This window comes from Fibrobacter sp. UBA2449 (assembly GCF_002342555.1).
In the GTDB taxonomy this organism is placed as follows: domain Bacteria; phylum Fibrobacterota; class Fibrobacteria; order Fibrobacterales; family Fibrobacteraceae; genus Fibrobacter.
In genome coordinates, this window is sequence record NZ_DDQF01000010.1 from 115,344 (window position 1) to 230,686 (window position 115,343).

The 115,343-nt window shown below is 50.9% G+C and carries 87 protein-coding genes, 1 tRNA gene and 1 pseudogene (2 of these 89 cut by a window edge); 59 read left to right on the top strand and 30 right to left on the bottom strand.

Features of this window, described 5'->3' with window-relative positions; all coding sequences use genetic code 11:
• The 3 genes in view from B4B27_RS06525 to B4B27_RS06535 are tightly spaced (at most 14 nt apart) and all read left to right on the top strand, a layout consistent with a single transcriptional unit that may run on beyond the window.
• A protein-coding gene (locus tag B4B27_RS06525; RefSeq protein ID WP_290724877.1) for a LamG-like jellyroll fold domain-containing protein crosses the window boundary here: on the top strand, window positions 1-5,245 show its 3' portion. It extends 6,233 nt beyond the left edge of the window; the window shows 5,245 of its 11,478 coding nt (coding positions 6,234-11,478); the start codon falls outside the window, past its left edge; the stop codon is at window positions 5,243-5,245.
• A 12-nt stretch (window positions 5,246-5,257) separates the two neighbouring features.
• The gene (locus B4B27_RS06530; RefSeq protein WP_173365225.1) at window positions 5,258-5,938 is read left to right on the top strand and encodes a hypothetical protein; all 681 of its coding nucleotides are present in this window, start codon (window positions 5,258-5,260) and stop codon (window positions 5,936-5,938) included.
• Between the two features lie 14 nt (window positions 5,939-5,952).
• Window positions 5,953-6,381 (top strand): hypothetical protein, encoded by a 429-nt coding sequence (locus B4B27_RS06535; RefSeq protein WP_290724880.1) that lies wholly within the window; start codon window positions 5,953-5,955, stop codon window positions 6,379-6,381.
• Window positions 6,382-6,546: 165 nt separating this feature from the next.
• On the opposite strand, the gene B4B27_RS06540 is transcribed toward B4B27_RS06535, so the two are convergent.
• The gene (locus tag B4B27_RS06540) at window positions 6,547-6,744 is read right to left on the bottom strand and encodes an Acyl-CoA dehydrogenase C-terminal domain-containing protein (protein ID WP_290724882.1); all 198 of its coding nucleotides are present in this window, start codon (window positions 6,742-6,744) and stop codon (window positions 6,547-6,549) included.
• A gap of 228 nt (window positions 6,745-6,972) precedes the next feature.
• Between B4B27_RS06540 and B4B27_RS06545 the strand changes: the two genes are divergently transcribed.
• Entirely contained in the window at window positions 6,973-10,545 is a 3,573-nt protein-coding gene (locus tag B4B27_RS06545; RefSeq protein WP_290724884.1) for an EAL domain-containing protein, read from the top strand.
• A gap of 34 nt (window positions 10,546-10,579) precedes the next feature.
• Window positions 10,580-11,023, top strand: coding sequence for a hypothetical protein (locus B4B27_RS06550; RefSeq protein ID WP_290724886.1), 444 nt, complete (start codon window positions 10,580-10,582; stop codon window positions 11,021-11,023).
• A 61-nt stretch (window positions 11,024-11,084) separates the two neighbouring features.
• On the opposite strand, the gene B4B27_RS06555 is transcribed toward B4B27_RS06550, so the two are convergent.
• Both B4B27_RS06555 and B4B27_RS06560 read right to left on the bottom strand, forming a co-directional pair.
• A tRNA-His gene (locus B4B27_RS06555) sits at window positions 11,085-11,158 on the bottom strand.
• 87 nt (window positions 11,159-11,245) lie between these two features.
• Window positions 11,246-11,608: a hypothetical protein gene (locus tag B4B27_RS06560; protein ID WP_173365230.1), complete on the bottom strand. Its 363-nt coding sequence runs from the start codon at window positions 11,606-11,608 to the stop codon at window positions 11,246-11,248.
• 66 nt (window positions 11,609-11,674) lie between these two features.
• Here B4B27_RS06560 and B4B27_RS06565 point away from each other — a divergent pair, with 66 nt between their 5' ends.
• Window positions 11,675-12,598 (top strand): ComEC/Rec2 family competence protein, encoded by a 924-nt coding sequence (locus B4B27_RS06565; protein WP_290724888.1) that lies wholly within the window; start codon window positions 11,675-11,677, stop codon window positions 12,596-12,598.
• Here the strand turns inward: B4B27_RS06565 and B4B27_RS06570 are convergent.
• Window positions 12,595-13,341, bottom strand: a complete 747-nt coding sequence (locus tag B4B27_RS06570; RefSeq protein WP_290724890.1) for an acyl-[acyl-carrier-protein] thioesterase — start codon at window positions 13,339-13,341, stop codon at window positions 12,595-12,597. The genes B4B27_RS06565 and B4B27_RS06570 overlap by 4 nt on opposite strands.
• Window positions 13,342-13,389: 48 nt before the next feature.
• Between B4B27_RS06570 and aroA the strand changes: the two genes are divergently transcribed.
• Genes aroA through dacB form a run of 3 tightly spaced genes read left to right on the top strand, consistent with a single transcriptional unit; the run spans window position 13,390 to window position 18,490 of the window.
• Window positions 13,390-14,733 (top strand): 3-phosphoshikimate 1-carboxyvinyltransferase, encoded by a 1,344-nt coding sequence (aroA, locus tag B4B27_RS06575; protein WP_290724892.1) that lies wholly within the window; start codon window positions 13,390-13,392, stop codon window positions 14,731-14,733.
• Entirely contained in the window at window positions 14,730-16,325 is a 1,596-nt protein-coding gene (locus B4B27_RS06580; RefSeq protein WP_290724894.1) for an extracellular solute-binding protein, read from the top strand. The genes aroA and B4B27_RS06580 overlap by 4 nt, the downstream gene beginning before the upstream one ends.
• Window positions 16,326-16,348: 23 nt before the next feature.
• A complete protein-coding gene (gene dacB, locus B4B27_RS06585) occupies window positions 16,349-18,490 on the top strand; it encodes a D-alanyl-D-alanine carboxypeptidase/D-alanyl-D-alanine endopeptidase (RefSeq protein ID WP_290724896.1) in 2,142 nt (713 codons plus the stop codon).
• A gap of 6 nt (window positions 18,491-18,496) precedes the next feature.
• Here dacB and B4B27_RS06590 read toward each other — a convergent pair whose 3' ends face one another.
• Window positions 18,497-18,952: a hypothetical protein gene (locus tag B4B27_RS06590; protein ID WP_173365235.1), complete on the bottom strand. Its 456-nt coding sequence runs from the start codon at window positions 18,950-18,952 to the stop codon at window positions 18,497-18,499.
• A 260-nt stretch (window positions 18,953-19,212) separates the two neighbouring features.
• Between B4B27_RS06590 and B4B27_RS06595 the strand changes: the two genes are divergently transcribed.
• Window positions 19,213-19,431 carry a hypothetical protein gene (locus tag B4B27_RS06595; protein WP_173365236.1) on the top strand — a complete coding sequence of 73 codons (219 nt, stop codon included), beginning with the start codon at window positions 19,213-19,215 and terminating at the stop codon, window positions 19,429-19,431.
• A 26-nt stretch (window positions 19,432-19,457) separates the two neighbouring features.
• Here B4B27_RS06595 and B4B27_RS06600 read toward each other — a convergent pair whose 3' ends face one another.
• Window positions 19,458-20,939 (bottom strand): PHB depolymerase family esterase, encoded by a 1,482-nt coding sequence (locus B4B27_RS06600; RefSeq protein WP_290724899.1) that lies wholly within the window; start codon window positions 20,937-20,939, stop codon window positions 19,458-19,460.
• A 372-nt stretch (window positions 20,940-21,311) separates the two neighbouring features.
• Between B4B27_RS06600 and B4B27_RS06605 the strand changes: the two genes are divergently transcribed.
• The 5 genes from B4B27_RS06605 to B4B27_RS06625 all read left to right on the top strand — a co-directional run bounded on the left by B4B27_RS06605 (window position 21,312) and on the right by B4B27_RS06625 (window position 30,897).
• On the top strand, window positions 21,312-23,189 hold the full coding sequence (locus tag B4B27_RS06605; protein WP_290724901.1) for an endo-1,4-beta-xylanase: 1,878 nt from the start codon (window positions 21,312-21,314) through the stop codon (window positions 23,187-23,189).
• A gap of 174 nt (window positions 23,190-23,363) precedes the next feature.
• Entirely contained in the window at window positions 23,364-25,145 is a 1,782-nt protein-coding gene (locus B4B27_RS06610) for an endo-1,4-beta-xylanase (RefSeq protein ID WP_173382981.1), read from the top strand.
• A 184-nt stretch (window positions 25,146-25,329) separates the two neighbouring features.
• A complete protein-coding gene (locus B4B27_RS06615) occupies window positions 25,330-27,201 on the top strand; it encodes a cellulase family glycosylhydrolase (RefSeq protein WP_290724904.1) in 1,872 nt (623 codons plus the stop codon).
• Window positions 27,202-27,373: 172 nt separating this feature from the next.
• Window positions 27,374-29,641, top strand: coding sequence for a glycosyl hydrolase family 8 (locus B4B27_RS06620; protein ID WP_290724907.1), 2,268 nt, complete (start codon window positions 27,374-27,376; stop codon window positions 29,639-29,641).
• A gap of 152 nt (window positions 29,642-29,793) precedes the next feature.
• Complete coding sequence (locus tag B4B27_RS06625) at window positions 29,794-30,897, top strand: vWA domain-containing protein (RefSeq protein WP_173381649.1); 1,104 nt, start codon at window positions 29,794-29,796, stop codon at window positions 30,895-30,897.
• A gap of 2 nt (window positions 30,898-30,899) precedes the next feature.
• Here B4B27_RS06625 and B4B27_RS06630 read toward each other — a convergent pair whose 3' ends face one another.
• Window positions 30,900-32,018 (bottom strand): GGDEF domain-containing protein, encoded by a 1,119-nt coding sequence (locus B4B27_RS06630; protein WP_290724910.1) that lies wholly within the window; start codon window positions 32,016-32,018, stop codon window positions 30,900-30,902.
• Between the two features lie 134 nt (window positions 32,019-32,152).
• Here B4B27_RS06630 and B4B27_RS06635 point away from each other — a divergent pair, with 134 nt between their 5' ends.
• From B4B27_RS06635 to B4B27_RS06680, 10 genes are all read left to right on the top strand, one after another.
• A complete protein-coding gene (locus B4B27_RS06635; protein ID WP_290724912.1) occupies window positions 32,153-33,181 on the top strand; it encodes a vWA domain-containing protein in 1,029 nt (342 codons plus the stop codon).
• A 305-nt stretch (window positions 33,182-33,486) separates the two neighbouring features.
• Entirely contained in the window at window positions 33,487-35,019 is a 1,533-nt protein-coding gene (locus B4B27_RS06640) for a M16 family metallopeptidase (protein ID WP_290724914.1), read from the top strand.
• Between the two features lie 3 nt (window positions 35,020-35,022).
• Window positions 35,023-36,066, top strand: a complete 1,044-nt coding sequence (locus tag B4B27_RS06645) for a hypothetical protein (protein ID WP_173381653.1) — start codon at window positions 35,023-35,025, stop codon at window positions 36,064-36,066.
• The gene (locus B4B27_RS06650) at window positions 36,063-36,725 is read left to right on the top strand and encodes a TrmH family RNA methyltransferase (protein WP_290724918.1); all 663 of its coding nucleotides are present in this window, start codon (window positions 36,063-36,065) and stop codon (window positions 36,723-36,725) included. Before B4B27_RS06645 ends, B4B27_RS06650 begins: the two co-directional genes overlap by 4 nt.
• Before the next feature lie 84 nt (window positions 36,726-36,809).
• The gene (locus B4B27_RS06655) at window positions 36,810-37,718 is read left to right on the top strand and encodes an MlaD family protein (RefSeq protein ID WP_173365856.1); all 909 of its coding nucleotides are present in this window, start codon (window positions 36,810-36,812) and stop codon (window positions 37,716-37,718) included.
• A gap of 7 nt (window positions 37,719-37,725) precedes the next feature.
• A complete protein-coding gene (locus tag B4B27_RS06660) occupies window positions 37,726-37,998 on the top strand; it encodes an HPr family phosphocarrier protein (protein WP_173381654.1) in 273 nt (90 codons plus the stop codon).
• Window positions 37,970-39,817 (top strand): phosphoenolpyruvate--protein phosphotransferase, encoded by a 1,848-nt coding sequence (ptsP, locus tag B4B27_RS06665; RefSeq protein WP_290724921.1) that lies wholly within the window; start codon window positions 37,970-37,972, stop codon window positions 39,815-39,817. Before B4B27_RS06660 ends, ptsP begins: the two co-directional genes overlap by 29 nt.
• Before the next feature lie 14 nt (window positions 39,818-39,831).
• Window positions 39,832-42,186, top strand: a complete 2,355-nt coding sequence (locus B4B27_RS06670) for a lytic transglycosylase domain-containing protein (protein WP_290724923.1) — start codon at window positions 39,832-39,834, stop codon at window positions 42,184-42,186.
• A 3-nt stretch (window positions 42,187-42,189) separates the two neighbouring features.
• Window positions 42,190-43,026 (top strand): EamA family transporter, encoded by an 837-nt coding sequence (locus B4B27_RS06675; protein WP_173381657.1) that lies wholly within the window; start codon window positions 42,190-42,192, stop codon window positions 43,024-43,026.
• Window positions 43,027-43,113: 87 nt separating this feature from the next.
• Window positions 43,114-45,942, top strand: coding sequence for a CotH kinase family protein (locus B4B27_RS06680; protein ID WP_290724926.1), 2,829 nt, complete (start codon window positions 43,114-43,116; stop codon window positions 45,940-45,942).
• A gap of 2 nt (window positions 45,943-45,944) precedes the next feature.
• Here the strand turns inward: B4B27_RS06680 and B4B27_RS06685 are convergent, their stop codons facing one another.
• A complete protein-coding gene (locus tag B4B27_RS06685) occupies window positions 45,945-47,300 on the bottom strand; it encodes an efflux RND transporter periplasmic adaptor subunit (RefSeq protein ID WP_290724928.1) in 1,356 nt (451 codons plus the stop codon).
• Between the two features lie 130 nt (window positions 47,301-47,430).
• On the opposite strand from B4B27_RS06685, the gene B4B27_RS06690 reads away from it, so the two are divergent.
• Both B4B27_RS06690 and B4B27_RS06695 read left to right on the top strand, forming a co-directional pair.
• Window positions 47,431-48,360 (top strand): cation diffusion facilitator family transporter, encoded by a 930-nt coding sequence (locus B4B27_RS06690; RefSeq protein ID WP_290724930.1) that lies wholly within the window; start codon window positions 47,431-47,433, stop codon window positions 48,358-48,360.
• A gap of 50 nt (window positions 48,361-48,410) precedes the next feature.
• A complete protein-coding gene (locus tag B4B27_RS06695) occupies window positions 48,411-49,886 on the top strand; it encodes a M16 family metallopeptidase (RefSeq protein WP_290724932.1) in 1,476 nt (491 codons plus the stop codon).
• A gap of 96 nt (window positions 49,887-49,982) precedes the next feature.
• On the opposite strand, the gene B4B27_RS06700 is transcribed toward B4B27_RS06695, so the two are convergent.
• A complete protein-coding gene (locus B4B27_RS06700) occupies window positions 49,983-50,924 on the bottom strand; it encodes an aldolase catalytic domain-containing protein (RefSeq protein ID WP_290724934.1) in 942 nt (313 codons plus the stop codon).
• 368 nt (window positions 50,925-51,292) lie between these two features.
• On the opposite strand from B4B27_RS06700, the gene B4B27_RS06705 reads away from it, so the two are divergent.
• The 7 genes from B4B27_RS06705 (at window position 51,293) to B4B27_RS06735 (ending at window position 65,648) form a co-directional block, all read left to right on the top strand.
• Entirely contained in the window at window positions 51,293-53,437 is a 2,145-nt protein-coding gene (locus tag B4B27_RS06705; protein ID WP_290724936.1) for a glycoside hydrolase family 9 protein, read from the top strand.
• A gap of 24 nt (window positions 53,438-53,461) precedes the next feature.
• Window positions 53,462-55,504, top strand: a complete 2,043-nt coding sequence (locus B4B27_RS06710; protein ID WP_290724938.1) for a hypothetical protein — start codon at window positions 53,462-53,464, stop codon at window positions 55,502-55,504.
• 147 nt (window positions 55,505-55,651) lie between these two features.
• Entirely contained in the window at window positions 55,652-57,766 is a 2,115-nt protein-coding gene (locus tag B4B27_RS06715) for a hypothetical protein (protein WP_290724940.1), read from the top strand.
• Complete coding sequence (locus B4B27_RS06720) at window positions 57,763-59,778, top strand: immune inhibitor A domain-containing protein (protein WP_290724942.1); 2,016 nt, start codon at window positions 57,763-57,765, stop codon at window positions 59,776-59,778. The genes B4B27_RS06715 and B4B27_RS06720 overlap by 4 nt, the downstream gene beginning before the upstream one ends.
• Window positions 59,779-59,890: 112 nt before the next feature.
• The gene (locus B4B27_RS06725; RefSeq protein ID WP_290724945.1) at window positions 59,891-63,388 is read left to right on the top strand and encodes a glycoside hydrolase family 2 TIM barrel-domain containing protein; all 3,498 of its coding nucleotides are present in this window, start codon (window positions 59,891-59,893) and stop codon (window positions 63,386-63,388) included.
• Between the two features lie 266 nt (window positions 63,389-63,654).
• Entirely contained in the window at window positions 63,655-64,566 is a 912-nt protein-coding gene (locus B4B27_RS06730) for an Rpn family recombination-promoting nuclease/putative transposase (RefSeq protein WP_290724946.1), read from the top strand.
• Window positions 64,567-64,847: 281 nt separating this feature from the next.
• Window positions 64,848-65,648, top strand: a complete 801-nt coding sequence (locus tag B4B27_RS06735) for an Rpn family recombination-promoting nuclease/putative transposase (protein ID WP_290724948.1) — start codon at window positions 64,848-64,850, stop codon at window positions 65,646-65,648.
• A gap of 250 nt (window positions 65,649-65,898) precedes the next feature.
• Here B4B27_RS06735 and B4B27_RS06740 read toward each other — a convergent pair whose 3' ends face one another.
• On the bottom strand, window positions 65,899-66,075 hold the full coding sequence (locus tag B4B27_RS06740; protein WP_290724950.1) for a hypothetical protein: 177 nt from the start codon (window positions 66,073-66,075) through the stop codon (window positions 65,899-65,901).
• 144 nt (window positions 66,076-66,219) lie between these two features.
• Entirely contained in the window at window positions 66,220-67,710 is a 1,491-nt protein-coding gene (locus B4B27_RS06745; protein WP_290724952.1) for an ATP-binding protein, read from the bottom strand.
• A gap of 295 nt (window positions 67,711-68,005) precedes the next feature.
• On the opposite strand from B4B27_RS06745, the gene B4B27_RS06750 reads away from it, so the two are divergent.
• The 10 genes from B4B27_RS06750 to B4B27_RS06795 all read left to right on the top strand — a co-directional run bounded on the left by B4B27_RS06750 (window position 68,006) and on the right by B4B27_RS06795 (window position 82,249).
• Window positions 68,006-68,905 carry an Rpn family recombination-promoting nuclease/putative transposase gene (locus B4B27_RS06750; protein ID WP_290724954.1) on the top strand — a complete coding sequence of 300 codons (900 nt, stop codon included), beginning with the start codon at window positions 68,006-68,008 and terminating at the stop codon, window positions 68,903-68,905.
• 604 nt (window positions 68,906-69,509) lie between these two features.
• On the top strand, window positions 69,510-69,986 hold the full coding sequence (locus B4B27_RS06755) for a type IV pilin protein (RefSeq protein WP_290724956.1): 477 nt from the start codon (window positions 69,510-69,512) through the stop codon (window positions 69,984-69,986).
• A gap of 132 nt (window positions 69,987-70,118) precedes the next feature.
• On the top strand, window positions 70,119-72,281 hold the full coding sequence (locus B4B27_RS06760) for a hypothetical protein (RefSeq protein ID WP_290724958.1): 2,163 nt from the start codon (window positions 70,119-70,121) through the stop codon (window positions 72,279-72,281).
• Window positions 72,278-74,284, top strand: coding sequence for a hypothetical protein (locus B4B27_RS06765; RefSeq protein WP_290724960.1), 2,007 nt, complete (start codon window positions 72,278-72,280; stop codon window positions 74,282-74,284). The genes B4B27_RS06760 and B4B27_RS06765 overlap by 4 nt, the downstream gene beginning before the upstream one ends.
• Entirely contained in the window at window positions 74,281-76,395 is a 2,115-nt protein-coding gene (locus B4B27_RS06770; protein ID WP_290724962.1) for a hypothetical protein, read from the top strand. Before B4B27_RS06765 ends, B4B27_RS06770 begins: the two co-directional genes overlap by 4 nt.
• 10 nt (window positions 76,396-76,405) lie before the next feature.
• The gene (locus tag B4B27_RS06775) at window positions 76,406-77,455 is read left to right on the top strand and encodes an acyltransferase family protein (protein ID WP_290724964.1); all 1,050 of its coding nucleotides are present in this window, start codon (window positions 76,406-76,408) and stop codon (window positions 77,453-77,455) included.
• 32 nt (window positions 77,456-77,487) lie between these two features.
• Window positions 77,488-79,179, top strand: a complete 1,692-nt coding sequence (locus tag B4B27_RS06780) for a hypothetical protein (protein WP_290724966.1) — start codon at window positions 77,488-77,490, stop codon at window positions 79,177-79,179.
• On the top strand, window positions 79,176-79,952 hold the full coding sequence (locus B4B27_RS06785) for a hypothetical protein (RefSeq protein WP_290724968.1): 777 nt from the start codon (window positions 79,176-79,178) through the stop codon (window positions 79,950-79,952). The genes B4B27_RS06780 and B4B27_RS06785 overlap by 4 nt, the downstream gene beginning before the upstream one ends.
• A gap of 86 nt (window positions 79,953-80,038) precedes the next feature.
• Window positions 80,039-81,373 carry an ATP-binding protein gene (locus B4B27_RS06790; protein ID WP_290724970.1) on the top strand — a complete coding sequence of 445 codons (1,335 nt, stop codon included), beginning with the start codon at window positions 80,039-80,041 and terminating at the stop codon, window positions 81,371-81,373.
• Between the two features lie 3 nt (window positions 81,374-81,376).
• Window positions 81,377-82,249 (top strand): glycosyltransferase family 2 protein, encoded by an 873-nt coding sequence (locus tag B4B27_RS06795; RefSeq protein ID WP_290724972.1) that lies wholly within the window; start codon window positions 81,377-81,379, stop codon window positions 82,247-82,249.
• On the opposite strand, the gene B4B27_RS06800 is transcribed toward B4B27_RS06795, so the two are convergent.
• From B4B27_RS06800 to B4B27_RS06830, 8 genes are all read right to left on the bottom strand, one after another.
• Window positions 82,221-83,072, bottom strand: a complete 852-nt coding sequence (locus B4B27_RS06800) for a glycosyltransferase (RefSeq protein ID WP_290724974.1) — start codon at window positions 83,070-83,072, stop codon at window positions 82,221-82,223. The genes B4B27_RS06795 and B4B27_RS06800 overlap by 29 nt on opposite strands.
• 1 nt (window position 83,073) lies before the next feature.
• Window positions 83,074-84,033: a glycosyltransferase family 2 protein gene (locus B4B27_RS06805; RefSeq protein WP_290724976.1), complete on the bottom strand. Its 960-nt coding sequence runs from the start codon at window positions 84,031-84,033 to the stop codon at window positions 83,074-83,076.
• Entirely contained in the window at window positions 84,030-84,986 is a 957-nt protein-coding gene (locus B4B27_RS06810) for a glycosyltransferase family 2 protein (protein ID WP_290724978.1), read from the bottom strand. The genes B4B27_RS06805 and B4B27_RS06810 overlap by 4 nt, the downstream gene beginning before the upstream one ends.
• A gap of 32 nt (window positions 84,987-85,018) precedes the next feature.
• Window positions 85,019-85,933, bottom strand: coding sequence for a glycosyltransferase family 92 protein (locus tag B4B27_RS06815; RefSeq protein ID WP_290724980.1), 915 nt, complete (start codon window positions 85,931-85,933; stop codon window positions 85,019-85,021).
• A gap of 66 nt (window positions 85,934-85,999) precedes the next feature.
• A complete protein-coding gene (locus B4B27_RS06820; protein ID WP_290724982.1) occupies window positions 86,000-86,881 on the bottom strand; it encodes a glycosyltransferase domain-containing protein in 882 nt (293 codons plus the stop codon).
• A gap of 130 nt (window positions 86,882-87,011) precedes the next feature.
• Window positions 87,012-87,944 (bottom strand): acyltransferase, encoded by a 933-nt coding sequence (locus B4B27_RS14680; protein ID WP_414654300.1) that lies wholly within the window; start codon window positions 87,942-87,944, stop codon window positions 87,012-87,014.
• On the bottom strand, window positions 87,922-88,479 hold the full coding sequence (locus B4B27_RS06825) for an acyltransferase (RefSeq protein WP_290724984.1): 558 nt from the start codon (window positions 88,477-88,479) through the stop codon (window positions 87,922-87,924). The genes B4B27_RS14680 and B4B27_RS06825 overlap by 23 nt, the downstream gene beginning before the upstream one ends.
• 1 nt (window position 88,480) lies before the next feature.
• The gene (locus B4B27_RS06830; RefSeq protein WP_290724986.1) at window positions 88,481-89,764 is read right to left on the bottom strand and encodes an ABC transporter ATP-binding protein; all 1,284 of its coding nucleotides are present in this window, start codon (window positions 89,762-89,764) and stop codon (window positions 88,481-88,483) included.
• 263 nt (window positions 89,765-90,027) lie between these two features.
• On the opposite strand from B4B27_RS06830, the gene B4B27_RS06835 reads away from it, so the two are divergent.
• Together B4B27_RS06835 and B4B27_RS06840 are read left to right on the top strand one after the other, a co-directional pair.
• On the top strand, window positions 90,028-90,900 hold the full coding sequence (locus B4B27_RS06835) for a virulence RhuM family protein (RefSeq protein WP_290724988.1): 873 nt from the start codon (window positions 90,028-90,030) through the stop codon (window positions 90,898-90,900).
• Between the two features lie 376 nt (window positions 90,901-91,276).
• Window positions 91,277-91,618: a hypothetical protein gene (locus tag B4B27_RS06840; RefSeq protein ID WP_290724990.1), complete on the top strand. Its 342-nt coding sequence runs from the start codon at window positions 91,277-91,279 to the stop codon at window positions 91,616-91,618.
• A gap of 56 nt (window positions 91,619-91,674) precedes the next feature.
• Here B4B27_RS06840 and B4B27_RS06845 read toward each other — a convergent pair whose 3' ends face one another.
• Both B4B27_RS06845 and B4B27_RS06850 read right to left on the bottom strand, forming a co-directional pair.
• Window positions 91,675-93,546, bottom strand: a complete 1,872-nt coding sequence (locus B4B27_RS06845; protein WP_290724992.1) for a P-loop NTPase fold protein — start codon at window positions 93,544-93,546, stop codon at window positions 91,675-91,677.
• A gap of 477 nt (window positions 93,547-94,023) precedes the next feature.
• Window positions 94,024-94,398: pseudogene (locus B4B27_RS06850) on the bottom strand (ATP-binding cassette domain-containing protein); the annotation flags it as partial.
• 274 nt (window positions 94,399-94,672) lie between these two features.
• Between B4B27_RS06850 and B4B27_RS06855 the strand changes: the two are divergent.
• Both B4B27_RS06855 and B4B27_RS06860 read left to right on the top strand, forming a co-directional pair.
• Window positions 94,673-96,064 (top strand): AAA family ATPase, encoded by a 1,392-nt coding sequence (locus B4B27_RS06855; RefSeq protein WP_173381211.1) that lies wholly within the window; start codon window positions 94,673-94,675, stop codon window positions 96,062-96,064.
• Window positions 96,057-96,749 carry a hypothetical protein gene (locus B4B27_RS06860; RefSeq protein ID WP_173381212.1) on the top strand — a complete coding sequence of 231 codons (693 nt, stop codon included), beginning with the start codon at window positions 96,057-96,059 and terminating at the stop codon, window positions 96,747-96,749. The genes B4B27_RS06855 and B4B27_RS06860 overlap by 8 nt, the downstream gene beginning before the upstream one ends.
• A gap of 221 nt (window positions 96,750-96,970) precedes the next feature.
• Here the strand turns inward: B4B27_RS06860 and B4B27_RS06865 are convergent, their stop codons facing one another.
• From B4B27_RS06865 to B4B27_RS06875, 3 genes are all read right to left on the bottom strand, one after another.
• The gene (locus B4B27_RS06865; RefSeq protein WP_290724997.1) at window positions 96,971-97,129 is read right to left on the bottom strand and encodes a hypothetical protein; all 159 of its coding nucleotides are present in this window, start codon (window positions 97,127-97,129) and stop codon (window positions 96,971-96,973) included.
• A gap of 6 nt (window positions 97,130-97,135) precedes the next feature.
• Complete coding sequence (locus tag B4B27_RS06870) at window positions 97,136-97,585, bottom strand: ATPase (RefSeq protein WP_290724999.1); 450 nt, start codon at window positions 97,583-97,585, stop codon at window positions 97,136-97,138.
• Between the two features lie 96 nt (window positions 97,586-97,681).
• On the bottom strand, window positions 97,682-97,861 hold the full coding sequence (locus tag B4B27_RS06875) for a hypothetical protein (protein WP_073113589.1): 180 nt from the start codon (window positions 97,859-97,861) through the stop codon (window positions 97,682-97,684).
• A gap of 356 nt (window positions 97,862-98,217) precedes the next feature.
• On the opposite strand from B4B27_RS06875, the gene B4B27_RS06880 reads away from it, so the two are divergent.
• The 4 genes from B4B27_RS06880 (at window position 98,218) to B4B27_RS06895 (ending at window position 101,567) form a co-directional block, all read left to right on the top strand.
• Window positions 98,218-98,802 carry a type IV toxin-antitoxin system AbiEi family antitoxin domain-containing protein gene (locus B4B27_RS06880; protein WP_290725002.1) on the top strand — a complete coding sequence of 195 codons (585 nt, stop codon included), beginning with the start codon at window positions 98,218-98,220 and terminating at the stop codon, window positions 98,800-98,802.
• A complete protein-coding gene (locus B4B27_RS06885) occupies window positions 98,799-99,626 on the top strand; it encodes a nucleotidyl transferase AbiEii/AbiGii toxin family protein (RefSeq protein ID WP_290725003.1) in 828 nt (275 codons plus the stop codon). Before B4B27_RS06880 ends, B4B27_RS06885 begins: the two co-directional genes overlap by 4 nt.
• Window positions 99,627-99,969: 343 nt before the next feature.
• Window positions 99,970-100,275: a helix-turn-helix domain-containing protein gene (locus B4B27_RS06890; RefSeq protein WP_073113587.1), complete on the top strand. Its 306-nt coding sequence runs from the start codon at window positions 99,970-99,972 to the stop codon at window positions 100,273-100,275.
• Window positions 100,272-101,567, top strand: coding sequence for a type II toxin-antitoxin system HipA family toxin (locus tag B4B27_RS06895; protein WP_290725004.1), 1,296 nt, complete (start codon window positions 100,272-100,274; stop codon window positions 101,565-101,567). Before B4B27_RS06890 ends, B4B27_RS06895 begins: the two co-directional genes overlap by 4 nt.
• Here B4B27_RS06895 and B4B27_RS06900 read toward each other — a convergent pair.
• Genes B4B27_RS06900 through B4B27_RS06915 form a run of 4 tightly spaced genes read right to left on the bottom strand, consistent with a single transcriptional unit; the run spans window position 101,551 to window position 105,695 of the window.
• A complete protein-coding gene (locus tag B4B27_RS06900) occupies window positions 101,551-102,411 on the bottom strand; it encodes an ABC transporter permease (protein ID WP_290725005.1) in 861 nt (286 codons plus the stop codon). The two genes, B4B27_RS06895 and B4B27_RS06900, sit on opposite strands and share 17 nt — an antisense overlap.
• 9 nt (window positions 102,412-102,420) lie before the next feature.
• On the bottom strand, window positions 102,421-103,341 hold the full coding sequence (locus tag B4B27_RS06905; protein ID WP_290725007.1) for a glycosyltransferase family 2 protein: 921 nt from the start codon (window positions 103,339-103,341) through the stop codon (window positions 102,421-102,423).
• A complete protein-coding gene (locus tag B4B27_RS06910; RefSeq protein ID WP_290725009.1) occupies window positions 103,342-104,481 on the bottom strand; it encodes a Gfo/Idh/MocA family protein in 1,140 nt (379 codons plus the stop codon). It abuts the gene before it with no gap.
• A gap of 14 nt (window positions 104,482-104,495) precedes the next feature.
• Entirely contained in the window at window positions 104,496-105,695 is a 1,200-nt protein-coding gene (locus B4B27_RS06915; protein WP_290725011.1) for an ATP-grasp domain-containing protein, read from the bottom strand.
• 52 nt (window positions 105,696-105,747) lie between these two features.
• On the opposite strand from B4B27_RS06915, the gene rffA reads away from it, so the two are divergent.
• On the top strand, window positions 105,748-106,887 hold the full coding sequence (rffA, locus tag B4B27_RS06920; RefSeq protein WP_290725013.1) for a dTDP-4-amino-4,6-dideoxygalactose transaminase: 1,140 nt from the start codon (window positions 105,748-105,750) through the stop codon (window positions 106,885-106,887).
• 654 nt (window positions 106,888-107,541) lie between these two features.
• On the top strand, window positions 107,542-107,829 hold the full coding sequence (locus B4B27_RS06925; RefSeq protein ID WP_073113580.1) for a CopG family antitoxin: 288 nt from the start codon (window positions 107,542-107,544) through the stop codon (window positions 107,827-107,829).
• 5 nt (window positions 107,830-107,834) lie between these two features.
• On the opposite strand, the gene B4B27_RS06930 is transcribed toward B4B27_RS06925, so the two are convergent.
• Window positions 107,835-108,371 carry a hypothetical protein gene (locus tag B4B27_RS06930; RefSeq protein WP_290725016.1) on the bottom strand — a complete coding sequence of 179 codons (537 nt, stop codon included), beginning with the start codon at window positions 108,369-108,371 and terminating at the stop codon, window positions 107,835-107,837.
• Window positions 108,372-108,540: 169 nt separating this feature from the next.
• Here B4B27_RS06930 and B4B27_RS06935 point away from each other — a divergent pair, with 169 nt between their 5' ends.
• The 4 genes from B4B27_RS06935 (at window position 108,541) to B4B27_RS06950 (ending at window position 113,897) form a co-directional block, all read left to right on the top strand.
• Window positions 108,541-108,864 carry a type II toxin-antitoxin system RelE/ParE family toxin gene (locus B4B27_RS06935; protein ID WP_173381221.1) on the top strand — a complete coding sequence of 108 codons (324 nt, stop codon included), beginning with the start codon at window positions 108,541-108,543 and terminating at the stop codon, window positions 108,862-108,864.
• An 8-nt stretch (window positions 108,865-108,872) separates the two neighbouring features.
• Entirely contained in the window at window positions 108,873-109,877 is a 1,005-nt protein-coding gene (locus B4B27_RS06940) for an XRE family transcriptional regulator (protein WP_290725018.1), read from the top strand.
• Window positions 109,878-110,034: 157 nt separating this feature from the next.
• Complete coding sequence (gene pelA / locus B4B27_RS06945; protein ID WP_290725020.1) at window positions 110,035-111,795, top strand: pectate lyase; 1,761 nt, start codon at window positions 110,035-110,037, stop codon at window positions 111,793-111,795.
• Window positions 111,796-111,797: 2 nt separating this feature from the next.
• Window positions 111,798-113,897 (top strand): pectinesterase family protein, encoded by a 2,100-nt coding sequence (locus B4B27_RS06950; RefSeq protein WP_290725023.1) that lies wholly within the window; start codon window positions 111,798-111,800, stop codon window positions 113,895-113,897.
• A gap of 68 nt (window positions 113,898-113,965) precedes the next feature.
• Here B4B27_RS06950 and B4B27_RS06955 read toward each other — a convergent pair whose 3' ends face one another.
• Window positions 113,966-114,844 carry a prepilin peptidase gene (locus B4B27_RS06955; RefSeq protein WP_290725025.1) on the bottom strand — a complete coding sequence of 293 codons (879 nt, stop codon included), beginning with the start codon at window positions 114,842-114,844 and terminating at the stop codon, window positions 113,966-113,968.
• Window positions 114,845-114,981: 137 nt separating this feature from the next.
• Here B4B27_RS06955 and B4B27_RS06960 point away from each other — a divergent pair, with 137 nt between their 5' ends.
• Window positions 114,982-115,343 carry the 5' end (the start) of a hypothetical protein gene (locus B4B27_RS06960; RefSeq protein WP_290725027.1) on the top strand. Its footprint extends 4,948 nt past the window's final position, so the window shows 362 of its 5,310 coding nt (coding positions 1-362); it begins with the start codon at window positions 114,982-114,984; the stop codon falls past the right edge of the window.

Below are 115,343 nucleotides of genomic sequence, written 5' to 3' on the forward strand. Positions count from 1 at the left end.
CACAATTCCCGATTCCTATTGGAATGCTGGCTTTGGTTATGATAACTTGGTGAACCGAACGATTCGATTTGACGGAACAAATGCGAGTATTTATAATACTGGTACGAGTGGTTATATGGCTGCTTTGCAGGACTCGGTTATTGGGAAGGCAAACCTTGATTCCAATGTAAGAAATCGAGCTAATAATTTCTTTGATGGAGATAAATGGACTTTCAATAAATCCTATGGTAAACTGACACCGTATGAGACTCAACACCTTCCGTTCTTTGGGGCCGATGTTTTGTCGGGAGCGCCAAATGCGTTCCTGTTTCCTGATGAAATACCCGATACAAACCTAATGTATCCTTCCTATTATGAAGTGAAGTTTTATAATGATGATTCAGAAAATTCGATTACGAGACATTTTGTTGCTATGGTTCATGGCTATCAGAATGGATTCCCTAATAAATGGGTTTTGAACAGTTTTGTAAATAATTCTTTAAGAACGCCTTTGTTGGATCACGGCTCTGTTGATTTCTATGTTTCGTTAAACAAGTCTTATGGTGCGCAAACTGCTGATACTGTCAAGTACATTATTTCGAATCCTGCGCCAAACCCAAATGTGTGGAAAAATTCTCTTGAAAAGGATTCTGTTAAATTTTATACTATGGGGTCCAAAGTCCACTATTATCCAGGCGACTTTAATGATGAAACTTGGGCTGGCGTGTATTTGACCTCTTCAGATAGTAATGGGTTCTTTAGAAATCCTTTAAATTCGGGCGGCAATAATGAATCGGGCGAACTTGCGACTAGCCGATTCTTCGAATCTAATAATTTGGAGTCGTATTCTGCATTGAATTTGGATAGTGCACAGATAAAGGATTCCTCAATTTTTGAAATGACCGTGACTTTCGATAAGGAAAAGTATGATTTAAAAAAACATGCTTTTTATATGACGCCCTTTGGTTTGCCAGTAAATGCCAGTGTTGGGATGAAATATGACTATACTTTCCCTGATTCGGTGCATTGGGTCTATTCGAACGATACACTATATTACAATGCGGATTCGTTAATAGAATCGCTTGTGTATAGACGAACCAAGGCGTTTCCGATTCCAGAACTTTCAACGCCAGTAGATTCGACAATTCTATCAGTTGAAGATTTGGTGAGGTATGGCGACTCAGGCCAAAATAGAGTTGCTCTTATGAATGGAGAATGGTTCAAGGAACGACGAGTTGGCTCTGCGGAATTGACTCACTTGGATGGTAGTGAACATTCGCATTTCATCGTGGACATGGTGGATTCTTTAGCTAATAATCTTACTGTCCGTTACAGGGATTCTGTTTTGTTAAAACGTCCTCATGAATATGTAGAGATGGTTGGCCGTCTAACTTCTGGAATAAATTATGATATCTCCTATTTGAAAGATTCTGTATTCCATTACATTGGTTCCTTTACAGGAACTGGCAAGAGCGAACATCTGAAATGGTTCGATATGAACCATTTGCAGGGGAACACTTCTTTTATTCTTACTTGGGGTGGCTTGAACGGGTCTTCTAATATGAATTATGCTCAATATGACTTGAATGTTGGGACCCCAGTGGGAGCTTCTGATGACAAAACTGTAAAATCTCTATTTGGCGAGGTCTCAGTGTCGTTTGGCTCCGGTGCTATGGATATTCCACGTGATGTGACGGTTCGTACGACTTCAGCTGAAGAACACCAGTTTGATGTTTTTAATAATGCTGCGTTGACGGGGCCGATAATTGAAGTCTTGCCATCCATGGAATTCACGGATAGTACAAAATATCCACGTATCCAGATGAAACTTTCCAGAAATGAAATTGAACAGGCAGGGCTTTCGCCGGACAGAGTGCGATTATACAAGGTGGATTTCAAGAATGGACAGTTTGTCCCCTTGTCTCATGTTTTGTATGGTTATTTGAATGATAAGGGTAAGGCTGCTGTAAGTGGTGCTAATGCAGATAGTGCCACCTGCGAAAGTTGGGATGATTCTGGTTGTTATGATGAGAACAACTGGGCATATATGTTGATTTCCGGTGAAACTGCTACGTTCTCCGTTTTTGCGGCTCTGGATTCCGTGAAGGCATCTACGAAGATTATTACCATGGAGATTCTGCCGGAAGTGGCCGTGACTTTGGAACGTGAAATTCGTATCGTTGGGTCTGCTGATTTTGATTTGTATTTGGATAGCGCGTTGTCGCAAAAACTTTCGTGGCGAAAGGATTCGCTTGGACGTGTGATGGTGACTCTTCCAAATCAGGATTCCACCTATATCTATGGTGTTGCCAGAAATGCTTCCGGTGAAGAGGGCTTTGACCGCCCGGTGAAGGCTTTGGCAATCGTTGTTCCACCGAATCTTGTGTGCAATATTCCACTGGATACATTATGGTTGGGCTTGGATAACGGATATATGGAACTTTATCCGAATTGTAATCAGCCTGGTTTCGGAGTGTTTACCTTATATAAAGGTACGAAGGGTGTTGCAAACAAGAAAGGAAACTTGCAAGATACTCTACGATTTGATGGTGAATATGGTGGATTGAAAATAAAGGATGGCGTTTATTCATCTCGTTATGATGCTAGTTCAATGGTTTCTACGCAGGCCCAATTTGTTGGACCAGTTGTCATTACAGACTCTGCGCGACCGATTATAACTGAAGAGAGGCTGGAAGAATCTTCGAATGCAATTGATCGACACTTTGATGTCTCGTTCAATGTCGTTGATGGCGAATCTGGCATATATAGTGTTAAATTGTATTGGATTCTTGGCCAAGATACGTTAGGGACAACCTCTGTACTTCCGGATTCTTTGGGTAATGTGTCTGTATCGAAGATCATTTCTCGTTATGCAATGGATAAGTGTTTGGGCTGCAATTTGACTGCATCTATTGAGGTTCTGGATTATGGTCATAATTTGGCTACACGGAGGCTTGTTTCCGAGGAATTGTGGCCGTATCCTATGGGAATTGCCCTTTGGTATCCGGCATCGGAAGGCTCTGGCAAAACTGCAAAGGAAAGAATCGGTACCGGACATCACTTGAATCTATCCATGTTCCACCCGTGGCTTTCGGGAAGTGGCTTGTACTTCTATCATCCTGGAGATAGTGCTGTTGGTGCAGGAAGGGTGGATCTTGGTACGAGTAGCGAATACTCTATGGAAGCCCGAGTGAGTCCAGGTAATGCTCAGGATACCCTGTGGCGCAGGGTGATGGGATTTGTGGGAACTTCTGGCATGAAGATAGAAGTCCAAAATCAAGGAAGAAACTTACGCCTTGTCGAAAATAATAAGACATGGACTTTGCGTGGGTACTTGTCGCCAAATGCATGGTCCCATGTTGTTGTTGCCGTAGATTCACAAGATGTCCGATTCTACATTGATGGGGCTATGGTGAAACGCATGGCCGCAACACCGATGGAACGTGAGCTTTATGGAACGTTCTCCATGGGTGAGCTAGAGAGTAAGAATTTTGTCGGACATGTTGCTGATATCCGGTTCTATACAAATGCTCTGAAGGCAGATGAAGTGCTTGCATTGACTCTGCCCATAACTGACGAGAACGATACTTCGGAAATCCACACGATAATTGTGCTTGGTAATGAAATGGAAGGTGTTGGCAGACAATTCTCCTGTGCCGTATCAGGAAATGGTTTCTTCATTGGAAGTGGTGCTGGAACGAACCTGAATATGTCTGTCGATATTCCTATGTCCGCTGACTACAAGGCACTCGTCTATGCTCGCTCTGCGACAAAGACGAGTGCGATGGTTGAAATCGGAATGCAGGATGCTACAATGTATTCCGGTTCCGTTAAACTTGAGAATACTTGGAGACCTGTAGAAATTGCAAATGTAAAGATTCCGCTGAATTCTGGTATGCAACGAATAGAATTGAATATTCCCGATGGAGTCCAGATTGCGGGCATTGCGTTCACCAATGGTGATGAAGTGAAACCTTCTCAAATTTCTTGGAAGTCTAGTAGCGAAATAGCAGGTAATGAAACAGTTGTTGTGCAAAAGGTGAAATCTTCTGTGCGTTTTGAAGGATATCCTTCTGACAAGACTATGATTCGTCCTCGTATTCGCTTGAAGAATGTTTCTTCTGAAACGATAAATGGCTTCAAGGTCCGTTACTACTTCCGTGGAGAATCTCCAGAGTCTGTTAACGCTGACGCGTACTTCCCACGGGAAGATTCCCTTGGTCTAGTTGTTAGTGGAGAAGGCTATAATACTGGCTATGTGGAGTGGGCGTTTGATACTACGCGTATCTTGCCCGGCGGACGTCCATACTTTGGTGAAGGTCCACTTATGGGCATATACAATGATGGAAATGTCCCGTGGTATGCTGAAGATGATCCTTCTTATGTTCCTCCTGGAACGGCAGTCACGGATGCTGATGGCTTTATCGATGATTTCGGCGTCGTTGTTCTTGATGCGGAAAACAATCTGATTGGCGGCCATTGTGTGGAGATGGAGGATCCTATAGAAGCCATGCCTCCTTCCGTTCGCGTCTTTGCTGCTGATGTGCGTGATGACCAAACGAGGGCGAGCGAAATTGCACTGAAGTTGGAAAATCTGGGTGGTGCGTCATTACGCAAGTATGATGTCCGCTACTACTTCCTTGTTGAGGAGGGGCTGCAACCGATTTTTGATATCAATAACCAGCCTTTGTTTGTTGATGGTGCTGAGATGGTTACTCTTGGCAACGGTCGCTATCAGGTGAATATACATGTTGGCGATGTTTCCTTGGCTCCGCATAATATGTGGGCTGATGAATTCAAGTTTGCCATTCATGTGGAAAATTGGGACCCATTGTGGAATGCCTCTGATGATCCGTCTCATGAAGGACTTACAAAGTCCTATGTTGCTACAACGAAGATTTGTGTTTTTGATTCTACCGGCAAGAAAATATATGGTGATGATCCCGTCTGGGTGGAACCGAGAATCGTTGCGTCGCATGACAATCGGGATTCCTTGGTTGCCGATTATGGCTACGATTCCGGAGTGTCTGTCCCTGTGATACGTACTCCCGAGGGCTTGATCGTTTCTCTTGACGGCTATCCATATGTTCTGCTCGATCTAGTCTATGCAAATGGTATTCCAATCCGCAGAATCTATTCTGGCACGATAATGCCGGGTGAACAGTTTATTACTGTGGATTGGACGGGCATAGACTTGAGTCATACGTATCTTGTTCTGCGTAAGAATTCACAGATTGTGTCGACGAAACTTTTATCTAATTTATAATGGAGCTTGATTATGAAAAAGATTGTGCAAATTTTGTTGATCGCCTTTGCAACGACAAGTTGCTTTGCTCTTGATATCAATGCCGTATTCGATAATCAAAAGAAGGCTGCCTTTCCAGATACGGCGGAAATCATTATGCAGACTACAGTGACATTGCCGGGGATGGCTTCTCAGACTGTAAGGACGTCAATTCTGACTGCTGGTAGTGACAAGTCTATTACGACGGTCAAGTCGCAGATGATGAATATGCAAATTGTTAAAAATGGAGATATAATCCGTGTGACAGATTTGAAAACTGGAAAAAGTTTGCCTAGTCAGAGCGGGCTGCAAAATGAGCCTACGGATATCACCTCGCAAATGGGAAAACCTGAAGATTATAGGACTCCTGTAAAGGAAAATGGTCTTTGGAAAATTGTTCCTAAAGATGATTCTAAGCCTGTTTTTTTCTATTCAGACAAGAAGCGCCGTGTTGTGAAAATGATTGCCAAGATTCCTATGAATGCTCTTGGTGGTGTCGCTACTGCGGAAACAGAATATAAATATTGTGATAATAGTTGCCTGCTACCGGGAACACTTTCCAGTGCGGAAATAAAAACACTGATGCCTAATGCTCAGGTATCTAATGTGAAGGTTGATGTTCTTTCGGCAAAGCGTCGTAGCAATCTTCCAGCGGCTTTATTTAATGTTAAATAACAAAAGGAGGTTATATGAAACAATTTCTTTTCGGAATAGCTTTGCTTGGATTGTTGGCTTGCAACAGCGACGAAGGCTCGTCCACTGGGCCCGTTCAAGAATCGGTGACTGTAAACTGGTCTTTGAGTGGAACATTTGGTGGAGGAAAAGTTGATTCTGTAAATGTGGATACCCATGTGAATGGCCTGGTTTCTCGTTCTGGCTCTTCTAAGGTCCATCTGAATGGCTATGACACAACCTATTTTGAAAATACAGTCCAATTGACGCACTTGCAGAATATGACCCATGTTACGGCTTCCATAGATGCAGATGGCTACTTCTCGTTCGATAATATGGAATTATTCGGGCTGCGTGATGGAACGAATTCGGTTAGGATTACTCCAAGTGCGAAGCCTAATGTTGTCTTAAATCCAGAATCATTTATTCTGTATACGAATCGGTAGGGCAACGTTATTACATTAGATATGTTTATGAAAAAGACCTTGGCATTGAACTGCCGAGGTCTTTATGTTTTTTAAGGGAGATCCCCACCTTGGTGGCCATGCGCACTAAGCACTAAAGTGCTAAGTGCTGTTCGCCCGCCTTCGCGGGGATGACATCCTGCGGGCTTAAGCCTGCTTGTAGCTTTCCAGCGATTCCACGCTGAGGCTCTTCACAAAGTTATAGTGCTTCGCGACTTCGGCTTCGGCGAGGTTCAGGTACACCTTCACGCTCTTGTCGAACAGTTCCGGCGACTTGGTGGCATCGCGGAGGAGCAGCTGGCTCATCACGCAGTTGGTGGCCTTATAAGACCGTTCGGCTTGCACCTCACTCTCGCCGACACGACTCGTTAATACGAGCCGCTTTCGGCTCACGGCGTACAGGTGGCGGCCTTTTTTTATGAAAAAACGCAAATCTAGGGGTTTTTGTGACAAAAATGTAAGAAAGTGTTTGCATTATCGAAAATAAAAGATTATTTTAATGGTAAAGAAGGTGAAGTTTTATCAGGTGGCTTGGTTATGGCGGTGCAAGAGATTGGTTGTTTTCCGGAGATATTGCGTCGGGAACTGGAGAATTCCGAAATTCCGCTAGCCGTCTACCAGTTTACCGGCGGCTGCGTCCGGACAGTCCTCGTTTCGGACGGGCTTGTGCGCCTGCATGTTCCCGGTTCCTCGCGAGAAGACGTCATCCGCCTTCTCGACACGGACATGTACAGGGGCGTTCACCCTGAAGATACCGTCTACGTCGCGACCAGGGCTGCCGAATTCGCGAAACTCGAAGGTGGCCGCTACGAGGTCGTCTACCGCCAGAAGCTGCGCGGCGAGGATGCATACCGTACCATCCATGCGGTGGGCTACCATCGCTATCTCGAGGACGGCTCGAAGTGCGCCGTGGTCGTCTACGACGATGTTACCGACGCGCTCGACGCGAACGGGAAATCCCTCCAGAATTTCGAAGGCAGCGTCGTGGAGTTCCTGAGTACGGACAAGGTGGACCCGTTTGTCATCTTCGATGCGAAAACGTATGAGATCTATATGGTCAGCGCGTCGATTGAACGCGTCTGGAAACCCGTGAAGGCCTTTGATTCGGGAATCAAGCTGGCGGATTACTTCTTCAACGAAGACGAACTGACCCTGCTGCCGTCTATCAACGGCATCCTAGAAAGGGGCGAGGCGATTATCCGGAGTCCGCGTTCCGGGAAGTACCTGATACTGAACGTATCCCAGATTTCGTGGAAGGGGAAGAGCTCCATATTCCTGACCGTGAGCGAACATGCCGACCGCTATTTCGACCCCCTGACGGGACTTGCGAATCTGAAATATGCCCGCCTGTGCGGCGAGAACTATATCGACGAAATCAGGGAGGCGGGAGGCGCCCCGGTCCTTGCGTTTATCGATATCGTGGGGATGAAGCTCTACAATAGCGCGAACGGGTTCCGCAGGGGCGACGAACTCCTGGTGAACCTTGCGGATTGCCTCAGGGAACAGTTCGGGAATAACCTGATCTGCCGACTCGCGAACGACCACTTCGCGGTAATCGCGGACATCGACGGCATCGAGGAAAAGCTGGCCGAAATCCGCAAGTGCGTCAAGGGGGTTGTGTCGAAGATATCGATGGACCTCTATGTCGGAATCTGCAGGATAAAGGAACTCGATGAATTCCTGGAAGCGAGCGAAAAGGCGAAACTCGCCTGCAGCCTCCAGAAGAAGCAGGGCGACAAGTTTATCCGCTATTACGACGATGGCCTGCACAAGGATCTCCTGCTGCAGAACTACGTGGTGAGCCATATCGACGAGGCGATCGCGAACGGCTATATCAAGATTTACTACCAGCCGGTCGTCCGCACGATTACGGAAACGTTCTGCGGCATGGAGGCGCTTGCCCGCTGGATAGATCCGCAATACGGATTTTTGAACCCGGGCGTGTTTATCGGCGCGCTCGAGGATTCCCGCCAGATCCACAAGCTCGACAGCCACGTCATAGAGCTTGTCTGCAGGGAACTGCGCGACGAACTGGAACACGGCCGCCCGGTGGTCCCCGTGTCGTTCAACCTTTCGCGCCTGGATTTTACTGGCTGCGACATCTTCGAGGTGGTCGAAGGGACGCTCAGGAGGTTCGGGATAGGCCACGAACTCATCCGTGTCGAAATCACCGAGAGCATCATGGCGTCGGACCCTTACGTGCAGCGCGAAATCGAGCGCTTCCGCCTGGCGGGTTTCGAGGTCTGGATGGACGATTTCGGGAGCGGGTATTCCTCGCTCAACACGCTCAAGGATTACAAGTTCGACGAACTCAAGATCGATATGGCGTTCCTCTCGAACCTGAACGATGTTTCGCGCATCATCATCAGTTCGATGGTCCGCATGGCGAAACGCCTTGGCCTGAAGACGCTTGCCGAGGGGGTCGAGACGCAGGAGCAGATGGATTTCCTGAAAGGCATCGGGTGCGAGAAGGCGCAGGGCTACTATTACGGCAAGCCGCAGCCCCTGGCCGATACCATGAAGCACATGGAAACCAGGGGTATCGTCGTCGAGGACGCCAACATGAGGGCGGTCTATTCGAAACTGGGAAGCCTCGATTACCTGGTGGAAACGCCCATGTCGATTATGTCCTACGAGGATGGCGTGTTCAAGTTCCTGTTCATGAACAAGCAGTACGAGGAACAGCTCCGGAGTCTCGGGTTCACGAGCAAGAAGGAAGTGGAAGATGCTTCCAACAATCCCCAGAACCCGGTGTACTACACGCTGCGCGAAGGGGAGAGGATGGCCTACATGTCGCCATGCGAAATGACGTATGCGACTCACGGGGTTTATGTATTCGTGAGGGGGAGCCTGGTTGCCGATATCAACGGCTGCCACATATACAACCTGATGCTGCGCAATACGCACGTGAGCGCGTTTGACGGATTGCCCAACAACGAGAGCGTGACTGCTCCCGTGCGGACGAAGACGGTACTGCTCGCCGACAGCAACCCGCAGAACAGGGCGTTCCTTGAAAGTGTCTTGCGGGCGGATTACAACATGCTGATCGCAAGCGACGGCGCGCAGGCGCATGAACTCCTGCTGGAACACCGCAGGAACATTTCTCTCGTGCTGCTCGATGCGGGCCTCCCGAAAATGGACGGGTTTAGGCTCATCCAGGAATTCCAGGGAAGCAGGCGCGATCTCCAGATTCCGTTCGTCATGATGACGGACAACCTGGAACTTGCGAAGGAGAGCATCCGCCTGGGCGCCTACCAGTTTATCCTCAAGCCCATCACGGACAAGGGAATGATCAAGGCGAAGGTGGCGGGCGCAATCCGGCATGCGGAACTGCAGCACCAGATGGCGCTCAACTATATGGAGTATGTTCCCGGCGGCGTGGTCCTTATCAACGTCATGACTGGGAAAATCCTCTACGTGAATGCCCGTGCGCTCGATATCTTCGAATGCGGGAGCCCCGAGGAGTTCCGCGACTTCGTCGGCGCGAATTTCAGGAACGCTATCCTTCCGGAAGACTACGAGAAGATAGGCAACGAGCTCAAGGAACAGTTCGAGGCCGATGACGGCTCGACGAAGCAGATTTCCTACCGCACCAGAACGGGCAAGGGGAACATCAAGCGCATATACCATGTGGGCCGCGTCTACAAGGATACGCCGTATGGCCATATCCTTTCGGCGTTCATTTCGGAAGACGACATGGCGATGAAGAATTACTTTACCCGAAAGGACGCCTTTGCGAAGTTCATGGAATCGGGCGAGGCGACACACACGAAGTCATACGACAAGGGCTACAAGGGATTCCTGTTCTGGAACCTGACGAAGAATTCCCCGGTACTCCGGATGGACGGAATCTCGTATATTCCCAGGGAACTTGCCGAGGAATACACCTACGAGCTGCACTACAGTTACCTGAGTTCCCTGATGCTCAAGAGCGAAGATAACGTGCGCAACGCGCTGGACTTTACCCGCGAACGCCTGATTCTCGATTACCTGAACAAGTGCATCGTGCCGCCGCTCGACATCAGCTACGATATCGACGGCTTCTGTTTTACCATACGTTCGACCTTCGACATGATGATGGATCCGGATTCGGGAGACATTGTCCTGAAGCTCGTGAACGAATGTATCAAGACGACCAAGGAATAAGACATTCTAATAAACATCAACAAAGGAATATCTAATGAAAAAAGCAATCCTTCTGACAATGATCATTGGTATACTTGCCCTGGCTGGGTGCAAGAAGAGCACGGCATGCTGGTATCCTATTGAAGGGGGCCATATCAATCTCGACAAGGTGACTCGCATATCGTCTGAAGCACAGTTGTTGCTTTGGGCGGATGAAGATGTCGTGAAAAACGAATGGGGTATGAAGGAGATAAACAAGGATACCCTGATTAACGGAGTCATTACCGAGAGCAGTATCGAGAAAGCTATCGCCAAGTTGAAGTCGACGACAAAAAATTATTCGCATGCGAATGCCAATGCGTCCATGATATTTGACGGTTTTACGGTGAGGCTGCAGGATACGGACGACATTCCGGGCGGCTGGTCCGACAACAAGAGCCTTGTCAAGTTGCTGCAAATGTGGCTTGATGCAAAGAAAGATGTGGACTCGATGCTGTAAGGCTGGGCCCCGTCGTGTAACCTATGAAAAAATCCCGCGATTTCTCGCGGGATTTTTTGAGGGTGGGTGACCGGACTCGAACCGACAACATCCAGAATCACAATCTGGGACTCTAACCAATTGAGCTACACCCACCATGAGTGTGAGCCCAAATATAAAAAAGCCACCCCAAATTTCAAGGGATGGCAATAAAAAAGTCGCAAAAAAGGCCGGGTCGGGCGCCTAGCCGTTCTTTTTCTGCATGATGCGGATGAAATTCTCGCGCTTGAAGTCGTTCCTGTGTTCCAGGCAGAAGCGGGGATACACGGTCTGCTTGGGGAAGACCTTGATGGTAAACGTCCCGTCGCAGCCTTCGAGGCAGCACTTGAAGGTGAGGTCCATGGACTCCGTGTAGTTGTGGCGGAAGATGATGTTCTTGGACTCGATGCTTTCCACGTTCTTCTTCTGCTTCTGGCGCAACTTGATGTCGCGGTGCAGTTCGCAGTACTTGGCGATCGGGTGGCCCCAGAATTCGCGGCCGCAGCCGGGCTCCTGGCAGATTTTGAGCTTGATACGCTTCTTTTTCTTGTATTTGGGTAACTGCATACTGCAAATTTAATAAAAAAAACGACTGATTTGGCACATTTTCGCCGCGAAATCGTTTTTATAGGTATGAGATACTTTCTTTTCCTGAAATTCCGGTTTTTCCTGCCGTTCCTGCCCAGAACGTTCTTTGGACCTATGGGCATTTTGCTTTTCACTTTCGTGGCGGGATGCTCGCCCGAAATTATCCGCGAGGGGGAGGCGCCTCCTTCGCCTCTTGTCGTGACGGTCCTGGACGTGGGGCAGGGCCTCGCGGTGCTGCTGGAGTGCGGGGGGCGCTATGCTCTCTACGACTCGGGGCCCGATTCCGCGGGAGTCGCCGACACGCTGCGTGCGCGCGGCATAGATTCGCTCGAATGGGTGCTCGTGAGCCATTACCACCGCGACCACGGCGGAGGGTTCTTCGAGTTCGGATCGAAAGTCCACGTCCGGAACCTCTTCGTGGGGCCGGATACGTCGGGCGGGTTCGTACGCGACAGCGTGCTAGCGATAGCGCGTCGCGCCTCTATCCCCGTCGATACGCTGATGCGCGGGGTGTCCTTCGCCCTGTGCGGCGACATGCCGGAATCGGCACCTGCTCCCCGATTCGACGTGCTCTGGCCATCCGCCTACGTGCGCGAGGGCGGGAATCCGGCAAGCGTGGTCGTGCGCGTGGAGTATGGCGCAGGAACGGTCCTCTTGACGGGAGACCTGGATTCCGCGGGGGAGCGCCGCCTGCTGGAACTGTTCCCGACGCTCTCGGCCGACCTGCTGCAGGTGGCGCACCATGGTTCTGCGGGGAGCAGCTCGCTTCCCTTCCTTGCTCGGGTGTCTCCGCAATATGCGGTAGCGAGCGTTGGCGAAAAAAACCGCTACGGCCATCCTTCCGCTTTGGTTGTCCGTAAGTTCGAATATGTCCTCGGGGACTCGGCGCGTTTTTTCCGTACGGACAGGGACGGAAGCGTGCGGTTTGAACTGTGGCCCGGTCTTGGGGTTGTCGCTGACGGTGACTAGTCCTGGAATCCGATGCGAGCTTGGAAGTGGCACTGTGTCATGTCGCCCGCGTTCATGCCGAAGATATAGGCGTGGTGGTTCGTGTTCTTGAACCGGACGATATTTACTTCGCCTCCGAGCGGCACCTGCGTGACATAATTCATTTGTATGGAACGGATGCGGCGGCTCCTGATTTCTTCCTTGTCAAGGGAATCCATGACCCAGTCGACATAGCGGCAGTGGTTCACGTGCTTGTTCATGTCGAGGTCGCTGTATTTTGCGATTTCGGTGCGGATGACCTTGGGCTCGATTTCGGGATCCAGGATTTCCATCATTTCGGGAAGCGCATCCTTGCCGCGAAAAAGCGGGATGGGGAAGGGGCTGTTGGCCGGGTTCTCGGATTTCCCCGTCTTGAGGTTCACCAGAAGCCAGCTCGACGTGGCCTGAGCGATGGAGTGCCCCTGTGAATCGAGGATGGAATAGTCCTTGAGGCAGACCTTGTCCTTGTAGAAATCCTTCGCCCATGTCGATACGGAAATCTTCTCGCCCCAGACGGGCGTGTGCAGGATGCGGATTTTCATGCGCGTGATGACGGTGGTGTAGCCCGCCTGCATCATTTTCCAGAGCCCGAATCCGTTCCTTTCGGCATCGGCGATGGCGGTCTCTTCCATGAACAGGAAAAGGTTCGACAGTTTGAGGCGGCTGTGGTGGTCGCAGTCCGAAAAGCGAACTTCGAAGTCCTTGGTCGTGATTTCCTGTTCCATGGGGCACCTTCCTTTCTTGTTCCTTTCAATAATTTATAATTTTGAAGCATGGAAGATTTTCAGTTCCGTCCCTCTTACAAGCTGTTGCCGCCTTCTAAGTCTTTTAGCGGCGTCGTCCGCGTCCCCGGTTCCAAGAGCATCACGAATCGCGCCTTCTTGATTGCGGCGCTGGCCTGCGGAACGACAAGGCTGCACAACCTGCTCAGGAGCGATGACACGCGCTACATGGGCGAAGCGCTCCAGAAGCTGGGCGTGAAAATCGAATTTTCGGAAGATTTTTCGGAAGCGACCGTCTACGGCAACGGCGGCCCGATCGATGCCCCCGCGGATGCATCGGGCGAGAAGAAGGCCGAACTTTACCTGGGAAATGCCGGGACGGCGATGCGTTCGCTCTGCGCGGCACTGACTCTCGGCAGTGGCACTTTCTGCCTCTCCGGCGAGGAACGCATGAGCGAGCGTCCCATCCGCGACCTGGTCGATGCGCTCGGCACTCTCGGTGCCGAAATCAGGTATGTAGAAACGGAAGGGTACCCTCCGGTGACGATTCGCGCGCACGGCCTTGAAGGCGGGGAGGTCTCCGTCCGCGGCAACATCTCGAGCCAGTACCTGACGGCGCTCCTGATCTGCGCGCCCTACTGCAAGTCGCATCTGAAAATCCGCGTCGAGGGCGAACTGATTTCGGAACCCTATGTCGCGATGACACTTTCCGTGATGAGGCGTTTCGGGCTGAATGTAGAATGGCCTGCCGGATACCCCTACGAATTTGACGTGCCCCACGGAGTCTTCAGTAGCCCCGGCGATTTCTTTGTCGAAGGCGATGCGAGTTCCGCCTCCTATCCGCTTGCGGCCGCCGCTATTTCGGGTGGCCACGTGAAGGTGCTCGGCGTGGGCAGGAACAGTATCCAGGGCGATGTCGCGTTCGCCGAGGTCCTGCGGGATATGGGGGCCGATATCCGCTATGGCTCCGAGAACGGAGAAGACTTTATCGAGTGTGTCGGTCCGAAGGGCAAGCTCAAGAGCCTGGGCGATTACAGCGCCATCGAGATTCCCGATGCCGCCATGACGCTTGCTGTCCTTGCGCTGTTTGCCGATGCGCCTACGACAATCCGCGGAATCGCGAGCTGGCGCGTGAAGGAGACCGACCGCATTGCTGCGATGGCGGCAGAGCTCCGCAAGGTGGGGGCCGAGGTCCGCGAATCGAACGATTCCATAACGATTACGCCGCCCGAAACATTGCAGCCGGTGACCATCGAGACCTACAACGACCACCGCATGGCCATGTGCTTCAGCCTCGTCTCGCTTGGAGGAGTCCCCGTCAAGATCATGGACCCCGCCTGCGTGAACAAGACCTACCCCCAGTATTTCGAGGACTTTGAGAAATTTGCCAAATGAGTAAACTGCTGAAGGATTTTCTTGCTTTTGTTTTTCTCACGACGTCGCTTTGCGTCACGGTGCATGCCGAATCTGTAATCGGCAGGCCGGTCGGGGCCGATACGCTTGAATTCTGGGTGATGGACAACGGGCTCGGCTCGCAGAAGTCCATCCACAAGATAGTGAAGAAGTTCCAGCGCGAAACGGGAACTCCCGTGAAGGTTCGCGTGCTCAACTGGGGCGAGGCCTTTGTCGAAATTTCCCGCGCGCTTTCGGATACGTCGGGTTCCGCTCCAGACCTGTTGCAGCTTGGTTCTACATGGGTCCCGCATTTCGCGGCGACGGGCAAGATTCGCGTCCTCGATTCCATGCTTGCGCAGATGGATTCGTCAAGGTTCTACCCCCAGACCTACGTCGCAGGCCATATTGCGGACAGGCCCGGGATATACGCCTTCCCGTGGTTCCTCGATGTGCGCGCGCTTTTCGTGAATGAGTGGCTGTGGCACAGCCTCGGCATCCTGGAATCCGATATCGAGGATTTCCCGAAGTTCATGGGTGCGCTCCGCGAAATCAACAGGGGCGGGCTCAAGAATACGGAGATGAAACCGGTGGCCGCGTTCTCGCTTCCCGGAAAGGACGACTGGACCGGGCCCCAGATGATGGCTCCGTTTGTCTGGAACCAGGGCGGGGATTTCATCGTCAAGGATGGCCAGCGCTATAGGAGCGGCTTGCTCGATACGGCCACCTTGAAGGGCGTGGCGACCTATGCGAAAATTCTGGGTGATACGGAACTTGCTCCGTTCGCTCTGCAGGACAATTCCGAACGCAGTGCTGCGCGCTTCGTCCATTCGGAACAGCTGCTCCACTACAGCACCTCGGAACTGATCCGCCAGCTGGAGTATCCGGCTTCTGCGGGCGGGCTTCGTTCCACCGCTATTGCCGATGACGGAATCATGATTGTGCCTTTCCCTGCCGGCCCGCAGGGCCGCTCCACGTTCGTGGGCGGTAGCCACCTCACGCTCCCCTCGAATGCGGATTCCCTGAAATTTGAGAAGGCGGAATCCCTGCTTGCCTACCTGTTGCGGGTCGACAACCTGGATGCGTTCTGCCGTTCCGTCGGATTCCCTCCTTCGGACCGCGGCCTCATGCGTATCTGGATGCAGGACCGCCGGTATTCGCAGCTGATCAACGATCTTGAACATGGCCGTAGTTTCCCGAATATTCCGGAGTGGGGCGCCATTGAAAACCTGCTCATCGGCCTTTCCAACAACATGGGCAATATGTTCTCCGGGGAGGCGGATCCCGTTGCTCGTGCCCGAGAAATGGCCGGGCTCCTTCTCGAAACCGACCGCCAAATCGACAGTGTCCTCGGGAACGCGCCGCGAGTCGATGCTGGAGCGCCCCGTCCTTGGATCGAGGGCGTCCTTTCAGGAAAAATCGAGGAAGTGACGCCCGAGAATCTCAGCTTTGAACCGCAGGAACCTCCGTTCCCCGTGTGGCGTGTGGTGCTTGTCGTCGGTTGTATCCTCGTGGTTGCAATCTTTGCGCTGCTTGTGTGGCTGCTAGTAAAGTTTATCCGCAATCGCCGGTCGGGCGGGAGATCCGTCAGGTGAGATTCGCTCGATACATTGCATTTTTGATAACGTTGTCTGTGTCTTCGCTCTTTGCAGACATCCCGTTGGATTCTTTTCAGGTCTATGTCGATTCGTTGCTTCCGGGGTCCAAGCTGGGACTTTCCGTGCGCTCCGTGAGTACGGGCAAGGAACTGCTGAATATCCAGGCAGACGAGTATTTTACTCCGGCAAGCACCATGAAGACGCTCTCGACGGCGACGGCGCTCCACTGGCTTCCGCTCGACTACGCTCCCGAAACGAAGGTGACGCTCAACGGGAACATGCAGGGGGGCACTTTCCGGGGCGTGCTGAACGTACGCGGCGAAGGCGACCCGAACCTCTCTGCGCGCTACTACAAGGATCCGCTTTACTGGTTCTATGCAGTAGCCGATTCCATCAGGGCTCTCGGAATCGACTTCATCCAGGGGCGCATCGACCTGGATTCCTCCTACTATAGCGGCCCGTGGAAGCCGGAACACTGGCGCAAGGATTTTTACGATTTCTGGTACGGGGCCGAGGTCACGCCGCTGCAGTTCAACGACAACTGCGCACTGATACGCATCAAGCCTGGTGCGAAGGAAGGCGACCTGGTCCAGGTGAGCGTGCATCCGGACGTGGGCTACGTGCGGATCGAAAACAAGCTCGTCACGAAAGTGGCTCCCCGGAACAAGCGCAAACGCAAGCAGAAGCTCAAGTGGACACGCGAGATGGATCCCGATAAACCTGTCGTCAAGCTCGAAGGGGAATTCGACATCGAGTCGGATTCGACGCAGATTACCGTGCCCGTGCGTGGCGCCATCGGATATTTCAAGGCGGCGCTCCTGACCGCTTTTGAAAAGCGCGGCATCCGCTATGCCGAAGCTCCCGACGCCCCCATGGGCGCCAAGCTCCAGCAGTTCAGTTTTTCCGCGGCGCCGTTGCTGAGCGTCATGGATGAAATCAACCAGAAAAGCCAGAACCTGCATGCCGAATCCCTGTTCCGTAACATGGCCGCCTTCATGACGGGCGAAGGAAATGTCGAAAAGGCGAAGGCCATGGAGGCCAAGTTCTTGAACGAGATTGGCGTCGACACCAGCGGTTTTGTCGTGTTCGACGGCTGCGGACTATCGAGCAAGAACAAGATCAAGCCGTCGTCGGAAACGCAGATGCTTGCCGCCATGGCGCGCCACCCCAAGGGAGACTTCTATATCAACAGTTTCGCGCGCCCGGGCATCGGTTCGGGCAGCAAGCGCATGATGGACCTGCAGGAAACATGGCTTACCAAGTTCAAGACGGGCTACATCAGCGAGGTCCACGGGCTCGCGGGCTACATATTCGCTATGGGCGATACCCTTTCCGTTGCGCTATACTTGAACGAGACGGGCAAGAACAAGGATGCCGACTGCAAGGACATGATGGATTCAATCTGGGTTTCGCTTGTCCGCTGGGCGAACGCCGGCAACGCTTCGTACATGAAGATGAAGGACATGTGGATTGCGGCGCAGGGAATTTCGGGTTTTCATGAACGGCTCGAATACTTCTCCCGCATGCTCCTGAAGATTCCCTATCGTATTGGTCCCATGGGCGAAGGAACGTTCGACCCTATCGAACCAAAACCGCTAGTTTATCTGGACTCTGTCGATTGCGTGACATACATGGAGCATGCGCTTGCCCTTGCGAACGCATCCCACGAGGATTCCCTCTTTAATGTACTGCAGCGCATCCGCTATTTCGATGGCAAAATTTCTTACCGCACCCGCAAGCACTACCTGCTTACGGACTGGGTGGGCGAAGGCAAGTTCTCCCGCGGAATCCGCATCAATGGAGATACGACAATCGTGCGCACTATGCCCAAGAAAAAGTTCTTCGCGTCTAAAAAGATCAAGTTCGATGACCCCGAGCCGCAGGTGCAGATAAATTATCTGACCCTCGAAAAGGCGAAGGCGTGGGCCTCTGCCGTGCACGAAGGGGACCTGACTGTGCTTGGAGTCGCCTTCATCAGCAAGCTCGATATCATTGACGCCTACCATACAGGATTCATCGTGCTGAGGCCGGGGCAGGTCCCCATGCTGCGGCATGCATCGCAGATTCTCAAAAAGACAGTGGAATTGCCTTTTGCCGAATACCTCGAAACCGCCAAGAAAAAAGCTCTCGGTGTCTCGTTCTTCGAATTCGTGAAGCAGTAGCTTGTCCTAGTCGCCAAAATCGAAAGCGAGGATGGCGACCATCTCGTACTTGTCGGGCGAATCCGCGCAGTCGCTGCTTTCGAATGCCGTCCACGCATCGGGCGCCCAGCCGTAGGCTCCCATCGTGAGTTCCTTGCCAAGGGCTATTTCGGCGTTCTCGATTTCTTCCCAGCGGATGGGGGAGGCTGCCTTGTAGTAGCGCAGCATGCCGAGCGCGTCCATCGCTTCGGGATGCTCGTCGACGAGCCTGTAGGCGCAGGCCTTGAAGTTTTCTGCCTTAAGACGGATGACGCGGTAGAGACGTTTGCGCCCCAGGAATTTTGAAAGGTCTCCTCGGTGGACTTCGATTTTCGCATCGTGCCCAAAGAACACGGCGAGTTCACGGAATACTTCGGACTCCTCGTCCAGCAACGGGGAAAGTTGCTTGATCAGGGCGATTGCTTCTGCGTGGCGTGAATTCATGTGTTTTCCTGTGCGAGATTGTTTCATATATAACAAAAAAAAAGCCTTCCGATTCTGCCGAAGTAAGAAAAATAAATGATTTTTATTTTGTGACGGAGCCATTTCCCGTTGACAGTCCAGTGGGCTGATTTTATATTTGCGCGCGGTTTAGGATGTTTGTTCAACAAGGTTGGCAATTTTCCCTTGTGAAAACAAGGCGCTGACTGCGACGAAAAAATCTGTTGGTTTGGAAATTTTCGAAGCGGTTGCTTGGGGTTAGAATGGAACTGATTAACGACAGTAGTCTGATGCTGCAGGTTATCAAGCTGTGCTGCATCGCGGGGTTTGCAGTGGCGACGCTTGCGTTTGTTTGTTTGCTCGCGCATCTTCACAAGGAAAAGCCTTTCGTCAAGCACAAGAAGGAAGAATGGGAAATCGCCTTCGAAAGGTGGCTGCACAGGCACCATGAAAAATCCCCCGGCATGCACCGAGGGATTTAGCAGAGAGTACATCTAATCCGAAAATGTTACGGGAGGGTGAACTGCTTCAGGAACGGCCAACCGACGTTGCCGTCGCCCTGTTCGTGGCCGCCGCCCTGCTTGGTGCAGAGCACGACCTTCGTGCCATCCTGGCAGTTGGAGTATTCGTCACAACCATTGGAGTTCTTGCTCGGGCTGCCCGTGCAGCCGTTCTTTTGGGCCCAGAACTTGAAGTTACCTTCGGCGCCCAAGAAGTTCAGACCGTCACCATAGCCACTGTCGCCACCCTGGTATTTGCAGACCGGGTCGTTTGTGCCACGGAACATGATGATGGAAATCGGACGAGTCGGGTTGCACTGGGCGCTGTTGGTCTTGTTCAAGTCCATAGCTGCAGGAGCGACTGCGGCGTAGACATCGGACATGAAGCAAGCCACGTGGTTGCTCATGCCGCCACCCATCGAGAAGCCGGCTGCGTACACGCGCTTCTTGTCGATGCAGGCGATTTCTTCGACAGCAGCGATCATTTCGCGAGAGAACTTGACGTCGTCATCGTCGGAGCAGCAGGGACCCACGTTCCAGCCCGGGCCCATCTTGCTAGCGTCCGCGGACTTGGTGCCATCGGGGTACAACGAGATTACGCCTTCTTTTTCCGTAAGGGACCTGTACTTCGTGTCGTTGAACTGACCGGAGCCGCTACCCATAACCGGGTGGTAGTCCACAAACAGGGGAACCGGCTTGTCGCCCTTGTAGGAATCCGGGATGTACATAATGAAGGTGCGCTTCTTGCCGTCGACCGTCACGCTCATGTTCTGCTTGCCGGCCTTGGCCGTCTTGCTGGAGCAATCGACCGGTGTGTCGTCCGGAGTCTTGCTGCTGGAAGAGACGACCTGCTTTTCGGAAGAAGAAGATACGGTCGGGTTGTTGTCACTGGAGCTTGAACTCGAGGGACGGACCATCTCGATGGTCACGCCGGTCTCGGTTTCGGCCTGCATCTGGTAGACAAAGTTGGCGTAGCCGTCAAGCGAGAACTGGAGGGATGGCAGTGTTTCGCCTTCCTTCTTGAGTGCGGTGACGCCCTTGTCGTTCACCATGAAGGTGCTGTTCTGGCTGTCCGCGCTGATGCGGATGAACTTCGTGCCGCGGGCAAGTTTGCCCATGTCTAGGGTGACGATTCCCTGGACGGTCTGAAGGTTGCTTTCCTTGAGGACCTTGCCCAGGGCGCTGATTACGGATACCTTGAGCTTATTCGCGTACACGTTGTAGAGGGTGAGGGTCGTGCCTTCCATGTGGATTGACATGTCCGCGGCCTTGGCTCCGGCGAGCGCATCGCTTCCGCCGCTGAGGCTGAACGTGCCGTCTTCGGCACTGGTGGTTTCGAAACCTCCGAAATTGAAGGTGCTGATTTTTACGCCGGCGAGCAAGCGGCCGGAGACCTTGGATTTTACCACTCCGTCGATACTCCAGGCAAAAGCCAGGCTGCTCGACATTGCTATTGCGCTAGCAACGCCTAAAAGTTTGGGAAAATGCATTTTTGACTCCTTTTTTTCCCAAACACCACATACTTACCGAAACATAATTTAAACCCTTTTATAGTCGGTCGGGGCTTGTGCACTGTGTAAAGTTTTGTTTGTTGACATTTTGGTAATGGCAAATTTCGCAAAAAAAGGCGATTCCGCGTGTTGACATTTTCTGATGGGTGGAAAACTCCCGATTTTCGTTAAAAATGGCTTTTTTCACCGCCTGTGGACATTTGGATAATGCCGCCCTGTAAACTTTTGTCCGTGGATAAACTGTCCATAGAATAGTAGGCGGACCGTGAGATTTATGCCCGTGCGCAAGATAGTTTTATTCATGGCTTGCATGGGATGTGCTTGCCACATCAACATAAAAGGGATGTGGATATGAAAAATATTCTCTCAACAGCAACAAAGGTTGCTGCTGTCGCTCTTGCGGCAACAGCGTATTCTTTCGCAGGGCCCGGCTTGGCCGATGGCGCGGCAAAGTTCATTGGTAACATTACCCAGAGTAATAGTGTCGGCTCAGACTTTACTGCGCTCTGGAACCAAGCTACGGCCGAAAACGGCTGTAAGTGGGGTTCCGTCGAAGGTACTCGTGGCCGTTACAACTGGGGTGCCTGCGATGCTGCCTATAACTGGGCAAAGCAGAACGGGGGTCACTTCAAGTTCCACGCTTTGGTGTGGGGCTCCCAGTATCCGGGTTGGTTGAACGGCCTCAGCGTCGATGAAACCAAGAAGGCGATTACCGCCTGGTTCGATGCTGTTAAGGAACACTACCCTGAAATCGAGATGATTGACGTGGTGAACGAGGCTATCCGTACGGGCAACAACAGCTATCATTCTCCTTACGGCAAGAACAACAATATCATTCCGGCACTTGGCGGCGACAACAATGGTGACTACACCTTCGTGACGACGGCCTTCAAAATGGCGCGCGAACGTTGGCCGAAGGCTATCCTCATTTATAATGACTACAACACCGTCCAGTGGAACAAGGATCAGGGCATTCAGCTTATCCAGACCATCAAGAAAAACGGTGCTCCGGTCGACGCATATGGTTTGCAGGCCCACGACATGATGAGCCAGGGCGGTGGCCAGGGCGGTACCGGTGGCGGCGGCGTCTGCTTGAACATCAATACGCTCAAGAGCATTACCAAGGAAATCTGGGACAAGACCCAGACCCCGATGTTCATCAGCGAATACGACATTGCAACTACCGACGACAATATCCAGAAGCAGTGCTACTCCGAACAGATTTCTCACTTCATGGAAAACGAACACATTGCCGGCATTACCATCTGGGGCTACATTTATGGTCGCACTTGGCTCGACTGTAACGGCACTGCGAGTGGCTGCTCCGGCATTGTCAAGAATGGCCAGGACCGCGCTGCCATGAGCTGGCTCAGGGATTACCTCTCCAAGAACAAGGGCGTGAACACGACTGGCCTCAAGACGGGTGTGCTCACTCCGGTCGAACCTGTGCCGCGCAAGTTGTTCAAGGGTTCTGCATTCGACATCCCGGGCAAAATCGAAGCCGAAGACTTTGATATTTCCGGTGTCGGCGAAACCAATGGCGTGAGCAACGTTTCTTACAGCGAAAGCGATATCGAAAATCACGGCGACGTGAAGGATTACCGCAAGGACACGACGGGTGTCGACCTCTACAAGAAGGCGACCGGCATCATCGTGGGCTACAACAGCGAAGGCGATTGGCTCGAATACACCGTGAACGTAAAAGAAGCGGGCGACTACACCATGTTCGCAGCCGTGGCTGCCGCCGGTTCTACCTCCAGCTTCCAGATGTCCCTCGACGGCAAGGCCATTACCGATGTCATCAGCGTCCCGGCCGCCAAGCAGGGCGAAGAAAACTACGACGACTACAACAAGGTCAAGGCTAACGTGTCCCTCACGGCCGGCACGCATATCCTCCGCATGACGGTGACCGGTTCCTGGTTCGACGTGGACTACTTCACCTTCGTGAAGGGCAAGGATGCGACCGACCCGGAACCGATTGTGAAGGATGAGCCGTTTGTTGACGATTCCACGACGTTCATCGCTCATAAGGTCCAGTACGACCCGAATGCCCTTCAGGATTACTTCGTGTTCGACATGCATGGTGTGAACATGGGTGTCCTCAGCGCCTATGGCTTCGAAGGCGCTCGGGAGATCCTTCGTTCCTCCGTTGACGTGAAGTCCTCGGGCGTGTACCTGCTGCGCAATCGCTTCACCGGCGAAATGCAGAAGGTCCGTGTAATTAAGTAAGAATCAAATAAATTAACGAAATTTTACAAAAAAGAGCAGATTCCGGGATTCTCCGGAACCTGCCTTTGGAGGTTATGGACATTTTGTCAATGGGAAATATTCACTTGTAGGGGAAGCCGCCCTTTTTTGAGGATATTTTAAAATGGGGAAACTTCAAAAAAGGATGTGTGTAACATGAAAAACATTCTCTCTAGGGCTAAAAGGGCCGCTGTATTTGCTATTGCAGCGTCCACTCTCTCTTTTGCAGGACCCGGCTTGGCCGATGGTGCTGCAAAATTCGTAGGCAACATTACGACTCGCGGCCAGGTCCGCAGCGACTTTACGCAGTTGTGGAACCAGATTACCGCCGAAAACGAGTGCAAGTGGGCTTCCATTGAAGGCTCCCGTGGCCGTTACAACTGGGGCGGTTGTGATGCTGCATTTAACTGGGCGAAGAACAACGGTGGCCACTTCAAGTTCCACGCCCTGGTTTGGGGCTCCCAGTATCCGAACTGGCTGAACGGTCTTAGTGCCGACGAAACCAAGAAGGCCATTACCGCCTGGATGGATGCAGTCAAGGACCATTACCCCGAACTCGAAATGATCGACGTGGTGAACGAAGCCATCAAGGCGGGTGGCAAGTACCATTCCAATTACGGCTCGCAGGGTGGCAACAACATTGTCGCGGCTCTCGGCGGCGATAACGGCAATTACGAGTTCGTGCAGACGGCGTTCAAGATGGCCCGCGAACGTTGGCCGGAAGCGATCCTCATCTATAACGACTATAACACGGTCCAGTGGAACAAGAACGAAGGTATCGACCTCATTCAGAAGCTGAAGAAGGGCGGTGCTCCGGTGGATGCCTACGGCCTGCAGGCCCATGACATGATGAGTCAGGGCGGTGGCCAGGGCGGTACCGGCGGTGGCGGCTCCTGCTTGAGCATCAATACGCTCAAGAGCACTATCGAAGAAATCTGGAACAAGACCGAGATTCCGCTGTTCATCAGTGAATACGATATTTTCACGAGCGATGATAACGTTCAGAAGAAGTGCTACTCCGAACAGATTTCCTACTTCATGGAGAACGAACATATTGCCGGTATCACCATCTGGGGCTATATCTACGGCGCTACATGGAATGATGGTACGTCCGGTATTATCAAGGACAACAAGGACCGTCCGGCTATGACCTGGTTGAAGGAATACCTCGCTTCGAACAAGGGCGCTAACGATACCGGCCTTCCGACGGGCGAGTTGACGCCGGTCGAACCTGAACCGCAGACTCCGTTCAAGGGTAAGGCGTTTGACTTGTCGGGCAAGATTGAAGCTGAAGACTTCGACATCCCGGGCAAGGGCAAGGGCAATAACTCCTATTCCGTTTCTGGCGATTGCGATGATTCCTGGAATACGGAATATAGAAAGGGTACATCTGTAAAGATTGGCGAAAAGAATGGCGGCCTTGTTCTTGGTTGCAACCCGACAGGAAACTACTTCGAATACACCATCAACGTGGCTTCGGCTGGCGACTATGTCGTGTCGGCAAACGTGGCTGCTAGCGGAACTGGCTCCATCGTGTTCAAGGTCGGCGACAAGGTTGTTTCTGATACGCTTGAATTTACCGGTGATTCCTGGACTTCCTTCGACCAGGTCAAGGGTAACATCAAGCTCGATGCCGGCGAACAGATCCTGACTCTCGAAATTTCCAAGGGATATATCGATGTCGACTGGTTCCAGATTACGAAGGCCGGCGAAATTCCTCCGGACGCTATCGCCCAGAAGGTCAGCTACGACCCGAACAGCCGTCAGGATTACTTCGTGTTCGACATGCACGGCGTGAACATGGGCGTCCTGAGCGCTTACGGATTCGAAGCGGCCGCGGAGATCCTCCAGAACTCCAGCGACGTGAAGTCCTCGGGCGTGTACATGCTGCGTAACCGCGCTACCGGCGCAATGCAGAAGGTCCGCGTGGTCCGCTAATAGCAAACCCGAAAGTTTGGCATTTTAGAGACGGGTCCCGAAACGAAAGTTTCGGGATTCGTTTCTTTATGCGTTTGCCTTGTTCCCATGGATAGATTGTCCATGAAAACCCCCTTCCGACATGCGATTTTTGACGTTTTTCAAGGTAATTTTGGAATATAGACAATAAAAAAGGATGTGGTGTATGAAAAATCTTTCTCTCTCTCTCGCTGTCGCTGCCATCGCTGGCCTTGCAACCGTGGCAAATGCCGCATTGGCCGATGGTGGCGCAAAATTCCTGGGCAATATTACTACGGGTGGCCAGATCCGTAGCGACTTTGCTCAATATTGGAATCAGATTACTCCCGAAAATGGCTGTAAGTGGGGTTCCATCCATTCCCTTTCTAACGGCAACAGCGGTACAAGCAAGTTCGCCTGGGACAACTTCGACAAGTGCGAAAGCGCCTACAAGTGGGCCAAGGAAAAGCCCGGTGAGCGTCACTTCAAGTTCCACGCCCTCGTTTGGGGTTCCCAGTACCCGAACTTCCTCTGCAAGAAGAAGAATCCGAGCATCACGGTAGAAAAAACCAAGCAGTACATCACCGAATGGTTCGATGCCGTTGCGGCCAAGTTCCCGGACCTCGAATACATCGACGTGGTGAACGAAGCCATTTGGGCGGGCGACAACTACCACTCCGGTTACGGCAAGCCCGCTGCAGGTGCCGAAGGCCACAGCACCGACGATACCGAATGCGGCGGCTCCTACATTATCGAGGCCCTCGGTGGCGACCGCGTGGTGAATGGCAAACACCAGTACGACTTTATCACGAACGCCTTCAAGATGGCCCGCGAACGCTGGCCGAAGGCTGTGCTTATCTACAACGACTACAACACGCTCTCCTGGCAGATCAACGAAGGTATCGAACTTATCCAGACCATTCTCAAGAATGGCGCTCCGGTGGATGCCTACGGCCAGCAGGCTCACGACTGCAAGGGCATGAGCAAGAACGATTTCGAAAGCAAGATGACCCGAATCCATAACGAGACGGGCCTACCGCTTCTCGTTTCGGAATACGATATCGGCGAAGCGGACGATACCAAACAGAAAAACGATTACGCAAACCAGGTTCCGTTCATGTGGGAAACTCCGTGGGTTGCAGGCATTACCATTTGGGGCTATATCAACGGCTCTACCTGGGTGGCAAACACCGGCCTTATCGAAAAGGATGGCCGCAAGCGCGCTTCCATGAACTGGCTCGAAGACTACTTCGCGAAGAACCTCAACAAGGGCCAGAATGAAGTGACCTTCACTCCGGTCGAGCCCGAACCGCAGCTCCCGTTCAAGGGCGAGGCGATTTCGCTTCCGGGCAAGGTCGAAGCCGAAGATTTCGACATCCCGGGCAAGGGCGTCAACGAAGACGGCACGAGCAACCAGTCCTACAGCGACGATTCCGAAAACCATGGCGATAGCGACTACCGCAAGGATACGGGCGTTGACCTCTACAAGAAGGCTACCGGCGTGATTGTGGGCTACAACAGCGAAGGCGACTGGCTCGAATGGACCGTGAACGTGAAGGAAGCGGGCGACTACACGATGTTTGCCGCCGTGGCTGCCGCAGGTTCCACCTCCAGCTTCCAGCTCTCCCTCGATGGCAAGGCCCTGACCGACGTGATTTCGGTTCCTGCAGCCAAGTCCGGCGAGGAGAACTACGATGACTACAACAAGGTCAGCGCCAACGTGACCCTCCCGGAGGGTAAGCATATACTCCGCATGGACGTGACTGGCGCCTGGTTCGATGTGGACTACTTCACCTTCGTGAAGGGCAAGGACGCGACCGACCCCGAACCGATTGACCCGGGTACGACCTCCATTGCGAATGTCAAGTTTGATGCGGGCGCACTCCAGGATTACTACGTGTTCGACATGCACGGCGTAAACATGGGCATACTCTCCGCTTACGGTTTTGATGCCGCCGCCCGGATGCTCCAGACTTCCGGTACAGTGAAGTCCTCGGGAGTCTACATGCTGCGCAACCGCTTCACCGGCGAAATGCAGAAGGTCCGCGTGACCCGCTAAGGCAAAAAAGAATCCTAATCCATACACCCGAAGCCTCCGGAAAATTTCCGGGGGCTTTTTTGACGTTTTTTCGGCAATTTGCAATCTATTTATTACACGTCCGGGGGTGTTGTTTTTGGGTGCGCCAAGTTATATTTAAACCGGGTGGGAAAACACAAAAACAAGGATGTTTATGAAAACTTTTCTAAAAGCGACAGCTTGCGCGGTTCTCTTGACCGCAGCCATGGGTAATGCAGGGCAGTACCCTTTCCCGCAGAACATGAAATACCCGCATGGCACGATTATTGAATATGCCAATACGGACATGATCAAGGAACATTACAAACTGTGGAAGCAGGCTTGGTACAATGCCAGCAACGGCTGGGTGTATGCACCGGAAGGAAAATGCTCTACCGTTTCTGAAGCTATTGCATACGGTATGTTGATCACTGTGTACATGGACGAAGAAGAAGTGTTCAAGAACCTTTATAAGGTTTGGACGTCCAATACGGTTGGTAGCGCTAAAAACGCTGGCATGAATTGGCGTATTGGTTGCCAGGCTGACAACGGTTCGGCTACGGATGCCGACGAAGACGCCGCTCTCGCCCTCGTGATGGCATCCAAGCAGTGGAACAATGCTGGTTATTTGAACGATGCGACGGCGCTTATTAATTGGATTGTCCAGAACGATGTTGATGGCAATAACTCCCTCAAGCCGGGCAGCAACTGGAATCCGGCTCTCAACCCGAGTTATGTGGTGCCGGGGCACTACCGCCTGTTCGAAAAAGTGACGAATAACAGTAAGTGGTCTACCATCCGTTCTAAGGCAATGCAGGACCTGCTCGCTTGTCAGGATTCCAAGACCGGTCTAGTGGGAGACTGGTGCAGTTGGAGCGACCATAAGACGATTTCTTCTCCGGGTGCAGCCGTATCCAATGATATTGGTTTCTATGATGACGCCGCACGTACCCCGTGGCGTACCGCTTGGGCCTATTACTGGTATGGTGATAGCGACGCGCAAAAGTTCAACGAAACTGTAACTAAATGGCTCATCCCGACAACCCGCACTGCTAGTGGCGTGAATTCTGGCTACAAGTGGCAAGATTACATGAACTCGTACATAGCGGACGAAAGCGATTCGCGCAACTTTGTCTCTTCTACCTTCTCCGGCGGTCTTGGCCTTGCGACTTCGTCTATAAACACTGACGAGGCGAAATCCTATCTTAACACGGTTTTCAAGGTCCTCAAGGAAAAGAAGAGCTGTGCATCTGTGGATGGTTGCGGCGAAAGTATCGCGGGTGAAAAATATTACCCGGCTACCTTGAACATGCTTTACCTCCTCATCTTGACGGGCAATATGCCTAACCTCTATGATCTTTCCGGCTTTACGAGATTCACGCCGGATACTACCAAGGCTCCGTCCGTGAATCAGATTGGCGGAACCCAGATGGAACGCGGCGATACGACTGTCGGTGTCTCGGGCCTTTGGAACTGGGGCGCCTACCATGACAAGCTCGGTATCGGCACCAAGATGGTTCCTGACTCGGGTTCCTCTCCGCTGTTCAGGAAGGACGACGGCTCTATCTATGCCGAAGCCTCCATGAATATCGGTCCTGAACCGGATTATGTCCCGGGCGTAGCGCTTAAGTATCCGTCTGCCGGTATTGCGGTGTCGTTCAAGAAGGAAGAATGCAAGAAGACAAAGACTTGCGGTGTAGATTTCACGGCTCTCGGTATCAAGTATGTCCGCGTGACAGCAAAGACTTCTGGCCCGATCCGTATGGCCGTCTTGAATACCATTACGGATGAAAATGCCGAAAAGGGACTGCAAAATTTGGGTGCCGGCTCTGAACCGGGTATCTATGTCGACAACTCCGATGACTACGTTGCCGTCACCTATGATATGACTCCGGATGAATGGGGCTTCAAGGGTGCGAACGGCACGAAGATAACCATCCTTGACTGGGTGAACAAGAATGCTCCTCCGGGAGCAGACATCATCAAGACAATCAAGGGTTTCAAGTGGGAAGTTAAGGATGCTCAGGGTGGCATCGGCGAAATCTCCATCAAGAAGATTGAATTCCTCGATGAGAACAAGCAGGCGATTGACCCTGTCAAGCTTACCGGCATCGTCATTTCGGATGTCCCGGCGTCCTCCAGTTCTGCTGCCGTGAATCCGGGTTCTTCCAGCTCTGCTACCGTGAATCCGGAATCTTCCAGCTCGGCTCCCGACGCCATCCATGCGGTTGCCTCCGTCGGATCGGTCAAGGTCGTGACTTCTGGCATGCAGGTCCGCGTGCTCGGCGCAAGGCTCGGCTCCTCCTATGCCGTGTTTGACGTCCAGGGCAAGGCTGTCGTTTCTGGCCGTATCGGCGCTGCCGACCAGGGCATTGCAGTTCCCCACAAGGGAATCTACCTTGTCCGTGTCGATGGCAAGATCCATACCGTGACGGTCAAGTAGCGAGGGTTAAAGAATTATCCAGAACCGGGGCTCTGCGGCCTCGGTTTTTTGTATATGGGCTTCGCATATACCGCATAAAACTTGCCCATGACTCTCGGCTTTTGTATATTCTCTGTGCGGGAATAGATTCCCGGAAATTTTTGGAGCTTAGAATGGATATTGGTGCGTATCATTTTCAGAATCCCGAAGCCTTCTGGCTGTTTATTCTTGTTCCGGTTCTGATTGCCTTATACGTTTACAGGCAGCAACGCCGCAAGAGCACGATCAAGTTTCCCGCCCTTGCGATTGCGAAAAAGGCAGTCCCGAGCCGTCGCGTTCGCCTCCGCCATATCGTGCCTGCGCTCCGCCTTGCCGCCCTCTGCTGCTTTATTGTGGCGCTCGCCCGTCCGCAAAACGCGATGGAAATTGAATACACGAATACCGATGGCGTCGACATCATGCTCGTACTTGATGTTTCGGGATCGATGGGAACGCTCGACATGCTTACCCGCGTGGAACAGGCGAAACTCGGCGTGATGAATGCCGAGCGCATCTACAAGTCGGGGGATTTCTGGAAATATAGCCGCATGGGCTATGCGCAGGATGTGATTGCCGAGTTTATCCAGAAGCGCCGCAGTGACCGCATCGGGCTTTCGGCGTTCGGAAGTCGGGCCATGACGCAATGCCCCCTCACGCTCGATTACGGAAGCCTTCTTGAAATCCTGGGCGCGACGGACGAACTGGCTCGCGATTCCGTGGTGGCGTCGAGGACCGCGATTGGCGATGGCCTCATGAACGCGCTTGCCCGACTGCAGAAGTCCGAGGCGAAATCGAAGGTCGTCATCCTCCTCACCGACGGCAAGGACAATGCGAGCGTCATATCCCCGGTGCGCGCGGCCGAGGTTGCCCAGTCACTCGGCATCAAGGTCTATACGGTCGGCGTCGGCAAGAAGAAGGGCAAGATTCTCGGGTTCCAGGTGAACCCGTGGACGGGCGAAATCTCGTGGGCCGAAAGTGACATCACTCCCGAGGAGGGAATCGACGAGTCGACCCTCGTGGCGGTGGCACAGAAGACGGGCGGCAAGTTCTACCGCGCCGAGAACAAGGAACAGCTCGAAGAAATCTATTCCGAAATCGACCAGCTCGAAAAGACCGAAATCGAGACGGTCGTCTATGCGCGCTATGCCGAAAAGTTCTACCCGTGGCTTTTGGCGGGCGCCCTGTTGATCCTGCTGGAACTTCTGCTTGCGAACACGCGCTTCGTGCGCATCCCCTAGCGCTAGGTTTTGGCCGTTGGCGGCTTGAAGCAGTTTTCCTTGGCGTTGTCGAGGAAGGAGTCTATGTTCTGCGTGGACTTGGTCCCATATTCGGACCAGTAGATGCTGAAGGACAGCGGCCAGGGTATCTGGCCGAGCTGGCTATTCTGCGTGCTCTTGCGGACAATCCCGTTGCAGAGTTCCTCGACTTCGGAGAAGTTGCCGCATTCGTAGACGATGGCGAAGGTGTCCGAGCTGTACCGGGCGAGGAAAAGGTTCTTGTCCTTGCACAGGGAGCGCAGGAATTGCGCCATCTGCCGGAGGGCCATGTCGGGGGCGTGCTTGCCGTGCGTCTTGCGTATAGTGACCAGGTCATCGATGTGGATCTGGATGAGGAAGAGCCTCTTGCTTGCATCCAGTGTCTGCGTGATGCGGCTAAGGTAAGTCGCGAACTTACTTGTGCTGTTGAGCCCGGTGGTAAGGTCGGTGGAGGTGTTTTCCTTGAGGTCGCTTAGGTAGATGAATAGGATCGCGAGCATGAGCGCGGGCGAGGTAATCGGCATTTCCATGGACTGGGTCTGGATCGCCATGCCGGCAAGCGGAACGAAGATGATGATGGCGAGCTGGTTGTAGTGCCTGCGCAGGAACCGGTTCTTGCACTTGAACGAATTGCGGAGGGCTACGGCGCTCGCGCCGAGGAGGTAGCCGACGGAGACCAGGTTCAGGAGGATCCACAGGACGGGATTCAGGGCTGTTCCCGTGTCGTGCAGGTGCATGAATGCCACGATGATGGCGTAACCGCCCGTGATGAATATGGGTGCCAGGATGAGAAGGGCCCATTTCTGCAGCCTGTAGCTGCTCGATGTGACCGCGTAGGATACCATGTAGAACCATGCGGCCGCGATGGCGAGGCATGCGATAATCTTGAGGCATTCGATAATTCTGCAGGCGATGACGAATTCCGGCGAGAGGATTTTCCCGGCAATCTCGAGGGCGGCGAATACGATGAAAAAGTCGAGCAGCCTGTCGAGTGCCCTCGCACAGAGCAAAAGCGATGCCGCCTCCCTGTTGCCCTGTCGGATCAGGAGGAGGACCACGATGCAAATGACATCAACCTCTATTGCGAAAAGGACTGAATCCATATCAACCTTCTTGTTCTGAATATAATAAAATTTTAAGAAAGGGGAAAATTTTTTGAAAAAAACGCTTCGGTGCCGTTTTTTTGTATATTCTAGGTGCTTGCGGGTGGATTCCCGAGCCGATCCTGGAGGATTTGATGCGTTTTGCCGAACCGAACTTTCTTTGGTGCCTTTTTTCGTTGCCGCTGTTTGCGCTCCTGTTTTACTATGCCTACTACCGCCGAAAAAAGCTTGCCGCGCGTTTTGTCTCGCTTTCGATGCTCCCGAAACTTTCGACCAGCGTATCCCCGTGGAGGCGCCTTGCCAAGGTGACGATCCTGCTTCTGGCCATCGCCTTCCTCTTTGTGGCGCTCGCGCGTCCGCAGTGGGGCCGCAAGATGGAACATGTCGAACGCCGTGGCCTCGACCTCGTGCTGTTGCAGGATATTTCGCTTTCGATGCTTGCCGAGGATGTGAAGCCGAACCGCCTCGTCCGCAGCCGTCACGAGATTTCCGCTTTCCTGGAAGGGCTTTCGGGCGACCGCGTGGGGCTTGTCGCGTTCAGCGGCGAGGCCCAGGTGATGGTGCCCCTGACGCTTGACTACGGCACGGTACAGATGATGCTGCGAGAGCTGAATCCGGGCTGGCTCATGCCTGGCACGAACCTCGAAAACGCCATCCGCAAGGGGATGACCTTGTTCAAGAATTCCGGCGGCGCAGGACAGTATTCGGTGATGATTCTCATGAGCGATGGCGAAGAACTCGAGGCTGCCGCGGTGAATGCCGCGAAGGAAGCGGCAGAGATGGGCATCAAGATTTATACCATCGGTATCGGCAGCCGCGAGGGCGTGCCTATCCCGGTGAAGACGAAAAACGGCGACGTCGCCTACAAGAAGGATATCCAGGGAAACATCGTGACGACGCGTCTAGAGGAAGGAACGCTGCAGGAGATTGCGAGCGTGACGGGAGGCCTGTATTTCTACGCGAGCCCGGGCGAATTCCAGTTGCAGAAGGTATTGACCGAGATTGCGGGCATGGAGAAGAAGGAACAGGCTTCCGACCGCATGGAAAATTACCAGGACCGCTACCAGATATTCCTCGCGCTTTCGGCCCTGCTCTTCCTGGTCGAGGCCCTGGTTTCCGAACGTGGCCGCCGCCGCAAGCAACTCGCCGGCCGCTTCAGTTGATATAATTAGAGAGGGCTGTGCCCTCCCTAGTCGACAATAACTAAAGGGACAGCGCACCGGCACTGTCCCTTTGGTTTTGGAGGATAGAGGAAAAGCCCTTCTGGTGGGTATGTCTCTCTTGGAGACGGGCGGCTCGCCGAGGCGATGCCGAAGTGATCCACCGGAAGGGCTCATTGTCTAATATAACTCAAAAAGTCCGTTGCGGACGCCCGATCTTCAAAATGACTACTCCAAGTTGGATGATTGCCGATTCCGGCATTTATAAATCTATTTTAATTCCATATTAAATCTATATTTAGAACGAGATGAAAAAAGAGATGAGACTTTTGACCGTTGCCGCCTTCTCTGCGGTTGTTGCCGCATGTTCCTCGGGCCCGAAGCCCGAGGCCGAGACCCCTGCCGCGGCTCCCGCTGTTGCCGAAACTGCGGCTGTATCCGATATACCCGCTAGCTACAAGGATATCCGGTATCCCGACTACAAGTACGTGGCGCCTTACCCGAAGGATTACCGCGTGGAGCTTGCTCCGGGCATCTCGGGCTATATCGTTCCCGATTCGAGCCTCCCGCTCGTGAACCTCTCCGTGTATTTCGAGAACCCGCAGGTGGTTTCGAATATCAAGGACGAGGCCGCCTCCGAGATGCTGGGCTCGATGTTCCGCCGTGGCGGTAGCACGAACACGTCGGCGCACGCCCTTGACGATTCGCTCGAGTTCATTAGCGCCGGGATTTCTACTTCCGTAGGGACGTGGAAATCGGGATTTTCCATCGATTGCCTTTCGAAGGATTTCCTCACCACGCTGTTTCTTGCAGGGGAGCTGATTGCGACTCCGGGTTTTGACAAGGAACAGCTCGAAATTGTCAAGACGAATTTTGTGACGGCTCACGAGCAGCGCTACGATACTCCGGCGAAGGTGCTTTCCGCATTGAGGACCAAGGTCAACTACGCCCCGAATCCGCGGCTGTGGGATGCTACGCTCGAAGAATACAAGAAGGTGGGTGTCGACGACCTGAAACGTCTTTCTGCAAAGACCTTCATAAATGGCATGCATCTTCCTGATCGAGGACGCGTCGTGTTTGCCCTGTCGGGAGACGTGAACCGCGATTCTGCCCTGACCGTGCTCAAGGGCTTTATCATGGCCTTGTTCATGAAGCAGTCCGGTGACGAGGCCGGTTCCGAGACGCTCTACAGTGCGCCGCAGCCGCTTGTGTTCCTGAACAGGCCCGGCACCTACGTGGTGGACAAGGATATCACGCAGGCGAACATCTCGATGAACCAGCCCTTCGTGAAACGTCCGCATCCGGATTACTACCCGACGGCCGTCGCGAACTTTATTCTCGGTGGCGGCAGCTTCTCTTCGCGCCTCATGACGCGCGTGCGTAGCGACGAGGGCCTTGCCTACCACATCAGCAGCCGCGCGGGCAACGACTACCGCGATACGGCGATGATTTCGATTAGCCTGCAGACAAAGGTGGAATCCGCCGCGTTCGCGTTGAAACTCGTGTACGAGGAAATAGAGAAACTCGCGAAGGATGGCCCCACGGAAGAGGAACTCGCGATGGCGAAGAAGACGCTCGTCGAGAGCCTGCCCGGGCTGTTCGATTCCCCGTCCTCGATTGCGGAAATATTCGCGGGGGATGAACTGTTGGGCAAGAGCCCGGACCATTACCTTGACTACGTGAAGGAAATCAACGCCGTGACCGCCGAACAGGTGAAGGCGATGATCAAGAAGTATTACGCGAAGGACAAGATGACGATATCTGTAGTGGGTCCGGTCGCAAAGCTCGAGGCCCTGAAGCCCTTTACGGTTGTCCCGATTGACAGTCTCGAATTCAGGTAATCCATGTTCAGGGTTGTTTCGGAATATCTTTCCCGTCTGTCTGTCGCATCGCTGCTAGTGATGCTTGTGGGCGTATGCTCCCATGCTGCGGATTCCGACAACATGCTCGGCGCGGATTCGGTTGTCCGCAACAGCCTCCTCAAGCAGCTCGAAAACGAAGACGACCTCCGTTCGCTCTGTTCGGGCCTCAAGAAATGCCTCGATATCGATTACCCGGGGTGCTCCGCCGGGGACAAGCATCCGTGGCCGAGACTGAAGTATGACGACGAATACTGTGGCGTCTACCGCGAAGTCGTGAAGCGCGGATTCGAACCCAGGCCCGGAGTGCCGATGGGGGTGCAGATTTTTGCGCGCCTCGGCCGTAGGTACAGGGCCATCTACGAGAACAAGGGGACGCTTCCGCTCGGGGAAAGCGTCATCAGCTACCTTTTCGACAACATGCCCTTTACGGCGGAACTGATCAATGCCTACCTCGGTTCCAACTACCAGCTCGAATACACGAGTGCGAACCGCCGCTACTTCAACGGGAGCAACGGCAGGAGCCTATCGGGAGAATTCTACTGGGCGCTGCAGGATAGCGCGGGCGCGAGGCTCGGCATGCGGAACCTGTTCTTTGGCTACGGGCATGCCAAGGTCCTGAAGTGGTCGCTGCACGGCACCGCCATTGCGTTCCTCGACATGGACGAAACTCCCCAGAAGGAGATTAAGTATAAACTAACTGCGATTGTCTTCCCCGGGAATTCGGTTCTCAATTCCATCATGCAGATGCAGGTGTTCAAGGCGGTCGTGAACGAAAAGATAGACGACATCGTGAAGGATATCAAGAAGGCGTCTGGCCGCTACTTTGGCGGCGACAAGGAGCCGATGCTCAAGAGCGCCTCGCTCAAGTCGTTCGACAACGTGCAATATGTGCTCGATTTCGAAAACGTGGTGAATGGCGCTCCGTGGAAACTTGGGGATTTTGAAAAGAAACGCAGGGAACGCGAAAAGCAGAAGCGCGATGCGATTCCCTTGAAAGTAGAAGACGTGAGGACACAGCAAAAATGAGTGAAAGCGAAAAGGAAAGCCTGGAATCCCTCCTGGCGCGCGTGACGGACAGGCGCAGGGAACTTTTGACGGAAGTCGTGAATCGCCGCACGAGGCATTTCTGCATGGTGTTGGAAGACCTGTTCGACCCGCATAACATTTCGGCGGTTATCCGCACGGCGGAAGTGTTCGGCCTGCAGGACGTGCACATCATCGAAGAAGACAACGCCTACAGCGTGAACAAGTCCATATTGAAGGGCAGCTACAAGTGGATGAGCCTCTACCTCTACAAGAAACGCATGCTCTGCATGGAAAAGCTCCGTGCGAAGGGCTACAAGATTGCGGTCGCGAGCACGAACACCACGAATTCCGTGCTCGACCTGGATTTGAGCCAGCCGACGGCGTTCTACCTCGGGAGCGAATTCCACGGGAACCATCCCGATACGCTCGCGCATGCCGATTACGAGTTCAAGCTGCCGCAATACGGCATTACCGAATCGATGAACGTCTCGGTTGCCGGTGGCGTGCTCATGACCTACCTCGACGTGTACATGCAGAAGGAAGGGCGCGAGAAGTTCCTGCTTTCGCCTGCCGACCGCGACGCCCTGCTGCGCGACTGGCTCGACCGTCACGTGAACGGGATCGAGAACAACAGCCCCATCGTGCATGTAGATGCCTGATTCTGCTCGAAAAGTGCGAAAAAAAGCCCGATTTTTGAATCCCGGGCCGGAAACCTTCGTAGAAAAAACTAATTTGAGGCAAGAATGAAAAAGAATTCTGCCCTATATTTTTCTGTTGGCCTCGTTGTTCTCTTGGCCGTTGTGATTCTAGTCTTCGGCATGTTCTTCCTGAACGAGAAGGACCCCCGGGAAACTTTCAATACGTTCTACCTCCGCTTCTCCCAGGTCAGCACCCTGGTGCTCGATGACCCGGTCAAGGTCAATGGCGTCAAGATGGGCAAGGTGGAAGACATCAGCCTCGCCGGTCACCGCGTGGTCGTGCGCATCCGTCTCCGCACCGACGTGAAGATCCCGAAGGATTCCGAAATCCGCGTGCAGAATATCGGTATCATGGGCGAACGCCAAATTGGCATGATCTTGGGTGACGCCGAAAGCTACTGGGCTCCGGGCGACACCATCAACGGGCAGTTCGATGCCGGTATCGCCGAGGCGCTTGGCCTTGCGGGCGAAGTCTGCGACAGCACGAAGGTGCTTCTTGAATCAGTGAAGGAGGCCCTCAACGGCACTATTGCGAACCCCGATTTCCAGGAACGCTTCAGGACCATCCTCGCGAAGGCCGAATCCCTGGAAGACCGCCTGATGACCATGGTCAACACCACCGACCCGCAAATCAAGAAGAGCCTGAACGGCCTTAACGATGTGATGGGGAAGGTCGAGACTCTTGTCGACGGCGTGAAGCCCCCCATGGACAATCTTTTTGCCAATGCGGACAAGGTCGTCGGGAATGCCGACCACCTGGTGTCCGAACTGGAAGGCGTTACCAAGCACCTGGACGAGCTGATTGCGAAGGTTCAGTCCAAGGACAATACGATGGGCATCCTGCTGTCGGACAGGGCCCTGCACGACGACCTCGTCAAGACGATTCATTCCGCCGACAGCCTGTTCCGTGTCATCCTGCATGACGGGCTGGATATCAACGTGGATATTTTCTGAGGAAACAATGATCGAAAAGACTCTAACGGTCACTAACAAGTTGGGCATCCATGCGCGTCCGGCGGGCATGATTGTCGATATTACCGGCCCGGCCAAGAGTGATGTATATATTGTTTTCGAAGGGACGAAGGCGAACGCCAAGAGCATCCTCAACGTGATGATGCTTGCTATTCCGCTGGGCTCCGAAGTCCGGTTCGAAGTCGACGGCGAAGACGAACAGGAAGTCGTGCAAAAGCTGGAACAGTTATTCCATGACAACTTCAACGAAGAACCCAACTGAGACGGGGGTGTCTGGCGGACGCTCTTCCGTAAGGCTTGTCCTGGTTGGCGTGCCTGCGTCTCCCGGCTTTGCCATGGGGCGCGCTTTTCAGGTTATCAGCCGCGAACTGACGGTCGTTGAAGAGACAATTTCGGAATCGAGGGTCCAGACCGAGGAACAGGTTTTCTTGAAGGCCGTCGAACGCACTTCCAAGGAAATCAACCAGATCAAGGAAATATCCGAGACGCGGACGGGCGTCTACGACAGCCTCATCTTTGCGACTCACCTGATGATCCTCCAGGATCCGGGACTCGTGAACGGCGTCCTGGACATGATTCGCAAGGGGCACAAGAATGCACGCTGGGCGGTGCATGTGGTTCTCGGCGACTACATCGACCGGTTCGGGAAGATTGAATCGCCGGCCATGCGCGACAAGGCCGCGGACCTGCGGGACCTGTACAACCGGCTCATGGCGGCTATGGAAAATTCCGAACCGGCCTTGGCGGAAGTATCCAGCGAGAACGGTGCGGTCCTCGTTGCGCACGAGATCATGCCTAGCCTCCTGATGTCGCTCAAGCCGGGCCAGGCGCAGGCGCTCCTGATGGATACCGGTGGCCGAACAAGCCATGTGGCAATCCTTGCGCGCTCGCTGCAGATTCCGGTAGTGTCCGGCCTACGCGACGTAGCCTCGCGCGTGAAGTCCGGCGATACGGTCATTGTGGACGGTACGGACGGCAGGGTCATCGTCAATCCCAACGACGACGATATCCGCAAGTTCCACGAACGTCAGGAAGTCTACGAACGCCAGCGCAGGGAACTGTTTACCATGCGCAGGCTCGAACCCATGACCCGCGACGGTAAGTACATCACGCTGCATGCGAACATCGAACTTCCGAGCGAAGCCGAGAAGGTCATGGACTACGGTGCGACCGGCATCGGCCTTTACCGTTCGGAGTTCCTGTTCTTCCAGAACAGCGCCCCGAGCGAGGAGGAACAGACGGAAGCCTACAAGCGTATCCTCAATACGATGGCGCCCTGCCCCGTCACGATCCGAACCCTGGATGCCGGAGGCGACAAGCTTGTCGAAGGCCTTTCCGCGGCGAACGAGGCGAACCCGTTTATGGGATGGCGCTCTATCCGCGTGTGCCTCTCGCGCGAAGATATTTTCCGCACGCAGCTCAAGGCCCTGCTCCTTGCAAACGAGAAGGGCAACCTTAGGATTTTGCTCCCGATGATTTCGGGCCTCGACGAATTGCGCAAGGCGAAGGCCTGCATCCGCAGCTGCATCGCGGAACTGGAGGCGAAGGGCCACAAGTGCGCCGCCGTGAAGGTGGGCGTGATGATTGAAGTGCCCGCCGCCGTGATGATGGTGAACCTGCTTGCGAAGGAGGTGGACTTCTTCAGCATCGGGACGAACGACCTCATCCAGTTCACGCTTGCTGTGGACCGCACGAACGAACTCATTACGGACATGTTCCAGCCGCACCATCCGGCCGTACTCAACATGATTTACAATACGATCATGGCGGCCCATCGCGAGGGAATCCCGGTCGCAGTCTGTGGCGAAATGAGTTCTGACCCGCTGAGCGTACTCCTGCTTGTGGGCCTTGGCGTTGACGAACTTTCCATGACGCCCTGGTGCGTGATGGCGACAAAGAAGATTATACGTTCCATCAACTTCGAGGACGTGCACGAGACTGCGCTTTCGGTCCTCCAGATGGACGATGCGGACCGCGTCAACGATTATATGTACAAGAAGTACGCGCAGACCATTACCGACCTCGAGATTTCGAGTTTTGTCGGGCCTGTGGCGAACAAACTGAAAAGTGACAAGGATTGATTTTTTGGAGGTGCATGGTGGATTTGTGTAGGTCGGCTTTCTTCCGCCGTTTTATTCCAGTGCTCGGGCTGATTGTCGCATGTAACGCTTCGGGCGAGAATGGGGACAAGGCCGCTCAGGATTCCGTGGCGGATTCGGCCTCCGTGGCTCCCGCTGCCCCGGCAGTCCCGGTGAATCCCTACGCCGAGCTCGAACAGGTGGAACCGGACAAGTTCCAGAACTTCATCGTGCATGCGGACCTTGCGAAGGCCGCCTTCTCCGATACGACGCTTTCGGCGGATGTCCGCGACTTTGCGAAGGCCGCCTACTACTACTATACCGAAAAGTGGGACAGCGCCTTCGTGGCCTACGAGGCGCTCCGCATCCGCGACCCCAAGCTCGAATCGGCGGTAGTGCTCCGCATGGCGAAATCCCGCTTTATGCAGGGCGACTTTGCGGGCATGCGCGAAGTCCTCAAGCAGGGGGCGAAATTTGAAAAAGATAATTTGTTTGCAAAGACGGCGGCCGACCTCCGCATTGATGCGGCCCTTGACGATTCGACGCTTTCGGAATCGGCCCGTGCGGATTCCCTGAAGCATTACCTGGACCGTAACACCAAGGGCGAGAAGGTGGCTGCTCTCAGGTTCCGCTATGCGGTGTATCTGGAAAAGATCAAGCAGCAGAAGCAGGCGAAGCGTTACTACATGCAGGTGCTTGCGATGTCGAGCCCGTACAAGGATTCCGCATTCACGGCTATCCAGCGCCTGCGCAAGGTCCGTACGACTCCGGAATCGCTCGCCGAGAAGGTCGCCTATGCGAGGATGGCCTGCGGGAAGGAAGAGGCATCCGCATGCCTCGACTTGCTCGATTCCATCCGGGTGATGGATGAACGCGCGGTCGCGAAACATCCCGAATCCGCCCTGGAACCTTCCGGTGATTCGCTCCAGATGCTGCTTCCGAAGAGCACGCTCGATTTGAATGCCCGCATCGCCCTCTGGGAGAAGCGTGTCGTGGCGCTCAAGGCGCTCAAGCGCGAACAGGAAGCGATTGCGCAGTATGTCTACTTGATCGATTCCGTGGAAGCGCGCCCCGTGTGGATCCAGGCCGCCCTCCGCATGATGCGAAATGCGGCGACGAAGAATACGAAGGAAATCCGCAGGCTCGACGCGATACTCCAGGACGTGAGCCAGTTCAGCAAGGAAAACGCGAACAACCTTTGGGTGCGCGGATTCGAGCATGAACAGCAGGCGCGCTACGATAGCGCCATCGTCTGCTTCAAGAAACTTTCGAACAGCCGCTTCGGCAATAACCAGAAGCGTCAATGGGCCAAGTTCCGCATCGGTCTCATCTATTTCAAGCAAGAAAAATGGAATGAGGCGGAGAAGGCGTTTGTCGATGCCGCGAAGGATCCGTTCCTCTGGAGCGGAAGCGGAAGCCGCATGTTCCTTGCCGATACCTACATGAAGATGGGCAAGGATTCGCTCGCCCGCGAGGCCTACCTCGACTGTATCCGCGATTTCCCGCTCGGATACTACGCGCACAGGAGCCGCATCAAGCTGGTGGAATACAAGCTCATGGAAGCATCCGAAGTCCCTTATGCGCACGGCATCCCCATGTCGCCGGATTCGACGCTCGCCTGGGTGCGCAGCGTCCAGAAAAACGACAAGAAGGACGCGAGCTACTCGCCCGAAAACTACGGACGGATCAAGAACCTGTTCCAGTACGGATTTTCCGAAGAGGCATTCACCCTCTACGAGGAACTGCGCAAGAAGAACGCGAAACGCCTCGACTTCCTTTACGAATTCGGCAAGCTGTTCTACGAGATGGGCGAGACGGCTGCGGGCTACAGGCTTGCCCGCCAGTTCCAGGCGCAAATCGACCGCCGCAAGCTGATGGAGCCTCCTCTCGACGTGCTGCATTACCTGTTCCCGGTGCCCTACAAGGACCAGGTCAAGTTCCATTCCGGCACGCGCATCGACCCGTTCTTTGTCTACAGCGTGATGCGCCAGGAATCGATTTTCAACTTTCAGATTGTCTCCCCGGCGGGTGCGTGCGGCCTGTTGCAGATCATGCCCGCGACCGGCAGGATGCTCGCGAAGCAGGAAGGCCTCGCGAATTTCGATCCGTCCCAGCTCTACAACGCCTACCTGAACATTCGCCTCGGCATTCGCTACCTCGTGGACCTGAAGGCCGAATACAAGGATGACTACATGTACGTGCTCGGCAACTACAATGCGGGCCCCAAGCCGACAAGGCGCTGGCAGGCGGCAGGCGCCGGGCTTCCGTGGGATATCCGTGCCGAGGATATCAGCTACTGGGAAACCCGCGACTACGTGAAGCGCGTCATGGGCAACTATTGGATTTACCAGGAAATCTACGACGAGATCTAGCCGATGCTGTTTCTCCTTCTCACGATAGGCCCTGCGTTCCTTTTTGCGTGCGGGAACATCCTGGAAAAGTCCGGGGTGTCCACGGTCGGCAAGCGGACGGGCGGGACGTCGAAACCCTGGGAGTTTTTCAAGGGTGTCATTACGAATAAGTTCTGGTGGCTCGGGTTTGGCTGTTCCGTGCTTGCGACTGTCGGCTACTACATCGCAATGGCTCGCTACGACCTTTCGCAGGTGCAGCCGATGATGGTCCTGAACCCGGTGCTTACCGCCCTGATGGGTTTCTGCATTCTGAAGGAGGCGCTCACGAAGCGTATCGTCGTCGCCATCTGTTTTGTGGTGGCGGGCCTCCTCTATTCGGTCGAGAGCCTCGGCGAATCCACGGCGGTGCAGAATGTCTCCATGCTCTGGATCTACTCCGGAGTGCTCTGTGGCGTGACGCTTGTGCTGCACCTGTTCGTGAAGAATCGCGAGATGGTGGATTCTCTCATCATGGGTGTCGGCTTCGGGCTTTCGGCGGCGTTCTACAAGAGCCTCGCGATGGATTTCGATCTTGACCATATCGAAGTTTCTTCCGTCGCGAACTTGCTGGTCGATTTCCGCACGCTCGGCTACGTGGCGACCTACGGCATCGCGTTCCTCTATTCGCAGATTTCGTTCTCCCGTGGCCGCGCGCTGTTCATCATCCCGTTCAGTGCGGCGGTCGGTGCCGCGGTGCCGACCCTGGCCGGTGCGCTCGTTTTCTCGGAGGCCTTCCCGATTGGGAAAATCGTTTCCACGGTGCTCGTGCTCACGGGGGCTGCGCTCTTCGTTGTCCGCAGACCGCGCAAATCGCATCCCTAGCCTCGCGGTCGCGCTTTTTTGTGCGGAATCGCTTGCTTTGCCGCACAGGAAACTTGCTTTTTCGGATTCAGAATATAGATTCAATTCATGGTGTATAGGCAATTTTCCATAACGTTTTTACTTGGCACGCTCGTGGCGTGGATGTTCGCGTCGTGTTCCGACGACGGCGGCTCGCATGGAACTCCGGCTGTTGACGAGGAATCCAGTTCTTCGGCGAATACCGGGGCGACGTTGCCGTTTGTGGACGGCCTGCTGAAGTTTACCGAGATAGATCCTGTCAATGTCGTTTACGAAGATCACGAGGGCGACGATGCGGGCTGGGTGGAACTTTTAAACACCTCGACGGATACGGTGAATTTGTCCGGAATGTACCTGACGGATTCGCAGGAAGACCCGTTTAAATGGAAATTCGGGAACGTGAAGATGGAACCGAATTCGCTGCTGCTCGTGTTCATGTCGGGAAAGGATTATCCCGATTACGTCTTGCCGCATGATACGCTCAACATGATTGGCCCCGGATGCTGGACATGGACCGATGCGCAGAGCGACCCGCCGGGCTACAGCTTTGCCGACCCGTTGGAAGGCCAGAAGAAGAATTGCTTTTCTGAAGACGGGAAGCGGCGCGTCGGGGCGCGGATGCAACTTGGCGAAAACGAGGAACTGGGCTGGTCCTCGATCGCGATGTTTGTCGGGACGCGCAGTTCGAGTACCGATGACGTGCTCGATATCTCGGTGGCGAACGAACTGTTCTTGCGAGCCTACATCACCAAGGACAGGAAGGTCTCCTTCCGCCTAGCACAGCCCGATGTCGACGACTGGAAGGGTTACGAGTTCATCTTTACCGGCACCGGAGATTCTTCGACGGTCTACCGCGCAAGGCTACCGGCGGGTTTGACGCTCCCGGATCTCGAAAATATCTATGGCACGCGGATTAGCCCTGAATCCAACGAGTCGCAGGAGATGACCATCAAGGTGTTTGATTACTTTGTGCGGAACCGTGGCCACGAACCTCATGCCGGATTCAAGCTATCGAAAAAGGGCGGGAGCCTTTACCTGGTGAATGCGGATACGGCGATTGTGGATTCTGTCGCCTACCCGGAAATGCCCGTGGGGAAAACCTGGAACTACGGCCCTCGCGGAGCGGAAACCCATATAACGGAAAACGGCGACAAGGTGTTTTCCGATTTCGGGTACCAGTGGGGCTACGCGGATCCGTCTCCGTATGGAGATGTTTCCGGAGGAGTGCTGGTTTCTAGATCTCCGTCCGTAGAATCGCTCGCCGAAATTCCGCCATCGGGATTCTATGCGTCTCCTTTCGAAATTGTTTTCCCCGAAGATGCCTCGGTCCGGTGCGAAACGGGAGGCCCGGTCCCCACGGACGAAAGCCCCTTGACGCCTTCGCTACAGATAAACTCCACGGTGACGGTCCGTTGCGCGAGCTTTGTGGATTACAAGCTTCCGGGCGAAACCATGACGCGCACCTACGTATTCGAAAATGCGCCGGCAGTCCCTGCGGTGTTCCTGTCGGCCGACCCGAATTCGCTTTTTGACCCGGATTCGGGAATCTACATGGAAGGAAATTTCGCACAGGAAAAGGAACCGCATTACGGTGCGAATTACTGGCTCGACAAGGAAATTCCCGTGACGGTCGAACTGATGGAGCCGGGAACGAATGCACCTGCCTTCGCGCACAACGCGGGCCTCAAGATTTTCGGCAATTACAGCCGCCAGAACTCCAAGAAGTCGGTCGCCATCACCTTCCGCGAAAAGTATGGCGAAAGCCGCCTCAAGTATGCGCTGTTCCCGGAGTATCCGGAACTCGACAAGTTCAAGGTCTTCTTGCTCCGCAACAACGGAAGCAACTTCGGGAACGATTACGTCCGCGACCGCCTCGCAAGTTCCGTAAGCGAGGGTCTCGGCGTCGATTACCAGCGTGGCCGATTTGCCGTCGTCTATTACAATGGCGAGTACTACGGCATCCACAGCATCCGCGAACGCAGTACCGAATACTATTTCGAGACTCATTATGGAATCGACCCGGGCGCTATCGACCTGCTCAAGGCGGACAATGCCGCATCGGCGGGCTCTTCGGTCGATTACACAAGGCTCATGGAATGGCTGGAGGCGAATAGCCTGGACGACGAGGAAAACTATGCGCAGGTGGCCTCGCAGATAGATATCGATAACTACCTCAACTACATGCAAACCGAAATCTATGCGGACAACCGCGACTGGCCGGCAAACAACATGAAGAAGTGGCGCGGCACCAATCCGCAGACCAAGTGGAAGTGGTTCCTTTACGACCTGGATTTCGGCATGGGCAACGAGTACAGCGAGTACAAGGATCTGAACATTTTCGACTTCGTGACGGCAGAAGATGGTCCCGGCTGGCCCAATGGCCCCGAGCATACGCTGCTGTTGCGCCGCCTGCTCGAAAACGAGGGCTTCAAGGCCGCGTTCATCAACCGCATGTCCGCATTGCTAGCAATGAACTTCGAAAGTTCACGCGTCCGTGCGCGTCTCGACGCAATGATGTCGGAAATCGAACCGGAAATCGCACGCGACCAGAAACGCTGGAAACTGAACGCGTCTAGGATGGAGCGGCAGCTGGGGCTTATCGAGAAGTTTATCGAGGAGCGCCCGGCGAAGCTCGCTTCGGAAATGCAGGCTCATTTTGAATTGGGGGCGGCCGCCGCGGTCGACCTGCGGACGGAAGGGAAGGGACGAATCCTTGTCCATGGCCTGCCGCTCGATTCCCCCGCGCTGACGGTGCAGTTCTTTGAAGGATTCCCGGTAAGGCTCACGGCTCAGCCTGTAGATGGCGGCGTGTTTGCCGGATGGGAAGATGGAGTCGCGGATGCGACGCGCACGATTGTTCCGGGCGAAGTCGCTGCCGTGAAGGCGCTGTTCAAATAACGTTATTTCTTTTTCCTGCCCGGCGGCGTAGGCATGAACGGGTTCGAGGCCTTTGCCTTCTCGGTACTGGCGGCGCTGACGCTTTCCTGGCTCACCACGACGGAATCGCCGACGGATAGCCCCTTCAGAATCTGGATGTTCACGCCGTCGCTGATGCCGGTCTTGACCCTGCGGGGGGCCGCCTTCCCGTCGATGCTGACCCACACGTGGTCGCCCGCGGGTTTCTTCGCTCCGGCGCGCTTCTTGAACGTCTTGCCCGGAGGCCCGAACTTTCCGGAGCCGCCGGTACCGCTACCCGGCGGGCCGAAACCTCCTGGGGGCGGAGGCGGGAAGTCTCCCTTCGCAAATGCGCCGTCGCCTGCGAGCGAGTCGCGGTCCATGCGCGGCGGGCGCGGCATGTCCTTCGGGTCTGCCATCGGGGTCCCGTCTGCGGGAGTAAACTTGAGTGCCTTCACGGGAATCGCGATGGCATCCTTTACCTCTTGCGTCACGATGGTGCAGGTCGCCGTCATGCCGGGCAAAAGCTTCTGTTCCGGGTTCTCGGCGGTAATCACCACCGTGTAAGTCACCACGTTGCTCGTTGTTGTCGGGTTCAGGCGCACTTCCTGTACCGCGCCGTTGAACGATTCTCCCTGGAATGCGTCGACGGTGAATGTCGCTTTTTGGCCCTGCTTCACCTGGCCGATATCCGCCTCGTCGATGGCGGCCATCACCTTCATCTGGCTTAGGTCCTTCGCGATGACGAACAGGGTGGGCGTGCTCATGGAGGCGGCCACCGTCTGGCCCACTTCTACCGCGCGCTTCAGGACCACGCCGTCAATCGGGCTCTTGATGGTCGCGTAGCTCAGGTTGAGTCTTGCCTGGTTCACCTCGTTCTTGCTGCGTTCCACGGCGAACTTTGCCGCGTTCATGTTGTATTCGGCGGTTTCCAGTTCCACGGCGCTCGCGGAATTGCTCTCCGAAAGTTTTTTCACTCGGTTGTAGGTCGATTCCTTGTACTTGTAGTCGTTTTCTGCGCTCCGGTAGGCGATTTCTGCCTGCGTGAGCGTCGCCTTGAGCTTCGACTTGTCGAGTTCGGCAATCACCTGGCCTTTCTTGACCTTGGAATTGAAATCGACGTAGATTTTCGCGATGTCGCCCGAGACCTGCGTGCCCACTTCCACCTGGTCGACCGGCTCTAGCGTTCCCGTTGCCGAAATTGTCGTCGAAATCGTAGTCTGCGTGACCTTCGCGCTCACGAGCGGGCCCGCGGCGTCACTTGCCTTCTCCGTAAAGAAGAAGAACTTCACGCCGTAGGCGATGCCCGCGAGTACCGCGAGCACGATGGCGATTTTCAGCAATTTCTTCAAGATTTTCATAGATGCAGCCTAAAAAATAGAAAGTATTGCCCTTTTTCCGGGTATTTTGGTGCCCGGCGGGCCAAAAAGGTTGCATGGGAAGCGAAAAACGCCTTCATTTGCTTATAAAATAAATTTTATATTAGGTCGCATGACGCGCATCAGAAAGAAAGACGACAGCTCCGAGGTCCGCAGCGTAACGCTGGTAGGGCTTGTCTGGAACGTGGTTCTTTCCGTGGGCAAGTTCTTCGCGGGCTATTTTGGTGGCTCCCAGGCGCTTGTTGCCGACGCCATCCACAGTGCATCGGATTTCATTACCGATATCGCGATAATCATTGGTTCCAAGTTCTGGAACGCGCCCCCCGATGCGGACCACCCGTACGGGCACCGGCGTTTCGAGACGCTCATCTCGGTGGGTATCGGGCTTGCCGTATGCGCGGTGGGTATCGGGCTCGGTTACAATGCCATAATGGCCCTTGTAAACGGCGAACAGTCGCACCCCGAGTGGATTGCGGCCGTGATGGCTGCGGTCTCCATTGTCGTGAAGGAAGCCCTCTTCCGCTATACGCGGGCGAAGGGGCGTGCCATGCGTAGCGAGGCCGTGGAGGCGAATGCTTGGCACCACCGGAGCGATGCGTACAGTTCTATTCCTGTTTTGATTGCGGTCCTGTTCGGGATAATTTTCCCGACGCTCTGGTTCGCGGACTCCGTCGGCGCGATTATCGTTTCTTGCTTTATCCTGCATTCCGGCTACGAGATTGCCTGGCCCGGGATTCACCGCGTCGCCGATGTGGGCGCGAGCGAGGAGGTCGCGCAGAAGTTGAAGGAAGTGGCGCTTGCCTGCCCGAACGTCATCAGCATACACGGGTTCCGCACGCGCTACGTGGGTTCTGACCTGCATGTGGATTTGCACGTGGTGGTGCCTGCCGAGATGACCCTCCTTGCGGCGCACGATTTGGCCGAGGATGTGGAACGCAGGCTCATCGACGCGGGCGAGAACGTGGTGGATGCGCTCGTGCACATCGACCCGTACAGCGAAGAACGCGTAAGGCGCGGCGAAATCAAGACGCTCGAACGCTAGGTCGCGCGTGTGGCGAAACCCTCGGGAAAAGTTTTACTAAATTCATGGCTATGAAAGGTCTTATGCGAAAGGTTTCTGGTATTGCTGCCGGTATTGCGGGTGCGCTCATGCTGTTTGCCCCTGCCCAGGCGGGCGTGAATCTCCCCGTCCACAAGGAAGTTCTCGAAAACGGGCTCACGGTGCTGCTGCACCCGAACAAGCAGGCACCCACGGTGAGCTGCCGCCTCTTTTACGTGACGGGCTCGGTGCACGAGGTTCCGGGAAAGTCCGGCCTTGCGCATATCCTGGAACACGAACTCTTCAAGGGCACCAACAAGGTGGGTGTCACCGACAGCATCGCCGATGCGGCGTTCATGGCGCGCGAGGACAGCCTGCAGGCGCTTATCCGTCCGGCAAAGCTTGCGGGCGATACGGCTACAGTCAAGAAACTCACTGCCGAACACGATTCCCTCTTGAATGAACAGCGCAAGCTATTTGTGAAGGATGAACTCTGGGGCGCCTACCAGTCCGTGGGCGGCACGGGCCTCAACGCGTTCACGACTGACCTCATGACGGCCTACATCGTCACGCTCCCCAAGGACAAGATCGAACTTTTCATGTGGCTGGAATCCGACCGCATGCAGAACGCGGTGTTGCGCGAATTCTACTCCGAACGCGACGTGGTGCGCGAGGAACGCCGCATGCGTTACGACGACAAGCCCACGGGCCGCTTTTTCGAGACGATGAATTCGCTTATCTACGAGGCGTTTCCCTACCGCGTGCCGACTATCGGCTGGCCGTCCGACATCATGAACTTGACCCGCGAAATGGCCGACGAGCATTACCGCAAGTACTACAAGCCGCGCAACGCGATTCTCGTGCTGGCGGGCGACCTCGATACCGCTTCCACGATGCAGATGGTGAAGAAGTATTTCGCCAATATTCCCGCGGGCGAGGCGTTCCCGCCGATTACGGTGCGCGACCCGGAACAGGTGGGCGAGAAGCGTTTCAAGCAGATTCGCCCCGATGCGCCGAACCTCTATTCGCTCGTGTTCAAGACGGCCGAAGTGGGCGACCCGAGCCTCTATGCGCTTGATATCGCGGAAGGCGTGCTGAACGGGCGTTCCGGCAGGCTCTACAAGCGCCTGGTCGAAGAGGAAAAGCTCGCGGTGAGCGTGAAGGCGGGCAACAGCCCGAACAAGTATGTATCCGAATTCTCCGTGATGGTGAGCCTAAGGCTCGATGCCGATGCGGAGAAGGTCGAGAAGATCGTATGGGAAGAACTTGAAAAGCTCAAGAACGAACCCGTGAGCGAACGCGAATTCCAGAAGGTGAAGAACCATACCTATGCGGGCCTCGTCCGCAGCTTTACCGATATGGAAAATGTCGCGACGATGCTCGCCTGGTACGAGATGTTCGGCGACTACCACATCTTCCTCAACTGGGCCGACGAACTGGAAAAAGTAAACGCAGCCGCCGTTCAGGAGGCTGCGAAGCAGACTTTCGTCCGCGAGAAGTCGGTTGCCGGGTTCCTGCTGAAGAAGTAGGGGCGACGCTCGGCTCCTAGGGGCCTGCTTCGCAGTCCCTAATCCTTCGGCTCACCAATACGAAAGCAGGTTTTCGTGCTGGATTCGCCTTTTGGATTAGTCGTTGACCATCTTTTCGTAGAACTTGCGGTAGTGGTCGCGGTCTTCCGTCTTGCGCACGGCGATGGCGTCTTGCGGATGGCGGTTGAGCATGCCCGTGATCATCTGCGGGATGATGTAGCCCCATTCGTACTTCTGCTGTAGCGGGAGGAACAGTTCCTCGATGGCGTCGAGAACCGGACGCAGGTCGTATTTGGGGTTCTTGAGGAAGCTGAGCAGAAGCTCGGTGGTGCAGTTGCCCGCGCCGCGTCCCATGCCGGAAACAGAACCGTCGAGGTAGTCCACGTGGTTGATGATGGCCTGGATCGTGTTGGAGAAGGCGAGCTGCTGGTTGTTGTGGCCGTGGAAGCCGAATTTTTTGCCCTTCACGATTCCCTTGTAGCGCGCGAGTTCCTTGTCGATGTCTTCCTGGTAGAATGCGCCGAAGCTGTCGACGAGGTAGAGCACGTCGGCCTTGCATTCTTCCTGCACCTGGTGGAGCGCTTCGTCGAGTTCCGGACCGCGGTCACGGCTTACGGCCATGATGTTGAGGGTCGTCTCGTAGCCCATGTCGTGGAAGGCGTTCACCATGCTGATACCCTTGTCGATGTTCTTTACGTAGCTTGCCACGCGGAACATCTGGTAGGGGCTTTCGGATGCGGGCTTCACGGCGTCCATGTTCACGCGGCCCACGTCGGCCATCACGGCCATCTTCATCTTGGAATCGATGCCGTCCTTCACTTTCCACAGCAGGTCGTCGTCGCAGAACTTCCACGGGCCGTATTCCTTGGGGTCGAAAAGTTCGGGGGAGTTCTTGTAGCCCATTTCCATGTAGTCGATGCCGGCTGCGGTGAGGAGGGTGTAGAGGCGGCGGACGAATTCCAGGGAGAAGTCGTGCTTGTTGACGAGGCCGCCGTCGCGGATGGTGCAGTCGAGAACTTTGATGCTTTCGTAGTACATGGTTGGGTTCCTTTTTTAATTGCTCCGCAAAGATAGGTTCTGCAAAAGCGCCGGTCAAGGAAAAAAGTATGGCTGAAAAAGAAAATGGCTTATTTAACGCAAAACAAGCGTTGAAAAGCGGTGAAATGGTGAAATTCGACTGCCGTAGGCGGTTGCCTTGTTTGAAAACCTAAGCCCTTACGTTATGGAAAGGCTTGCTATTGGCTTGTAATTTGAGAATGCAAGGTCTGAAAAGAAGTCGGGGCTTACATCCGCTCTGTTATTTAACGCTAAATTTGCGTAGAAAATAAAGCAAAAGGACATGGCGGGGAGCACACCTAATAGTTTCTTTATTGATAAACTAGCCCCGAAAACTTATATTCAATACCATGAAGAGAACAACGTTTATACCCCTTTCCCTCGCGATTGCGGCATCCGCTTTCGCGGACAATACCTTCTACTTTAACGAGGCGGGCTACGACTCCGACCAGCCGATTTCTATCGTGGTCAAGAGCACCGACAACCTCGAAGGGCAAGAGTGGACCCTGTGGTTTGACCCGGATGGCGACATGACCGGCGCCTCCGTGGCGACAGGCACGTTCGGTGCGGGCGTAAATCCGGACAACTGGACGAACAACGGGAAGTTCTACACCATCAAGCTTACGGACAAACCGCTGCAGTCGGGCAGTTTCCATGTTGAAGTGTCTGCGGGTAGCCCGTCGGCTTCGCAGAAGTTCTTCATCGGTGACAAGGCCCTTGCGCAAAAGACTCTTGGCATGGTGATGGATTACTTCTACAACGACCGCGCGAGCCGGCAAGAAATTGTGGCGATGGACCAGAAGATTCCCGTGTACGGGAGCGGCGCCACCCGCGATGTCCACGGCGGCTGGTACGATGCGAGCGGCGACGTGAGCAAGTACCTTTCGCACCTTTCCTATGCGAACTACCTGAACCCGCAGCAGATTCCGCTCACGGTGTGGTCGCTCGCTTTTGCGGCAGAACACATTCCGCAGTTGCTCGGCAGTACGAGCACCAAGGCGAAGACTGCCGACGAGGCGGCGTTCGGTGCGGATTTCCTGGTGCGCATGCTCGACGACCAGGGATTCTTCTACATGACGGTGTTCGACAACTGGGGAAGCCCGATGGGCAAGCGCGAACTCTGTGCGTTCAAGGGTTCCGACGGCATAAAGAGTGCCGATTACCAGACGGCGTTCCGTGAAGGCGGTGGCATGGCGATTGCCGGCCTTGCCCGCGTGGCGCATCTCGAAGGGATGAACATTGCGGCCAAGGGAGACTACACTGCGGCGCAGTACCTGGATGCGGCGAAGAAGGCTTACGAACATTTGACCTCGAAGCAGAGCATGGGCGGCAACTGCGCCTACTGTGACGACGGCAAGGAAAACATCATCGACGACTACACGGCTCTCCTCGCTGCGACGGAACTCTATGTGGCTACAGGCAATAGCCAGTACCAGAAGGATATGCAGGCGCGTGCGGAGCACCTTGTCGGTCGCTTGAGCGATGACGGGTATTTCTGGAGCGACGACGCGAAGACGCGCCCGTTCTGGCATGCGAGCGATGCTGGCCTCCCGCTGATGGCGTTGGTGCGCTACTTGGAAGCGGAAGCCATGGTGGATTACGAACCGTGTCCGCCTGACGTAGAGTGCGTTATTCCTGGGGCAGATATCATGAGAGCCGCGAAGACTGCCATCGAAAAGCACCTGAAATGGCTTGTCACCATTACGAACAAGGTAGAAAACCCGTTCGGTTATGCTCGCCAGACCTACAAGACGAACAATGCCATCAAGGACGGTTTCTTTATTCCGCACGACAATGAGAGTGGTTACTGGTGGCAGGGCGAAGATGCGCGAATCGCAAGCCTTGCCGCTGCTGCGGTGTATGCTGCAAATGCTCTCAAGTCGCTTGATGACGGCGTGAACAAATACGCTGCCGACCAGCTCGACTGGATTCTGGGCAAGAACCCTTACGCAACTTGCATGATGTACGGTATCGGCAAGAAGAATCCCAATATTTATGACGGCCAGTCGAATTACGATGCGACGCTCAAGGGCGGTATCGCGAACGGCATTACCGGCAAGAACAACGACGGTTCGGGAATCGCCTGGACCGATGACGGTGTCGCCGCGGTGGGCTTCGATGCGATGAAGGAATCGTGGCAGGTGTGGCGCTGGGACGAACAGTGGCTCCCGCATACCACGTGGTTCATGAATGCGCTTGTCGCCCGTTACGACGAGAACAAACCGTTTATCGCAGTTCCGGAAAAGGTCTCTGTTCCGAAGGTGAATGTCGTTGCCGCAGGGTTTGGCGTGCACCTTTCCGGCCGTATGCTCACGGTGAACGCTGCCGGCGCAAGGAACGGCGTTACGGTGACGGTGCTCGGGCTTGACGGCTCGAAGGTCGCCTCGGGTACTTTGAATGCGGGCCGCGCGACGCTGAATCTGGAATCCGTGAAGAGCGGTGCCTACCTGGTGAAGGTCGACGGCTACGGCGCGAAGAAGGTGCTTGTCCGCTAGCAAATCGGTTATAGGAAGTGCTTGATGCGTGAATTTCGCTTGATTGTCGGGAATACCTTGCTATGCGCATTGTTGCCGGCAGCAGTGTTTGCATCCCCTTTGGACCCTAGCGAACGTCGCGGTGTCATCAACGATGGCGATACGCTAACGCTCCAGGACCTGGGCGACGAACATTACAGCGTCACGCGTACGGAAGACGGCTACCTCGTGGTTGCCGATGAAAAGAATGTCTTCTACTACGCCGACGAAAATGGCGAACCCTCCAAGTTCAAGGCGCGGAATCCGCACAGGCGCAAGAGCGCAGAAAGGGCGTTTCTGAACGGGCTCAACCGTGAAAAAACGTTTAGGGAACATCGCCGCCGGACTCCGGACCGGTTTGCGGACCGTGACATGGAACATCGGGTGGCGCCTGCACCGTGGGTTCCCAAGGTACTCCCGAAGTCGCACCATTCGGCAGGGAAACTTCGATTCCCGATAATCCTTGTGGCAGGCGAAGCGAATGGATTGCAAAATCTCGATTCTGCGGGAATGTATGCGCGGCTGAATGTTGCAGGCTATAACGAGGATGACTATTTGGGGTCGGCGAGGGATTACTTTGTCGATCAGTCGTCGGGCGTATTCGAACCGCAATTCGATATCTTCCTGGTGAGCGAGAGTGAACCCTTCAGCGGATACATCGGGAAGGAGGCGGAATTCATGAAGCGCGCCGTCCTCTCGATGCTCGAAAAGTACCCGTCATTCGATGCCTCGCTCTATGACTACGATAACGATGGCGAGATAGATGCGTTCGGCGTGATGTATGCGGGTTCCCGCTACAAGCTGGGGACCAAGCACCTGGGCGGCTTCCAGACTACACTCAAAAAATACAGTTCGGTTGTCGAGACGCCGGACGGGAAAAAATTCAACACCTGCTTTATCATAGACCAAGGTGCAAGCCATGTCGTGCAGCTAATCCATGAATTCAGCCATACGATGGGTCTCAAGGATCATTATTGCGTGAGGATGAGCGGTTGCAGCGCCTACTATGCCGACAGCGCCTACCAGGCTCCGGGAGCACATGCGTGGGACGTGATGGCGACCGGCATGTATAACGGGAACTACCGTAAGCCGCCCAACTACAGCGCGTTCGAGCGAAATTTCATGGGCTGGCTCGATTACACGACCCTTGAAGTGGATTCGCAGGTGAAGGCGCTCCCCCCGCTCGGTACGAACAACTTTGCATACTACGTGAACGTAAATGACAAGGAATGGTATGTTTTCGAGAACCGCCAGCATGTCAAGTGGGATAGCGGTCTCCCGAATCACGGGATGCTTGTGTGGCATATCGAATTTAATTCCGGCGCATGGACTCTCGATGCCATGAACGATGTCCCGGAGCACCAGCGCGTGGACATAGTCGAAGCGGGCGATATCCGCGTTCTCAGCCAGACGGGCGGTTACATGAGCCAGGGCGGTGGTGCGCGGCAGAAGGACGATCCCTTCCCCGGAAGCCTGGACGTGACGAAGCTTTCGCCGGTGCTCGCGTGGGACAGTTCCGTGGTGCTTGCCGGTCTCTTCGGCATTGTCGAGCCCGATACGAACGTGTGTTTCGTTCTCGATTCGACGGTTGCCGTGGAAAACTGCGAATTTGTCCGTGTCTCGTCGAGCAGTTCTGCGCCCGAATCAAGCAGTTCGTCGCTCGGGTCGAGTTCCAGCGAGGAAAGTTCCAGCAGCGTGCAATTCGAATCCAGCTCGAGCGTGGAATCCTCCAGCAGCGTTCAGTCGAGTTCGTCATTCGAACCGGAGTCCAGCTTCTCGACGACATTCGCGGGGCGCGACGTTCCGGGAGCGGCTGGCTTCCATATCGCGATGGAAGGTCGCACGCTCGAAATCCGTGTGTCCGAATCCGGAATGAAAATTGTCCGCGTCTTCGACATGCAGGGCAATGCGCTCGCTTCGGCTTCGTTCGCGGGCCAATCGCATCGACTTGACCTCGGCCGCGTGGCTCATGGCTCTCCCCTCGTGGTGCGTCTCGAGTTGGGCGGCCGGCTTGCCGGGTATTTCAGGGTGGCACCCGCAGTGCGCTAAAAACGGGGCCATCCCGCTCGAAAATCGTAAAAAACAGGCGACAAACACAAGTTTTACACGAAAAAATCATTTCGTGCGATTGTTTTTGCACGTATCCGAGGATATATTTATAATGCTGTTTGATGAATTTAAAGGAGCGTTTTGGTAATGGGAATCCACTCTCTAGACAAGTTCTTCTTGTGCTCGGCTTTGTGCGCTGGGCTGACGGCCATGTCGTTTGCCTATCCCTCGAATCCCGTGCTCAGGACTATCGATAACGATGGCGATTCCCTTTCTGTCCGAACGCTCGGCGACGAGCATTACCGTTTCACGCAGACAGAAGACGGCTTCCTCGTGATGCGCGATTCGAACGGAGTGTTCTTCTTTGCGGACGAGAATGCCGAACGTTCCCGGTTCAAGGCGAAAAATCCTGGAAAGCGCACTGCCGAAGAAAAGGCGTTCCTGAACGGCCTCGACAACCAGAAGGTCCGCGACAGGCATAGGGAAAAGCACCCCGACAGGTACAAACGGCCCGATTCCAGGCAGAAATCGAAACGCGCTTCCTGGGTGCCCACGGCGAAAAGTCCGGACGCCGCTGGGGGTGCTAATGCATCCGCTTCCGCCGCAGAAGATGTCCCGCCTGTCCTGAGGCTTCCGGCGGCATATTCGCATGCGAATGGCACGAACCGCTTTCCCGTATTCCTGGTAGAAGACAACAACACGAAGAATGCGGATTCCGCCAGTACGTATGCCTACATGAACCAGGAAAATTACAAGGCGAAGAACTACGTCGGCTCGATCCGCGATTACTTCATAGACCAGTCGGGAGGGCTATTCGTTCCGTCTTTCGACCTCTATATCGTCAAGGTCGGTGATTCTTTCCGGAATTACATCGGCGTGGAATATCAGCTGATCCAAAAGACGATTGCCGCGGTCTTGTCGAAATATCCGTCGTTCGATGCGGGTGCCTACGATTCCGATAATGATGGCGAGGTCGATGCCTTTGCGGTCCTGTATGCGGGGAGCATCGTCGAGTCGGGCGATTCTCACCTGGGCGGGTTCCAGTATGAACTTCGGTGGAACGCTTGCGGAAGGCTGAATGCCGGAAACGGGAAACGATTTAACAATTACTTTATTTTGAACCAGGTCGGTGATATCTTCGAGAGGTTTATCCACGAGTTCAGCCATACCATGGGACTCAGGGACCATTACTGCGTATGGAGCGACAGTTGCTACATAAGTTATTCCAATTCCGATACCCAGGCTCCGGGGGCGCACGCGTGGGACGTGATGGCGACCGGCATGTATAACGGGCAGAACAATCCTCCGAACTATAGCGCTTTCGAACGGAATTTCATGGGCTGGCTCGAATACACGACTCTCGAAAAAGATTCCGAAGTGAAAACGCTCCCGCCGTTCGGTACGAGCAACTTTGCCTACCATGCGGGTGCGAGCAAAAACGAGTGGTTCGTGTTCGAGAACCGCCAGAAGGTCAAGTGGGACGCCGCCCTCCCGAACCATGGATTGCTCGTGTGGCATATCGACTACGATGCGAATTCGTGGACCGATGACAACCTCAACGATGTGCCGAGGCACCAGCGCGTGGATGTCGTGGAAGCGGGAAACCTGCGCGTGACGGACTACTACGACGGCTTTGCCTCTTCATCCTACGGCGGGTCGCACTTGAAGGATGACCCGTTCCCCGGAAGCCAGAACGTGACGAAACTTTCGCCCGTGCTTTCGTGGAAGAATGTGGAAGTGCTTCCGGGACTCTTCAATATAAAGGAACAGGACGACCTAGTGTGCTTTGCCGTAGACGGATCCGTCGCTGTCGGTAGCTGCGAACTTGCAAAAAGCTCGAGCAGTTTCGTGGTTTCTAGCAGCTCCGTAGCTTCGAGCAGTTCTGTGGAGAGTTCCAGCAGCGCCGTAATGAGTTCCTCGTCGAGTTCTTCTTTCCGGTGGCCGTGGCGCAGCAGTTCGTCGACGGACGTGGCTTCTTCTTCGGCTACGGAACGGATTGCCGCGGACGCCGTGCCGCACGTGGGTTTCGAGGTGCGCTACGAAGACGGAATGCTGAATGTGCTTGCCCCGGTGGCGGGAGCGAAAACGGTGCGGCTTTTTGACATGCAGGGGCACCTGGTCTTTGCGGAATCGTTTGATGGAATGTCGCATGGCGTAAACCTCCGTAAGTCGCGTTCGCTTGTTTCACGGAGCGGTTTCTTGATTGTGCGCGTGGATGCGGCAGGGAAATCGCTGGGCTATAGAATGGTAGGTATCCGATGAAACTGCTTGAGACAACGTTGCTTGTATCCGCTTTGTGCGTGACGGGTGCTCTCGCGCATCCGGCAAACCCCTTTGTAAAAAAGCATGTGCAGTCCGACGGCTCGATGCTGAGCGTGCGCACCTTGGGCGATGAACATTATCATTTTGTGCAGACCGCCGACGGGCTGCTCGTGGAACGCGATTCTGCGGGGGATTTCGTCTACGTTGGCAATGACGGCCTGCGTTCGGGAGTGAAGGCGAAGGACCCTGCGCTCCGCGATTCCCGCGAAACGGCTTTTGTCGCCGGTATTGACCAGGCGGCCGCCCGCGAGGCCTACAGGGCAAAAAAGGGAGAACGCTTCCGGAATCAGAACGTGGCATACGACGCTGTCGCGGCTGACTATTCCTACGATGCGACGGGTACCGCCGTCAAGCGCAAGCGCCCGCGTGCCGAAAACTGGGTGATGGGCGAGAGGTGGTTCCCCGTGCTGCTGGTCTCGACCCCGAAACAGGCCGCTGTCGATTCTGCAAGGATGTGGCGTTTTTTTAACGAGGAAGGCTATTCCGATAGCGAAGGGAACATCGGCAGCGTGCGCGATTTCTATCTGGAATCTTCCAACGGGAACTTCAGCCCGCATTTCGACATTTTCCCCATCACGATTTCTAAAGAGCTTGTGCAGTATGTGAATTCGGCAAACGACTCGCTCTACGAAAACGAATTGACGAAGGAGGGGGTTGACCTGCTCGTGAAGCGTGCGGATTTCGACGTGGACAAATACGTGTCGAACAAGAAGCTGGTGGACGGCTTTATTTTCCTATTCCCCGGCCGCGAAGAAGATGTCCTGGTCTACAGCGAGGACTTCTGGGCGCACCAGTTCTGGATGCAGGCCAATGGTTCGAACAACGTGTTCCGAGCTCCTTTCGGATACAAGCCGAACAACTTCGGCTATGTCTTTGACAAGTATCTCCTGATCGCCCAGCTCGAAGACGCCGACAACGATTTGTACAGGGCGGGCAACTTGAACAAGTTCGGCATCTTTGTCCATGAGTTTGCGCATGTGCTTGGGCTTATGGACCATTACGGGGTAAGGGATTCGGGCGAAGATGAACTGGGTGCCGCCTCCTACGACCTGATGTCGTTGGGAATGTATAATGAAAACGGACGGATCCCTGCAAAGTTCAATGCGTTCGAACGCGAGACGATGGGCTGGATGACGCTTTCGGAACTCACGACCGCGGATACGGGCGTAATCATGCTTGGCGATATCGACCAGGGCCAGGCGTATTCGGTCACGAACCCGTCCGACAAGGATGAATACTTTATCGTGGAATACCGCCCGGCGAAGGGATACGATACCGGCATTACGCATGGGCAGGACTACGCCTACAACGGGGTCTGGGTCTGGTATATCAAGTACGAGCTGGAGGCCTGGGAAAACAACAATATCAACGGGATGGGCAATTTTAACCGCGTCGATATCAAGGCGTCGCTGTTGAGTGGTTCGTGGGGCTCCAAGACTTCCTATTCGCCGCTGGTCTACAAGTCGGGAACGGCCTCTCCGGTTCCGGGCGTATTCAACTTCGTGAAGGCGGATGATTCGTTTGTATGTTTTACTCTGGACGCATCCGTCAAGGTCGCAAAATGCGAATCGCCGGTCCCGGCTTCGTCTGCGGGATCTTCGTCGTCGCAGTCCAGCAGCTCGGTGGAGGCCGTCTCCAGCAGTTCTGAGACGGCCAAGTCCAGTAGCTCGGCAGAAGCGGTTTCGTCGGCCACGTTTGCCGTGCAGACGCAGGTGCCTCCGCAATTCTCCTTGTCGCTAGATGGCCGCCGCCTGGCCGTGAATGCCCGAACGGGCGGGACAAAGACGGTCCGCATATTCGACATGCAGGGAAACGAGGTGATGCGCTCCGCGTTTGCCGGGGAATCGGCCGTGATGGACCTTTCCGGACTCGGCAGGGGGCATTTCGCTATCATGGTTTCGGTTCGGGGAAAATCGCTCGGAATCCGGACTTTGCGGCTGAATTTTGATTAAAAAGCCCATCCCCTCTTGATAAAATATCCACGGAACTTGCCGAAATGACATTTAAATGCCCCTCAAAAAGGGGTATTTTTCTTTATGGTGTAGAATAAACAAAGAGGATGTTATGAAGAATTCCCAAATAGCCAAGGTTGTTTCGTGTGCGGCCATTTTTGCCGCGCTTGCGGGCTCCGCTTTTGCGCAGAGCGGCCCGAACGACGAATGGAACGGCAAACCGCGCGTTTTCGGCGTGAACCGGCTTAACCCGCACGTGACCTCGATGCCCTACACTACGGTGGAAGAGGCTGTCAAGGGCGACCGCCATGCATCCGAATGGTACCAGACGCTTTCGGGCAAGTGGAAATTCTACCACGTAGACAAGCCGAGCCAGCGCAACAACGACTTCTACAAGGACAACTACGACGTGTCCGGCTGGGACGAAATCCCGGTGCCGAGTTCCTGGCAGATTCTCGGCTACGACCACCCGATTTACACCAACGTGGTTTACCCGTGGGCGCAGAACAACCGCGTGTCCGCTCCGGGCGCCCCGACCGACTTTAATCCGGTGGGCCACTACCGCCGCACCTTCACCGTGCCCGACAAGTGGGCCGGCAAGCGCATCCGCCTGCATTTCGAGGGCGTGGAATCCGCCTACTACGTGTGGGTGAACGGCAACTACGTGGGCTATAGCGAAGATACCTTTACGGGCCACGAATTCGATATCAACAAGTACCTGCGCAAGGGCGAGAACAACATCTCGGTGCAGGTGTTCCGCTGGTGCGACGGCTCCTGGCTCGAAGACCAGGACTTCATCCGCCTTTCGGGCATCATGCGTGACGTGTACATCTACGCCGTGCCCGAGGTCCATATTCAGGACTTCCAGATTGACGCAACGCTCACGAACAACTATACCGACGGCTTGCTGAAGACGACTGCCTGGATTTACAACTCCACGGGTTCCTCTTCGGGCGAATATACGGTGGAACTTTCGCTCTACAACGACGCCGGCAGCGAAGTGATTGCCCCGACTGCGCAGAAGGTCTCGGGTATCGGCGCGAACGGTGGCGAAAAGAGCGTGCATTTCGAAATCCCGTATGCCAAGCCGAATCGCTGGTCTGCAGAAACGCCGTACCTCTACACGGCGGTGCTCACCATCAAGGATAACGCGGGCAAGATAATCCAGGTCGAAAGCAACAAAATCGGTTTCCGCACGGTCGAAATCAAGAAGGACAACGGAGCCCCGCGCCTGCTGGTGAACGGCATGCCGGTCAAGTTCCACGGCGTGAACCGCCACGAGCTCGACCCGGATAACGGACGCGCAGTGAACTACGAGCGCATGGAACAGGACATCATCCTGATGAAGCAGTTCAACATCAACGCTCTCCGCATGTCGCACTACCCGAACAACCCGGTAATGTACGACCTTTGCGACAAGTACGGTATTTACGTGATTGACGAGGCGAACGTGGAAAGCCACGGCGCAAACGGCGACCTGCCCAAGAGCAGCGACGACTGGCGCGCTCCGGTGGTGGACCGCCTGAACAGCATGGTGCAGCGCGACAAGAACCACCCGTGTATCATCCTGTGGTCGCTCGGCAACGAGGCCGGTAACGGCAACGTATTTGCCTCCGAACGTCAACGCGCCCACGAAATCGACTCTACCCGCTACGTGCACTACGAAGGCGACAACAACAATGCCGACGTGACAAGCCAGATGTACTGGGGCTACGACTATATCGCCGGTTACAAGGATGCGAACAAGCCCGTGATGCTCTGCGAATACGAACACGCCATGGGCAACTCCGTGGGCGACCTTCAGGAATACATGAATGCCTTCTACGGCAACCCGCGGGCTTTTGGCGGCTTCATCTGGGATTTCATCGACCAGGGACTGCACCACAAGGGTACTCCGTACTGGGAATTCGGCGGCATGTGGGGTGACTGGCAGAACGACGACAACTTCTGCGCGAATGGCCTCGTGTTCCCGGACAGAAAGATTCAGCCCGAAATGTGGGAGGTCAAGTACCAGTATAGCCAGCTTCGCGTGAAGAACGTCGACGCCGCGAAGGGCAAGATCGAAATCGAGAGCCGCTACCTCTTCAAGAACCTCGGCGACTTCCTCGATGCCTACTGGCAGATTCGCGAGAACGGCAAGGTTATCAAGGACGGCAAGCTGAGCGGCTCGCAGATGAATATCGGGCCTCTGCAGAAGAAGGAAGTGACCATCGAAATGCCGGATATCGAGACGACAATCGGTGCCGAGTACTTCCTGGATATCGATTTCCGCCTGAAGAAGGATGAACTCTGGGCCAAGGCGGGTCACAGCGTCGCCCATGAACAGTTCGGCATCAACCTGGGCCAGCTCTGGTCTACCGAAGTGGATATCAGCACTCTGGATGGTCACAGGGTTTCTAGGGGGAGCGGCCTCACCATCGAAGGAACCGACTTCAAGATTACCTTCGACGAGAAGGCGGGTACGCTTGCGAGCTATGTTCTCGATGGCGATACCATCATCAAGAACGGCGGTATCCCGAACTTCTGGCGCGCCCCGACCGACAACGACAAGGGCTACAACATGGAACGTGGCCATGGCGAATGGCGCAAGGCGAGCAAGAGCCGCAACGTGACCTCCGAAGTCGACGAAGTCTCTCCGCAGGAAACCCGGGTGACATTCAACTTCAGTTTCCCGGACGTGGGCAGTTCCAAGATGAAGATGACCTACTACGTGTACGGCAGCGGCGATATCGTGGTGGAATACTCATTTACTCCGGACGGCTCCAGGAGCTACATCCCGAACGTGGGTACGCTATTCACCGTGCCGGGCGGCTACGAAAAGGTTCGCTACTTCGGTCGCGGCCCCGACGAGAACTACATCGGTCGTAACCGCGGCAGCTTCATGGGCATCTACTCGACTCTCGTGGATTCCATGACGGTCATGTACATGGAAATCGGCGAAACGGGCCAGCGCACCGACGTGAAGTGGGCGACGCTCACCAACGAAAAATCGGGCAAGGGCGTGATGGTCGTGGGCTCCCCGCGCATGGAATTCAACGCGCAGCACTACACTCCGGAACAGCTTTCCGATACCAAGCTTCCGTGGGAACTCAAGCGCAACAAGGATATCACGATGCGTGTCGACCTGCGTCAGATGGGCCTCGGCGGCATCAACAGCTGGGGTGCGGAACCGCTCAACGAATACCGCCTGAATGCGAACCGCGAATACTCTCACAAGTTCCGCATTGCGCCTATCCGCAAGCAACTGAACGACCCGACCGAATACTCGCTGCTCGGTTTCCGCAACTTTGGCACGAACGACCTTCCGCCAGCACCGTATGGCCAGAAGGAAATTAAGGAGATTTACGAGAACCAGCCCGAGAAGGACGTTACGGAAACGGCCGATATCGGCCCGAGCGACAAGACCGACATTCCGCGCCGCCCCATGGTGTTGCTCCCCGAGAACGAACGCAACTACAGCGTGTTCGACATGCAGGGCCGCCTCGTGGCGAAATTCACGACCCACGGCGTCGAAGACCTCCGCGCGCTCACCAAGAACTCCGTCAAGCGCGCAGGCTCCTACCTCGTCCGCGGCAATGCAGGCTCCGTGTTCCGCATTATCGTGAAGTAAGAAATTCCACACCCCAAAGCATAAACGCTCCGGTTTTGCCGGGGCGTTTGTCGTCATCCCCGCGCCCATTCTCGTCATCCCCGCGCCCATTCTCGTCATCCTCGCGCCCATTCTCGTCATCCTCGCGTAGGCGAGGATCTTTTTGCGTAAAGAAAAATTTTTTGGCATTTTTGGAACATTTTCCCGTTTCGGCCGTTCTTGTATATAGATAGGGGATTTTCTCTCTATCCGCCATCGCGGGGGCGTTCCCGCTACGAAATGGAAAAATGAATAAGAAACAGTATGCGGCCATGCTTGCCGACATCAACGAGACAAATAAAAATGGCGGCGATGTTTCCGCCTGCATCGCGAAATATCGCGAAAAATACACGTATGTCTACGTCTACAACGATTCGATTTTCAAGATTCTTTTCGGGAATCCGGAAAACGAGCGGATGACGGTAGATTTTCTCAACGCAGTCCTTGACCTCTACGGGAGCGACTGCATCGAGCACATTACCTTTGAAAATCCTGCGGTTCCGAGCGCATTCAGCAAGGAAATCACCTCGGATATCGTGATGCACGACAGGAACCAGGACCGCATCGTGCTCGAGGTCCAGCATGTGAATGACGGGACATTCACTGACCGGCTCGTCTTCTACGCAGCGAAGCATACGGTCGCGAGCCGCGGCAGGGGCAACGACTACAATCTGCGCAACCTGGACATCGTGAGCCTCCAGATGTTCAACGGTTTCCCCGAATCGAGCAACTACAGGCACCACGTGCGCCTCAAGAATCAGGACAACGAGGAATTCTACAAGAAGCAGACGATTACGCTTGTCGAAATTCCCAAGTTCTTGAAAAGCGGCTACGAATCGGACAACAGCATGCTCGCACAGTGGCTCCGCGTGATCGACGGCATAAACAAGGAGCAGCCGGTGCCCGTACCGGAGGGGTCCCTGTTCGCCCTCTTGCATGAAAAAGCGAAATTGTGTATTTTTACAGAGGAATTTCTTGTAAGCGAGGCGATGAGCATGAGTGACCGCAACTACGAACTGTACGTCGAGAAGAAGCACGCACGTGCGGAAGGCAAAACCGATGGCCATGCCGATGCAATCAACGTCATGAAGGCGATGAAGCTTCCTCCCGAAAAGATTGCCGAGGCGAAGGCGATGCTTGCAGAGCTTGCGAACAAGTGAACCTGTAGCATAAATAGAATAAATTCCAAGACAGAACTCAGTGCGCTTAATCCCTGATTCGTCATCCCCGCGACCATTCTCGTCATCCCCGGCTTGACCGGGCGGACAGCACTTAACAACTTGTTGTTTAGTGCGCATGGCCACCAAGGTGGGGATCTTTTTGTGTAAACAAAATTTTCACGCCCTGTTTGGCTTATTTTCGCCGCGAAACCGTTTTATATAGTAGATAGGGGAACCCCTGTCCGCGAAGCGGTCGCATTGCCGCGCAAAAGGACCATAAAATGGCTGTGAACAAAGCCGATTTGAAAAAAGAACCGAAGGCGCCCGTGCGTCGTAAGCACGATCCCTTCTTCCGTTACATCTATGCTGTTCCTGAGAATGCTCGTACCCTCCTGCGGCTTGCGCAGTACCGGAACCCCGAACTCCGCAGGATGCTTGCGTCAGTCGATATGCAGACCCTTGAACTCATTCCCGGTAACTACAGCAATGTGAAGGAGTGGGGCGAGGCCGATCTCGCCTTCAAGGCGAGTCTCAAGAACGGTCCCGAAATCTTCGTGGGTATTCTTCTTGAACATAAGTCCTACCGCAAGATTATCTACAATGGCCAGAAGGACTGGGACCCTATGGCAGAATTTCGTGCGAAGTTCAGGGGCGAGTTCAACGGTCGCGAATTGCCTTTTGAATGTGTCCTTGTGAACCTTGCCGATATTCCCGACAGCAAGTGTTTTGCCGAAAAGAACATTGAAGCAGCCGTTGGTGCACTGGTGATGAAGTACGCGTTCGATGGTGAAAAGTTGAAAGGTGTCGTGAAACAAATTGTTCGGATGCTCTCGAAGATGGAAAATGAATCGAGGGCTACCCTTGTCGAAAAAATTGAACTATATTTGCAGAAAACCCTTCGCCTCGGCAATGGAAATGCAAGCATTTCCGCTGCTCTCGGCTTGAAGGTTTTTAGGAGAGTACATCGACGAAAACGTCGTAGAGGAGTTGCGTATGCGCATGAGTATAGGACAGGCACTGGGGATTGTTACTGCCGGCGACCGCCGCCGTGCTGCGGAGCGCAACGGCCTTCGTCGCGGTAAAAAGCTTGGAGCACAGAAAGAACGCGAAAAGAACGCCGCCCGTGAGGCTAGGATTGCGGAATACCTCCGTTCCATTGGCGTTCCTGCTGAAAAAGTGGACGCGGCTCTCGCCATCAAATGACAAAACCGTGAAATTGGGGATTGAACGCCCGGAAAACATTGGGTTTAATCCCCAATTTTATAATTTGTATGTAATCTAGAGCGCCGTTTGGGGTTCTAGGTGGGGATGAAAAACGCGAAAAAAAACAATTCAATCCCCAAAATGAACTTTTCCGCCGGACTTGCGGTTCGATTTTTTGATTTTCATGTTACTTTGTTCTGAAAACTGGGGATTGAAACCCGCAAAATAGCCCCGTTTAATCCCCAATTTTTGAAAAATCAGCGAAATCGCGCCTTGCTTGCGGCGCAAAAACGTTCCATTAATCAAAATTCTTGACTAATTTAACATCTAATATCATATTAGTCGAGAAAACTTGGGCCGGGCAGGCTGTCGGATGGCCGAAAAGCAGTCACGAGCCACGGATTCTCGATTTTACACTGCGGAAACAAGGGACTCCCGGGACGTTTATATTCAGCCCTTTACATACCGCTGCTTGCTGCTCTTTGGTTTTTCGGGGAGGGTCAGCTTCAGCGCGCCGCTTTCCAACAGCGGCTGGACAATGTGGCTCATGGTATAGAACTGTGACATTCCTGTAAAACCCTGCAACTCTGCCCGGCTTCTTGGTACGGAACAGAAGGCCAGAATGTCGGCGGGCTTGCCGGAATATTCGGGCTGGTTCACCGAGTTATATAGTGTTGCGTAGAATTCTCCGTGACGAACAGAAAACTCGGCTGGAGGCAATCCCGCCTCTTGCATTTCCTTTTGTATGGTCGGGATGCCCGAGTAGCGGTTCTCGGTAATTTTTAGAATCTCGAGGATGTTTGCTAATACTGCGTTCCTTGTGTCCGGCCTGATTTTGCCAAGATTGCTTAGCGTGGTTTTCCCGTACAATCCTCCGCTGTTTATGACTTGTAGCCGGTTGTCGTACATTTCAATTCGAACGGGGGTGTTTTCGGAATAGACGCTATAATCGCGATGAACCAGCGCGTTCAGGACAACCTCGCGTACTGCGATAGACGGATATTCTTCTTTGTCTGTGCGTTTCCCGTTTTTGTCAATGACCGTCTTGTGACGGCTGTTCTTTTGGACGAACGAAATTGCATCTTCTAGCATTTGCGGGATGGTCCCGGTCAGCCTTGCGTTGTCGATAAACCTTTCGCCGGTCGCACCGAGGTCGCCCATTTCGTTGCCGGGAACCCGCACTGCGGTGATGCAGAGCTGGGGCAAAAAACCTTGCGGGTATTTTGAAAACGAAAGAATTCCTGCTACCGTGGGCGCACCGGAATGAATTACTCCCATTAGTTCCAAAATCTCTTCGCTGCTAACGTTCTCAGAAAGATTCTTGTGCTCCCTCTTGCATAGCCGAACATAGTTTTCGACATCGGCCTTGTTTAGGGTGTCAAGAGGCGCTTCGGTAATGGCTCGGGCATCGTCGCGGATGTGTCTGCGAAACGCCTCGTAGCTGTACACTTCGTATTCGCTCATTGGCTCATCCGAATCGCCGACACGGACAAAGGAGCCTTTTGTCCGTCCCATGCCTTTGTAGAAGACAGGCCGGTGGAAAACCTCTACGCCAGGGATTTCTGCAGATACGATCTTTTTTTGACCGATTGAACAAATTGTAAAAAGGGGGCGCACGCATGGCTCCATCTCTTTACTTTGTTCGTTAATCTTCTTTTGAATGTCTTGGGCGTCGTAAACGCCAACGATTTTGTAATCCTGCTTTTCGTCAATGCCGAAGATGATTGTGCCTCCTTCGTCTTGATTCGAAAAAGACGACAGTGTGTCGTATAAACGCTTGGGGCAACCCTCGTGAGCAGCTTTCAGCTCGATGTGCTGGGACTCGCACTTGTTTGACAGAATTTGCTTGACAAGGCTTTTTAGGTCTTTTTCTTGCATATAATGTTTCGCCGGTTGTTGGTATTCTTGTGGTAATATATAAAGTTTGCCAACAAAAAGCAATAGTTTGCCAAGTTGTTGCTTGATTTTGCCAACTGTTTTGTGAAATTAACCAACTATTTGGCTAAATTTGCCAACAAGTTGGCGAATACCATCAAGTGAACTTGTTTTGTGAAGTATGGTGTGCGAACCGACTCGTTCTTATTCGGCAAAATAGGCGCGGGGGCCCCGCGCCACCTTGTGTAAACAAAATTTTCACGCCCCTTTTGGCTCATTTTCGCTGCGAAACCGTTTTATAGTATAGATAGGGCCATCTCTATCCGCCTTTGCGGGGGCGTTCCCGCCATAAAACGGAAAAATGGAAAACAAACGCATACCCTTTGAACAGCTCCCCATCACGGACCGTTTCATGTTCGCCATGGTGTTCAGTCACAAGGAAATCGCCAAACCCTTCCTCGAAGCAGTTCTTGGCATCAAGATACACGAACTTCGGGATCCCGAGCCCGAAAAGACAGTCGAAGTAAGCCCGTTCTACAAGGGAATCCGCTACGACGTCTTTGTGAAGGAAACTGGTCCCGGTGGCGAGACACTCCGCAGTTTCGATATCGAGATGCAGATGGAAGATACCAAGGAAATCCCCAAGCGGACGCGCTATTACCAGGCGATGTGCGATAGCGAGTCGCTGAACAAGGGCGAGGTATACTACAACCTGAAGGAACTATACATCATGTTCCTGTGTCCCGAGGACATTTTCGGACAGGGAAAAGCCGTTTATAGGTTCAAGAATCTCGATGTCGACAACCCGGAAATCGAACTGGGTGACCTCTGCTTCAAAAATTTTTATATATTCAATAAGTACCGCGACGTCGCCGAGAAATCGATCAGGGAGTATATGGAGTATTTCGCCACCAGGAAACCGAGTTCTCCAGAAACCAAGAAGATTGACAGGATGGTGAAGTGGTACCAGACGGACAACGAAACGAGGAAACGCTATATGACTTGGCAGCAGGAAATCGACATCGCCGTAGACCAGGAACGCCAGCGTGCAAATGATGCAGAGAAGCGCTTTTTCGAGGCAAGGGATCGTGCAAATGATGCTGAAAGGCGTTATTTCGAGGCGAAGGATCGTGCTGACGAAATTCAGAAGCAGGCAGACGCGGCAGAAGCTCGTGCTGACAAAATTCAGAAGCAGGCTGACGCAGAAAAGGCTCGTGCCGACAAGTACGAAAAGATGCTCCGCGACCTCGGTAAACTGTAGGTATTCATATAAAGAAACAGTTGGTGGCGGCCGCTGAGCGGTCGCCGCGTTTCTTTAAAAAATTATTTTATCCATAATGCGCTGTTCTAGTCTCAGAATGGCGGGACGAATTAGGTATAACGCGTCTAAGAAATGGGTCTTATCGAAATGAAAACCTCTTAATTTTAAGAGGTTTGTCGAAAATTTAAGAGGTTTTAAGCTTTTTTTAAGAGAAAATTGCCGAATTTACTTCAAAAACGGCATTTAGACCTCTTAAATTTCTTTTGTCACGCCGCGTTTCTTTTGCTTGGGCCAAATGACAAAACCGTGACAAAAGGGGTGTGATTTATTCCACATTGGAATATAAAATTTCGGCGGAAGTCCCCTTTTTTGCGAAAAAAATCTATAATTGTAAGCATCCGAAACACCCCTAAAACGGCGATTTTGGTCGAAAAAAGCAATTTTTGCGTCTGCTCCAGGTTGTTATGACACAAAAATGACAAAAGTTTGACAAAACTATTGCTTTTCCGAAAAAAATTGTGTATATTAGGGAAGTAAACGAGTCGAACGCTCAATTCCGGGCCGGGACTCAAACAAGTGTGTCACAAACAACAAGGAGTACACTATGAAGAAACAAGGTTTTACCCTCATTGAATTGATGGTCGTGATCGTGATCATGGGCATCCTCGCCGCCGTCGCAGTTCCCAAGCTGTTCGGCATGATCGCCAAGTCCAAGGCCTCTGAAGTCCCGACCGCCGCAGGAACCTGGGTCAACCTCCAGGATGCTTACGTGACGGAATCAAACAAAACCGGTGACTGGAATATGATTGGATACACCGGTCCGGGACAGAGAAAAAATTCTGGTAGCTATGAAAGCGAAAATTTCGCCTACTTTGGCGAGGACGCTACATGGAATGCCAGCAACAAGGCTAAGTTGAACGAATGCGTGGTCGGCAAGAAGTGGACTCTTACGGCTACTCTTGTTGATGCTTCCTCTAACGCCCAGGGACAGAGTGGCATGAAGCTTGCTGCCACGGCTGATGACGACCTTTGTTTGGGTCTTACCCCGTCTTTTGCAGCGTTGGCTAACAACTACCAGTAATCTTTTCGCTATATAAGTGTTATAAGGGTGAGTCCTTGGGCTCCCCTTTTTTTTAGTTTTATAAAATAATCGTTTATTTTTACGATTAAACTCTTTACTTTTTGAGGGCTTACGCTCATAATGGATCCTGTTATGAAGAATGTAGGGCGAATGGGACTGCTTTATAGTTTGGGATTGGTATTCTTTTTCTCACTAGTTCATTATAAAGGTTTTGATAAGGATGCCGCTATTTACTTATTGCAAGTGATGAACTATTTACAACCTGAACGCTTTGTAGACGACGTACCTTTTATGTTTGGCAACCAGGATTCGTTCAGCATTTATTCTCCCGTAATAGCAGTTTTTTTTAAAGTTTTGGGTGTGAATGTTGGCGGGATGGCGGCTACCTTTTTTACTTTCCTCGCATTTGGAGTGGCTCTTATAGCTTTTGTTTGTAAATGGTCCAAAAAGTTTAATACAGAACAATGGCGAATGCCGATTTTATTTGCTCTGTTCATACTAATGGCAAATAAAACATATGGCTCGGGATCTTTTTATTTGCCTTTGTTTGAGTCGTATCTTGTAGCAAGGGTGTTGTCTTGTGTTTTGATGGTTGCTGGGCTTGTTTTTATTTACGACAAGAATAAATATGTGTCGTTAGTTTTCTTTATTTTTTCTGTGCTTATGCATCCGTTAATGGGGGGGTGGGCTCTACTTTTATGGCTGTTCATCTTTTTCCCGAGAATTAAACTGCCCATAATAGTTTTGTCGCTACTATTTCCGCTGACAGGATTCTTGCACGTCGGACGTTTAGATTTTTATCCAGATGACTGGAGGCCCTTGTACATTAGTCCAGGTTTGGACGAATTCATTACGTATTCTTGTCTCTTAGCTTTTTGGTTGATGATATATCGTCATTTTAAGGGTGGAGTTCTTTCTGCTTTTTCCATAAGCATGTTTTGGACTTCTCTGATAGGTTTTTATTTGCAGTTCGCGGGTTCATATACGGAACACCTTCTTTTGTATCAAGCGCAGCCATTTAGAGCACAGTGGTTGTGTATGCTTCCCGTGGTGCCGGTTTTCGCAATCTTTGTTCGGAATTGTATGAAGAGTGCTGGCAACCTTGTTTTTCGTGATTACGCTAGCTTTATTTTGGGCTTGTTTGCGATTGCGGGAGCAGAGTGGATGGATTTGTGTCCCGCGATTCGCTATATGTGGCTAACGTTGTTGACTGTTGTTGTAGTAATGTGTTTCTCATCAGTTGGTGATAAAAATGGATTTGTCGTTCGTTCCCATTGGGTTAATTTTTTGTTCTTTATGGGTCTTGTGTTGTTGATTTTTGATTCGGTTGTTTGCAACTATATTCAGTTGGCTATAGAACAAGGTATGGGAGATGCTGGTTTGGCTGCAACATGGTTTGACCTGCCAAGTTATTTGGCTGTTGTAAGAATGTTTGTGTTGATTGCTGTCATATTAGCATGTTTGTTTCAAAAGAAATATGGATATGTGTTGCTCTTTTCAATAGCATTTTGTTGTGCCTCGTTGAAATTACTTCCTATAGTTGGATTGATTCTTTGTGTCGTTCCTAATTTGGGTATGATGCCGAAAAGGTTTTTATTGGCTTTTTCTTTCTCTTATTCTTTCTTTGAATTACTGGGTTCGCTGTATAGATTCAATTCTATGGAAAAATTACCCTTGGAGGGAGGAGCGTTGACGAGTATTTTGATGTTTGTAGCTTTATTTATTGTTGTATATTTTTTTGTGAATTTAAAAGAATGTTTGGGTACAAAAAAAATGGTTGCACCGTTGATTGCTTTGCTTGTCTCTTTTTCTATGTGGGATGTTTACCGGTGGGATGCGAGAAATGAGTCTATAATTATAAATGAACGTCAGATGGATGCTTTCTTCGATGTGCCAATATTTCCACAGGTAAAGGATCGTGGAAAAATGCTTTTTACGGTTGATTATGAAAATCCAAAACAATCCAGGATTAACTTTATGACAGGGGCCTATGCGGATGCCTCCATTTATGTGGGAGAAGTTTTTTATAAAGAACAATATTTGGAGTCTAATCGGCGCAGAAACGCTTTGCTTACGGAAACTTTACAAGAAAATAGGGTGCACATGTTTAATGAGAGAATAATTAGTGTGTATCACAATCCTGACACACTTCTTTCTCGTGTTCATTATTTATGTGGAGCTGGAGAAATAACGCATTTTGCTACTGATTATGCAAATATGCCCCTGCCCAAGCAGGATTCTGTCTATCTTGATGTGAAACAGAAATTTGTTTGGCTTTATGGTTGCTCAAAATGATTGAACTGCTTAAAAAGAGATGGTTTGTCTACACGGCTGGATTAGCCTTTTTCTTTGTGCTGTTCCGTTATTTCGGTTATTTTGAAGATGCTGGCCGATACCTTTTGCAGGTAGTCCATTTTCTATATCCGGAACGCTTTGTAAACGATGTCCCGTTCATGTTCGGGAACCAGGATAACTTTACTGTTTTTTCTCCGTTACTAGTTGTCTTTTTTAAATTGTTTGGTGTCAATCATGGAGGAATGGTTGCCATTTTTTTTATAGAACTTTTATGGGGGCTTGCTGCAATTACATTGTTCGTGCGATGGACTAGACGATGGAACCATTCGGCATGGGCTTTGCCTTCCTTTGTTGCGTGCATTGTTGTGTTGACCAATAAGCAGTATGGCAGTGGAACTTATTTCCCGATTATTGATCACATTCTGGTTGCTCGATTTGCGGCAGAAGTATTCATCTTGCTAGGATTGGCTTTTCTTTGGTCTAAGAATCGATATGTTTCACTGGTAATGTTTTTGCTGGCTTCGGTTTTGCATCCGCTAATGGGTGGATGGGGGATTCCTCTTTGGATGTTGTTCCATTTCCCTAAATTCCGTTTGCTGGTGGCTGTAGCGGCGTTGCTTGTTCCTTTGACCGGATTTCTGCATGTATGGCGTCTTGATTTTTTCTCGGAGGACTGGTTTGGGAAAAGCATTCCTTTTACTCCGACTGGTGAAGACGCTATAATCTATGCGGGGCTTCTTGTCTTTTGGTGGTGTGCATGGAAATTTTGCAGAAATGTTGAGGTTTCTAGGTTCGCCGTCATTGTCTTTATACTTAGCCTTGTTGGTGTTTTCTGGCAATATGTGGGAATAGGCTTGCGTCATCAGCTCTTGGTTCAGACGCAGCCTTATCGTGTGCTGTGGTGGGGCTTTGTTCCGATGATACCTGTAGCGGTATTGTGTTTGTTGGAATTATTCCGAGAACCATCGCGATTCTCCAACTGGTTGATTGGAAAGCATGGGTTTGTTCGGTTTGTATTCGGACTGATGTTGGCTTTCTTTGTGATTTCTGCTTTTTTGGGGAATCTGGTCCAATTAGCTTTGGAACAAAATGTCGGGAATATGAAGATTGCGGTTTATCTTATGGACTTGCCGCAATACCTTTTGCCTGTTCATAAGTTTTTTTTGAGCGTTCTTGCGCTGATTTGTTTGGCAGAACGTAGATTTTGGTTGGCCGTTGCGTTTGGGATTTCTTTGTTTGATGGATGCTTTACAATCCTTCCGATGATAGCGATTATCTTTTACTTGATTCCTTCGATAAAGGGATTGTTTAAGGATTTGCTGGCTGCTACAGCAATAGTTATTTCTTTTGTAGAATACTTGTCGGCATTGCAGGCTTCTCCATTACTCGATTCTAGTTTGCCGTGCGCTGTTTTCTTTTTGCTTGTTTTTATTTTGACTTTATGGATTTTTTTATGGAATAATAAATCTAGGCAAAAATGGCTTTGTATACCTTTTGTGCTCTTGATTGCGTTGTCTGTTATTTGGGATGTTGCCAAGTGGGATGTTCGAAGCGAATTGAGAATTGCGGATGAACGCCAGATGGATGCTTTTTTTGAAGAGGCGGTGTTTCCCCAAGTAGAAGACCGTGGAAAAATTCTCTTTGTGGAAAACGCAGAATTTCCGTTGCAATCTCGATTTAAATTCTTGACGGGTACATATGCCGACGAAACAATAAATATCGGAGAGTTGTTTTATAAAGGGCAGTTTGTGGAGGGCCGTTTCCGCAAAAATGCTTTGCTTTTAGGGGATACAATCTTGGGCGAATGGGGTGACTACACAAGAAGAATTGCGAAGGTGTACGCAAATCCAGATACACTGCTTGCCAGGGTCCGTTATTTGTGCAAAATAGGGGAAATTACTCATTTTGTCACGGATTATGCCGAAATGGCATTGCACAAACGGGATTCTGTTTATTTGTCAGAAAAAAATAAGTATGTTTATTTGTATGAGTGTATAAAATGAATTCTTATATCTATATACTAAAAAACAAATATCTGCCTTTTTTATTTGCGGTGCCGCTCTTTTTGGGCGTGTTTCGTTACGATGGTGTTGTTTTTGATGCCATATTATACGTGACTCAGTACGTCTACTCTATAGATCCAAGTCGTTTTTTGGGCGATCCGGCATTTGTATTTGGGAATCAAGATTCGTTAGGCTTCTTTTCACCAATTTTAGGTTTCTTTCTTGAATGCTTTGGTGTCGCAAAAGGCGCATTCGTCTATACATTCTTGATGCATCTGGGGTGGATTATGGCTGTGGTTTGCCTTGTAAAATCTTTACTGCGTTTTACAAGACAGCGTTTTTGGATTTTGCCTGTGACGGTTCTCTTAGTTTTTTTCTTTGCCCATGGGATGGCATTCTCTAAAATACAATTTTTTAATTATGTCTCAACGTACGCATGCTCTCGTTCCCTATCGATTGTATTGGGAATGGGAGCGCTGGCACTTATCTTTTTTCAAAAGAGATTGTTGAGTCTATTATTTATTGTTGTGGGAACTGTAATTCACCCGCTTACTGCTGGATGGTGTCTTCCTTTTTGGCTGTTTTACTTCTTTCCCATAACAAGATTTCCCGTTATACTAGTTTCGCTGTTTTTCCCACTATCTTGTTTTTTTCATGTTGGAGTGTTCGATTTCATATCAAAAGACTGGCTGGAACGCCCCTTAGAATTTGTGCCTGATTATATGTTTTTTTCAAAGTCTTTTGTTTTGCTTTCTTTTTTTGGAATACTCGCAAAATGGTCTTTTGATGAACGGATTAGAAAGATTTCGTTTTCATTATTTTTATTAATGGCAATAGCGTTTTACTGGAATATATGGGGTGGAATTGGCGAACATGTTTTGTTGTATCAGGTGCAGCCATGGAGGGCCGCATGGGTACCTTCGATTATTGCGGCACCACTAGGCTTATGCATTGTCAAGGATTTATTTAGAAAGTTCATAAAGAAAAAATGTTTTACAACCCATGATTTGGGGTTGACGGTATTGATTATTTCTTTTTTGGCGCCAACAAACCTTATTATATGTTCTGTTTTTGCGATAGCTCTTTTTTTGAAACAGCCGGCAACAATTTCGTTAAAGGGGTTTACTTTGACTTTTGTTGTTTTTTTTGTGATAGAATATCTCGTACAACAGTATTTTACTTGGTGCTTACAGGGTTTTCCTTCATTTTTGGGATTTAATTATTTGAAACTTTGCCGTATTAGGGATTCTTTGTTGTTGTATCAGTTGTTTTTTTTAACTGCATTTGCTGTGTGTTTTTTTAAGAAAAAAAGTATTATTTCTGCTGCGCTAATGCTCGTGTCTATTGTTTTGTCTCGTTTCATGTTGCTTCCAATTCTTCCATTGTTTATGTTTTTTTGTCCAAAAGAAAATAGGCTAAAATATTTAGGCGGAGTGGTTGCGATTGTGTGCTTAATTGCATTTGATGGGTTGTTTGATACCGAAGCAAGAAGAATGACTTTAGTTGACGGAATGCCAGTAAAATTTTTAAAAATTTGCTTTACAACAGCCGCATTTTTTTTGTTCCTTTGTTTATCGAAAAGAAAATCATTTTGGGGGCTTGGCGTATGGTTTGTCGCATGTTGTATAGTATCTTTTGCCAACTATAGTACAGGTTTTTCTTTGCTGAAAAAAGAGGCACAATTAGACCAATATTTACACAAACCGATTTTTCCACAAATAACAGAAAGAGGAAAGATTCTTTTTGATGTTTCGGGCGATTATGAGTCTGAACCAAGACTTCAATTTTTTTCGGGCAGTTATCTGTCAAAATCGAGTATAATCGGAGGTCTTTTTAACCGAAATCATTTTAGGATGGCTTTGGAACGATCACACCTTCTTTATAAGAAATCGATTGATTCGGGGTCTTTGAAGTACTACACCTACGCAGACATAATAAAAAAAATTGCAGATACGGATACTTTGATAGATCGGACTGTTTTCCTTTGTGGGAGAAAAGAAGTTTCTCATTTGGTAACGGACAGACGCTCTTTGCCATTTGTAAAAGAAGATTCTACTATGGTTGGGTGTAACCAGATTGTATATCTCTATGGATGTTCTTCTGTAAAATAGGCTTGAGAATATGAATGGAATTGGATTGAAATCATTTCTTTTAATACAAGATGATTCCCGTGATGATATTTTTGATGTCTTAAAAGGAATTGCAATTATTTTTGTGATAATGGGACATTGCAATGTTGGCCCTCTGCGCGCCTTTATCTTTTCTTTTCATATGCCCCTATTCTTTTTTATAACAGGTTACTTCTTAAAGATTAGACCATTGAATAAGGAAATGCTTTTAAGTTTAAAAAGACTTATTGTTCCATATATTTTTTCATCTGTTTGTGTGCTTGTAATTATTGTGATTAGAAATTGTTTGAAAAATGCATGGTTTGATACATCTTATATAAAAGGTTTTGTTGTTAAATTTTTATTGGGCTTTAAAGGTGATTCTGCCCCGGATTGGATAGATGGTACAATCATGACATTTTGGTTCGTTTGGGCAATGTTTTGGGGTCGTTGCATGGTTGTCGTTCTTATAGGCAAAATCCGATCTATGAAGGTCCTTTGTGTTTTATTCATTATTCTTGGTCTGCTAGGTAATTTTCTAGGAGAAAACTACTTTATTCCCTATTGTATTCCGTTGGGATTGTCTGCGGCAGGTTTTATTTATGTTGGTTATCTATTGAATCAATACAAATTGCTGGAATCCATAAATGCAATCAAATTTTTCCCGTTTTTAGGAATTTGTTGGCTTTATAGTTGGTGGCAAGGTGGTATAGATATTGCTCTTTTTTGGTATCCATCGGGCTATGTTTTTGGATTGCTGGGGGCATTAGGAGCTTTTTTCGCAATGTTTAAGCTTGCAAATGTTTTTTATTGTAAAGATTCTTTATTTTGTAATGTAATTCATTTTTGGGGGCGTTATAGTTTGGTTGTTTATTGTGTTCATGCGATGGATGAGAATCTTAATAATTGGTCCTTTTTTACGGCGAATTGTTATATTCCGATTGAATATCGAGATATTTTCTTAGTTTTGACTCGATTGTTGATTACATTTGTATTTGCGCTTATTCTTCTAAAGATAAAACCATTGCGTGAAAGAGTTTTTCAGATAAGGGCAGAGTTGTAACACATTTAAATTTGATTAAGGCTGAATAAACTATGAATCTTGTTGAAGAGTCAAAACAATTCTTCACGCAAAGGCTTTTTGTTTCTGCACTTTGCTTGAATCTGTTTTTTTTGCTCCTTTGTCTAGGGATTGGCGGCATTCATTTTGGCTCGCTGGATGACTATATCATGTCTACCGTGATTACGGGGGCGTATGGTGGCGAATTTGACCCGCATACGCTTTTCGTGAATGGCGCCTATGCTTATTTCTTGAGGCCTTTTTATTGGCTTTTGCCTGGTGTGGGCTGGTACTTTGTTTTTGAGTTGCTCTCTGTTTTTGCTTCGTTTGTTGTCTTTACATATTTCTTATTGAAACGGATTCCGGGAAAAATCGGATTGGCCCTATCTTGCATTTTGTTGGCGGGCCTTGTGCCGGACTATTACTTGCAGCTTGCCTTTACACAATGTGCGGCGGTCTCTATGTCGGCGGGAATATTGTTACTTTACTTTGGCAACTCTGAAAGACGTTGGAAGCTTTTGCTACTCTCGATACCATTCTTTGTCGCGGGAATTGTTTTCCGTAAGGAAGGGTTCTTGCTGGGCGTGCCTTTCTTGTTCGCTGTTCTCGCTCTGAGCATTGTAGAATGCCGACGAGTCTATAAGCCTGTCGTTGGAGCCTTGCTGGCAGTATTCCTTGCGTATTATGCGTTGCAGTCTTTTAACAACAGTTTATTCGAAAATGACGAGTATTCCTACTACCGTAATTACCAGTGGAGCCGAGCTACGTTCGGAGATGGTGCAGATTACGACGACGATGCCGTTTACGACGAACTGGAAGAACGTCAAATGCAGGGGAGGGACTACAGGTATTTGAGGTCCTGGATCTTTTATGATACCGAAGTGTTTTCGCTGGATAGCCTCAGACCCTTTGTTGATGTGGTGAACAGGAACCGGTATCAACCGAACTCCGCGAGAATGCCTGGGGCGTTATTCTTTGTCGTCGCGAATTCCTTCTTCAAGACGAATGCCTGGTGCTGGGCCTTGTTTTGTTTTGTGTTCTTCTATTTTGCCCCCAGAAGGGCTGGCTGGTATACGTGGGGCTCCCTTGGGCTGATTTGCCTGTGCCTTGGTTATCTGCTGCTTTTGAATAGGGTCGTCTATCATGTGGAATCGGGTATATGGCTTTATGCAATTGTGTGTGCCATCCCGTTTATGCGAAAAATTGACTTTGACAAGGGTAAAAAGATGAAGGCTTTTCCCGTACTTCTTTTTGCCCTGGCTGCTGGAGCTTTTGTCTTGGCGATGGCGAATCAGAGGGATTATGGAAACAATCGGTTTTTGTTCGGAACTCCGGAGATGTCCAACGATTGGAAAGCTTTTGAAAAGTACACGAAAGACCATCCGGACGATGTGTTCATGCTTTATTTTAATGACTACAAATATTTGGCCACCTATAAAGACCCTGCCTACAGGGCTGTGGCACCGCGAAGTTGGGGGAACATATTCTCGTTCGGTTATTGGAACATCAACTTGCCGGGGATAAAAAAAGAACTTGCAGAGCGGGGCGTGCAGAACCCCATTGGTGACTTGACCAGGGATAATGTGTATGTTCTGGAAACGGATACGCTGCACAGGTTTGACCAGTTCCATAAAGTGCACTATCATGATTCGGTTGTAATCCAACCTGTCGAGAGATTCGGTGATTTGCGGCTGGTGAAGTATCGTAGCGAAGGAGGTGCGCAATGACCTCTTTGCATAAGATAAGTCTGGCTGTGTTTTTGGTGCTGTTCGTGTTCGCCGTGACGTTCTCGTACTTGACAAAGTCGCAGTTCATAAAGATGCCCGAAAAACCTTGGCATATGCAACCATTTATAGATGAGGATTCGCTGACGGAGGAATACATTTCCAAGTACGAACAGTTTGATAGTAGAAAATTGATTGGCCTGTTCGCGGATTCTTCGCGAGTAACCGTCGCCATCCTTGTGGATGCCTGGGGCGTCCCGTTTGACGAAAGTTTGCTTGCCAAAGACTTTGAGATTTTTAAGGATTTGCCGCACAAGGACTTTCTACGTCGCAGGCTTGCGAACCGTACCCGTCATGCGGAATTTGCGGAGCTGCGCATTCCCGGCGACAGCACTCGCCCGCACGATGGTGTGTACTTGTTCGGGGGGGACTCGCTGGAATACGGGCGTAACCTGTACATCGATTCGCTGGGTTACGGCGTGCGGGTGTTCTGCCAGAAGTGCCCCGACAGCGTGATGGCGGCAACGCTCGATTCCTTGCTCACTGCCGTGGCGGGCGATTCGGCGAGCCCCGTGAAGAACGTCGCCTGGACAACGCAGGACTCTCGCGACGGCGACCGTGCCAAGCTGCACGCCACGTTGCGCCTTATAGCCGACGTGGCCCGCAGGCACCCCGAAGCCCGCTTTATAGTGCAGGGAACACACCGCCCCATCCTCGGTGACCCCAAAATCCGCCGCGAAAGCTTTGCCCATTGGGTTCCTGCTGTCATATTTTAGTATAATTTTCTGAAAACTCGCTCATTTTTTAGTAAAAAACTAACTAAAACTCGCTCATTTTTTAGAAAAGAATGTATATTTAAAGCATGTACCTGAAACGCAAACTAGATGATTTCTTGCTAGAATGGAAAAAATCCGCCGATAGGAAACCTCTGATTGTCAAAGGGGCCCGTCAGATAGGGAAGACGGAATCCATCAAGCATTTTGCTGCAAATTACGAGAATTTTGTCAACATAAACTTTGTGTTGGAGAAAAAGTACAAGACCATCTGCGAAGATGGCTACACCGTACAAGATGTCATCAGGAATATTTCTCGCATTGATTCAGAAAAGAAATTTGTACCAGGGAAAACTCTTATCCTTTTCGACGAGATTCAGGACTATCCTGAAATCGCGACATCGCTCAAGTCGTTCTGCATAGATGGTCGGTTCGATGTGATTTGCAGCGGCTCCATGCTGGGGATCAATTACAAGCGTATAGAGAGCAACAGTGTTGGCTACAAGTCGGAATTCCAGATGCAGTCGATGGATTTCGAGGAATTCCTGTGGGCCACGGGGTATGGTTCGGATGTGGTCAATGATCTTTTGTCGCACATGCGGTCGGTAACGCCATTTAACCAAACGGACATGAACGTTTTTGGCGGTCTGTTCATGGACTATTGCCTCCTCGGGGGAATGCCCGAAGTGGTGCGCTCTTTTGTCGAAAAGGGAACATTCGAGGGGACGCTTGCGCTCCAGCGCGCCCTTATCGCGGATTACAAAGAAGATATAAAGAAGTATGTCGAAGGGATAGACAAGACCAGAGTGCTCAACGTGTTCAACAGCATCCCTGTGCAGTTGGCAAAAGAAAACAAGAAGTTCCAGATTTCCAAGGTGGCGAGTGGGGCAAAGTTCAAGGACTATTGGGGCTGTATCGAATGGCTTGACGATGCTGGCATGGTGAATCTCTGCCATTGCCTGCATACGCCGGAACTCCCGCTAAGGGGGAATTTCGAAGAAACAAAGTACAAGATTTATTTCAAGGATACGGGGCTCCTTGTCGCGAACCTCGACGACGAATCTCAGGAAGACCTTCGCGCAAACCGGAATATGAATGTGTACAAGGGGGCCTTATACGAAAATATCGTTGCCGAGATTTTGAACAAGCAGGGTTACGAGCTTTTCTATTACAAGAAAGAGAACTCTACGCTGGAGCAGGACTTTTTTGTGCGAACGAAAAAAACGCTCGTACCGGTCGAAGTCAAGGCGAAGGCAGGAACAGCAAAATCGCTATCGACATTGGTCAAGAGCGATGCTTACCCGGACATAACAACGGGGATTAAGTTCATTGCCGGGAACATCGGTTTCCAGAACAATATATACACCTTCCCGTATTTTTGCGCATTTCTACTAAAGAGATATCTATCGGGGGTGGATTTTTAAGTTATGTCCATTCCCAAGATAATCCATTACGCATTTGTAATCCTCCATTATGGTGACGCAACCGTCACCATGGAGGCTATCGAATCGATTCGCTCCCTAGATAGGGGCGGGCGTAACTTGTCCGTGATAGTCGTGGACAATGCATCGCCAAATGGAACTGGAGAACAGGTCAAGAAACAGATTGAATCTTTACCGGATTTCTACTACATCCACAATGAAGAAAATCTCGGATTCGCAAGGGGCAACAATGTCGGCTTTAAATATGCAAAGAATGAACTGAAGGCAGACTTTATTGTCTTGATGAACAACGATGCCGTAATTGAATCTGCAGATTTCTTTGCGCTAGTAGAACAGGATTATTCAAGCGAAAAGTTTGCCGTGCTAGGGCCCAGTATCCGTACGCCTGTGGGGAAAGAACAGAATCCTCTTAGGCTGAAAATGCTTCGTGGCTTTAGATTGAAGTTGACGAGGGCTTATTTATGGATGGATCTGCTGGCCTCGTTCCTGTTCATTTCACCGGCATTTTCCAGCTTGCTGAAAAAAAATCCTCGGAGTGTGTCAACACAAGAACGTTCTGCCATGAATAATGTGGAAGTTCATGGGAGCTTTTTGATTTTCTCTCCAGAATACATTGGACAATTCGACGGTCTTGATGACAGAACGTTCATGTACTGCGAAGAAGAATTCTTGTTTGCAAGGTGCATATTCAATAACTTGAAAACTAGGTTTAATCCTACAATTCGAATTTTTCACAACGAAGTGGAAAATCGAAAGGCGAGTATTCTGCAACAACGAAAGAAAAGGCTTTTCAGAGTAAAGAACTGCCTAAAAAGTCTAAAAATATATTCTAGGGATTTTGATGGGAAGACATCCTGAAAAATAGCCCTTCTTTGAATCCTTTCGCTATCGCTTTTATTTTTCTGATCCGTTTCTTTTCGAATAATACGGCTTTAGTGTCGCAGAAGATGGTGAAAAGGAACAGCCAAAGAGAAAATGCTGAAATCGGATGCTTGCGGAGGAATATAACTCTGTCCCGCGTCTGTTTTTCAAGCCTGAACGGGGAATAATTGTAAAGAAAGAAAGGACCAATCCGACTGATGTTACCGAGGCTGATGTGCAGTTTGGCTGAATTTACCCGCAAGACCTTAAAATCGAGTTTGCGTATTTTTTCAAAGAAATCAAAATCAACGCAGTCGATGAATAGGTCCTCATCGAAGCGCAATTGTACAGGAAGCGCTTTTAGGTTTAGGAGCATTCCTGAGTTGATTGACCTTAAAACGGATTCTGTTTCACCTTTGGTTCTTGTGGAATAGGAATCGTTGTAGTTTTTATTACTATGCACAAGAAGAGGAACGAGGCATATAGAGTTGTCAGAAATGTTTTTCCGGTATTCCGTTAAGAAATTGTCATCAAAAACAGAGTCTTGATCGAGAATGAGTAAATAGTCAAAGCCATTTTTAAGTCCATATTGAATTGCTCGATTGTAGTTGATGGGGAGACCTTGATTCTGACTGTTGAAAAAGGCTTTTATGTTTTGTGCGAATGATTTGTTCTTGATTTCTTCTTGGTTGTTTGAATTGTTGTCAAATAAAAGAACAGCGTCAACTTGTCTTGAAATTTTATCAAGGTTTTTTGTAAGGGATGAAATGTCTGGGTTGAATGTGACAATGGTGGCGAGTATTCTGAAGGCTTGACCCATGTTATATTTTTATCCCCTTTATTGCTAGAGCAAGAAGACGATAGGTAAAAGTCATAAAGTTTCGTTTGAATGAGAGTTGAATGACGTTGTAATTTTTGAAATAATGGACAAATCTCCAAATGTAGTCGTTATTATTTAACAAGGACAAATAAAATCTTTTTGCATTTTGGATTAGATTTAAGGATGTCGATGATGGATTTCTCTTTTCAAATTCCTTTAGTAAGAGAATGCTGTCTTGATATGAAGAAGTCCAAGTGTCTCTTTTTTTGAAGAATAGAAGAATGGCCTCTTTTAAACCGAATTTGCCGCATTTAGAAGCGTTCGCTTCGTGGCGCCGGTATTGTAGAATGGTCTTGTCAATATATTTGCACCCACCATGTTCGCAAGCCGTCAATGCAAACCACCAATCATGAAATTTTGCGGATTCTGGGATTGGAAGAGCCTTCTCTAATAGGCTTCGGCGAATCATGCAAGCTGCGCCTTGGACGATGTTCCCGTATAATTCGTGTTTGTAAAAGAATTCGTTGTTTGTTGGCAGAATGTGGGCGGGAATGAAATCCCGCATGGTGACGTTCATTGGGAATCCGTTTTCGTCAATCATTTGTGCGTTTGCACAGATACAATCGTAGTTTTCTATTTCTCGATAAAGGGTCTCAATGTGGTCGGGCGCCCAAATATCGTCTTGATCGCAGAAAACTATGAATTCTCCACTACAAATAGATGTGATTTTTTCAAAATTTTTTTTGAATCCTAGATTTGTTGTATTTTCGTGTATCTTTAAACGAGAATCATTTTTTTTGAATTCATTTAAGATTTCAAAGGTTTTGTCTGTGGATTTGTCATCGCAAGCCACTAATTCCCAATCTTCAAAAGTTTGTTGTAGTATTGAATCTAATTGTTTGGCTATGAATTTTTCACCATTGTATGTAGCCATTGCAATGGAAATAGAAGGGTGTTTCATAGAAATGATCCAGGATTTCTGCCGAGTTTGACGTATACATAGCTTTTTATAAGCCATAATAGATACATGCAATCAATATACAATCTTGATATTGCGGGGCTCAAAATTTCCTTCCGCCATGCATATGATGCCTGCTGAAAAAGAATAGGGTCGAATTTGTAGATGTTCGGATATTTCTTTTTAAATGTGATGTAGAATACCGCAATGCAATGTCTTTGGAAAAATGTCAGTTTCTTTTTTTTTTGGAGATATTGGAGAATTTTTAGATGTTCTTTATAAGCGTTACCGGAAAGATTATTTTTATTTGACGCCCTATTGCCAAATTGTCTAAAGTGATTGAGAATTTTTGTTGTGTAGAAAACATCTCCACGCCAAGAAAGCTCTATCCAAAAAAGCCAATCTCCGCAACCAAAGAAAGTTTGGTAGTCAGGATTGATTTCAGAAATCAAGCTTTTTTTGAATAATACACAACTTGCGTTGCAGATAGAATTGTGTGTAGCCATATACTGGCTGAAGAATTTGTCCCCTTTGATAAAACAATCCTTTGAAAATATGTCGCTATTTTTATTTAACGTCGGTGAAAACCAGTGAGAATTGCAGAATGCAAGAGAGAGTGTCTTATGAGAATCTAGTATGGGAAGCAGTGTCTCTAAAAAATTTAATTCAGCCCAATCATCGCTTTCGGCAATCCATATATATTCCCCTTTAGCGAGGTTGAATCCCTTGGCCCATTGTTTAAACGGAGAACCGCTATTGCGCTCATTATATACAATGTGGCTTACGAGAGGATTGCTTCGGTATTCTTCTATGACGTCCCTACTGTTATCGGAACTGCAATCGTCGAGAATAATGACTTCAAAATCCCTAAAAGTTTGAAAAAAAATGGAATCTAATCGCTGCTTAAGAAAGTGCGCATGGTTGTAGTTAGGGACAATGACGGAGACTTTAGGCATAAGGAGACTCTATTTATTAACCTGTTGAAAATTTATGAATACGTGTCTTCAATTTTTTCTTGCAGAATGCTTAATAATGGGGGCGGAGGGCAGTGAGTTAGCATTCCTTCGTCAAAAGAGTAATCGCTTTTGTTTACGTTTCTTGTGGAACCGTTGTCTGCGCGCCCTCGTGCTATTTTTTTTAGATATTCTTCTTTGGATTTAGAAAAATAATGATTGATTTGAATTTTTTTTGTTGAATTTTCTGTGAGTGGTCCCGATATTTTCTTGAAGGATTCTGTTACTAGATAGTGATTTCTTCGGAAAGAAAACCTTATTTCAGGTATATGTGGAGAATGAAAACAGCGAATATGCAGAGTTTTTACGATGCTTTTGATATGCCTATTTGGACCATAATCTTTGGGGTTTAAATAGCATTGTGTGTAATTGGATATAACAAAGCCCTTGTTTGGTGTGGAATTGTGATTGTTGCTGTCAAAAGAAATCCAGTTAATACCGATGCCGGAAAAATTTTCATATAAAGCTAAGAATTCTGAAAGCATTTGCTGTGTATGAATATTTATAAATTCATCTGCATCAAGAAAGGCCATCCATTTAACTCTTTTACGATTTCTCTTAGTGGAGTCCTCGTAACAAGGCATTTGCATTTTTGTTCCTTTGACATATGCGTAGGATGCGATTCCTTGATTTATGTAAGGATCAAGAAAATCTCTTAAACCATCATTAGATTCATTGTCGTAAATAAAAAAATGCTCTATTCCAATCAGACGATGATACTCTATCCATTCACGCATATACTTCTTCTCGTTTTTTACAATAATGGTGGCGGCAATATTGAATTTTTTATGAGGACAAGCGCATTCTATGGATAGATTTAATTTTTGACAATGTCTAGTGATTGATTTTAAAATTGTTAATAAAGCTTTAAAATAAGATTTGAGTGGCATTTGAATCCTCAAGGATTTATGTGGTGAATGAAAGATGCGCATGAAATAGAACCTATAGAAAATTTATTAGTGACGTGTTTTTATTGCACGATACAATCTTATTGCGTATGTTGCAATTCTGTATTTTTTTTCATAAATAGACATCCACAAATTAGAATGTCTTTTTTTTATGATTTTAAAGAAGATTTTTTCTATTTTTTCCCGTTTTTCTGGAAATATACTGCAGTAGTACTGCATCCATGAAAAAGTGATGTTGATAGACGAGCTTCTTGGAAGATTGTTCGCGTGTGAATTGTAGTTAAAATGTATGGAATTGCGGGCTGACTGATTCTGGGGTAACAGAGGGGTGCATGAAATGTGTAGTTTCCATAAAACGTAATTGAAAGACAATTGATCCCGGCGAGAAAATTTTTCAATATAATTCCACCATAAATAGTCAAGTTCTTTTGCTGCGGAAGATGTGTGATTCCTAAAAATAATGTTTGTTTCGTGTAGGCTGTTGTTGTAAGGATAATTGTCTTTTTGTAAAATTTTTGACCATTTTAATAAAGTCTTTATATTTTCGTTCCGGCAAAGAAAAACGACAAACATCTCCTTGTATATACAAGTTCTGATAGGATGGATGATAGAAGAAACCAGTGCTTTGTTTAGAAAAAGGTCTTTGGTGCGATGGTAAATATAATTTGTCGCAATTTGGATATTTGCGTCCATCCAAACACTGAAATCATATCCTGGCAATAACCTCTCGGGATGAGTCTTTACCCATCTTGCGATTTTTATTTGATCCTCATTGTAGTAATCTATTTTTCGAATTTGCCAAACTCCAACTTTATCTTCTTTTATATCGTTCGAAAATAATATGTAGTCAAATGAATTATCTACAACAAGTGGCTGTAGAATTTTGTCGTAATTGCCGACAACGGCTGTGTAAATTACGTGCCTGTTCATTTTTCCAAAAACTTTTTGTAGAAAAGATTATAAATCTTCTCACCAAGTAACCAAATGGGGATTAGTGATTTGTTAAAGATTATGCAGCCGGCCATTATAATAAGAGCGCTAGCAGCGGTGTAGGAGAAAACTAAACTTTGCATAATCCAATTCCTCCGGAAAACTCATAGAAACTATGTGAAAATGTTTTTTGTGAAATTTTTTCTATAGTTGGCAGTATTATAAGATTGTGTACGGTTGGTTGGCAGTGAATCAAATATACGGCGAATACCGATTTTGCTAGGTTGTTGACGAGTTTAGAGTTCAAATGTAATTGACTGAAAAGAACGAACACTAACGATGCGTTGATGATTAGTAATGGACTGCAATATGGCATTGATATCGACCATAAAAAAGTCCCTGCTGTTGTATTTCTGTTGTGATAGAGTAAAAGAAAAAAAATGGTTGCATTTAGAACAAGGATGCAAGAAATAATTGCAATTTTGGGTATGTTTTCCCATTTGTTTTTGTAGTTGTGAATCGTATTGCCTAGGAGATATAGAAACATAAAGTTTGTGATGTTTTTCCCGTCGTTTAGACTAGGGTCTCCTTGTGTAGTCCCGAAATATAGGCATATAATACTCATAGCTGCTAAAACAATGTTTATTTTAGATTGATGAGTGTTTTTTAGAAAAGTGTTTAGTATGGGTGAAATCAAATAAAGGAATAGGTAAGTTCGAATAAACCAGTAGGGTGTATTTGTGATAAACATTAATGTTTTGACTAAATTTCCGCCACCAGTTGCGCATTGCATTAATTCTAATGGTAAGTATAGTATGGCGGTTATGGCAAGTAATATAGAAAATCCCTTTATTGATGGTTTAATACCCCAATAGCCACTTATCAGTACAAATAGAATAACGCCAATATGTAACGAGGGAAGGGTGGCTTCAAGAAAAGAATCGTATTTTGCCGAATGCGGAATAAGATAGAGGTAGTATGATATTAAATGATACCATACTATCAAGAACATTGCAACGAGCCGAAGCAATTCATGTGCGCTATTTCGTGGTTCTTCTGCCATTTCCTTTGAAAAGTCTCGTTAAATACTCTTTTTTTTCTTCATATGGTAGCGAAACCATGTAAAGAAAGTCTTTTTGGTGTTTCTTTAGATATTCGTCTAATGAACAAATGACTTTGCAGGGGTTTCCTGCCGCAACTACGTTATTTGGGATGTCCTGGTTGACGAGGCTGCATGCGCCGATTATTGAGTTGTTCCCTATTTTTACATTGGGTAAAATAGTGGTTCGTGCGCCAATGAAACAGTTGCTGCCAATTTCTATGGTCCCGTATATTACCGTTTCGGGATTGCCGTCTGGTAAATTGCGGATGACTCTTGTTGCAGCGTCATGTGTGATGAATGCGACTTCAAAACTGATGGTTGTGTTATCGCCTATGGATATCAGGTATGGTTCTGAAGAGGTGTGTGGCAATGATATAATGCTGACATTATTGCCGACGTTGACGCCTCGATTGCGGAGAGTGTTGACGTAATCTTCAACACTGGTGTTGGGTGCCAATAATATTTTTTCAATGATTTTTTTTATTTGCTTGAACATGTTATTCTATTTTTATGTCGGCATCTCTATAGTTTGAGTTTCCCCAACCTTTTTGCCATATTGCAATGGGAATATTCTCTTTTACGTTGATTACATTTAGGGATAAAGCATGTGTGATGACATCGTAATCTCGTAAACCATATTCAATTTCTTTGAGCCCTATGTTGAATCCTACGTGGTATATTCCTCTAGCTAGGTTGTGATTCTTTAATGTCAAATAGATTGTGAAAGAATCTTTCTCCTTTGGGATGTCATATACTTGAGAAACAAATGAACCTACTCGTTGATCTTCGTGATTGTCAATCATTAGGCCGATAGTAAATTTTTTTATTGTTGAATCATTCTTTTTTATTTTTACGTAAAAATTAAGGGGCTCTTCGGTCGCAAGATGCTCAATGTCGTTAAAGATGCCAACTTCAGTAAATTCTAGTTCTTTATTTGTTGGGTTGGGCCTGTGAGATGCTGAAATGTTAGTTGATTGCGAAAAAATTGTTTTGTAGGTATGTGTATAAAAATCTACCGCTTCTTCCACCCCGCCATCAAACGCGACTTGTCCCTGATTCAGAACAATTCCGCGCTTACACAAATTCTTCACCGCGCCCATGTTATGGCTCACGAACAGCACGGTCCTGCCTTCGCCGCGGCTTACGTCCTGCATCTTGCCGATGGCCTTTTTCTGAAATTCGGCGTCGCCCACGGCGAGCACTTCGTCCACCACCAATATTTCGGGTTCTAGGTGCGCGGCGATAGCGAACCCGAGGCGTACGGTCATGCCGCTGCTGTAGCGTTTCACGGGGGTGTCCAGGTAGCGTTCGCAGCCGCTGAAGTCCACGATTTCGTCGAGCTTGCGGGTAATCTCGGCGCGGCTCATGCCCATGATGGCGCCGTTCATGTAGATGTTTTCGCGGCCGGTCATCTCGGGGTGGAATCCGGTGCCCACTTCGAGGAGGCTCGCGATGCGGCCCCGTGCGCGGATGGTGCCGGTGGTGGGGGCGGTCACGCGGCTCAGCAGCTTGAGGAGCGTGCTCTTGCCGGCGCCGTTACGCCCGATGATGCCCACGACGTCGCCCTGTTCCACCTTGAAGTTGATGTCCTTCAGGGCCCACACGTATTCGCTTGCGCCCTTGTGCGCGCGGTCGTTCACTTCGCCCACCTTGAGGTAGGGGTCCTCGCGGCGCAGCACCTTGGTCTGCCAGAACCTGTTCAGGTCGTGGCTGAGCGTCCCGGTGCTCACTAGCCCTAGGCGGTACTGCTTGCTGATGTTCTCGAACTCGATCGCGGTCATCTTGTTGAGTAATATAGATTAAAAGAGGGTGCTGGGAGAGAGGTTTGCAAAAAATGCGCGTAAAACGCGCATTTTTCGCTGTCCCGGCAGGTCCCTTAAAATGGTGTTATTGGTGCCGACCCTGGGATTGAAAAAAAATTGTCTCTGAGCTATTGACAAATAGGTTGTGAAAAGGTATATTTAGTGCACAAGTGAGTAGTTTTGCTCACGAAAACCGACTGAAGACCCGCAATTTCAAGCTTGTTTGCGGGAAGGAGCGAAAGATGAAGAAAAAAGAGGCGTTGCCGGTTGCCGAGAAGAACGAGATCATCGTGTACCAGCCGGAGGGCGGAGAATTCCACATCGAGGTTCGGGTCGAAAATGAGACCGTCTGGCTCACGCAGGCGCAGATGGCGGAGCTGTTTTCTAAAAGTATTTCTGTTATTTCACGGCATATTGCCAATGTTTTTGCAGAACACGAACTGGAAGAGAAAAGCAATTTGCATTTTTTGCAAATTGCAAATTCGGACAAACCGGTCAAACTTTTCAGTCTTGACGTCATCATTTCAGTCGGTTACAGGGTTAAATCTTTTCAAGGAACGCAATTCCGTCGTTGGGCAAACCAGGTTCTAAAAGAGCATTTGCTTAAGGGGTTTAGCGTCAACCAGAGGCTCGTTTCGCACGAAAATAGGCTGGAAAATCTTGATTCCCGGGTCATTTATCTCGAAAAACAGGTGGATTTCTTCGTGAAGGCGAATCTTCCGCCAAGCGAGGGGCTGTTGCCCGCGCATGCGCATTGGAGCGGTTACGAATTTGCTGTGCAGCTGGTGCGTTCCGCAAAAAAAGATCTCGTTATTATCGATCCGTATGCCAACGACATGGTTTTGTCTCTTATGGCAAAACGTGCCGAAGGGGTAAATGCGACTATCTATTCAGCTAGAATCACGCATGCCATGAGGGAGGAAGAGACCCGTCTGAACAAGCAATTCCCGACGGTTCGTTTGGAAAATATGCGAGAGGTCCACGACCGTTTCGTTATCGTCGATGATGTGGTTTATCACGTGGGAGCATCGTTCAAGGACCTCGGGAACCAAATGACGGCGTTCTCGGTGCTGAATTTTGTTACCAAGGAACAGGTGCTCGCGATGGTGAAGTGATGGCCTCGCTAAACACCTAGTGGGCAAGTATTTGCCCAAACACTGCACCCGTGCCCATTCCCATTGCGATGCCAGTTTCGAGAACGCCCCCGACGTGGTGTATATGAAGGTCGTGCCAACCAGGGCAATGTATTTAAAGATGTTTGTCTTTTTTTGGGGGGGGTGTTTTTTTTACAAAAAAAATATTTCACCCCTAGAGGGCGGTTAACCCCTTACATATATAGGCGAAAAAAATAATCGTTAAAATTCGCGTAAAAACGGCGTATGGTGATGCTGGCAAATGTAAACTTTGGTCGGGAATGGTCCTGTTTTAGATTTGGATTTCATAAAGGGGCTATGTATTTTTTTACGGTCGAACGTTTAACAAGGAGCGATTATGCTTATACAAGATGGTAAAATCAGAAAAATTCATGCCATTTCCGAGGCAAAAGTACAGGAAATCAAGCATTTCTTTCAAGGAGCAATCCGCTGTCACGATAAGGTTGCGGTCGGCGAATGGTTTTCTTTGCGAGATTTGATGGGCGGAGAAAACTTTGACTGGAACGGGACGCCTTTGCAGGAATTGTTTGAGGCTTATCGAGGCAGAAGTGATGCTCTCAAGATGGCGGCAAAGAGTGCTGGATGGCTTCTGAAAGCCGCCATAAAAGATGACCCGTATCGCCGTTATGAAACGAAAAAGGAGGCTTTTACCCGAAAGTACCGTTGGGTTAAGGAATAAAACGACTGACAAGAGAAAACGGCAGGCAAAGCCTGCCGTTTTCTGTATCTGATTTCTCATTTGCATTCAAATGGTATCCAGTCAATGTCCTCAATTTTTTGCAAAAGGTTTTTGTGCGTGTCAGTTTTTATGGGTATCTTTTGAAGAAACCCCTTTAATTCATCGCGCTGTATGGCTTTTTCCATATTCTTTAACAACTCGACATACTCTTCTGGTGTATATTCTTTCCCGTGTTCTCCGTATATGTCATGGATCGTAAAGTCTATGCTGTTAAAAGGAGATAAAATCTTTTGGATTAACTCTGTTCTTTGTTCTTTTTCAAGATGCTTTAGCAAAACTATTTGATATGGTTCGATTTTTCCGGAGTCAAATTGCATTGATTGAACCGTTCTAAAATATAGATCTCGCCACAGCTTCTTTTGTCGTTCGTCAGGCAGAGGAATGTCTCCCAATTCATCTAGTGAAACTATTGGATCTTTTAAGAGTGCAAAATAATTGAGAGCATCTTCCAAGATGTCTTTGAAGAAAGGAGCTTGGCTTATGTCGATTAGTTCTTTTTGATTGTGTTGTTCGAGTGCCTTATAAAGGGCTTGTTTATAAATTACAGAAATGGCATTTTCTGGTGGAACCTGGTAGACAAGTGCGGTAATGTAATCGTAGTATTTAGGGTCGTGCTCATATATAGATTGAAGATTATTATTCAAGCATTTCATATCTAGAGGCCTGTTTAATAAATCATCTTTTTTCAAATTGAAAATAGCAATGTACCGCTCAGGAATGTCTCTAAAGGTTCTTTTAAGTAGTACGCATTCGTTTATAAACCTTATGATTGAACGAGGGATTGGATTTGAAGAATCAGACAAAATATCGTATGCTTGGATAACATATTCATATTCAATGGGATTAAATTCATTTTCGAAAGCCTCTTTCCATTTCTTTTCAAAAAATTTCTTCCAGTCGACAAGGACTGGTGCAGCAACGCGAAATACGATGTCAAAAGTTTTGTCTATATAATCATTTCCTCTAGAGTTATCGTTCTTTACAGAGAAAGCGTCTTGAATGTGTTTTCTATCAAAAGTGACGATATAGGATATATTGTTGTAATCGTGATTCTCTGCAAAAAAAGTGTGAATGGATGACCACAAACGTTCTACTTTTTGCTTCGGTAGTCGATCCATGTTATCGAAGAAAATAATCAGGTGTTTGCCAATCAAAACTTTTGATATGTCGTGCAGTAAAATCCTAAAATCTAAAACGGATGGGTTCTTTTCGTGAATAAATTCTCTTTCTGTTGATTCTATGCTTTTCCCTTTGTAGGAATAAATAAATTCCGCAAAGCCTCTTTTGAAGCCCTTTCTTATTACGAAAATCAGTAAGGCTAAGAGAACTATTGCTGACGGAATCCATGGCGCGATATTTGCCCCAATTGAGCCGTCTGAAATATTTCCACAAACTGGACTGATGATTAAGGCTAGTACACATAGAGCAAAACCTAGACTGATGCTCGGAATTTGCCTTCGAGTGGTTTCCGTGAATGTGCCTGTTATATTCTTTACCCGTTCTTTCCAATTGCGGTCATGCTTCTCTTCTGTACTGTTCACTATGACTTTGTTTTCGACAAGATCGTTTACCAATTCCTCCAATATTGCTTTTCGTTGCAAATCCTCTTGGTGTCCCCAAACATCGTATGTAAAGAAATGAAATTTTTTCGATTCGTATTTTTCGTCTAGTTTCTTTTTTACTATTTCAACAAGATTGCTTTTCCCGGAACCCCAAGAACCTTCAATGCCTATCATTTGATGGTGTAAATCTGGATCTCTCTGGTTTGCGTTTCGTTCCAACTGCTTGACAATTGCATCGGCGATTAACTCTTGGGATTTGCCTTCGAAAAGGTCTTTTCCTAGTGGCGCATTGCTTAATAATTTCATAATTAATCTCGTTGTCTTTGGGCTTAACTAAACTGCCGTTATCTTTATGAAAATATATTCTTTATTCGATTGGTTGTTTCGAACTGTTCGTCAAAAAATAAAGGAAGATTCTTTGCGCCAGCATTTGCGTTAGGGGTGGATGCCGCGGAGCGGTGGCAGTTTTACTGCTTGACTTTCGCCTCAGCAATGCTCAAACAAGTTTGAACGCTGCGTTCGGCTCTGGGTCAATCGGAGGGCCGCTTGTCAACAGCGCTCGGCCCTCTGAATCCTTCGTCTTCACTCAGGACAGGCTCGAAAATCGCCATGCGAGGCGGCGATTTTGTACCGCGACGGCCCGGCCCCGGCTTGCCGGGGAAACGCCCTGGAAATTTAAGATAATTCGGGATGGCCGGTCATTTGACGCCTACAGCGTCTGTGGCTGCGGCTCGGTCATGTCGGTACGCGAGCGTCCCGCCGCGACACTCGCCTTGCACACTACTCCGGGTGGAATCCGGTGCCCACTTCGAGGAGGCTCGCGATGCGGCCCCGTGCACGGATGGTCCCGGTGGTGGGGGCGGTCACGCGGCTCAGCAGCTTGAGGAGCGTGCTCTTGCCGGCGCCATTACGCCCGATTATTCCCACGACGTCGCCCTGTTCCACCTTGAAGTTGATGTCCTTGAGGGCCCACACGTATTCGCTTGCGCCCTTGTGCGCGCGGTCGTTGACTTCGCCCACCTTGAGGTAGGGGTCCTCGCGGCGCAGCACCTTGGTCTGCCAGAACCTGTTCAGGTCGTGGCTGAGCGTCCCGGTGCTCACTAGCCCCAGGCGGTACTGCTTGCTGATGTTCTCGAAAACCCTATGAGCGAGTGTCACGGCCAAGCTTGCTTGGACATGACCGAGCGATGAGGGTTTCTGCAACTCGATGGCGGTCATCTCGTTGAGTAATATAGATTAAAAGGGACTGCTGGGAGAGAGGTTTGCAAAAAATGCGCGAAAAACGCGCATTTTTTGCTGTCCCGGCAGGTCCCTTATAAAATTGGTATTGCGAAGATTTACCTTGATTTTTGTAAAAACGTATTTTTTATTACGAAATACGTGATTTTTGTTGAAAATTTTGTATATTATAGTATGCAACTGGTGATTTTTTATGAAAAACAGCAAAATTCGCATACTATCCCTTTCCATTGAACATCTAAAGAATGTCCAGTATGGAAGTTTTGACTTTCAGCAAGATGTTTTACCTGCGAAGGCTTTTGATCAGTCGTCCGTTATTGGCTTCTATGGGCAGAACGGGTCCGGCAAGACTACCGTGATCCAGGCGTTGGGTCTGTTCAAACAGATTGCTATGGGGCAACCCCTGTGGACCGATATGGAAAAGTGCATAAATCTCGATAGCAACAAGGCAACCATATCTATAAAATTTTTAATAAAGTTCGACGACGGAAAATCCTATCACGTCCTTTATTCAGGCACTATTGCGAAGAGAGCTACTTACAAGGTAGGTTGCGCGTTTGCTGCGGAGAAACTTTCTGTCGCGTCAGAAGTTGCAGGGAAAATCCCTGGACGGATGACGAATTTATTCTCGTACGAATTGAATTTTGATGACAAACCAAACTTTACGCCGAAAGCTCGCTACGACAGCATTGTAAAAGGTCAGGAGAAAAAGATCCAGGCGTCTGTTGCAATGAGAATTTCCCAGGAGAAAAAAACGTCCTTGTTGTTTTCGCCAGATTTCTTTGCTTTGCTGAAAGATTCGGAAGAAACGGAAATGATTGAGATTGTGCAGGCTATCAATAGTTACGCAAATTTTAATCTTTTTACGATAACGGGGGTGCATTCTGGTCTTATTAGTATGGATGCCGTGATACCTCTGTCCGTAAAGTACCGGCATAAGGATGCTACCGCCATAGGCGATATCCCTATCGGACAACAGGGACCAATAACGGTAAACGAGCAAATTTTTGATTTGACCGAAAGCGTGTTGGCGTCGATGGCGGATGTCCTTGGCGCCTTGGTCCCGGGTTTATCTATTGAGCCGATGATATACGGACGAGAGCTTATGAACGATGGCTCCATGGGTGTTCGATACGAACTGGTTTCTGTTCGTCAGGACAAACGGCTCCCGATTAGATATGAATCCGAAGGCGTTCGCAAGATTTTATCTGTTTTAAATCTTATCATCGCCATGTATAACAATGATTCTTTTTGTGTGGCAATAGATGAACTTGATGCGGGGGTTTTCGAAGTACTGCTTGGAGATTTGCTGAAGGTCATAATGGAAAGCGGGAAGGGGCAGCTTGTGTTCACTTCACACAATCTGCGTCCGCTAGAAATTTTGGACAAACAGAACATTGTTTTCACGACGACCAATCCCGAAAACAGGTACATCCATTTGAAGAATATTCGCCCGACGAATAATCTTAGGGATTGCTACATTCGTGCGCTAAATATTGGCGGGCAAGATGAGCCCCTGGCTACAGAAACGAAATTCCATCTTATTCGTCGCGCATTGAGAAATTCTGGGGTTAAGGATGGCTAACATTAAGAAAAAGGTATTGCTGTTCTTGGTTGAAGGAATTTCGGATGAAATTTCTTTTGAAGGCTTGTGGGAATCATTTTTTGAGAATAATGAGGTGCGGGTCTACGTCCTTCGCTGCGATATTACCACGCAAGATTTTTCATCGCCAGCAACCATCTTGTCAAAACTCAAGCAACCCATAGATAGGTTTCTTAATTCGACAAAATTAAAGAAGGATGATATTCAGAAAATAGTGCATCTTATAGATACGGATGGTGCGTTTGTCCCTGAAAGTTGCGTAGAACAAAAAAGTGGCGACGAGCAGATTTGTTACACAGACGAAAAAATATTGACATCGAATCCTGATGGGATCAAGCAGCGAAATGCTCGAAAGACGGCTGTGGTGAAAAGATTGTTTTCAACTACGCAAATTTATAAGGGAATCCCGTACGAGATTTATTACTTGTCGCGAAACTTGGAACACGTTTTGCATAACAAGGCCGAAAGTTTGTCTGATGCCGAAAAGAAAGATTTGTCAAATAAGTTTGACGAAATGTATGCGGGGCGTCTTTCTGACTTTCTCGCTTTTATAAGCAGTTCAGATTTTGCGGTGAAGATGGATTATAGGGATTCCTGGAATTTTATCATGGAATCAACAAATTCGTTGCATCGCCATAGCAACATTCATTTGCTGTTTGAACACTGAAAATAGAGATGCTCAAAGACGAACTTTGGGCAATTTTTTGTAGTTGCTTTTAGGGTAGTTTTTCCTGATTTCGTGTTAGGCGGCGATTTTGTACCGCGGCAACCCGGCCCCGGCTTGCCGGGGAAACGCCCTCTTTGGTCTGCCAGTAGCCCGAAGGCGAGTGCAGCAAGAAAGAACTTGTTCTTTCTTATTGCCGAGCCGAGGAGCGGACGCCGTAGGCGTCAAAACCTGTTCAGGTCGTGGCTGAGCGTCCCGGTGCTCACTAGCCCCAGGCGGTACTGCTTGCTGATGTTCTCGAAAACCCTATGAGCGAGTGTCACGGCCAAGCTTGCGTGGGCATGACCGAGCGATGAGGGTTTCTGCAACTCGATGGCGGTCATCTTGTACTAAGGGACCCAATTGGGACAGCGTTCTGCCTTAAAAATACATTTCCCAGATTCAAAACGAGCTACGCGCTGAAAGACGTTTGTGTTGTCGAATATCTCGACAACATCACAGATTTTTACTGCTGTTTTTAGGTTCTGAATAGATTCTTTGAATCGGCGCTCTATATCCTCATCGGGAATGCCGTGCCCGCCCTTAAGAACTCGACTCTTGACACGTTCCTTGGCAAGGTTTGCAGACTCTATGCCAACGTAATACATTTCAACGAAATAGCCTAGCTCTTTTGCTTTTTGAATATTTTGCCAAACTGATTGTCCGCAGAGAGTGACTTCCTGGTTGAATGATATTCCCGTTTTGAAATATTCAGAGATTTTAGAGATTGCGATTTTGCCGGCTTTGAATATGTCTGCTTGATTTCTCCATGAGCCAAATTCGCGGACGATTTCGTCCATATTGACACGAGGCATGTCTAGGAACATGTCGTTCGTTTGATACAGGGTTGATTTCCCCACCCCGTTACATCCTGCGAATAATATATATCGTTTCATCTAGAATCGGTTATCTTCGATAACTTTCTTTTGTTTTTGTTTTAGGATAAGATCGGTTGCCATGCGGAAAAAATCGGCTTCTTCAGGGTCTTTGGCCGATGAGATGATGTCAAAGGATTCGTCAAAATTGATTCTTTGACATTGCGTGTAGAGTTGATGTAGCGCTTCTTTGTTTGACATATAGACCTCTTTTGATAATATAGATTAAAAGTCGCCGAGTGGCGAACCGATGCGGGCGATATAGCCGAATTAGGTCATTTTTAGTCGGATTCGTCACCGTTTAGAAAAATTTTTTCTTTAAGTATTGACAATGATGGTTCCTAGAACTATATTTGATAGTGAACAAATGTTCTAGTGCTCAAATTTTCAAAATACTGCGGTTTCACGCCTGTCCGCAGGGAGGTGAAGATGAAGAAATGTAAGGATATTTATGCTTTCTCTATTTTATTTTCGGAAAAGACGACGTCGAACTTGACCGAGAGTGAACTTTTATGTATATTTTAAATAACAGAGTCTACATAAATGTTCGAATATCTATGAACGATTGCGCAAAAATCATAGAAATGGCCGGTGAGAACAACGGCATGGTCACGGCATCGTCCGTCTCCAAGGCGGGGCTTCAGCGTCGCGCATTGGCAGAATGTGTGGCGGCCGGAAGGCTGAGCAAAGGTGCTCGGGGTGTCTATTTTTTGTCCGGCCAACTCGAAGACGAATTTGCCATTTGGCAACATACCTACTCGCAAGGGATTTTTTCTGGAAGCACTGCCCTATATCTTCTGAAAAAAACGGACCGTATTCCGTATTCGCTTTATATGACTTTTCCCAAAGGTTACAACGTAAGCGCGGCCAAGCAAAACGGAATAAAATGCAAGATTGTTGTTGCCGAACGCTATGACCTAGGCGTACAAGACGTTCTTTCTCCTTATGGCAATGTGGTCCGTTGCTATAATATCGAGCGGACTCTATGTGACATTGTCCGTGGAGATGACGTTCAATCAATGAACCATGCCTTCAAGGAATACGCTCGAAGTGACGCGAAAGATATTGCGTTACTCATGCACTATGCAAGGATTCTTCATGTAGAAAAGCGTGTTCGTAATTATATGGAGATTCTGCTGTGAGTTTTTCTAATGCCGCTAAACTAAAAGCCGCCATAAAGAAAATTGCTTGTGAATCTGGCGTAACGGCTCAGGGTGTTTTGCAAAAATATGTCTTGGAACGATTCCTGTGCCGACTAGCAAAGTCCGACTATCGCACAAACTTCATCCTGAAAGGTGGCTTCCTGACATCCTCGCTTGTTGGCGTTGCAAAAAGAACGACGATGGATATTGATGCGACGGCTACTGGGTTCAGCGTCGATCCGTCAACGCTAAAAGAGACTTTGTTGTCTATATGCTCAGTCGATTTGCAAGACGGATTTTCATTTTCGTTTGATAGAATCGAAAGCATTCGCGAAACGGATTCCTATCCCGGATTGCGGGCGTATATGATGGCTTCGTTTTCTCCGATGACGGTTCCTTTTTATGTTGATGTTACGACAGGGGATGCGATTACGCCTAAGCCAGTCCTTCAGTTATTTTGGTCAATGTTTGATGATGGAGATTACGAACTGTTGTCGTATAATCTGGAAACGTTACTGGCAGAAAAGTTGGACGCCGTGCTTTCTAGAGGTGTTTTAAACACTCGCTCAAGAGATTTTTATGATATTGATTTGTTGTGGAATAGGTATAAAAAGAATATTGATAAGAATGTTCTTGAAAGTGCATTGCGCAATACGATGGCTAGTCGCAATAATTTGAAGTTGCTTGATAGATTTGAGGAAATTGTGGAAGAGATAAAATCCGATGAGAGTATGAAGCAGCGTTGGGGGAACTACCAAAGGGAATATGTCTTTGCAGCAGGAAGAACTTTTTCTGAGGTGTGCAGAAGTGCTTTGAAAAATTGAGTCTAACAACGGATTGTTTAAACAATTCTTGGGGGACATCTTGAGAGTCATCTTGAGGGACAGGTCGCCAAATAGTCTGCCCTTCGGGATGCTGTCCATCACTAATATTTCGGGTTCCGGCCACGGCCGAGCGATGAGGATTTCTGCAACTCGATCGCGGTTTTGTATTTTGCCGATATACTTTGCGATGTTCCTTTAAAGGGGGCGAATTCGACCCTTTTTGGGTTAAACCCCTAGAAATAGATGGGTTTGCAATGTATATAACTATCATAAAAAGCGTTTTTATCACTATTTTTTTTGATAATCATTCTTTTTGTGATGATTATTATATATATTTCTAACCATGTGGAACGAAATGTCGACACCCTCCATTTTGAGGGAAATGGGAGCAAGGCTCAAGGAATACCGTCTGCGCAAAGGGCTCATGCAGTCCGAACTGGCGGAGTCCGCCAGCGTAGGCGTAGGAACAATCGCCAAGATGGAACGCGGGGGTGCCGTATCCGTACAAATCTTGTTAAGCGTGTTGCGTTCTCTTGGAATGCTCGAGAATATAGAACAACTTCTGCCTGAGCCCCCCGTAAGCCCCCTTTTGTTGCGCAAGTTACAAGGCGGCAAGATTCGGCGCATCAAACGGAGTAAGGCCAAATGAGCGAACTTGTCGTAAATGTACACTTGTGGGATAAGCCTGTCGGAGCGTTATCGTGGGATGCTTCGCGGGGTATTGCCTATTTTGAATATGAGCCCAATTTTGTCCGCAATCCGTTGCCGGTGTCCCCGATAAAGATGCCTGTGACGAAGGGCGTTTTCTCTTTTGCCGAGAACAGGAACAACTGCTTTCGCGGCCTCCCTGGCTTCATTGCGGATTCACTTCCAGATAAGTTCGGCGACCAGATTATCTCGGAATGGTTCCAGACTATGGGTCACCCGCTAGAGACGGTGACTCCGCTGGAACGCCTGTGCTATGTCGGCAAGCGTTCTATGGGGGCACTGGAGTTCGAGCCCTGTTTGTCTACGCCGGGGCTTGACAAATCTACGGAGATTCTTGTAGATGATCTCGTAATGCTGGCCGAGAGCGTTTTTCGGGATCGTGAAAAATTTCGGGAAAAGCTTGTCCAACAGGACAAGACATTGTACGATATTTTGCGAGTTGGAACTTCTGCTGGTGGCGCAAAACCAAAAGCGATAATTGCCTATAACGAATCTACGGGTGAGGTGCGCAGTGGCCAGGTTCCAGCGCCAAAAGGATTCGGCTATTGGCTGCTCAAGTTCGACGGCGTAAGTTACAGCGAACACGACAGCATTACTGAAATTCCTCGCGGAATAGGCAACGTTGAATACGCCTACTATAAGATGGCTTTACGAGCCGGAATCCGCATGAGCGAGAGTCGCATTCTTGAAGATAGCAGTGGTTGCCACTTTATGACCAAGCGTTTTGATCGCACAGAAGACGGTTCCAAGCTGCATATGCAAACGCTTGCCGCCTTAGCCCACTTGGACCGAGACACTCGTCATTCTTATGAGGACGCCTTTGCTGTAATGCGCAAACTCGGACTCGACGCCAAGGCAGACGAAGACGTATTCCGTTGCATGGTGTTCAATGTGTTGACAAAAAATAATGATGACCACACCAAGAACATTTCCTTTTTGATGGATGAAGCCGGAACCTGGAAATTGGCTCCCGCATATGACCTGTGCTACGCTAATAATCCGAGGAGTCGCTGGATAAGTCGCCACCAGATGTCGGTGAATATGAAACAAGAGAATATCACCCGCGAAGACCTAAAAGCGGTGGCGGAACGCGTCGGAATCCGCAAGTACGCGGGAATCATAGACCAAGTCGAAAACGCGGTCGCTTGTTGGAACGAGATTGCGAAGGACTGTGGTGTTCGCGAGAACCATCGCGAAGAGATTGCGCGGGAATTGCTTACACCGTGTCCATGAACGTGCGCTGTATCTTGTTGAATACGACAATGCCGAGCGCAAGGATGAAGACGGCGAAGCCTGCGGTGTAGCCGAGGGCTGCCCAGCTGAATTCGCCTACGCCGAGCATGCCGAACTTGAACGTTTCCATGATGCTGGTGAGCGGGTTTGCCTGCATGAGCATTTTGAGGCGCGGGTCTTCGATGGTGCTGAGCGGGTAAATTACGGGGGTCGCGTACATCCAAAGCTGCACAATGAAACTCAGCAAGAATGTGAGGTCGCGGTACTTGGTGGTGAGGCTGCTGAACAGCACGCCGAATCCGAGGGCGAGCGCGGCGATGAGTGCTATGAGCACGGGCGTGAGCAGTGCGTACAAATTAGGGTGCACAGGCGCGTCAGTAAAAATCAGGTAGTACGCAAATACCAGGAAAAACAGCCCCATCTGGATGCTGAGTCGCACGAGGTTGCTCGTGACGGTAGCGAGCGGCACCACGAGCCTCGGGAAATACACCTTGCCGAACATATTCGCGTTTTCGATGAAGGTTTTGCTCGTCTGGTTCAGGCATTCCGAAAAATAGGTCCACAGGCAAATGCCCGCGAGGTAAAAGAGCGGCTGCGGGAGCCCGTCGGTGCTGATTTTGGCGATGCCGCCGAACACGACCATGAACATGACGGTGGTCATGATGGGTTGAATGAAAAACCACAGCGGGCCGAGGATAGTTTGTTTGTACCACGTGACGATATCGCGCTTGACGAACATACGATACAAATCGCGGTACTGCCAAATTTCGCCGAAGTCAACCGAGAGCAGGCTCGATTTCGGCTTGATGACTGTGGTCCATTCAGTTGTCTGTGCCGCGGCCATTTGCTACCCTTAGAACGTCCGCTCGCGCACCACGTATTGCGGCGATTGGTTGATGCTGATGTAGATGCGGCCCACGTATTCGCCGATGAGCCCGAGCAATAGCATGATCATGCCGCCCACGAACAGCAGAGTGGCGAGCATGCTTGTGTAGCCTACGGGAATTTCGGGATTGAGGAATTTCTGGTAAACGACGTAGAGGCCTGCGACAAAGCCGACGAGGGCGCAGATAACGCCGATAAAGGTGGCTGCGCGCAGCGGCTTGACGGAGAATGCGGTAAAGCCGTTAATCCATAGCCCGATTAGGCCTGCGATGGTGTAGCCCGATTCGCCTTCGATGCGGCGGCGGTGACCGACGGCGACGTTCCCCAGGTTCTTGGTCGCTCGGAACACGAGCCCGCTGATATAGGCGAAGGGGTGGGGGTAGCGCACGATTTCATCGACGATGAACTTGCGCATAATGAAGAAACTGGTGGTGCGAAGCGTCTTGGGCTGGCCGATAATCGCTTCGGCCATTTTCTTGTTGACCCACGTGCCAAAGCGGCGGAAGAGGTGCTGCGCGGAGTGCTCGTAGTAGCCGTAAACAACGTCGTAGCCTTCTTCTAGTTTGTCTACAAGCTTGAAACTTTCGCTGGCGGGGGTCTGTCCGTCGTCATCGAGGCTGATGATGTAGTCGCCGGTGGCCTGCCCGTAGCCTGCCATAAGGGCGCAATGTTGCCCGAAGTTTTTCGCAAGGCAAATTCCCTTGATGTGGCTGTCGTTTGCGGCGAGGCGCTTGATGACTTGCCATACGCCGTCGGGGCTGCAGTCGTTCACCAGCACGATTTCGTAGTCGGTGCCGGGGCGCGTCGCGACGGTATCGCGGATTTCTTGCACCACGGTCTCGATGGTGTTTTCGCTGCGGTAACAGGGAATTACGAATGAGAGTTTCATCTAAAACCTCTGCTGGACGGATTCCCACTTGTTACTTTGTGCGGACTTCGCGGCGGCCTGCATCATGGCGAGACCTTCGAGCGAGGTCCTGATGCCGCAAACGTACTGGCTTGTAAAGCTTCCGGTTTCAAAGTATTGCTTGAGACAGTCGGCGATGTCCTTGTAGTAGTTTGCGAAGGCTTCGATAAAGCCTGCGGGGTGGCCCGCCTTGAAGCGGTTGTAGCGCTGCTGGTTCGCAATTTTCACGTCGCCGGTGCGGTCGCGCAGGCTCACGTTGCCCCGCAGGTCGCACGTTTTGAGCGTCTCGGGTTCCAGCTGGAACCATTCGGCACTGCCTTCGCTGCCGTACACGCGGATGCGCAGCCCGTTGCGGTTGCCGAGCGCCGTCTTGCTGAACCAGATTTGCGCGCGCACGTTGTTCGTGTATTGCACGAGCGCACCCACGTTGTCCACAATCTGCGGGAAGAGCCCGAAGGTGGTCTGGTCGGCCACGATGTGTTCGGGCCGTTCGCCGGTCAGGAAGTAAATCATGTTGTGCAGGTGGCTCCCGAGGTCGAGCGAAATCTTCGGGATTACGGTATCCTTGAGGCGCCAGGCCTGTGGCTTGGGCGGCTCGTTATGGGAACCCAGGCGCATGAAGCCTTCTTGCGGCATTTCTACCTGCACCTGCTGTATCTTGCCGAGCTTTCCGTCGGCGATAAACTGCTTGAGTTCGCGCACCATCGGGTAGCCGGTGTAGTTGTACGTGGTGCAGAAGAAGCCTTTCGTTTCGGCGACGGCCTTCGCGATGGCTTCGCCTTCTGCAACGCTCGTGGCGAGGGACTTCTCGCAAATCACGGGGAACCCCGCGTTCAGCGCGTCGATCACGATGTCCTTGTGATAGTCTGTCGGTGCGAGCACAACGACTGCGTCGAGCTTGCCCTTTTCGGCTTGCAAGAGTTCGCGGTAGTTTGCGTAGGTGCGGTCGGCAACGACGCCCCAGGTGCGTGCTGTTTCGCTGTTCGCTTCGGCGTGGGTGCTGAATGCGCCCGCTACGAGCTCAAAGTGCCCGTCCATCTGGCTTGCCGCCTTGTGGACTTCGCCGATGGCCGAGTTGATACCGCCACCGATAAACGCAATCTGGTAAGGTTCCTTTTTCATGCTTTTAATATAATTCATTCCACCACGATATGTGCAAGATTCGTCATGCGGGCGGTCTTGTTTTCCATCTCTTCGGGGCTCCGGAACTTGAAGAACACGATTCCCGCCTTGTAGGTGAGCCTGTCGGCGATGCGTTCGCCGGGCTTGTACCACAGGAATTTTTCGACGATGTTGCCTTGAATTTCGGGCGCAAAAGTGACGTCGCGGATAGTGCTGCCGTTTGCGATGTCGGGCCCTGCCATTATGCAGTGGCGCAGCCAGTAACCTTGCGTAGGCACATCGGCAATGCCGGAAATGTCCTCGCCGGTTTCGGCCATCACGATGAATTTCGGGTAGTCGATGCTTGTCGCGTACTTCACGAACTTGATGTACAAATCTCCAGGAGGGCGCCTGCATATCTCTATGATGACGGGCGTTCCGTCCGGCTTCTCGATGTATTGGATGTGCAGAATGCCGTCGACCAGGTGGAGTTCACGCGCAATGCGTTCGCTGTAGTCGCGGAGTTTCGCGAGAGTTTCGCTGCCCGATGTGCTCGGCGAGTTTGCTCCGCTCACTAGGTACTTGTTGACAAAGTATTGCTCGTTGTCCGAGAAGGCGAATGCGACCTTGCCTTTCACCAGCATGGCGGAAAATCCGTGGTTTGTGCCCTGAACGAATTCCTCGATCACGATGTGGTCTTGCCGTGTGCGGCTGCAGGCATCCTTGCACGCTTCACGTGCTTCTTCGGGGTTGGCTGCGCGGTGGATTCCCTTGCCGCCGGTGAGGTCGACCGGCTTTACAATAATTGGGAATGTGAGTTGCGCAATGGCGACTTCAAATTCGTCGGCGCTTCGAACAACAAGGGCACGCGGTGTCGGAATGCCGAGTCGTGAGGCAAGTGCGCGGTACTTGTCCTTGTGGTGAATTTCGAGGCTTGTCGTGTAACTGTCGTGCCCCGGCAAACCGAGCTTCTCGCAAACATACACTGTTGAAAGCAGCGCGAAGTCGTTGCATCCGGAACACACCGCCTGCACGCCCTCGGCGCGGGCCAGTTCTAACATGGCGTCCTTGTCGCTATAATTTGCAAACACAGTCTTGTCGGCGTAGGGGTGACCGAGGCCGTCGCGGTTGTTGCCCGTGGTTATCACGTACCAGCCCAGCGCCTGCGCGGCCTGGATTAGCGGGATTTCGGCGTGGCTGCCCCCGAGGAGCAGCATTTTCTTTTTGAAACTCATGGTATGGACAATATATCTTTTTTATGCCCGAAAAATATATATTTTCTGCATCATGAAGATCCCCTTCAACAAGCCGCCCTTCGTGGGGCTAGAACTTGACTACGTGAAGCAGGCCGTCGAGAGCGGCCGTATTTGCGGTGACGGTACCTACAACCTGCTGTGCCACGAGTGGCTCGAGAAGCACACCGGCACGGCGAAGGCGCTCCTTACCACGAGCTGCACGCATGCGCTCGAGATGTCGGCCAGGCTCTGCGACATCGGGCCCGGCGACGAGGTGATTATGCCCTCGTTCACGTTTGTCTCCACTGCCGACGCGTTTGTTTCGCAGGGAGCCAAGTGCGTGTTCGTGGACATCCGCCCCGATACGATGAACCTGGACGAGAACCTGGTCGAGGCGGCTATTACCGAGAAGACGAAGGCGATTGTGCCGGTGCACTACGCGGGCGTGGCCTGCGAGATGGACAAGATAAACGAGATTGCGAAACGCCATAATTTGTTCGTGGTGGAAGATGCCGCGCAGGGCATGATGGCCACCTACAAGGGCAAGGCGCTTGGTACGCTCGGGGACTTCGGCTGCTACAGCTACCACGAAACCAAGAACTACAGCATGGGCGAGGGCGGCGCGTTACTGATAAACGATAAAAAGTTCTGCGACCGTGCCGAGATTATCCGCGAGAAGGGTACCAACCGCTGCCAGTTCCACAGGGGCGAAGTCGACAAGTACACTTGGGTGGAACTAGGCTCCAGCTACTTGCCGAGCGAGCTCAATGCCGCATACCTCTATGCGGAACTGGAATGCGCCGACGAGATTTACGACAACCGCATGGCGAGCTGGAATATGTACCGCGAACTGCTTGCGCCGCTGGCCGCGAAAGGCCTGTTCGAACTGCCGTACATTCCGGAACATTGCAAGCACAATGCGCACATGTTCTACCTGAAGGTGGAAGATTTGCAGACGCGGACGGCACTCCTCAAGCACCTGGTGTACAACGGGATTCTTGCGGTGTTCCACTATGTGCCGCTGCATAGCTCGCCTGCGGGCCTGCGCTATGGCCGTTTTGCCGGCGAAGACAGGTTCACCACCCGCGAAAGCAATCGCCTGCTGCGTTTGCCCATGTTCTACGGTCTAAAAACCGAAGACATTGAATTTGTCTGCAAGAAAGTCGCGGAATTCTTCGGCGTTCAATTATAGGACTCTGTTTGTTGTAATCGCAAATAGTGAAATTACTATTACAGCACGGTTCTGCCTTCACCGCGGCCAAACTTGCTTGGACATAAAGGGGCTGCCGGGAGGGCTGTTCAAAAAATTGTCGCGAACCTATTGACAATGATGCCCTGAGAAATTATATTTAGTGCACAAGTGAGTAGACGATACTCGCGAAAAAAAATTGAAGACCCGCAATTTCAAGCCTGTTTGCGGGGAGGAGTGAATGATGAATGAAAAAGAGGCGTTGCTTGTCAAGAAGCCTAGAATTCCCCTTATAAGACCTGCTCAAGTCGCGGATGTAACATCATTCGCGGGGCAAAAAAGATTGAATTAAACTTGACAGGGATTTGTAAATTATGTATATTATAAATATAGAGATGAAGGTGCGGTTTGATACGGAGAAAGCTCTCGTGGTCAAGCAGAAGCATAACATCGATATGGAATCAGTAAGGCAAGAAATCCTTGCGGGCCGGTTTATCACTAGGATGGTTAATAACCAAACAGAACATAAGGGTCAAAGGATGTTTCTTGTTCTTGTTGATGGGTATGTTCATTGCGTTCCGTTTATTGAGGAAAACGATGGAACATATTTTCTCAAAACAGCTTTCAAAAGCCGTTTGTATCAGAGGAGGTTAGAAAATGGCGAACTCGAAATTTATAGATGAGCCGATTGATGACGAAGAACGCGCTTTGATGGAAGCGGTGGAAAATGACGAAACAGTTCCGCTTTCGCACGAGGAGGAAGAACGGATTCGGGCTGACATTATGTCTGCTTCGGCGAAGAACATCACTATTCGTATGCAGCTTGATGACCTGAATGGCATCAAGAAAATGGCAAAGGCTGCTGGCATGCCGTACCAGACGCTCATCAATTCCATCATCCACCGTTACGTGACGGGTGGTATCGTATTCAAGGTCGCGGTGTAGGTTAATCACCACTTGCTATCGATTTCTTTCAAAAATTTCTTGTCGTTTCCGTGAAAGCATGTTTCGTAAAAATCGGGTTCGTTTTTCTTTAGCCAGCGTACTTTTTCCTTCATTCCCTTTCGAATGTGCGAAATGTCAAGATGTGAATATTTCTCAATGGCGTGGGCGATATCTAGGATGTCGGGCCCGCAAAAACATGCGTCGTAATTGACATAGTCTATGAAACCAAATCGGTCTTCTTCAACCTTCAGTTTTTCTTTGTAAGAAATAAAGACGTAATCGTCCTTGAACAGATGGTTTAGCTTCGCCATTTTGTATTGGATATCGACAACGCCCGATGTCTTGAGGAAACCCGTCATATACCAAAGCGTGCGACTATGAATTTTTATGTAGTCTTCGGGCAGGTCCTCTGCTACGATTTTTGTCGGATAGCGTCCGTGTGAGTACAGGAATTTATTCTCGGTGTCCAGGATTTCCCGAAATCCTTTCCCGAATTTGCCATATGTGTAGATGAATGAATTGATGCGCGGCTTCCTTCCCATAATTTGCTCCTTTGTTTTTTTGCACTAGCAAGAATAAATCTATACTCGGCGTAATCCTGCTGTCAAGGGCTCGGACTTTCCTGTTTTTTTTTATAAAAAATAATGTACCTATTGCATTTATTAAAATTTTAATGTATATTGTAGGTGTGGTAAAATGATGAGGTGGTAGGTGCAAGTAGTATATGCAGACAAAGAATTAGCTCGCTGCGCGGGCGACAGGGCCTATGCTGTGCGAAAGTTGGGGCAACGACGGGCGGATGTTTATTCGGTAAGAATAGACGCCTTGCTTCGAGCTGTTGATTTGGATTCATTGAAATATGTGGCGGGGCGTTTTCATGAATTGGTTGGCGACCGTGCGGGGCAATGGGCGTGCGATTTAGATCATCCGTATCGGCTTATATTCAAGCCGGTTTTAAATAGTGACGGGAATATCGTCGGATTGATTGTGGAACAAACTGTTTCTATCTTAGAAATTGTAGATTATCATAAGTAGGAGCTCTTATGCAGGTTTTTAGATGTGACGAATTGGCTGTTGTGGTGCCTCCTGGGCGGCATCTTGCTGAAAAACTTGAAGAAATGGGCCTAGATGCGAATGACTTGGCTGCTCGCATGGGTTACACGCCCAAGGCGGTGAATGATATTTTGCAAGGCAATTGCCGCATTATGCCGGAAGTCGCAATTATGTTGGAGATGGTTACAGAAATCCCAGCTTCGTTTTGGCTGCGTAGCCAAATTGCTTATGATGAATACCTTTCACGCGAACGAGTCAAGGCTTCGCTTTCGGACCAGCCTCTCTGGAGAAAGTCTTTTCCCGAAGAACTTGGTGTGCGCGACTGGGTACGGCGCGGTAAAAACGAGGCGGACGACAAATCGGGCCTTTCGCTCCTCAAGTTCTTCGCGGTGGCGTCTCCGCAGGCGTGGGACAGTTACTACAAGGATGCCCGCCTGAAGGTCGCCTTCCGCATTTCGCTCGCCGATGTCAAGGACCCGTATGCCATGTCGGCATGGATTCGTCGGGGCGAAATCCTTTCGGACCAGGACCCGATGGAAAAGCTGGGGCAGCCCGCGGTCCGCAAGAACCTGAAGGCGGCGCTCCCCGAAATCATCGCATTTGCGGCGGCCAACAGGGTTCGCCCGAAGAGCAAGAAGCGCATTACCTACTGGACGCCCGAGGCGGAAGTGGTTGACGACTGCATGACTGGCCTGCAGGCGCTGTGCCGCAAAATCGGTATCCGCGTGCTGTTTGTGCAGAACTTCAAGAGTTCGCCGGTTCACGGGATGTACCGCTGGTACAAGGACGTTCCCCTAATCCAGCTGCACGACCGCTTCGAGAAACGCGCGACGATGTGGTTCACTTTCTTCCATGAGCTGGCGCACGTGCTTTACCACGGCAAGAAGGGTATCTGTTTGCAGAACATCGAGATCACGCACAACTATCCCGAAAAAGAGGACGAGGCGAACGCCTTCGCACAAAAATGCATGGTGGATGCGGGCTTTAAGGTATAGTGGCACGGCAACGCTTCCAAATGTGCTCCGTTTTGCCTATTTTGGGCGTTGTCCATGGACAACTTGTAAATAAAAACATCGTTCCCTGCCAGCTTTTTTGACATATATTATGTTAGATTAATGCTGTATGGCATAGTTTTCTTAACGTGAGGATGTTATGGAAAAACGCTGGTTTGGAATTCTTGTAACGCTCCCCCTGTTATCGGGAGGCTCTTTCGCTTTGGCGGCAGACTACGTCCCCCCCGCAACGGCGGTCTCGAAAATCAACAGCTACCGCGGCTATTCGGAACTGACCTCGGCCGCTTCCGGCATGGATATCGACCAGTACACCTACAACATGACCACGTGGCAAATCAGCAACGGCGGTTTTTACAAGGCGATGGCCGACAAGTACAAGAGTGCATACACCGGCGGGCAAAAGTCGGAATGGCGCTCCAAGGACGGCGGCGACCTCGGCACCATCGACAACAACGCGACTATCCAGGAAATGCGCCTGCTGGCGGTGCGCTACAAGGAAACAACGAACAGTAATTACAAGGCGACCTTCAAGTCGAGCTTCAACAAGGCATTGAACTTTATCCTCACCATGCAACGTTCCACGGGAGGCCTCCCGCAGGTTTGGCCCAAGCGCGGCAACTACAGCGACCACGTGACGCTCAACGACAACGCGATGGTGCGCGCGATGGTCACGATGATGGATATCGCGAACAGGACTTCGCCCTTCGACAGCGACATCATCGACGATGCGACCCGGAACAAGATGAAGTCCGCCCTCGACAAGGCTGTCGACTACCTGCTCAAGGCGCAGATTGTGAACAACGGAAACTTGACGGTATGGTGCGCCCAGCACGACACGGCAAACTATGCGCCGCGCCCCGCACGCGCCTACGAACTGGAATCCAAGTCGGGCAGCGAATCCGCCGGCGTGGTATGGTTCCTGATGAACTGGCCCGAACAAACCGAAGCCATCCAGAAGGCGGTCAAGGGCGCAATCGCCTGGTACAAGAAGACCCGCGTCGTGGGGCTCTACTTCAATAAGAAGGCGGGGACTTTCGAGCAGCGCGACGGAAACGTGCTGTGGTACCGCTTCTACGAGGTGAACAACGACAACTACTTCTTCTGCGACCGCGACGGCGCAAGCACCAAGACGCAGGACTTCACCAAGATTAGCGAGGAACGCCGCACGGGTTACCAGTGGGCAGGCGACTACGGTTCCGCCCTGCTGAGCGCAGAATCGGCATACCTCGCGGCACTCGAAAAGCTGCAGGGAACCTACGTGGAACCGCCCCCTCCGGCGGCCATGTGCGGGAACGATTCCTGCAAGGCGTTTATCGACGGCGTGAACTTTGTTGAAATCGACGGCGTGAAGGAATCGAGCAACACGGGATTCGTGGGCGAAGGCTACGCGAACGTAGCCAACGCGACGGGAAGTTTCGTGACCTACGGCGTGACGGCAAAAGCCGAGGGCAAGTACACGCTCTATATCAGCTTTGCGAACGGCGGGAGCGCAGAACGCGGGTTCAGCGTTACTGCAGACGACAGGACGCTCATCGAAAGCGGGAACATGGAATCGACCGGCGGCTGGACCACCTGGAAAACGCAATCCGTCGAGGTGGAACTGCCCGCGGGCTACAGCGAACTCAAGTTCACGAGCCTCTCGAAAGACGGCATGGCGAATATCGATTACATCGGCTGGATGAACGAGGACCTGCTCGTGGGCAAGGTCGATGTGGGCGATACCAGCACGACTCCGGGCGACACCACGGAGTTTATTGGGAAGCGCGACATGCGCCGCTCCGCAGTCGGGGCTCCCGCGGACCGTTACTTCGTGGACTTCGGCATTCGCGGCAAAAGCGCGGGCGTGTACCTTAGGCGCGGCAACGGCAAGGTGTTCCGAGTAAACGGCGTGGCGAGGTAATCATGAACAGGTTTGCAGTTTGCACATTCCTCGCTCTTGCGGTGAGCGCATCCGCGGTCGAGAAAAAGAAAATCGATTTCGTGGTCGGTGTCGATGGCGATTTCAAGGCGGCTGTTGCTGCTGCCAGCAAGTCGGGCGCATCTGCCAGCAACCGCTTCGTCATCTTCGTGCCCGATGGCGAATACGACATCACCAAGCTTACGGGCGACAGCCACGGGAAATCGACCGTGAGCGCCTCGTACCTCTCGATTATCGGGCAGAGCCTCGAAAAGACGATCATCGCGAACACGACCGACACCGAGGGCATAAGCCTCACGGCGACAATATACTTCCCGAAAAACAACGAGATGTACATGCAGGACATCACCCTGCAGAACAAGGGCACATACAACTCCGGCAACGCGGCGCGCCAGGTGGCCCTGCAGCAGAACGAGGGCGACAAGTTTATCTACAAGAACGTGCGCCTGCTGAGCGGTCAGGATACCTACTACACCAAGAAGGGCCGCACCTACTGGGAAGGCGGCGAAATCGACGGCACGGTGGACTTCATCTGCGGTGGCGGCGACGTATTCTTCGAAGGCACCAAGCTCGTGATGACACGAAACGGCGGCTACATCACTGCATCGCAAAATCCGGGTGACTGGGGCTACGTCTTCAACAACGCGACCATCACGGTAAGCAACAACAGTTTCAACGGCACTTTCTACCTGGGGCGTTCCTGGGGCCACGCAAAGACGGTCTTCTTGAACACGAAGATGATTGCGCAGCCCAAGGGCGAAGGCTGGGGCCCCGACATGAATTCCGCCCCGCAGGTTTTTGGCGAATACAACAGCAAGGACGGCAACGGCAACGCTGTGAACACGAGCCAGCGCAAGACGTATTTCAATGGCGGCAAGGACGCCTCGACCGCGACCACGCTCAAGACGGTGTGGAACGCAAGCGATGCCGCGAAGTACACGCTCCAAAACGTGCTCAAGGGTAGCGACAACTGGGACCCGACCAAGTTGACCGCGCAGGTGAACGCTCCGAAAATTGCGCAGGAAGGCGCCGAAATTACCTGGGCCGACGATAACAACGCACGCGCATGGGTTATTTTCGTGAACGGCAAGTACAAGGCAAACGTGATTACTCCGAGCTTCTCGCTCGAAGGCATCGCGGTGGGCTCGAAGATTACGGTGCGTGCGGCCAACAGCATGGGCGGCCTCGGCGCATACTCCAACGAAGTCATGACTATTGACGCGAACGCCACCTACTACAAGGTGACGCTTGGCGACGCCATCGGCGGCAAGGTCAGCACAAACCTCAGCGGCGACAAGGTCATGGAAGGCAAGACGGCGACATTCACCGCCACTCCCAACTCCGGCTGGAAATTCGCCGGCTGGAGCGGCAAGAGCGCCGCGGGTATCGACGCGAGCAAACCGCAGGCAAGCATTACCGCTGCAGGCGACATCGAACTTACGCCCTCGTTCATCGGCGATGGCTCGGGCAAGTTCCAGGCCGAAGAGGGCGTTATCGAGAATGCCGTCAACGAGAGTAGCAACGCGGGCTTCGCGGGTGCGGGCTACGTGAACTTCGGCACGGGAACATCGAGCGTGAAGGTGCCGGTTTATGCTGACGGGGCCGGCGAATACAAACTTACCCTGACATACGCGAACGGGAGCAATGCGGCCCGCAGCCTTTCCATCAAGGGCGATGCGAGCGAATCGCAGGAGGTCGAATTCGCGACGACCGGCAACTGGACCACCTACGTGACGAAGGACGTTTCCATCATGCTGCCGTTTGGCGCTAGCACCATCACATTCGCGACCGTGGGCGGAAACGACGGCCCGAACCTCGACCAGCTGGAACTGACCGCAGTGAACGTGACGAAGCCCGACACCTCCGACACGACGACAGCAATCGGTGGACTCGCTAGCGGCCTCGCGAACCCCCGCTTGGAATACTCGCCCGCAGCCCGCGTGCAAGTTTTCAGTGCGACCGGCAAGCTAGTGCGTGAAAGCGTCGGCCGCGCGGCAAGCATGGCTGGGCTGCCCCGCGGGATATACATCGTAAAGGTGCGCGACGGCTCGCGCAATATGCAAAAAACAATCCGAATTGAGTGATTTCCCTGAAAATGGGGATTAAATGGTCAAAGAAACTTCATTTAATCCCCAAAAATGTCAAAATCGACTTATTCCCCGAAAACGAGCGCTACATACAAGTTAAATAACTGCTCGCCCCAGAGGTACATGAAGGGTGCGGCCACCGCGAGGAACGGCCCGAAGGGAATCTGTCCCGAGGTTTCGGCGGCATCCTGGCCAGCGGCATTGCGACGAGTGGCAATCTTGCCGTAGGGGACCATCACGACGATGCCGAGGATCGCGGCCACGATTAGCGTCTCGACCGCGCCCGTCACGCCCATCAGTGCGCCGTAGCCCGCGAGGAGCTTTACGTCGCCGAAGCCCATGGCTTCCTTCTTCAGAAGTTTCGTCGCGCACCAACCCACCAGGTAGAGTCCGCTGCCCGCGACCACCGCCCCGACCAGGCTCTGGAGCGGAGCGACACCGCCGGGGATAATCGAAATCAAAAGGCCAGCGACAATCCCGCCCACCGAGATGGAATCGGGAATCAGTTTGTACTTGCAGTCGACCGCACATACCGGGTACGCCCCGAGCAAAAGCCAAAACATCGCAAATGCCGACGCCCACACCGCGGGTTCAGTGACCGGCGCCGTGAAAAAAGAGGCCGATACCGGCACACCGCCCACTACCGCGACGGCAGCAAACAGCGCAATCGCACCCAGCAAGCCGCACAGCGCCTCCCCAATCGGGTAGATGACGCTGATGGGCTGGTGGCAGCAGGCGCTCTTCCCGCGTAGCCATAGCCACCCCACGATAGGCAGGTTGTAGCGGATGGGGATGTGCTTCTTGCACAGCGGACAGTGGCTCGGCGGGTTGATGAGCGAAATCCCGCGGGGCATGCGGTAAACAATCACGTTGTAGAAGCTCCCGACGCACGCGCCGAAGGCAAAAAACACCAAAAGCCAGTACCAGAGGGGGATTTCTTCCATAAAAGCCTCAAAAACCTACATAGTAGAATATATAAACAAAGATAGGCGTTTGTTTTTTCGAATTAAAAAGATAAATTTAAAAATGCAGGACGCCCCCATAGGCGCCCCGTTATTTCGTGTCTAATGAGGAATCCGATATGCGATTGAGAAATTCTTGCCTGATTCTAGCCTTGGCGGCATGCCTTGTGGCCCTATTCGCCTGTTCAAGGGAATCTTCCATTGTGGAAAACGTCCGGCTCAGGAACAACCATTCCATCGTATTCGCCTTTGATCACCCCTTCGAGAATGCCGAAGCTTTCGCGGATTCTATTACGACGATGACCCTCCCGGCCGATTCCGTCGCGGACACGATTACGGTGACGGTCGGCGATTCCGTCTACTTTATGGGATTCCTGCCTCTCTACGCCGACAAGATTTACAGGTTCGAATGGATCTTTGGCGACAGCGTCGTCACGAGCGAGAACACCGTGGCGCAAAGCTGGGCCTACGATAGTGCCGG

Bases quoted from the DNA above. Each gene is read 5' to 3' on its own strand.
- B4B27_RS06530 (WP_173365225.1), top strand. From the start codon at position 5,258: ATGAAAAAGATTGTGCAAATTTTGTTGATCGCCTTTGCAACGACAAGT.
- B4B27_RS06535 (WP_290724880.1), top strand. From the start codon at position 5,953: ATGAAACAATTTCTTTTCGGAATAGCTTTGCTTGGATTGTTGGCTTGC.
- B4B27_RS06550 (WP_290724886.1), top strand. From the start codon at position 10,580: ATGAAAAAAGCAATCCTTCTGACAATGATCATTGGTATACTTGCCCTG.
- B4B27_RS06560 (WP_173365230.1), bottom strand. From the start codon at position 11,608: ATGCAGTTACCCAAATACAAGAAAAAGAAGCGTATCAAGCTCAAAATC.
- B4B27_RS06565 (WP_290724888.1), top strand. From the start codon at position 11,675: ATGAGATACTTTCTTTTCCTGAAATTCCGGTTTTTCCTGCCGTTCCTG.
- B4B27_RS06570 (WP_290724890.1), bottom strand. From the start codon at position 13,341: ATGGAACAGGAAATCACGACCAAGGACTTCGAAGTTCGCTTTTCGGAC.
- aroA (WP_290724892.1), top strand. From the start codon at position 13,390: ATGGAAGATTTTCAGTTCCGTCCCTCTTACAAGCTGTTGCCGCCTTCT.
- B4B27_RS06580 (WP_290724894.1), top strand. From the start codon at position 14,730: ATGAGTAAACTGCTGAAGGATTTTCTTGCTTTTGTTTTTCTCACGACG.
- B4B27_RS06590 (WP_173365235.1), bottom strand. From the start codon at position 18,952: ATGAATTCACGCCACGCAGAAGCAATCGCCCTGATCAAGCAACTTTCC.
- B4B27_RS06595 (WP_173365236.1), top strand. From the start codon at position 19,213: ATGGAACTGATTAACGACAGTAGTCTGATGCTGCAGGTTATCAAGCTG.
- B4B27_RS06600 (WP_290724899.1), bottom strand. From the start codon at position 20,939: ATGCATTTTCCCAAACTTTTAGGCGTTGCTAGCGCAATAGCAATGTCG.
- B4B27_RS06605 (WP_290724901.1), top strand. From the start codon at position 21,312: ATGAAAAATATTCTCTCAACAGCAACAAAGGTTGCTGCTGTCGCTCTT.
- B4B27_RS06610 (WP_173382981.1), top strand. From the start codon at position 23,364: ATGAAAAACATTCTCTCTAGGGCTAAAAGGGCCGCTGTATTTGCTATT.
- B4B27_RS06615 (WP_290724904.1), top strand. From the start codon at position 25,330: ATGAAAAATCTTTCTCTCTCTCTCGCTGTCGCTGCCATCGCTGGCCTT.
- B4B27_RS06620 (WP_290724907.1), top strand. From the start codon at position 27,374: ATGAAAACTTTTCTAAAAGCGACAGCTTGCGCGGTTCTCTTGACCGCA.
- B4B27_RS06625 (WP_173381649.1), top strand. From the start codon at position 29,794: ATGGATATTGGTGCGTATCATTTTCAGAATCCCGAAGCCTTCTGGCTG.
- B4B27_RS06630 (WP_290724910.1), bottom strand. From the start codon at position 32,018: ATGGATTCAGTCCTTTTCGCAATAGAGGTTGATGTCATTTGCATCGTG.
- B4B27_RS06635 (WP_290724912.1), top strand. From the start codon at position 32,153: ATGCGTTTTGCCGAACCGAACTTTCTTTGGTGCCTTTTTTCGTTGCCG.
- B4B27_RS06640 (WP_290724914.1), top strand. From the start codon at position 33,487: ATGAAAAAAGAGATGAGACTTTTGACCGTTGCCGCCTTCTCTGCGGTT.
- B4B27_RS06645 (WP_173381653.1), top strand. From the start codon at position 35,023: ATGTTCAGGGTTGTTTCGGAATATCTTTCCCGTCTGTCTGTCGCATCG.
- B4B27_RS06650 (WP_290724918.1), top strand. From the start codon at position 36,063: ATGAGTGAAAGCGAAAAGGAAAGCCTGGAATCCCTCCTGGCGCGCGTG.
- B4B27_RS06655 (WP_173365856.1), top strand. From the start codon at position 36,810: ATGAAAAAGAATTCTGCCCTATATTTTTCTGTTGGCCTCGTTGTTCTC.
- B4B27_RS06660 (WP_173381654.1), top strand. From the start codon at position 37,726: ATGATCGAAAAGACTCTAACGGTCACTAACAAGTTGGGCATCCATGCG.
- ptsP (WP_290724921.1), top strand. From the start codon at position 37,970: ATGACAACTTCAACGAAGAACCCAACTGAGACGGGGGTGTCTGGCGGA.
- B4B27_RS06670 (WP_290724923.1), top strand. From the start codon at position 39,832: ATGGTGGATTTGTGTAGGTCGGCTTTCTTCCGCCGTTTTATTCCAGTG.
- B4B27_RS06675 (WP_173381657.1), top strand. From the start codon at position 42,190: ATGCTGTTTCTCCTTCTCACGATAGGCCCTGCGTTCCTTTTTGCGTGC.
- B4B27_RS06680 (WP_290724926.1), top strand. From the start codon at position 43,114: ATGGTGTATAGGCAATTTTCCATAACGTTTTTACTTGGCACGCTCGTG.
- B4B27_RS06685 (WP_290724928.1), bottom strand. From the start codon at position 47,300: ATGAAAATCTTGAAGAAATTGCTGAAAATCGCCATCGTGCTCGCGGTA.
- B4B27_RS06690 (WP_290724930.1), top strand. From the start codon at position 47,431: ATGACGCGCATCAGAAAGAAAGACGACAGCTCCGAGGTCCGCAGCGTA.
- B4B27_RS06695 (WP_290724932.1), top strand. From the start codon at position 48,411: ATGAAAGGTCTTATGCGAAAGGTTTCTGGTATTGCTGCCGGTATTGCG.
- B4B27_RS06700 (WP_290724934.1), bottom strand. From the start codon at position 50,924: ATGTACTACGAAAGCATCAAAGTTCTCGACTGCACCATCCGCGACGGC.
- B4B27_RS06705 (WP_290724936.1), top strand. From the start codon at position 51,293: ATGAAGAGAACAACGTTTATACCCCTTTCCCTCGCGATTGCGGCATCC.
- B4B27_RS06710 (WP_290724938.1), top strand. From the start codon at position 53,462: ATGCGTGAATTTCGCTTGATTGTCGGGAATACCTTGCTATGCGCATTG.
- B4B27_RS06715 (WP_290724940.1), top strand. From the start codon at position 55,652: ATGGGAATCCACTCTCTAGACAAGTTCTTCTTGTGCTCGGCTTTGTGC.
- B4B27_RS06720 (WP_290724942.1), top strand. From the start codon at position 57,763: ATGAAACTGCTTGAGACAACGTTGCTTGTATCCGCTTTGTGCGTGACG.
- B4B27_RS06725 (WP_290724945.1), top strand. From the start codon at position 59,891: ATGAAGAATTCCCAAATAGCCAAGGTTGTTTCGTGTGCGGCCATTTTT.
- B4B27_RS06730 (WP_290724946.1), top strand. From the start codon at position 63,655: ATGAATAAGAAACAGTATGCGGCCATGCTTGCCGACATCAACGAGACA.
- B4B27_RS06735 (WP_290724948.1), top strand. From the start codon at position 64,848: ATGGCTGTGAACAAAGCCGATTTGAAAAAAGAACCGAAGGCGCCCGTG.
- B4B27_RS06750 (WP_290724954.1), top strand. From the start codon at position 68,006: ATGGAAAACAAACGCATACCCTTTGAACAGCTCCCCATCACGGACCGT.
- B4B27_RS06755 (WP_290724956.1), top strand. From the start codon at position 69,510: ATGAAGAAACAAGGTTTTACCCTCATTGAATTGATGGTCGTGATCGTG.
- B4B27_RS06760 (WP_290724958.1), top strand. From the start codon at position 70,119: ATGAAGAATGTAGGGCGAATGGGACTGCTTTATAGTTTGGGATTGGTA.
- B4B27_RS06765 (WP_290724960.1), top strand. From the start codon at position 72,278: ATGATTGAACTGCTTAAAAAGAGATGGTTTGTCTACACGGCTGGATTA.
- B4B27_RS06770 (WP_290724962.1), top strand. From the start codon at position 74,281: ATGAATTCTTATATCTATATACTAAAAAACAAATATCTGCCTTTTTTA.
- B4B27_RS06775 (WP_290724964.1), top strand. From the start codon at position 76,406: ATGAATGGAATTGGATTGAAATCATTTCTTTTAATACAAGATGATTCC.
- B4B27_RS06780 (WP_290724966.1), top strand. From the start codon at position 77,488: ATGAATCTTGTTGAAGAGTCAAAACAATTCTTCACGCAAAGGCTTTTT.
- B4B27_RS06785 (WP_290724968.1), top strand. From the start codon at position 79,176: ATGACCTCTTTGCATAAGATAAGTCTGGCTGTGTTTTTGGTGCTGTTC.
- B4B27_RS06790 (WP_290724970.1), top strand. From the start codon at position 80,039: ATGTACCTGAAACGCAAACTAGATGATTTCTTGCTAGAATGGAAAAAA.
- B4B27_RS06795 (WP_290724972.1), top strand. From the start codon at position 81,377: ATGTCCATTCCCAAGATAATCCATTACGCATTTGTAATCCTCCATTAT.
- B4B27_RS06800 (WP_290724974.1), bottom strand. From the start codon at position 83,072: ATGGGTCAAGCCTTCAGAATACTCGCCACCATTGTCACATTCAACCCA.
- B4B27_RS06805 (WP_290724976.1), bottom strand. From the start codon at position 84,033: ATGAAACACCCTTCTATTTCCATTGCAATGGCTACATACAATGGTGAA.
- B4B27_RS06810 (WP_290724978.1), bottom strand. From the start codon at position 84,986: ATGCCTAAAGTCTCCGTCATTGTCCCTAACTACAACCATGCGCACTTT.
- B4B27_RS06815 (WP_290724980.1), bottom strand. From the start codon at position 85,933: ATGCCACTCAAATCTTATTTTAAAGCTTTATTAACAATTTTAAAATCA.
- B4B27_RS06820 (WP_290724982.1), bottom strand. From the start codon at position 86,881: ATGAACAGGCACGTAATTTACACAGCCGTTGTCGGCAATTACGACAAA.
- B4B27_RS14680 (WP_414654300.1), bottom strand. From the start codon at position 87,944: ATGGCAGAAGAACCACGAAATAGCGCACATGAATTGCTTCGGCTCGTT.
- B4B27_RS06825 (WP_290724984.1), bottom strand. From the start codon at position 88,479: ATGTTCAAGCAAATAAAAAAAATCATTGAAAAAATATTATTGGCACCC.
- B4B27_RS06830 (WP_290724986.1), bottom strand. From the start codon at position 89,764: ATGACCGCGATCGAGTTCGAGAACATCAGCAAGCAGTACCGCCTAGGG.
- B4B27_RS06835 (WP_290724988.1), top strand. From the start codon at position 90,028: ATGAAGAAAAAAGAGGCGTTGCCGGTTGCCGAGAAGAACGAGATCATC.
- B4B27_RS06840 (WP_290724990.1), top strand. From the start codon at position 91,277: ATGCTTATACAAGATGGTAAAATCAGAAAAATTCATGCCATTTCCGAG.
- B4B27_RS06845 (WP_290724992.1), bottom strand. From the start codon at position 93,546: ATGAAATTATTAAGCAATGCGCCACTAGGAAAAGACCTTTTCGAAGGC.
- B4B27_RS06855 (WP_173381211.1), top strand. From the start codon at position 94,673: ATGAAAAACAGCAAAATTCGCATACTATCCCTTTCCATTGAACATCTA.
- B4B27_RS06860 (WP_173381212.1), top strand. From the start codon at position 96,057: ATGGCTAACATTAAGAAAAAGGTATTGCTGTTCTTGGTTGAAGGAATT.
- B4B27_RS06865 (WP_290724997.1), bottom strand. From the start codon at position 97,129: ATGACCGCCATCGAGTTGCAGAAACCCTCATCGCTCGGTCATGCCCAC.
- B4B27_RS06870 (WP_290724999.1), bottom strand. From the start codon at position 97,585: ATGGACGAAATCGTCCGCGAATTTGGCTCATGGAGAAATCAAGCAGAC.
- B4B27_RS06875 (WP_073113589.1), bottom strand. From the start codon at position 97,861: ATGTCAAACAAAGAAGCGCTACATCAACTCTACACGCAATGTCAAAGA.
- B4B27_RS06880 (WP_290725002.1), top strand. From the start codon at position 98,218: ATGAACGATTGCGCAAAAATCATAGAAATGGCCGGTGAGAACAACGGC.
- B4B27_RS06890 (WP_073113587.1), top strand. From the start codon at position 99,970: ATGTGGAACGAAATGTCGACACCCTCCATTTTGAGGGAAATGGGAGCA.
- B4B27_RS06895 (WP_290725004.1), top strand. From the start codon at position 100,272: ATGAGCGAACTTGTCGTAAATGTACACTTGTGGGATAAGCCTGTCGGA.
- B4B27_RS06900 (WP_290725005.1), bottom strand. From the start codon at position 102,411: ATGGCCGCGGCACAGACAACTGAATGGACCACAGTCATCAAGCCGAAA.
- B4B27_RS06905 (WP_290725007.1), bottom strand. From the start codon at position 103,341: ATGAAACTCTCATTCGTAATTCCCTGTTACCGCAGCGAAAACACCATC.
- B4B27_RS06910 (WP_290725009.1), bottom strand. From the start codon at position 104,481: ATGAAAAAGGAACCTTACCAGATTGCGTTTATCGGTGGCGGTATCAAC.
- B4B27_RS06915 (WP_290725011.1), bottom strand. From the start codon at position 105,695: ATGAGTTTCAAAAAGAAAATGCTGCTCCTCGGGGGCAGCCACGCCGAA.
- rffA (WP_290725013.1), top strand. From the start codon at position 105,748: ATGAAGATCCCCTTCAACAAGCCGCCCTTCGTGGGGCTAGAACTTGAC.
- B4B27_RS06925 (WP_073113580.1), top strand. From the start codon at position 107,542: ATGGCGAACTCGAAATTTATAGATGAGCCGATTGATGACGAAGAACGC.
- B4B27_RS06930 (WP_290725016.1), bottom strand. From the start codon at position 108,371: ATGGGAAGGAAGCCGCGCATCAATTCATTCATCTACACATATGGCAAA.
- B4B27_RS06940 (WP_290725018.1), top strand. From the start codon at position 108,873: ATGCAGGTTTTTAGATGTGACGAATTGGCTGTTGTGGTGCCTCCTGGG.
- pelA (WP_290725020.1), top strand. From the start codon at position 110,035: ATGGAAAAACGCTGGTTTGGAATTCTTGTAACGCTCCCCCTGTTATCG.
- B4B27_RS06950 (WP_290725023.1), top strand. From the start codon at position 111,798: ATGAACAGGTTTGCAGTTTGCACATTCCTCGCTCTTGCGGTGAGCGCA.
- B4B27_RS06955 (WP_290725025.1), bottom strand. From the start codon at position 114,844: ATGGAAGAAATCCCCCTCTGGTACTGGCTTTTGGTGTTTTTTGCCTTC.